Below are 105,820 nucleotides of genomic sequence, written 5' to 3' on the forward strand. Positions count from 1 at the left end.
GCCGCCAAGGCGTGGTACCGGCTGCGGGACCATTTCTGAAGCGAGGCTGGCACATGAACATGCAGGATGAGATCGAGGGGCTGGCGATTCTGGTACGTGACCTGCGCAAGCACCGTGGCCTGACCCTTGACGACCTGGCGGCGAGGATCAACCGCTCGGTGGGCTTCCTCTCCCAAGTCGAGCGCGGGCTGTCGCGCCCCACCGTCGCCGACCTGACCGCAATCAGTGAAGCACTGAAGGTACCTACCACCTACTTCTACCACGTCAGCAAGCCCAGGGCGCTGGACTGGGTCACCCGCCCGGACGAGAGACGTACGCTGTATTACGCCGCCGGCATCACCGACGTACTGGTATCACCCAAGCTCAACGGTGGGTTCTCGATGCTGGACAGCCACCTGGCGCCAGGCGCCAGCAGCGGCGATGGGCATTTGAACGACAGCGCCGAACAAGGCGGCTTCGTGCTCGAAGGGGAGCTCACCTTGTGGCTCGATGGCCACGACCAAGCCGTCACCCTGCGCCCCAACGACAGCTTCCAGCTCCCCCCGCACAGCCAGTTCCGCTACGCCAACCTGTCCGACCGGGCGACCCGCGTGCTCTGGGTATTCCGATAAGTCACCGCCCCAAAATCTCCTATGCCTGGCGAAATCTCTCCTATTCTCAATGGTTCATTCGACTCTGCCTGATACCCCCCTACGGAGGAGAAACAACCATGAGCTACGTAACAACCAAAGACGGCGTTCATATCTTCTATAAGGACTGGGGGCCGCGCGATGCACCCGTCATCCACTTCCACCACGGCTGGCCACTGAGTGCCGACGACTGGGACGCGCAAATGCTGTTCTTCCTCGCCAAAGGCTTCCGAGTGGTCGCCCATGACCGCCGTGGCCACGGACGTTCCAGCCAGGTTTGGGAGGGCCATGACATGGATCACTACGCCGCTGACGTGGCTGCGGTGGTCCAGCACCTGGGTATCCAAGGAGCTGTCCATGTCGGTCACTCGACAGGCGGCGGCGAAGTGGTGCACTACATGGCCAAGTACCCCCAGGACCCGGTGGCCAAGGCCGTCCTGATTGCCGCGGTACCCCCGCTGATGGTGAAGACGCCGGCTAACCCGGGCGGCCTGGACAAGTCGGTATTCGACGGTTTCCAGGAACAGGTGGCCAGCAACCGTGCACAGTTCTATCGCGATGTCCCGGCCGGACCGTTCTATGGCTACAACCGGCCTGGCGTACAGGCCAGCGAGGGCGTCATCGCCAATTGGTGGCGCCAGGGCATGATCGGCAGCGCCAAGGCCCATTACGACGGCATTGTCGCCTTCTCGCAAACCGACTTCACGCAGGACCTCAAAGGCATCAAGCAACCGGTACTGGTCATGCACGGCGATGATGATCAGATCGTGCCCTATGAAAACTCAGGGCCGAAGTCGGCAGAGCTGCTGCCCAACGGCACGCTGAAAACCTACAAAGGCTTCCCCCATGGCATGCCTACCACCCATGCCGACGTGATCAATGCCGACTTGCTGGCGTTCATCCGAAGCTGACGTGGCGGCCCTGAACGGGGTCGGGCTAGGCCCTGGCACCTGAACGCCGGCACCTCTGATGGGGCCGGCTTTCAGCGCTCAGGCTGCCGCTCAGAGGAAGGTAAAGACGGTCGAGGCTGGCAGACGCGACTTGTTCAACCCCGCATTGAAGTCTGCGTCGCTGCGATAGCCCAGGCTCAGCACCACCACGCTGGTGAAACCGCGCTCACGCAGGCCCAGCTCGGCGTCCATGACCTTGCTGTCGAAACCCTCGATCGGCGTGGCGTCCAGGCCATGTGCGGCGGCACCGAGCAGCGCGGTACCCAGGGCCAGGTAGGTCTGCTTTTCCATCCAGTGCTGCAGGTCTTTCTGATCGTATCGGTGCAGATTCACATAGTGGCGGCGGCTCTGGTTCTGCGCGGCGCGGGCCTGCTCGTCACGGAATCGACCATTGGCCGCTTCCTGATCGAGCACGGCATCGAGGTGCGCTTCGGTCATCTCGGTGCGGGTGCAGAAAACGATGACATGGGACGCATCGAGGATCTTTGGTGTGTTGTACGCAAACCCTCCCACCGTGCTCTTGGCCAAACGCGCCTTGCCTTCGGCGCTGTCGGCAACGATGAAATGCCAGGGTTGCGAGTTCACCGACGACGGGCTGTGACGCAACTGCTCAAGCAGCGCGTCGATGGTGGCCTGTGGGATCTTGCGCGAGGCATCGTAGGCTTTGGTGGTGTAACGGCGTTTGGCGAGCGCAACGGTATCCATGAATCGACTCCTGGTGGTGGCACGGGTTTGCCACGCATCTTATCTGTCCGTAGAAAAAGAAAAACAGGCACAATGCAGCAACACTTTCATCTTTGGAGTGAAAATGCTGCGTATCGCTGATCTGGAATTGTTCGTTCGCAGTAGCGCCTTGGGCAGCTTCACCGCTGCCGCCCAGGAGGCCGAAGTGCTGCCCGGGCAGGTGGCCGCCGCCATCAAGCGCCTGGAGCGCGAACTGGACGTACGTCTGTTCGCCCGCACCACCCGCAGCCTGCGACTGACCGCCGAGGGTGAGCTGTACCTGCCCACCGCGCATACCGTCCTGGAAAGCCTGCGCCAAGGGCGGGACAACCTGCACGGCGCCCACAGTAGCCTGCGCGGTGTGCTACAGGTATCGGCGCCGTCGGACCTGGGCCGCAACATGTTGTTGCCATGGCTCACGGAGTTTCGCCGCGAACACCCCGACCTTAACTTGCGCATCCTCCTTTCCGATCAGCTCGCCGACTTCTACCGCGACCCGGTCGACGTGGCCATCCGCTATGGGACCAACGACGATGCCAACTACATCGCCTTGCCTCTGGCGCCTGCCAATCGCCGTGTCGTGGTCGCCTCGCCGGCCTATCTGGCCCACCATGGACGGCCGACCACACCCGAGGCGCTGCATCACCATGCGTGCCTTCTGTACCCACAACAAGGCCGGGTCTATGACAAGTGGCGCCTGGGAGATCGCACAGTACAGGTCAAGGGTTCGCTGTTCAGCGACGACGCCGACCTGGTCAGGCGCTGGGCGCTGATGGGCGAAGGCATTGCCTATAAATCGTGGCTGGATGTGCGTGCCAATGTGGCCGCCGGCGAGCTGGAGGTCCTGTTGCCCGACCACCCTGGTGAACCGACGCCGGTGACCCTGGTATGCCCGCACCGCAAACAGCTGTCGCCTGCGGTTTCTCGCCTGCATGTGTGGTTGCGTGACCGGTTCGCGGCGCTGGACCCGCGATGACCTGACTTTCTGCACAAATGTTCTAAGCCGGGGCAGGACCTGCGAGTTACAGTGGCAAGCCTATTTCCACAGCAGCACCCGGCCATGAGCAATTGGATCGACCTCAAGCAGGACGCCGACACCGGCATCGAGTCGGTGCGTGCGCACTTCACCGGTCACGCCTACGACCCACACTGGCACGACACGTACCTGGTCGGGGTGACCGAGCAGGGTGTGCAACAGTTCAACTGCCGCCGCGAGCAACACAACAGCACGCCTGGGCAGGTGTTCTTGCTCGAACCCGGTGAATTGCACGACGGCCACGCGCCCACCGATGACGGCTTTACCTACTCGACCTTGTACCTGGACCCGAACTGGCTGGAAGCCGAAATGCGCGCGCTGTTCGGACAGGCCCCGGCCGGCAGCCTGCCCAGCTTCAAAGGCACGCTTTGGCGCGACGAGCACCTGTCCCTAGCCACGTTCCGCGCCTTCCAGGCATTGCACGGCGAAGAATTGCGCATGGTCCGCCAGACCGCTACGGATGACCTGCTCAGTTGCCTTACCCGGCACCTGCACTGGCGCAAACGGATCAACCCCGACCCGCGCCTGCCCCTGGTCGCCCAGGTGGCCCGCGACTATCTGCATGCCCATCTTGACCAGGACATCGGCCTGGACGACCTGGCCCATGTCTGTGCTGTCGACCGCTTCCGCCTGACCCGCGCCTTCAAGGCTGCATTCGGCCTGGCGCCGCACGCCTACCTGATCCAGCTGAGGGTGGCCCGTGCCCGGCGCCTGCTTGCCAAAGGCCAGACGCCAGCCGAAGTGGCCTCGACCTTGGGTTTCGCCGACCAGAGCCATCTCGGCCGCTGGTTCCGCCGCGCATATCGACTGACCCCGGCCGACTACCGTCGACGTTGCTCAAAGCTTCCAGACTGAAGCACCGCTGACAGCGAGGATGGTGCTCCGATTCATTGGAGTACTCGTCATGTCGTCGTCCCTGTTGCCTTTCATCCTCTTTGCCCTGGTCGCCAGCATCAGCCCAGGACCGACCAACCTGCTGATCCTTGCCCACAGTGCCCGCCTGGGCCTGCGAGCCAGCGTGGCGCCGATCGTGGCGGGGTGTGGCGCGGCCGCAGGGGTGGTGCTGATGGTCGGCCTGGGTTTGGGTGATTGGCTGACTCGCCACCCCCTCGCCCAGCAGTTGATGAGCTGGGCTGGAGTGATCTGGTTGAGCTGGCTGGCGTGGCAGATGCTGCGCAGCGCTGACGAACCGCTGCACAGTCTCACTGGCAAGCCCTTCAGCGCCTTCAGCGCTGCGTCGTTGCAACTGGTCAACCCAAAGGTGTGGATGATGGCGGTGGCGGTGATCGGCGTGTTCGCCGCGCCGTCACTGCCAGTGTGGCAGTTGGCGCTGGTGTTCCTGCTGGTTGCCCTGCCGTGCATGACCGTCTGGGCGATGCTGGGCGTGGGGAGCGCCCGCTGGTTGCATTCGCCGCAGCGGCTGCGTGGGTTCAACCGGGGACTTGCCGGGTTGTTGCTGGTGTCGGCAGGGTTGGCTGTCCTGGGTTGAGACTTACGCCCTCATTGCCGGCAAGCCGGCTTCAACCGATGCGGTGATGCCTTTACAGGAGTGCTCAGGCCCCCAGCGCTTCCCGGAAGCGCCGGGTGCTGGCCAGCGCCAGCAGCAACCCCGCCACGGCTACGCTACCGCCCACCAGGCCGATGTCCGCCACGCCCATCTGGCTGCTGACGATGCTGCCCAGCAGCGCCCCACCACCAATGCCGATGTTGTAGATGCCAGAGAACAACGCCATGGCCACGTCGGTGGCGTCGGAGGCCAACTTCAGGGTCTTCGATTGCAGCGCCAGACTGAAACTCAGGATCGCCACGCCCCAGAACATGCTCAACGCCGCGAACCCATAGAAGTTGCCCGACAGTGGCAGCAACAACAGCAGGCAAGCAGCCAGCAGGCTGATCGAGCCAATCAGGAAGCCATGGGGGAAGCGGTCGCTGTAACGGCTGAACAGCAGCGAACCGAACACGCCAGCGCCACCGAACAGCAGCAGTACCAAGGTGGTACGTTCGCCGCCGATCTGCGCCACATGCAGGGCGAACGGCTCGATGTAGCTGTAGGCGGTGAACTGCGCGGTAATCACCAAGGTCACCAACAGGTAGGTGATGACCAGCGCTGGACGCTTGAACAGAATCGGTAGGCTGCGCAGCGAGCCGGAGTTCTGGCTGGGCAACAGCGGCAACGACTTCATCAGGCATAGCATGGTCGCCAGCGCCACCCCGGCGATGCTGAGAAAAGTGGTGCGCCAGCCCAGCGCCTCACCCACCACGCGGCCCAGCGGAATGCCCAGCACCATCGCCAGTGTGGTACCGGTGGCCAAAAGCCCCAAGGCCTTGGCCTGCTGCCCCGGTGGCGCCACACGCACCGCCAGCGATGCGGTGATGGCCCAGAACACGGCATGGGCCAAGGCGATACCGATCCGGCTGACCAGCAACATGGCGAAACTCTGCGCCAGCCACGACAACAGGTGGCTGACGATGAACACCGCGAACACCATCAGCAGCAGACGCCTGCGCTCGATGTTGCGGGTCATCAGCATCATCGGCAACGACGCCAGCGCCACCACCCAGGCGTAGATGGTCAACATCAGCCCGACTTGCGCGGTGGTCATCTCGAAGCTGCGACCGATGTCGCTGAGCAATGCCACCGGGACGAATTCGGTGGTGTTGAAGATGAAGGCCGCCAATGCCAGGGCAATGACGCTCAACCAGCTGCCATTACCCGTAGTGGTGGGTAGGTGGGTAGGAATGGGTCCGTTCATGGGTGGATATCGTTACTCCGGAAACGAGGCAACAGTCGGCGCGCCTGGCACACGCGGGCACGGTGCTGACGTACGGTCTGTTATTGGAAGGAATGCCGGGCATGGTACGCGTCAGCCCAGCCCCTCACAACCACAGGCGTCCCAGATTCATCGCGCCGACCTGGGGTTCGATCAACCCTGCAGCGTCGCCATGTCGATGACGAACCGGTACTTCACATCACCGGCGATCATCCGCTCGTAAGCCTGGTTGATGTGACGAATATCCAGCAGCTCGATGTCGCAGCGGATATCGTGCTCGGCGCAGAAGTCCAGCACTTCCTGGGTCTGGGCTATACCGCCGATCAACGAGCCAGCCAGCACCCGACGCTTCAATACCAGGTTGGCCGCATGCAGCGCCGGGTCTACCGGTTCGATCAGACCGACCAGGATGTGCACGCCGTCGAACCTGAGGGTTTCCAGGTACGGGTTCAGGTCGTGCGGCACCGGGATGGTGTCGAGCAGGAAATCGAAGCGCCCGGCGGCAGCACGCATCTGCTCGGCATCGGTGGACACGATCACATGGTCGGCGCCTTGGCGGCGCGCCTCCTCGGCCTTGGCCTGGGAGCGGGTGAACAGCGTCACTTCGGCACCCAGCGCCTTGGCCAGCTTGATGCCCATGTGGCCCAGGCCGCCCATGCCGAGAATGCCGATCTTGTGGCCTGGGCCGACGCCGTGGTGCTTGAGTGGCGAGTAAGTGGTGATACCCGCGCACAGAATCGGCGCGGCACTGGCCAGGTCCATGCCCTCGGGAATACGCACGACGAAATGCTCGTCGACCACGATGCTGTTGGAGTAGCCGCCCATGGTATTGCTGCCGTCCACCCGGTCGGGGGTGGCGTAGGTCATGGTCGGGCCTTCCAGGCAGTACTGCTCCAGATCCTTGGCACAGGCTTCGCAGTGACGGCAGGAATCGACCATGCAGCCGACGCCGACCAGATCGCCCGCCTTGTACCGGGTAACATTCGCCCCCACGGCGGTCACCCGGCCGATGATTTCGTGGCCCGGCATCAGTGGATAGACTGCGATGCCCCATTCGTTGCGGGCCTGGTGGATGTCCGAGTGGCACACGCCACAGTAGAGAATCTCGATAGCGACATCGTCCGGGCGTGGGCTGCGACGTTGGAAGGTCATCGGCGCAAGGGGGCTGGTGGACGTCTGGGCGGCGTAACCGATAGCGGTGTACATACGGTACCTCATGGGAAGTGAAACGATTCAGGCGACGCATTCTGCGCGCCTCGAATCGCTGAGCCCACAACCGATTCTCCGGCATCCATGCCTGATTCTACGGAACTAACAGCCAAACTCTGGCGCTAGACCGTCAATCTGCGATGATGCGACTGTCTGATTCTCTGCCCTGGTTCCTCATGCAACTGACCCGCCACGTCGACGCCAATGCCACCCTCTGCGCCCTGATCCGCAGACTGACCACACGCCCCGGTTTCGTACCCACCGCCCTGCCCCAGGTGAACGTCCTGAGCTGGGACCACTACGTGGCCAGCAGCCCGCAGATCTACGAGCCGAGCCTGATGATCCTGGCCCAGGGCAGCAAGCTTGCTCGCCTTGGGCCACGCACGCTGGAGTATGGCGCCGGCCATTACCTGGTGCAGGCGCTATCGGTGCCCTTTATGTGCGAAACCTTTGCCACTCCCGATGCGCCTCTGCTTGGCGTAGCCGTGGACATCGACCGCGCGGTGCTCGGTGAGCTGGTGCAAAGCATGGACCTGCCCCCCGACGCCACAGTGCAGGCGCAAACTCCGCAGTCGATGACGTCGGCGGCTTTGGATGCGCCGATGCGCGACAGCGTCGAACGCCTGCTGCAGTGCCTGCAAAACCCGCTGGACGCCAAGGTTCTTGGCCCGGCACGGGTACGCGAAGTGCTCTACACCGCCCTGCGCGGCCCCCAGGCCAATGTCCTGAGGGCACTGGTCGAACAGCAAGGTCACTTCGCCCGCATCGGCGCGGCCCTGGCCCACTTGCGCGAGCACTACACCGAGCCACTGAGCGTCGAAGACCTGGCGGCGTGCGCCAACATGAGCGTTTCGACTTTTCATGAGCATTTCAAGCGTTGCACCGACATGGCACCGATGCAGTACCTCAAGCGTCTGCGGCTGCTCAAAGCCCAGCAAATGCTGATCGGCGAAGGCCTTGGAGTGGCGCAGACAGCGCACCGGGTGGGGTACCAGAGCACCTCGCAGTTCAGCCGCGAGTACAAACGCCAGTTTGCCCGCAGTCCAGGGGACGAAAGTGGCCGCCTCCTGTCATACCCCGTTTAGTGCGTCATTTCTGAGGCAGCCATTTCGCGACGCCAGGCCGCGCCCACCGGGCTCTACAACAACGGCCACTCGGCCAGCGGCCAGTAGCGCCCCTTGCGTGACTCGTACAAGGTGAAATGCCGGGCCGCGACAAAGAACTCCGGGGCCACCGTCGCTTCAGGCAGCTGCCCGCGAAAATCCCGGGACAAGGTAAGGTGCGGCCGGTACTCGCGTGCCTGCTCCTGGAACCCCAGGGGCAGCAGTGCCTGCTGCAGGCCATATACCAGCTGACGCATCCCCGCAGGCGTTTCCTGAGGCTCCAACACCAGTGCATTGGCGCGGTTCCAGACCTGCAACCGGTCAAGCAGCAACCGCAGCGGCGCCTCGGGCCGCGCCAGATTGTCTACCACGGCGTAAATGGCAGGCACCTGTGCGGCGTCCACATCGCCAAGAAACAACAAGGTCAGGTGGAAGTTCTCGCTGGGCACCGGCTTGCCACTGCGCAGGTTCAGACCGCGCCGCCATTGGGCAATGTCACTGCGCTGGCTGCCTTTTACCGGTAGTGCGAAGAACAGTCGCTTGAACGGGGCGCCACTTGGGCGAACATCCTGGGGCATGGGATCTCCGTAGGGCTGAATCCACTTGAAACGTTTGCGCAAAGCATGGGCCATTACACCTAAGTCGTCCTGATTTCACGTAACAATAAGTACAAAGTCCCTACATGATTGTTTATGCTGGCGTGCTAATGCCATGTCGCATGGCCATTTCTTCGACAAGTAAACGTCCATGAAAATTGCACTCGTACTCCTTTTCGTCTTCTCGATCGCCTATGTTCACCTGCGCGGTCGGGTACGCCACAAGCTGACCCGTCAGCTGGGCGACCACTCCAGTTTCCTCGCCCCGATCAATAGCTTCCTCTACCTGTTCTCCAAGCATCCAGCCAAGCCCTACCTGCCGGTCGAGGCGTTCCCGGAACTGCAACCGCTCAAGGACCACTGGCAGGAAATCCGTGAAGAGGCCCAGCAACTGCTGCATGCCGGTGCCATCAAGAAATCCGAGAATTACGACGACGTTGGCTTCAACTCGTTCTTCAAGACCGGCTGGAAGCGCTTCTACCTGAAGTGGTACGGCGAAAGCCACCCCTCGGCCATGAGCCTGTGCCCACGCACCACCGAGTTGCTCCAAGGCATCGGCACGGTCAAGGCGGCGATGTTCGCCACCCTACCGCCGGGTGCGAAACTGGTGCGCCACCGCGACCCCTACGCCGGCTCCTACCGCTACCATCTGGGCCTGGATACACCGAACGACGACGGCTGCTACATCGATGTGGATGGCGAAAAGTATTCCTGGCGCGATGGCGAAGCGGTGGTGTTCGACGAAACGTACATCCACTACGCCGCCAATACCACCGATCACAACCGCATCATCCTGTTCTGCGACGTCGAGCGTCCGCTCAAGTACCGCTGGGCGACCGCCTTCAACCGCTGGTTCAGCCGCAATGTCATGGCCGCCGCCGCCGCGCCGAACACCGCCAACGACAAGACCGGCGGCATCAACCGTCTGTTCACCCGCATCTACCGGATCCGTGAGCGCGGCAAGGCGCTGAAGAAGCGTAACCGTACCCGCTACTACCTGGAAAAGTGGGCCGTGGTCGCGGCACTGCTGCTGGTGTTCATCTATATCTGAAGGCTTGGACTACCCTGAAAGCTCCTGCCCAAACCCCAACAAGGTGAAGACGATGAGCATGATGGACTGGGACGCCTACCGTAAGCAGTTGATGGCCGGCATCGGCGATCTCAAGCAACTCTCCCCCGACACCGTGGCCGGCTACATGACGGCCAGCGGTGCGGGTGCCAAGACCAACCACCTGGACGCCAAGACTCGCGAGTTGATCTCCCTGGCCGTGGCGGTCACCACCCGCTGCGACGGCTGCATCGCCGTGCACTCGCAGCAAGCCGTCAAGCACGGCGCCACCCGCGAAGAAATCGCCGAAGCCCTGGGCGTGGCCGTCGCCATGAATGCGGGTGCCGCGCTGGTCTACTCGGCCCGGGCACTGGATGCCGTTGGCAAGGCCGACAGCTGAGGCCTGGCGGCGCCGCCCTTGCGCGACGGCGCCGCGTTACTCAGACTGGGCACCTCAGCCCTTGCAGGAACCCGCATGATCCACATCCGCCCCATGACGCCCGAAGACTTCGAGCGCTTCTGGCCAACCTTCCAGGCCGTCATCCAGGCCCGCGAAACCTACGCCTACGACCCTGCCCTCACTTTCGAACACGCCCGGCAACTGTGGCTGGAACTGCCCCTGCATACCCTGGTTGCCGAAGCGAACGGCGAGGTGCTCGGTTCGTATTACCTCAAGGCCAACGCGGCAGGTCCCGGCGCCCATGTGGGCAACTGCGGCTATATGGTTTGCGAAGCCGCCCGCGGGCGCGGCGTGGCGCGGATGATGTGCGAGCACTCGCAAAAGCTGGCACGCCAGGAGGGCTTCCTGGCCCTGCAGTTCAACTCGGTGGTGGCCAGCAACGAAGTGGCCGTGGCGCTGTGGCGGAAACTGGGTTTCGAAACGGTCGGTCGCCTGCCCAAGGCCTACCGCCATGCCCGTCTTGGGCTGGTGGATTGCCTGGTGATGTACAAATGGCTGGCCGACGAACCGGTGGTGGAGAAACCGCCGCTGCTGATCGGGCGCAAGAACATCGAAGCCCGCGTATCACGCCGCCGGGGTCGATAGCGCCATCGGCAATACCGCGCAATCCATTGACGCAGAGCCGTTCCGATGGTCAGATGCGCGCCAGTTTCAGGTGCCCTGCGCCGCCGCGCGCAGGGTGAAACGGGAAGCCGGTGAGTCGAGCTACACGACAAGTCCGGCGCTGCCCCCGCAACGGTAAGCGAGCGAACCCTTCGAAATACCACTGTGCAAACGCATGGGAAGGTGAAGGCTTCACGACCCTCGCAAGCCCGGAGACCGGCCTGGAGCTTCACTTGGCAACCCGCGGTGGGCGGGCGCAGGCCGGTTTGCGCGTGCGCGCCTGCGTGCGTGGCTCACCTTTGCGTGTTTTCCACCGGGATCCATTCATTCCTACAGCCGTGGAACGACATGTCCCGTATTTACAAGCTTCACACACTGGCGGCCTGCCTGGCCGTGACTTTTCCTGCCCTGGCCGACGAACGAAGTGCCCTGGCCCTGCCCTCCACGGCCATCACCGGCACCCACGATGACGCCGCCGTGGACCTCGCCACCCCGACCCAGGCTGGCTCGCGCCTTAACCTCAGCGCCCTGGAAACCCCGGCCAGCACCAGCAGCATCAGCGCACAACAGATCCAGCAGCGCAACAACCTCACCGTTCAGGATGCAGTCAGCCGCTCGCCCGGCATCTCCTTCATCGGTACCCCAGGCGATGGCGGCACCGGTCTCTCGGCCAGGGGCTTTACCGGGCATGGATCGGTGATGACCCTGTTCGATGGCACACGCCTGTACACGGGCGCGGGCACCCAGACTTTTCCGGTAGACCCGTGGCTGGTCGAGCGTATCGACGTGATCCGTGGCCCGGCCTCGGTGCTGTATGGCGAGGGCGCAACCGGCGCGGTGGTCAACGTGATCCCCAAAAAGCCATTCAGCGGCCAGGTGCAGAACCATCTGCGCCTGGGCTATGGCGCCTGGGACCGTCAGCAACTGGGCCTGGACAGCGGCGGCAGCATCAGCGAGCGCCTCAGCTACCGGGTGACCCTCAACCGCCAGGCAAGCAACGGCTGGGTCGACCGCACCGACTCGCGCAGCCTGGCCCTGGGCGCCGCGTTGCGCTTCGACGCCAACGACGACCTCAGCTTCACCCTGGCCCACGAGCGCGGCGATGCCGAGCCGGCCAACGACTTCGGCACACCCTTGATCGACGGCCACTACCGCTCCAGCCTGCGCAAGAAGAACTACAACATCGACGATGACGTGCAGCGCTACCGTGATGCGTGGACTCGTTTCACCACCGACTGGACCCTCAGCGACCACCTCAGTGCCAGCAACCAGCTCTACTACATCAAGAGCCGCCGCCATTGGCGCAATGCCGAGGCCTACAGCTGGGATGCCGACCGTGACCAACTGCTGCGCCAGAGCTACCTGCAGATCAAGCATAATCAGGAGCAGATCGGCGACCGCCAGACCTTCACGCTCGACCACCGCCTGTTCGGCTTGGCCAGCACCACCCTGGTCGGCGCCGAGTACAACAAGATTCGCTTCAACGTCGACAGCAACTCACCCTACGACGATGTCGGTGGCGACTACGTCGACCCATGGCACCCAACTGCGGCGACGTTCCACAGCAACTCGCCGCTGCGCCCGCAGACGCTGTCCACCACCCACACCTTCGCCCTGTTCGCGGAAAACCGCCTTCGGGTCACCGAGCGCCTCTCGCTGGTGACCGGCGTGCGCCGCGACCAGAACCATATCGACCGCGACAACCTGGTCGACGGCACCCGCAGCGACCACAGCCTGCAAGGCGGCAACTGGCGCGCCGGGCTGGTGTTCGCAGTGAACGATGACCTGTCCCTGTACGGTCAGTACGCCACCAGCGAGGACGGGGTGAACGATTTGATCAGCCTCAGCCCCGGCCAGATGCACTATGACCTGACCGAGTCGAAACAGACCGAACTGGGCCTCAAGCAACGTTTCTGGGAGGGGCGCGGCGAGTGGACCCTGGCGGCTTACCACATCGTCAAGAAAAAGCTGCTGGTGGACGACCCTGTCAGCCACGACAAACAACAAGCCGGCCAGCAGACCTCTGACGGGCTGGAGGCCAGCCTCGAACTGGCCTTGCCCCACCAGTGGCAGGTCTCGGCCAACGCCGCCGTGGTTCGCGCCACGTACGACGACTTCGATGAAGTGGTCGGTGGCGTAACCCAGGACCGCGCCGGCAACCGCCCGGCCAACGTGCCGCGACGCACCGCCAACCTATGGGTGAGCAAAGGCTTCGGGCAGGCCGTGGAAGCTGGGCTGGGCTTGCGCTACGTCGACCAGCGCTACGCCGACAGTGCCAATAGCCTTCAAGTACCTGGCTACACCGTGGTCGACGCCAACCTGGGCTGGCAGGTGGTGCCGGACGTACGCCTGGGCTTGCAACTGAACAACCTGTTCGACCGTGACTACGTGTCCTCGGCCTACAGTGGCGAACAATGGCTGATGGGCACACCCAGGTCGTACTTCGCCACGCTGGACTACCGTTTCTGACCGCAGTCCCTCGACGTGACGCCAATGTCCGCCTCGCGGGTCGCCCACGTCGGCGATGATAACCCTACTGCATCCAGGGTGGCGTCGGTTCCACCGCGTTGAGCGGCCCGTGCTCCGCCTCGGCACGAGCCGCTCGGCGACGGGCATCGTCGAGCCGTGCGGCATCGATCTCGCGCAGCACGCCCTGGACGTCGGCGTCGTACTCATCGTCCTCGAACTGCCCGGTCAACGGGCTGTCGGGGCGCAATTCCCCGGCCTCGTACAGGGCCCACATTTCCTCTGCGTAACGGGTGCGCTTGAGCTCTGGTGCGAAGTGCCCGAAATAGCTGGCCATGTTCGCCACATCACGCTGCAGCATGCTGAAGGCGTGGTTGTTGGCGGCGGCGTCCACCGCTTGCGGCAGGTCGATGATCACCGGGCCTTGCGGCCCGAGCAGCACGTTGAATTCCGACAAGTCGCCATGCACCATGCCGGCACAGAGCATCAGGACGATCTGGCGGATGACGAAGGCATGGTGCTCGCGGGCTTCTTCCGGCTCCAGGTGAACATCGTTCAGACGTGGTGCAGCGTCACCGTCGGCGTCGGTCACCAGCTCCATCAGCAACACACCATCCTGAAAGTCGTAGGGCTTAGGCACCCGCACACCGGCATTGGCCAGACGGAACAACGCGGTCACCTCGGCATTCTGCCACGCGTCCTCGGCTTCCTTGCGGCCATACTTCGAGCCCTTGGCCATGGCCCGGGCCTGGCGACTGTTGCGGACCTTGCGGCCCTCCTGATACTCGGCGGCCTGGCGGAAACTGCGCTTGTTGGCCTCTTTGTAGACCTTGGCGCAGCGGATCTGCCCTGCGCAGCGCACCACATAGACGGCTGCTTCCTTGCCGCTCATCAATGGCCGCAGTACTTCGTCGACCAGTCCGTCTTCGATCAGTGGTTCGATTCGTTTTGGCGTCTTCATCAGGCTGGGTTCTTGGGTCCTGGCTGGCCGATCGGCCGGAATGGACATCCTCTCACAGGCTGATGCGTATTGCTTGGTTGTCTGCTACTGGCCAATCGCTGGCGTGCTGGCGCCTGCCGGGGGGGCCCCTACGTCGTCGGGGACCACCTGCCAACTGTCATCCGGATCGAAGCGCTTCATGGCCTTGGCCTCTGCCTCCCCATTCGGCCCAAGGTCCTTCTCGAACACCTGGCCGTCATGGCTGATCATGAAGCTCATCACGCCGGTATCGTTGTACTTCGCAGGCCAGGCGATCAAGGCAAAACCACGGCTCATCTGGTTGCCGATCAGATAGCTGTAGGCCCCACCCGGTGCCGAGGGTCCCTGGCCGTCGAGGATGCGGAAGTGATAGCCATACCAGTCGTCGCCCATCACGTCATTGCCGAACAGCGGCCCCAGCGGACTGACCTGGCCGTCGTTCTCGTCTTCCCAGAACAGCCCGTCATGCTTGCCTGGGGAACTGAAGATCTTTTGCGCGTATTCCAGCGCGCCGTTGCCGTTGCGGTCCTGGGAGGCGTACTCCATCTGTGCGTCGTGGTACGCCAGCACGGACTGCAGCGCGGCCAGTTCATTGCGACCAATGCGCCGTGCTCGAATTTCGGCGCTGCCGGCCTTCAGGTCGAACGTCCAACCCTGCGCGCCTTTTACCAGCGGGATGGGCAACGTCCAGTGCTGGCTGCCCACCGCCAGAATCGCGTTACGGTCTCCTTGCGCCTGGACACGGTGCTGCTCGCGGTACTGCTGCAAGAACGCGTCGACATCGCTGCGCTGCACACCCCCGCGGGGAATATAGGTACGCCAGTCATCCCCAAGAAGCTGCGCCAGACGCGCCTCATCGGCGTGCGTTTCGCCCAATGCCGCAACGAACGCCTCCACTGCCTTTTCCGGTGTGGGGAATGCCTGCTGCGCCATGGCCAGACCCGACCAGGTCAGGCCCAATGCCAGTACCGCTGCCTTTGCATTCATCGACGGCCTCCTGCGCCACGGCGCACGCCTGCACTGGAGGGCCGGGAAATCTGGTGCCCGGCCGCCCGCGAGGCATTGGGCCGCTGGGCGAAGCTCTGGCTGGTCCGCCCGCGGGTGGCTTGCAGGGTGCTGCGCGACGGCGAGCGAACCCCTTCGAAGGCATTGTTGCGCGCTCGTCCGGCGCTACGCTGCTGCAGGGCCCGCCCTTCACCAGGCCGGGCTTGGCCGGCGTCCCGGGTGTTGCGCAGTTCCTGCCTGCGATCATGGGCACGTGGCGCGTCCTGCCGTGCCTGCACCCGGTTACCCGGGCTGTTGCCCGCCTGCACCTCGCGTACCCGGTCTCGGGCTTCGCGATTGCTGGTGGCCGGGCGCTCGATGCCATGGCGATCCATCGACGCCCGGGCCTTTTCCCGCGCCTGCGCCCGCTGGGCATCGTCACCACGAAAAGCCGTGCGCTGGGCGGCACCGTCGAGCTGGCGGCCAAACTGCTCACGGCTACGGCTGTCTCGGTAAGGCACCCCGTCACGGTGCACGGCGTTGTGCTGCCATTTGTTCTGGTTGTTGGTGATGCGGTTGTTGGCGTTGATGTTGTTGTAGCGATTGACGTCGATGTCGATGTCGTTGTCGCCCCAGTCGCAATCACCCCACAGCGAATCGATGATCGCCACCCCCGCCCCGAACGCCAGCCCGGCGATCAGGGCGGAGCCAGCGTAATACAACGGCGATGGCGGGTAATAGACCGGTGGCGAGGCCGGGTAGGCCCAGGTGCCATAAGTCGTGCTCGGGTTGTAGCTGGGCACGTACACCACCTGCGGGTCGGCTGGCTCGATGATGATCGTGGTCGACGATGAACTGGCCGCTGGGGATGCACTGCCAGTGGCGGGCGCCGCCTGGACCGTCACGTTCTGGTACTGGTTGCTTTGCAGGTTGCCGGCGGCCTGGGCCTGGTGGCGCAAGCGCTGGACGCTGTTCATCACATCGTCGGGCTGGGCGAGGAACGCATCCCCCAGACGCTGCACCCACACCGGGTCCTGGCCAAGCGTGACGAGCACCTGAGGGAAGGCCACCAGTGCCTGAACACTGGGGTCCCAGGATTGCTTGGCCACTTGCCTCACAGCCTCGTCGCCCTGGGCCTTCGGATTGGCCTTGGACCAGGCCACCGCCTCGGCGACTTCGCCGGGGTAAGTGGCGGCCATCAGTACCTGGGCCAGCAGCGCGTCGGGGTAAAGCGCGAGGGGAGCGAGCATCTGGTCCAGTTGCGCCTGGGTGAACACCGCGTCCTTAGTCGCAGCTGCCGGCGTCGCAGGTTCAGGCGCTGGGGGATCTGCAGCCTGCAGGCGGTTGGGCAGGACGTTCAGGCACAGCACCATCGACACAACACAGCACATTGGAATGCGCATGGCATTTCCCCATGTGTTCGGCTTGCGTGAAAGGAGTGAACCGCCACTGGGCAGTTGGAGCGTGAATAAGGTTAGCAAAGCGCTCGTCGTCAGCAACAAGCGCGCGTTCTCTTGGTCCTGGGGTTGGCTCGATAGTCACTATCGACAATGCCAATTTCTATCGCGCGGCGCCGCTCAATAAGCTGGGGCCATCGACAAGACACCTGCCCCGCCGCCCCTGGAGCCGCCCAATGAAAGCCACGACCCGAATATTGATCACTGCCCTGAGCGCCCTCGGCGTGGCACTGCTTGGCGGCTGCGCCAGCCACCCGGAACTGCGCCCTTACACGGCGCAGGAAACCCTGCAACTGCAACTGGAGGCCCTACAGCGTCAAGGCCTTTCCATGGATGAGTACGAACAACGCCGTCGAGTGATTCTGCGCGCCGCCACCCCGCAAGCGGTGACTGAAGTGACCGGCGCGCAGCCTGCGATCAGCGGCTGACCGGCAGCGCCTTGGGCATCAACTCGTAGGGGTGCTTCCACCCTGGCAATGCCTTGATGCGCGCCTTCCAGGCTTGGATGTGGGGATAATTTTCCAGCTCGATGCCGGTGTCCTCAGGCATGTACACGTAACCCGCCAACGACAGGTCGGCAATGGTAACGCGCCCGCCCACCATGAAAGGGGTCTTTTCCAGGTGCGCATCGACCACGCTGTAGGCCGCCTTGGCCCGCTCGCGCAGGAAGTGGGTCACGTCCGTTTCACCGGTATTCTTCAGACAGAACAGAAAACGCAGCGCCGCGTAGTAGCTGGTGAACTTGTGGTTGTCGAATAGCATCCAGCGCCAGATTTCGCGTTTTTCGTCCTCGTTACGGGCAGCGAACTGGCCCGTGCGTTGCGCAAGGTAATCAAGAATCAGCGCCGACTGGGTCAACGTCTGCCCAGCGTGCTCGAGCACTGGTACTTCGCCCTGCTCGTTGACCTCGTCTCGCCAGGCCTGCTCACGGGTCTGGCCATTGAAGAAGTCGACGAATACCGGTTGCCAGTCCTGGCCGGTCAGTTCAAGCATCAGCGCAGCTTTGTAAGCGTTGCCGGATTCAGCGAAGCAGTGCAGCGTGTATTCGGACATGGCGGACCTTCATTTTCCCTTGAATGATCTGTGATCGGGTTCGCACCCGAGCCAGGGAGCAAATCATGCCCTGGTCGCCAGCGTCAATGCATCACTGATGCAATCGAGCCCACAGGTGAACCGTTGCGCCCGTTATGCTTAGATACAGCCCAGCACACTCCGCCAGGATGGCTCCGATGCCCTGCCCTTCATTGCCCCGCGCCGTCACCACTCAACGCACCCGGCTCAGTCGTCCGACCCCGGCCATAGCCTCCCAATTGCACAGGGCACTGCTGCGCAGCTACGCACTGCACCAAACCTTCCTGGCATGGGCCAAGGACGACTGGACGCTGGATGAAGTCCGCGACAGCCTGGAAGTGAGCGCCGAACAGTTTATCGACCCTGATGCTGAGAAACGCTACTTCGTGCTGACCCCGGACAACGCCGAAGTGGTCGGCTGCATCGGCCTGCGCCCCGGTCAGGATGGGTACGAGGTGGGTTACTGGGTCAGCCAGGACCACTGCGGACAAGGTTTGATGCGCGAGGCACTGGCAGGCCTGCTGGATGCCGTGGAGGTGCCGCTCTGGCTGACGACCGATCTGGCCAACAGCGCCAGCCAGCGCCTGGCCGAGCGTGTGGGATTCAGACGCGAGGGTTGCGTGCAAGTCGGACAGGCCCCTGGCACACCGCACGCGCTTTACCGCCGTCCGCCCACGGGTTGCCGCTGAGTCACTTGGCAGGATCGCCAACGGAACTACTGCCGGGCCCGCACCCTCTTAAGGATTGAGCGCCAACCCCTTTTGGCTGCACGCTTTTGGAGAACACGCTATGCGCAAACTACTCCTTGCCCCTGCACTGCTGCTCCTTCTGCCTGCCGGGGCTGCCCTGGCCAGAGTCGATGCCGGAGACGTCGCCACCTCGGCCGGTATCTCCGCGTCGCTGTATTCGACCTTCAAGGATGACAAACGCATCATCCCTGCCCGCGACGAGCTTTCGGCTTTTGTCGCCAGCGGTGGCGCGATTCGCGGCGCCTACGTGGAGTCGGCGCTGGAGCAGGCCCGCAAGGACCATCCAGGCCTGCAGGCCAGTGATGAAGAGCTGGCGCGCGCAATTCTGTCCCAGGATGACCCGATCGCCGAGCATTGATCGGCGCGGTGCGAACCCTGTAAGCGTCGGCTCGCCGGCGCTTGCGGGGCAGCCGGGGTCATCGCGGCCCACATAGCGCTCGAATCTCTAGAGGGCGATTCCACGCCTACCCCCACCCATCCATGCGCATGGTCGCCCGCACCAGGCGTTGTTCCTCTTGCTCGATCTCGCGCAGGCTGTCGCGTATGCCGTTGATGTGCTCGCGCGCCGCTCGCTGCGCCTGCTCGGGCAGTTGCTCCATCACGGCGTGGTATAGCCGCGCGTGTTGGCGGTCGATCTGACGCTTCTGCGCTGGCCGGCAGTACAGGTTGTTGACCGAGGCGAATACCGTGCTCAAGGTCAGGTCGCTGAGCGTCTGCAGGGTGTGCACCAACACCGGGTTGTGCGATGCCTCGCTGATGGCTCGGTGGAAGGCGTGGTCGCGGCGGGCGTGCTCGCGTGGGTCGTGGGCGTCAGCCGCCTCATGGGCCGCCAGCATCTCTTCGTAACGACGACGAATCAGCAGACGGTCGATCTCGGTGGCGCGCAGGGCCGCCAGGCGGGCCGACTCACCTTCCAGCAGCGCACGCACCTCCAGCAGGTCGAACAACGTACGCGGTTGCGAACTGAACAGATGCATCAATGGTGTACTGTTGGCCGAGCCGGTGAGGTCGGCCACGAACGAGCCACGCCCCTGTTCGGTGTCGATGATGCCACGCCCGCTCAAAAGACGCAGGCCCTCGCGCAGCGCCGAACGGGAACAGCCGAGCTTCTCCACCAGGCGTCGCTCCGACGGCAGCGCCTGACCGACCTTCAATACTCCCTCCACGATCAACCGCTCGACCCGCTCGGCCACCTGTTCGGCGACCTTGGCCTTGCCTTCAGTAATCATACGTATCCTCTGACTGGTAGGACCACATGTACTGCATGCCGCAATCTAGCCATGGAGCGCCACGAATCACCAGCTTTCGTGCGAAAAACTGGTAGGACCAGCTGCCCGAAGGCTCGACCGAACGCCTCCGTCGGCGCAGGCTGAAAGGGTGATGGGTTAACCGTGAGCGCGCGCCTGCCACAGGTGCGCGATAACAACAAGAATTGCCTCTGAGTGAGCCTGATGAGCATCCTTTACGACGAACGTGTCGATGGGGAACTGCCCGCCATCGACCTGCCTGCCCTGCTGTCGGCCTTGCGCGAGGCGCTACCCGACCTCGATATCCTGCACCGCGCCGAAGACCTCAAGCCGTACGAGTGCGATGGTCTCTCGGCCTACCGCACGCTCCCGCTGCTGGTGGTGTTGCCTGAACGCCTGGAACAGGTGCAAACCCTGCTCAAGCTCTGCCATGCATGGGGAGTGCCTGTGGTTGCACGGGGCGCCGGCACCGGGTTGTCGGGCGGCGCCCTGCCCCTGAGCAAAGGCATCCTGCTGGTGATGGCACGCTTCAACCGCATTCTCGAAGTGAACCCACAGGGCCGCTTCGCCCGTGTGCAGCCTGGGGTGCGTAACCTGGCGATTTCCCAGGCGGCGGCGCCCCATGGTCTTTACTACGCGCCGGACCCGTCCTCGCAGATCGCCTGCTCGATTGGCGGCAATGTCGCCGAGAATGCCGGTGGCGTGCACTGCCTGAAATACGGCCTGACCGTGCACAACCTGCTCAAGGTCGAAATCCTCACCGTCGAGGGCGAACGCCTGACCCTGGGCGGCGATGCCCTGGACAGCCCGGGCTTCGATCTGCTGGCCCTGTTCACCGGTTCGGAAGGCATGCTGGGTATCGTCACCGAAGTGACCGTCAAACTGCTGCCCAGCCCCCAGGTGGCGCGGGTGCTGCTGGCAAGTTTCAACCGCGTCGAGGATGCCGGTCGGGCGGTCGCCCAGATCATCGCCGCCGGGATCATCCCAGCCGGCCTGGAAATGATGGACAACCTGGCGATCCGCGCCGCCGAGGACTTCATCCACGCTGGCTACCCGGTGGATGCCGCCGCGATACTGCTGTGCGAACTCGACGGGGTCGAGGCAGACGTGCACGACGACTGCGAACGCGTCGCAGCCGTGCTACAACAGGCCTGTGCCCGCGAGGTACGCCTGGCCTGCGACGAGGCCGAGCGTGCGCGTTTCTGGGCCGGGCGCAAGAACGCCTTCCCGGCGGTGGGCAGGCTCTCGCCGGACTACTACTGCATGGACGGCACGATTCCGCGTCGCGAGCTACCACGGGTACTCAGGGGCATCGGCGAGTTGTCGCAGGAATACGGCCTGCGCGTGGCCAACGTGTTCCACGCCGGCGACGGCAACATGCACCCACTGATCCTGTTCGACGCCAACCTGCCAGGCGAACTGGAACGCGCCGAGGCCATGGGTGGACGGATTCTGGAGCTGTGCGTCGCGGTGGGTGGCTCCATCACCGGTGAGCATGGCGTGGGGCGCGAGAAGATCAATCAGATGTGCGCGCAATTCAACAGCGACGAAATCACCCTGTTCCACGCAGTGAAGGCCGCGTTCGATCCGAAGGGTTTGCTCAACCCCGGCAAGAACATCCCGACCCTGCATCGCTGCGCCGAGTTTGGGGCGATGCATGTGCATCATGGCCAACTGCCCTTCCCCGAACTGGAGCGCTTCTGATGAGCATGGATCGCGACCTCAGCCAGGACCTGCTGGAACAGGTCAACCAGGCGCTGAACCTAGGCAGCGCGCTGCGCATCCAGGGCAGCAACAGCAAGGCCATGCTTGGCCGAGCGGTGGCCGGCGAAGTCGTCGACACCCGTGGCCACCGTGGCATCGTACGCTACGACCCGACCGAACTGGTGCTCACCGCCCGCGCCGGTACACCGCTGCGCGAGATCGAGGCAGCGCTGTACGAAGCCGGGCAGATGCTGCCCTGCGAACCGCCGCACCTGGGTACCGAGGCGACCCTTGGTGGCATGGTCGCGGCGGGGTTGTCCGGGCCACGACGGCCCTGGGCCGGTTCAGTGCGCGACTACGTCCTGGGCATACGGATGATCACCGGCCACGGCAAGCTGCTGCGCTTTGGTGGTGAAGTGATGAAGAACGTGGCCGGTTACGATGTCTCGCGGCTGATGGCTGGCAGCTTCGGCTGCCTGGGCTTGCTGACCGAGGTGTCGCTAAAAGTGCTGCCACGTCCACGGCAATGCCTGAGCCTGCGGTTGCCCATGACCCGCCACCAGGCGCTGGCAGAGCTGGCCGAATGGGGCCAGCAACCCTTGCCGATCAGCGCCGCCTGCCACCACGGCGACGCACTGTACCTGCGCCTGGAAGGCGGCGAAGGTTCGGTGCAGTCGGCCCGTCAACGGCTGGGGGGCGAGGAACTCGATAGCCGCTTCTGGAGCGACCTGCGTGAACAGCGCCTGGGCTTCTTCGCTGCCCCAGCGCCGTTGTGGCGCGTGTCGCTGCCGATTGCCACCGGCGAACTGGAGCTGCCGGGCGAACAGCTGATCGACTGGGGCGGTGCGCAGCGCTGGCTCACCTCCACGGCCCCAGCGGCGCTGATTCGTGAGCAGGTCGCCCAGCGCGGCGGCCATGTCACAGGCTATGCAGCGGGCGATGACAGCAGCGCACCACTGCCCGCCGCGCTGATGCGCTACCACCGCACCCTGAAGCAACAGCTCGACCCCCAGGGGGTTTTCAACCCCGGTCGTTTGTACCCGGATCTGTGAGGCCACGCCATGCAAACCAACCTGAGCGAAACATCCAAGCGCCTGGCCCGCGCCGAAGAGGCCGAAAGCATCCTGCGCGCCTGCGTGCACTGTGGTTTCTGCACCGCCACCTGCCCCACCTACCAACTGCTTGGCGACGAACTGGACGGCCCGCGCGGACGTATCTACCTGATCAAGCAGGTGCTCGAAGGCGCGCCAGTCACCGCCAGCACCCAAGAGCACCTGGACCGCTGCCTGACGTGCCGCAACTGCGAAACCACCTGCCCCTCGGGGGTGAAGTACCACGATCTGCTGGACATTGGCCGCGCCGTGGTCGAGCAGCAAGTGCCGCGCCCCCTCGGCCAGCGCCTGCTGCGCCAGGGTTTGCGGGCGGTGGTGCCTCGGCCGGCCCTGTTCAAGGCCCTGAGCTGCACCGGCCAGGTGTTGCGGCCGCTGTTGCCGGCCACACTCAGGCATAAGCTGCCGGTGCATGTCGCCGATCCAGGCAAGCGCCCGGCACCACGCCATGCCCGCCGGGTGTTGCTGCTCGAAGGCTGCGTACAACCCGCGCTGTCGCCCAACACCAACGCGGCCGCGGCAAGACTGCTGGACCGCTTGGGTATCAGCGTCGAGCCGGCGTTCGAAGCCGGCTGTTGCGGCGCCGTGGATTATCACCTCAACGCCCAGGAACGCGGCCTGGAACGCGCACGACGCAACATCGATGCCTGGTGGCCGGCCATCGAAGCAGGCGCCGAAGCCATCGTACAAACCGCCAGCGGCTGCGGCGCGTTCGTGCGCGACTACGGTCACCTGCTGGAAAAAGACCCACGCTACGCCGCCAAGGCCAGACGGGTCAGCGACCTGTCACGCGATCTGGTGGAGATCCTGCGCGACGAGCCGGTCGAGCAACTGGGCCTGTGCACCGAACAGCGTCTGGCCTTCCATTGCCCGTGCACCCTGCAGCATGCCCTCAAGCTCGGCGGCGCGGTGGAGCGCCTGCTGACACGCCTGGGTTTCTCCCTCACTGCAGTGCCGGACGGCCATTTGTGCTGTGGCTCGGCTGGCACCTACTCGCTGACCCAGCCGGCATTGTCGCAACAGCTGCGCGACAACCGCCTGGACGCCCTGGAAAGCGGCAAGCCGCAGATCATCGCCACCGCCAACATCGGTTGCCAGACCCACCTCGACGGCGCCGGGCGCACAACCGTGCGCCATTGGATCGAAATCGTCGAAGCAGCCCTGAACCCGGAGACCAACCATGCATAGCAAGCCCGTGATCGGCCAGGCCGAAGTCCATCGCCTGCTCAGCGCCGCCCGGCAACACGCACAGGCCAACCAGTGGAACGTGACGATCGCCGTGGTCGATGATGGCGGCCACCCATTGGCCCTGGAACGCATGGACGGCTGCGCCCCGGCCAGCGCCTACATCGCCGTTGAAAAGGCCCGCACCTCGGCGCTGGGACGCAAGGAAAGCCGCGATTACGAGCAAATGGTCAACGGTGGGCGCACCGCATTCGTCACCGCGCCCTTGCTCACCAGCCTGGAAGGCGGCATACCGCTGAGGATCGACGGCCAAGTGGTGGGCGCCATCGGTGTGTCCGGGGTCAAGTCCGAGCAAGATGCCGAAGTGGCCAAGGCCGGGGCCGCTGCATTGTGACGGCGTCGTTGCCAGAAGCCAGACGTCAGTCCGGCACCACCACCGGCTCACCGATTGCGTAGAAATGCCCACCCGCCACGTAATGCAGGCTGCGCCACTGCGGGTCGGCATGCTCATAGGCCCAGTGCCCATCACGGAACACCCGATCGTCCGCCCAGGCTGCCACCACTTCACCGATGAACAGGTCATAGGTGTTCTGGTTGTGCGGCTCGTCGATCACCCGGCACATCAACCAGGCCGAGCAGCCCTGCACCAAGGGTGGCGCGTAGCCCTGGACATGGGCCAACTCGACGCCAATGCTGGCCAGCTTGTCGGGGTGGTCGAACAGGCTGCGCGTGCCGACTTCGTGGGTCAGCTCAGCCTGAGCAGCCGTCGGCACCTGGATCGCGAACCAGCCACTGCCTTCTACCAATTGCCGGGTGCGGGCCGTCCTGTCGAGCACCACCGTGACCTTGGGTGGGTCGAAGTCCAACGCACAGGCCCAGGCAGCAGCCATGACGTTTTCCACGCCCGCATGGTGCGCGGACACCAGCACGGTCGGCCCATGATTGAGCAGGCGATAAGCCTTGTTCAGGTCGACGGCTTGAAAATGGCTGTTCATCGGGACGCCTCGGCAATGCGATTTAGCGAGACATTGTGCCGCAGTGCCATAGGGCGGTACCAGCCTGACCGATGGCGCCAATAGCGATAAATTCGGAAATTTCCCACGGACAGAACGGATGTGCCTTACTTGTCGCAGCCACCCGGCGAAAACATGATCGGCACTGGATGACAAAAGGGCCGCAAGGAACTGGCGGCCCGACCCCGCTCGCGATCCGAGGAGGTTCCCCATGCTGAAACACCTGCGCACCACCGCCGAACTGCGCAGCGCCCTGCGCGAACTGCTGGACCACGACATCAGCAACCCTGATGACGACCCGCACCTGTCCGGCGTGCTGTTCTTCTGCTCGACCGATGAACGCACCCGGCAACTGGTCGAACAGATCGAGCTACTGGCCAGTGAAGTGTTCTTCGATGCCAGTGGCCGCGCCATCAGCCACCGCATGAGCGCCGTCGCCGTGGAAGGGGTGCGCATCAAACAGAAGCGCAAGGCACCGGCTGACGAGACGGTGATCCGCATCGCCCTGCCGGACAAAAGGTACATCACCGTGAGCACGGCTCGATTCTAGTGTGGTGTTTCAGAAATACCACACTAGGTAACCCGCACGGTGGCGCTGCCATGCCCTGTAACAGCGATCTCGGGGTGCACGTTGACCAGCGGTATCCGCTATCCTGAGCAATTCTGCGCTGCGGACCCCCACCATGGAATTGCACATCCGCCTGGACGGCCGCAAAGGCTTGGCCGACCAGCTCTATCGACAACTGCGTGCCGGTATCGACAGTGGCCACCTGGCCGCGGGCACCCAGCTCCCCCTCCCGGCTGCTGGCCGAACAACTGGGGGTTTCGCGCAAGACCGTGGCCGAGGCCTATTCCCGTCTGACCTACGACAACTTGCTCAGCGGTGTAGTAGGTCGCGGCACCTTCATCACCCCACGGCAACCGGTGAGCGTGAGCGATACGCAGGCCATTCCCCTGGCCGCCGCCGACTCGCTGCAACGCTGGCAGCAGCGGGCCACGGTGCTAGCCAGGCGCACGCTGCAAGCGCCCTCGCGCTATGACTTCGTTGGCGGCGCCTCGACCAAGGCGCAGTTTCCCTTCGACCAGTGGCGCAGTTGCCTGAACTACGCGTTGCGTCGCAGCCAGCGCCATCCCGAGCGGCAATTCCCGGCCCAGGGGCTGCCAGAGCTGCGCGAAGCCATTGCCCACCACATCGCCTACGCCCGCGGCGTGCACTGCAGCGCGGCGGATGTGCTGGTCTGCAACGGCGCCCAGCAAGCACTGGACCTGATTGCCCGCGTGCTGATCGAACCCGGCTGCCAGGTGGCCATGGAAGACCCCGGCTACCCACCCGCACGGCAACTGTTCCTGGCCCTGGGTGCCCGCCTGCAATCGGTACCGGTGGACGACCAAGGCATGTGCGTCGAGCAGATCGCCCAAGGCACGCGGCTGATCTACGTCACCCCTTCGCATCAGTTTCCGTTGGGCATGCCGATGAGCGAAGGCCGCCGTCAGGCTTTGCTGGCCCGCGCCGCAGAGCTGGGTGCACTGATCATCGAGGACGACTATGACTGCGAATTCCGTTACCACGGACCGGCGTCGGACGCCCTGCAGCGCCTCGACCGACACGGTCTGGTGGCCTATGTCGGGACCTTCTCGAAAACCTTGCTGCCCGAGCTGCGCCTGGGCTACGCGGTGCTACCGGCCGCAGTACTGCAGGCGGCCTGCGTGGCCAAGCACCTGACCGACTGGCACAGCCCCACGCTGCTGCAGTGGGCATTGGCACGCTTTATCAGCGAAGGACACCTGAACAAGCACATACGCCGCTGCCACGACATCTACAGCGCCCGCCGCGAACGGATCCTGTCACGCCTGGAAGGCGACCTGGCCCCATGGTTCCGGGCCGTGCCCGCCAGTGCTGGTTTTCACCTGAGTGCGCTGGCGCAGCCGCAGGTCGATGTGGAGCTTCTGGCCAACCTGGCCCGCAAGGTCGAAGTAGGCCTTTACTCACTGGCCCCCTTCTACCACGAAGTCCCGGTGCGCCCTGGCTTGTTGATGGGCTTCGGTGCGATCGAGCTGCTGGACATCGACCCGGCCCTGGACCGGGTGGTCGATACCCTGCAACGACTCAGTTGACCGCAGGCGCCCGGTCGACCCGCTGCGCTCGGGCGATTGCGACCGAATAGCCGCGCGGGGCAAAACACAGGGTGACCAGCAGCATCGCCAGCACAGTGAGCGCCAGCAACGACCAGGACGCCTGGAAGTCACCGCTCACATCACGCAACCAACCGGTGATGTAGGGCACGATGCCGGTGATGATGAAACCGATCCCCTGCACGAAGGCTGCCAGGCTGCCCGCCTCGGCCGGAGTCTTCAGGTGCTCCAGGGTCAAGGTCAGGCTCAGGCTGAAGCATGCACCCAGGCCGAAGCCGATCATCGCCACCCAGGCCCCCATGGCCTGCGTCGGCGCCAGCAACAACCCCAGAAAACCGACCAATTGGATCGACAAGGCCATCCACAGCCCTGGGCGACGATCGAGCCAACGCCGCAATAGCAATGGCAGTCCCAAGGCACCGGCAACCTGGAAGAGGGTCATCAACCCGACCAGGTCACCACCGCCCTGAGCCGTGCCACCGTGCTCCAGGTGGTAGGCCGGCAGCCAAGCGACCATGCTGGTATAGCCACCATTGATCAGTCCGAAGTACAGCGCCAGCAACCAGGCCCGACGGTTGCTGAACCAGTGCCCGCCGGCGGTACTGGACCGTTTCGGTACAGCCTGGCGGGGGCGCAGCGACCCCCAGGCGAGTGCCGCCAGCACCGCGGGAATCGCCCACAACCCAAGGCCTGCCTGCCAGCGCCCGAAGTACTCACTCAGATGCGGCCCGAACACCGCCGCCAGCCCTCCTCCACTCATCAGCGCCGCCGAGTACAACCCCATGGTTGCCGCCAGGCGGCTGGGGAACCAGCGGTTCACCAGCCCCGGCATCATGCCCTGGACCACGGCCACGCCTAGCCCGGCAAGCACCGCACTGGCGACCAACGCGGCGGCGCTGTCCAGTTGCAGACGCCACAGGCAGGCCAAGGCAATGGCCGACAGCCCGACCAGCATGCCACCGTGCTCACTGAGCCAACGCCGCAGCCAAGGTTGCAGCAATGGCACCAGTCCCATGCACAGCACCGGCAACGCGGTCAGCAACGCAGCCTGTTGGTAGCCCAGGCCCGTGCTTTCGCGCATCGGTTCGAGCAACGGGCCGATACTGGTAAGGATGGGCCGCAGGTTCAACGCCAGCAGCACCACCAGCAACACGTTCAGTGCACCTCTCATTGTGTGCTGGCCTGCTTCCATTGTTGATAGAGGCCGGCCTCACCCGAGGGCTTGAAGGGGCGAAGCGGCAGACATTGCTGCTGCGGGGGCCGGGCCATCTGGGCATAGACAGCCGCCGTGGACAGTCCATAGGGCTCGCCTTCGTCATTGTCATAGGCGAACCAGGCACGCTCGATGCCACACAGGTGCATGGCGGCCAGGCACATTGGGCACGGATGGCCGCTGGCATAGATCTGCGCACCGTCCAGGCGCGCTTGCCCCAAGGCCTTGGCCGCCTGGCGAATGGCCTGCATTTCGGCATGGGCGGTGGGGTCCTGGGTGCAGTGGATCTCGTTGACCGCACGGGCCACGACCTTGCCCTGGTACACCAGCACGGCGCCGAAGGGCCGGCCGCCGGCCTGGATATTGGCACGAGCCAGCTCAAGGGCTTCGCGCATGTAACGTTCTTCGGGCATGGACACGTACTCCTGATGCAAGACCCGGTCATTATCCCGGCAGACGCTTGCCGGCTGAAATGAAGAGATTGGATGCCTGCCAGTGGCTACCCGAATGGGGCCATTGGCCTCCCTTGAAAGCGCGGGATTGGCTATCGGGTGAGCGCACGGGCACGGCTAAGGTAGCTGCATGTCCACACCCCTTCACACTTGAATACGGAGACTGTCATGCAAGCGCGCATCGAATGGGCCAAGCACGCCCCGCAGGCCTACAAAGCCATGGTCGGCCTGGAGCAGGCCCTGGCCAACAGTGGCCTGGAAAACTCACTGCTGGAGCTGGTGCGCCTGCGCGCATCGCAGATCAACGGCTGCGCCTACTGCGTGAACATGCACGCCAATGACGCGCGCATGGCCGGCGAAACCGAAGCACGCCTGCAAACCTTGAGCGTATGGCGCGAAACCCGTTACTTCACGCCACGCGAACGTGCAGCACTGGCCTGGGTAGAAAGCCTGACCCGCCTCGCCGAACACGGCGCACCGCAGGCGGAATACGACGCGCTGTTCGAACACTTCGAAGCCGAGGAAGTGGCCAACCTGACGCTGGCGATCGCCACCATCAATGCCTGGAACCGCTTCGGTGTTGGCTTTGCGATGGTGCCGGCCTGATCACTCGGTTCTGGCTACCGCCAAGCGCGCCCGGTAGGTACCCGGGCTCTGCCCCGTCCACTTCTTGAACGCCCGGTGGAACGCACTGGGCTCTTGAAAACCGGCCTGCTCGGCAATTTCGGCAATGCTCAAGGTGCCGTCGCGTAGGCGCTCGAAAGCCATGGCGCGACGTACCTCGTCCTTGATCTGCTGGTACGAGCGCCCTTCGCGTTCCAGTTGTCGACGGAAGGTGCTGGCACTAATGCCTTGCTGATCGGCCAGCGCTGCCAATGTCGGCCATTGCCCGTATCCCCGCGCGCGCAGGTGACGGTACACCTCGGCCACCAGGCCATTCTGGTTGCGAAAGCGAATCACCAGCCCCTGGGGCGCACTGCGCAGAAAGGTCTTGAGACCGGCCAGGTCCTGTACCACCGGCAGACGCAACCAGGCGCTGTCGAACTCCACTTCGGTACGGCCGCTGCCCAGGCGCAGGTCCGGCCCCCACAGCAACAGGTCATCTTCCTGGGCCGGGCGCGCCACCGAGAGCTCGGTTCGGTCGATGGCAATGCGCTGACCGGCCAGCCAGCACGACAGACCGATCATCAGCACCAGGTAGGTTTCCTCGGCGTACACCCGGGTCAAAGGGTCGACGATGCTCGACTGTACGCTGATCACCGCCCGGCCGCCGCGTACCGTCAGGCTGCCGTGCAGGTCACGCAGGAACAGACTGAAATTGGCCATGCACTGGCGCAAGGCCTTTTCCAGGTTCGGTTCCTGGATCAGCCCACGGCAGATCAGGGCAAAACTGCCCAGCGGCATGCCGTGGCTGTCGAGACGGAAAAACTCATCGTCGAGCAGTTGAATCAGCTCTAGCCACAGCTGCGCGAAAGCCTTGGCCGGCACCCGCGCCTGGGGTTGCCCGAGCAGCGCCGGGTCGATGCCCACGGCACGCAGACGCGCATCGCGTTCATCGGGGCGATCACGCAAGGCATGAAGCATGGCATTGAGAAAGTACACCGCGACCGAATCGCTCTCGCGCATGGCGTTTTTCGCTGTCTATGCTGAGTGGCAAAAAATGCCAGGTTGACTGAACAGTTCCGGCATAGGCTCAAGCCCGGCCTTTGCCTAGACTCGGACCTAACCGACGGATCACCGGCCATTCTCGCAGAGCCTGGCCCGGTCCCGCCATGCCTTCGCAATCGGAGCCCCTATGAGCAGCGCAGAAATCTACGTCGTCAGTGCCGTCCGTTCAGCCATCGGTGGCTTTGGCGGATCCCTCAAGGACCTGCCGCTGGCCGACCTGGCCACCGCCGTGACCCGCGCCGCGATCGAGCGCTCGGGCGTGGCCGCCGACCAGATCGGCCATTTGGTGATGGCCAACGTCATTCCGACCGAGGCACGTGATGCCTACCTCAGCCGAGTGGCTGCGCTGAACGCGGGCCTTCCCAAGGAGACCCCCGCGTTCAACGTCAACCGCCTGTGCGGCTCCGGCCTGCAAGCCATCGTCTCGGCGGCCCAGTGCCTGCTGCTGGGCGATGCCGACGTCGCTGTGGCCGCGGGCGCCGAGTCGATGAGCCGTGGACCGTACCTGCTGCCTCAGGCCCGCTGGGGCGCACGCATGGGCGACCTGCAAGGCATCGACTACACCGTTGGTGTGCTGCGCGATCCCTTCGAGCACTTCCACATGGGCATCACCGCCGAAAACGTCTCGGCCAAGCACGGCATCACCCGCGAAATGCAGGACGAACTGGCCCTGACCAGCCAGCGCCGCGCAGCGCGTGCCATCGCCGAAGGCCGTTTCGCCAGCCAGATCGTCCCGCTGGAGCTGAAAACGCGCAAAGGCAGCGTGCAGTTCAGCGTGGACGAGCATGTGCGCGGCGATGTAACTGCCGAGCAACTGGCCGGTATGAAGCCGGTGTTCAAGAAAGACGGTACCGTCACCGCTGGCAACGCCAGTGGCATCAACGACGGTGCTGCCGGCCTGGTCCTGGCTTCCGGCGAGGCGGTACGGCGCCTGGGCCTCAAGCCGCTGGCGCGCCTGGTGGCGTATGCCCATGCAGGCGTCGAGCCAGAGCTGATGGGCCTGGGCCCAATCCCAGCCACCCGCAAGGTCCTGGAAAAAGCCGGCCTGAACGTCAGCGACCTGGACGTGATCGAGTCCAACGAAGCCTTCGCCGCCCAGGCCTGTGCCGTGGCGCGTGCGCTGGACTTCGACCCGGAAAAGGTCAACCCGAACGGCTCAGGTATCTCGCTTGGCCACCCCGTCGGCGCCACCGGGGCAATCATTGCCACCAAGGCCATCCATGAGTTGCATCGCATCCAGGGCCGCTATGCCCTGACGACCATGTGCATCGGCGGCGGCCAGGGTATCGCCATCGTCTTCGAACGCGTCTGAGGGAGCCAGGAACATGAGCATTGAACGAATCGCCGTGATCGGCGCTGGCACCATGGGCAATGGCATTGCCCAGGTTTGCGCAGTGGCGGGCTACCAGGTGCTACTGGTGGACGTTTCCGACGCAGCGCTGGAACGCGGTGTGGCGACCCTGAGCAAGAACCTCGAACGCCAGGTCAACAAAGGTACCTTGACCGCCGACCAGGCCCAGGGGGCGAAAACGCGTATCCGCACCAGCACCGACTACGCTCAGTTGAGCGGTGTACAACTGGTGATCGAGGCCGCCACCGAGAACTTGCAGCTCAAGCAACGCATCCTGCAGCAGGTGGCTGCCAATGTGGCTGCCGATTGCCTGATCGCCACCAACACCTCATCGCTCTCGGTCACCCAGCTGGCCGCGTGCATCGAGCACCCGGAACGCTTCATCGGCGTGCACTTCTTCAACCCGGTGCCGATGATGGCGCTGGTAGAGATCATTCGTGGCCTGCAGACCAGCGACAGCACCTATGCGCAGGCCCTGGTAGTCACCGAGAAGCTTGGCAAGACGCCGATCACCGCAGGTAACCGCCCAGGTTTCGTGGTCAACCGCATTCTGGTGCCGATGATCAATGAGGCGATTTTCGTGCGCCAGGAAGGCCTGGCCAGTGCCGAGGACATCGACACCGGTATGCGCCTGGGCTGCAACCAGCCGATCGGTCCGCTGGCGCTGGCCGACTTGATTGGCCTGGATACCCTGCTGGCGATCATGGAGGCCTTCCACGAGGGCTTCAACGACAGCAAGTACCGCCCTGCTCCGCTGCTCAAGGAAATGGTCGCGGCCGGTTGGCTGGGGCGCAAGAGCGGTCGTGGCTTCTTCACTTACTGAGGAGCGAATGCCATGCCACCTGTCACTGCCGAAATGCGCTGTAGCAACTTTGAAGAGCGGCGTGACAGGGCCATGGCACTGTTTGCCGAGAAAGGCTTCGGGCAGGTCAGCATGCGCGAACTGGCGGCGCACGTGGGGCTGACCGCAGGCTCGCTGTACCATCACTTTCCCAGCAAGCAGGACCTGCTGTACGACTTGATCGAGGAGTTGTACGAGGAACTGCAGGCGACGCTGGACCTGGGCCGTCGGGCCATGGCCCGGGGAGCATCGGCGCTGTCGTGCCTGATTGCCGCGCACTGGGAGCTGCATGTGCAGCGGCCCATGCAGTTTCGCCTGGCCGAACGCGATTTCTGTTGCCTGAGCGAGGCGCAACAGGCGCGCTTGAACGTGCTGCGCAAGCGCTACGAGTCGGGTTTGCTGCGCTTGATTGCGCCTCGGGCAACGCTGTCGGGGGACGCCCTGGCGGCGACGGCCCACGTGCTGGCGACCTTGCTCAACCAGTTGCCAGCACTTTTGCAGGCATTGCCACAGGAGCAAGGGCTGGGGTTGATGGAGGACCTGCTGGTGGGGGGGATAGAGCGCACATTGCGCTAAGCGCTGTACGAAAAGCCTTGAAACTCGGTGATGCTGCGTTGAAAACAGCCTCGGAATGCTCATTTACAACCCGTAAACTCCGCTTCCTCGGCTGTTTTCACCTTGCCTGACCTTCGTCTCAAGACTCTTCATACAGACCCTAGGCTGCTGTTTTTGAGTTACGTGCGGGTCTCTTCGCGGGTGAACGCGCGCCCACAGAGCTGCCACAGCCCTGGTGAGAGCGGGTTTCTCTGCGCAGAGGCCCGTCGCATCAGCGCAAAAGCGCTTGGATCTGCTCGCGCAGCGTATCCAGGTCGAACGGTTTGGCCAGGATCGGCGCCTTGCGCGCGATCGGGCTTCCTGATTCGAGAATCTCCGCCGGGTAGCCGCTGATGAAGATCACCTTCAAGTCCGGTCGCAACTTCACCGCAGGCTCGGCGATCTCAACGCCGGAGATGCCGCCCGGCAGGCGAAAATCGGTCACCATCAGGTCCAGGTGCGGTTTGCTCGCCAGAATGGCGAACGCTTGCTCACCATCCTCGGCCACCAGCACGTGGTAACCCTCGCCTGCCAGGTAGTCGCGCAGGATCATGCGAATCGCCGGTTCGTCCTCGACGATCAGTACCACATCTTGTGCATCTTCACTCATGACAACGCCTTGAAATTCTTTAAGTTGGCCTTCTGACCCCTGGCTCAGGCAGAGGTTGCCCGCAGCGGGTCGTTTTGTTCGGTCGTACGCGCCAGCGGCAATTGCACACTGAAGGTGGCACCCTGGCCTTCCTCGCTTTCGACCAGGATCCGCCCGCCATGGGCCTGGACGATCTGCTCGGAAATGTACAGTCCCAAGCCCAACCCACCACTGGCCTGATGCGCGGCAACCCGCTCGAACTGGTGGAAAATCCGCTGCTGGTTGTCCGCACTGACGCCGATACCCTGGTCCTGTACCTGCACCCAGGCCATGCCGTCCTGGGCGTAGACGCGCACCTGCACGGGGCGCCGCTCACCATAACGCAATGCGTTGGACAACAGGTTGGCCACCACTTGCTCAATCCGAAATTCGTCCCACTCGCCCTGCAGGGGCTCGCAGCGCAGCAGTTCGATGTGAGTGTCCAGGGCAGCGGCCTGGGCCGCGAAGTTTTCGACCAACCCACGCACCAACTGGCTCAGGTCGAACGGTTTGGGCCGCAGCGACAGTTTGCCGGTGCGAATGCGCGACACATCGAGCATGTCTTCGATCAGCCGGATCAGACTGTTGATCTGCCGCTCGTCGCGCTCGACCATAGCCTGCAGCTTGTCGGCGGTAAACGCTTCGAGCTTGCCTCGCGCCAGGTGCATCTTGCGCAACTGGGTTTCGAGGATCAGGCCATTGAGCGGGGTGCGCACTTCATGGGAAACGATCGACATGAAGTCGTCGCGCATGCGCACCGCCCGCTCCAGCTCTACCCGGGCAGTTTGCAGCTGGGCCAGCAGCACCTCCTGCTCCTGGCGGCTGCGCTCGAGGGCCTGCAACTGGCGGTCGAGGACCTTGCGTTGGCGGAACAGGTCGACGAAGACCGAGACCTTGCTCTTGACCGCCAGGGTATCGAGCGGTTTGTGCAGGAAATCCACGGCACCGCTTTCATAACCCTTGAACGCGTAGTTCAGTTCACGACCCGCGGCGCTGACGAACACGATGGGGATGTTGCGGGTCTTGTCGGTGCCGCGCATCAGCTCGGCCAGTTCGAAGCCATTCATGCCCGGCATCTGCACATCGAGAATCGCCAGGGCGAATTCGTGCTCCAGCAGCAGCGACAGCGCCGCTTCAGCCGAACGGGCCTGGTGCACTTCACGATCGTCGCCCTGGATCAGGGCTTCGAGGGCCAGCAGGTTTTCCGGCAGGTCGTCGACGATCAGCAGTTTGGCGATGATGTTGCTTGACATGCGCTGGGTTCCAGGTTGGCGAGCAACTGCTCGATACCGCTCAAAGGAAGAATCAGGTCCGGGCGATGCAAAGCCAGTGCGGCTTCCGGCATCAACGCCACCTGTGCGTCATCGGGGTCCTGGACCACGGTCCGGCCTCCGGATTGTTTGATGTAGGCAAGCCCTTCGGCGCCATCTTCGTTGGCGCCGGTGAGCAACACGCCGAGCAGCCCGGCACCAAAGGCATCAGCTGCCGACATGAACAAAAAATCTATCGCCGGCCGCGAGAAATGCACCGGGGCTTCCTGGCTCAGCGACAGGCTCAGGTCACGTTCGATCGACAGATGGTAACCGGGCCCGGCGACATAGATCTGGCCGGGGCGGATGGTCTGCTTGTCGCAAGCCTCATGCACCGGCCGCTGCAATCGTCGTTGCAACACTTCAGCCAAGTGACTGTGGCGGTCACCCGGCAGGTGCAGCACGCACAAAATGGGTATGGCGAAGTTTTTCGGCAGTGCGCCAAGCACCTGCAACAGCGCCGTGACACCTCCCGCCGAGGCCCCCATGACCACCGCTTGTACGCCCTTCATGATTTACGGTAGATCCGTTCGGGCTTGACCAGCGGCTCGAACCGGTCGCTGTAAGCCGAAAAGTCCACCGATTCCTTGCTGCCGAGCAACAGGAACCCCCGGTGACACAAGGACTCATGAAACAGGCCCAGGGCCCGGTCCTGCAATTGCTTGTTGAAGTAGATCAGGACGTTGCGACATGACACCAGCTGGGTTTCCGAGAACACGCTGTCGGTGGCCAGGCTGTGGTCGGCGAACGTCACGTTCTCGCGCAGGCTACTGTCCATGATGGCGTTGCCATAGGCTGCGGTGTAGTACTCGGAAAAATCCCGGCGCCCACCGGCCAGGCGGTAGTTCGCTTCGTACTCGCGCATGCTCTTGATCGAGTAGATGCCCTGCTTGGCCTTCTCTAGCGAGTGCGGGTTGATATCGGTGGCATACAGGATGGTGCGGTCGAGCAGGCCCTCCTCGCGCAGCAGGATGGCCATGGAGTAAACCTCCTCGCCTGTGCTGCAACCGGCGATCCACACCTTGATCGAAGGCCAGGTGCGCAGCAGCGGCACTACTTCGTTGCGCAAGGCCAGGAAGTGCTCGGGGTCGCGAAACATCTCGCTGACAGGGATCGTCAGGTACTGCAGCAACTGCATGAACATGCCGGGGTCGTGCAGCACCCGCTCCTGCAGCGCCGATACGGTCATGCACTCGAACTGGCGCAGCGCATGGAGGACCCGGCGCTTGATGGAAGCGCCGGAGTAATTGCGAAAGTCATAGCTGTACTTGAGGTAGATCGCCTCGATCAGCAGCCGGATCTCGATATCGGTGTTGCGTTCGCTAGTCAAATTCGCTCCAGTTGCGGCAGCCAGACACGAATCAGCGAGAACAGTCGGTCCAGGTCGATCGGTTTGGCCAGGTAGTCGTTTGCACCCGCCTGCAGGCAACGCTGCTGGTCATCCTTCATGGCCTTGGCGGTCACGGCGATGATCGGCAGCTTACGCCAACGCGGCTGCTGGCGAATCAGCCGGGTGGCTTCAAAGCCGTCCATTTCCGGCATCATCACGTCCATCAGCACCAGGTCGATGTCGTCGTGCTGCTCCAGGCGCTCGATGGCCTCACGCCCGTTGCGGCCGATCTCGACGATCGCGCCCTTGTGCTCCAGGGCACTGGTCAACGCGAAAATGTTGCGCATATCGTCGTCCACCAGCAACAGCTTGCGCCCCTCGAAGACTCTGTCGCGGCTGCGGGCAGTCTTGAGCATGCGCTGGCGTTCATGTGACAACTGCGACTCGACTTTGTGCAGGAACAGCGTCACTTCGTCCAGCAGACGTTCCGGAGAACGCGCGCCCTTGATAATGATCGAGCGCGAGTACTTGAGCAGGTCGGCTTCTTCCTCGCGCGTGAGGTTGCGTCCGGTATAGACGATCACTGGCGGGAAACTACGGATGTCCTCGGCGGTCATGCGTTTGAGCAACTCGTTACCTTGCATGTCCGGCAGCTTCAGGTCGATGATCATGCAGTCGTAGATGTTCTCGCGCAACAGCTCCAGCGCTTCCTGCGCCATGGCCACGGCGGTGATCTCGACATCGTCGTCGCCGATCAACCGGGCAATGCTCTCGCGCTGCAGGTCATCGTCCTCGACCAGCAGGATGTGCTTGAGCTTCTGGGTCAGCTTGGCTTCCAGGCGGGCGAACACCTCCTTGAGTTCATCACGGCTGGTGGGCTTGACCGCATACCCCACCGCGCCCATGTGCATGGCCGCCTCGACCCGGTCTTCCACCGAGATGATATGCACCGGAATGTGCCGGGTCATGGCCTGTTCCTTGAGACGCTGCAGCACGGTAAGGCCGGAGTGGTCAGGCAGCCGCATGTCCAGCAGGATGGCATCGGGGATGTACTGCACCGCGAGCTCGAAGCCTTCATCGGCCCCCTGGGCCACCAGGCAGCTGTATCCGAGCTCGTGCGCCAGGTCGAAGAGGATGCGGGCGAAGTTCGGCTCATCCTCGATCACCAGGATGCAACGATTGTCGAACGGCGCTTGTCCACGGTCATCGTCGAACGCCGGTTTCGGGCGCTTCGGCGCGCTGGGTTGGCTGACCTGGGGCGCAGGTGGCAGCGCATCCACCGCCGGGCGCAGGCTTTGCGGCTCGATCACCTGATCCTGGGCCTCATAGCGCTCAGGCAGGATCAGACTGAACACACTGCCCTGGCCTGGGCTGCTGTCGACGCTGATCTGCCCACCCAGCAGATGCGCCAGGTCGCGGGAAATCGACAGACCGAGGCCAGTGCCACCGTAGCGCCGGTTGCTGCTGCCATCGACCTGGTGGAAGGCGCCGAAGATCGCCTCTTGCTGATCGGCGGCAATGCCGATGCCGCTGTCGCGCACCGCGAAGACGATGCCGGTGCCCGCCTGGTGGCTGATGTCCAGGCTGACCTGACCGTGATCGGTGAACTTGATGGCGTTGGACAGCAGGTTCTTGAGGATCTGCTCCAGACGCTGGCGGTCGGTGAACACGGTGACCGGAACCGACGGCTCAACCCGCACGGCAAAGGCGAGGCCTTTGTTCTCGGCCAGCGGCAGGAACATACCTTTCAGGCCGTCTACCAGGCGCTCGACCTGGGTAGTTTCGGGACGGACTTCCAACTTGCCGGCCTCGACCTTGGCGATGTCGAGAATGTCGTTGATCAGGTTCAACAGATCGTTGCCGGCCGAATAGATCGATTCGGCGAACTTGACCTGCTCTTCGCTGAGGTTGCCCTCGCCGTTCTCGGCCAGCAGCTTGGCCAGGATCAGCGAGCTGTTGAGGGGCGTACGCAGCTCGTGGGACATGTTGGCGAGGAACTCGGACTTGTACTTGCTCGAGCGCTGCAGATCATCGGCACGGGCTTGAAGCTCCTGCTGGGCCTGGTTCAGTTCATCATTCTTGCGGTTCAGCGCGTCGGTTCGCTCGGACAGCTGTTCGTTGGTCTGTTCCAGTTCCGCCTGCTGGGTCTCCAGATACGCCTGGGACTCCTTGAGCACGCGGGATTGCTCTTCAAGCTCTTCGTTGGCGGTCTTGAGCTCTTCCTGCTGGACTTGCAACTCTTCATTGAGCTGCTGAGTCTCGGCCAGCACCTCCTGCAAACGTTGACGATAGCGGGCGCTTTCGATGGAGATGCCCAGGTTGCCGCAGACGCGATCGAGCAACTCGTCATCCCGCGTTTGCAGCGGACGCAAAAAGCCCAGCTCGATCACGCCGTTGACCCGGCCATCATCGCTGGTCGGCATCAGCAGCGCACTGCGCGGCAGGCCGCTGCCCAAGCCGGAACTGAGACGGTAGTAATCGGCAGGCAAGTTGTCCAGGCGCAACAAGCGCCCTTGACGCACTGCCTGGGCCATCAGCCCTTCACTGTCGCCCAGCACCTGCTCGCGGGCCTGCTCCTCGGCATCCAGGCCGTAGCTGGCCACGCGGATCAGCCGCCCATGCTCGTCTCGCACGTACACCGCACCGACCACACTGCCCAGGTACCTGGCGAAAAAGCGCAGGATATTGTCGCCTAGCATCGGCAGGGTCAACTGCCCCAGCACCTGCTCGGCCAACTGGGTCTGGCCGTTGCGCAGCCAGGCCTGATGTTCGAGGCGTTCAGCCGAGCGCTGCTGTGCCAGCAGGTTATCGTTGTAACTGGTGGACAGCGAAAGCAGGTCACGCCTGCCCAGGTAGGCCAACAAGGCAGTGAGCCCGACGATCAGCAGCACGAACGCGGATATGGCCGTCACCGTGACGGTACTGACCTTTTCGTTGCGTGCCGAGCGCAACTGCTGTTCGGTGAGAATCAGGTCATCGAACTCCCTACGGATCTCGTCAGTGATGCGCTTGCCGCGACCACTGCCTATCAAGGCCTGGTAATTGCCCTGATCGCGACGCAACGCGATCATTCCACTGCCGAATTCGTTCCAGGCCTGCTGCAGGGCGATCAAGCGGTCGATGCGATCGACCTGCTGCGCGTTGTCCCCGACCAGTTCGCGCAAACTTTTCAGGCTACCCAGAATGCGTGGCTTGGCCACCTCGTAGGGATCGAGGAAACGTTCTTCACCGGTCAGCAGAAAACCCCGCATTCCAGTTTCCATGTCGATCGAGAGCTTGAGCGTTTCATTGGCATTGCCAATCACTCGGTCGGTATGCTCCACCCATTGCATGGCCGACAGCAGGTAGTTGATCACCGTGACGAAGGCCACGGCGCCCAGCAGGCCTACGCCCAAGGGCAGGCTGATGTTACGAGCCAACAGTTTGCGGAAACTTTTCTGGTCCATGGAGGCGGCCTGAGTCATGAGATAACGCCCGAGCAAAAATTAAAGTCCATTGAAACGGTGTAGCGGCCAGTTTCCATTATCTCCAGCCACTTTGCTCACCAGTTACAGCGAGTCTAACCAGCTTTGCCCAGTCTGGCAGGGCATTTAGCCAGTATTTGAAGGTGACGAACACGAATCGTTCCCTCCCATCGCGTCGGTCGGTATCCTCGGGGGAACTTCTATCATCGCCCGATGAACAGATATACAGACACTCCCCTCTCAACAGGACCTGAACCATGCCCCTATTGGTAGTCGAAGACGACGACATCGTACGTTTGCTGATCGTCGAAGTGCTCGACGAAATGGGCTACACCATCGTTCAAGCGGCAGATGCCACCGAAGCCCTGCGCGTGCTTGAAGATGACGGTCAGCCGCTGGATCTACTGATGACCGATGTCGGGTTGCCGGACATGCGTGGCGAAGATCTGGCGAAACAAGCCCGCAAGATCCGGCCCTCCCTGCCGGTGTTGTTCGCCAGCGGTTATGCCGAAAGTGTCGACGTGCCCGAGGGCATGCACTTGATTGGCAAGCCCTTCAGCATCGATCAGTTGCGTGACAAGGTGATGGCGATTCTGGGCGCGCCCTGACCTCGAATTCAAGGTGGCCGTCCAAGCGGCACCTGTTCAACATTCCCGACGCAGCAGATAGGTGTCCATGATCCACCCCTTGCGCATGCGCGCTTGTTCTCGCACTCGCACAATCTGCCCTTTGACCTGCTGCAGCGGGCCCGCGATCAGCAGCTGATCCTCGGTGCCCAAGTAGGCCCCCCAATAAATCGTCAGTTCGGGGTCATCGAGCGTGGCGAACGCGCACTGTCCATCGAGCATGACCACCACGTTGTCGATCCTTGCCTGTTCGGCCAGGCGTCTGCCTGGCAGCACTGTCAACGGCTCGCCGATACGATTGAGCGGAATCTGGTGGCTGGCCGCCAAAGCCTGAACACTGCTGATGCCGGGGATGACTTCCAGCGACAATGCCACACCGAGCTGGCGAACCCGGTCAAGGATGCGCAAGGTGCTGTCGTACAGGGTCGGGTCCCCCCACAGCAGGAACGCGCCGATATCACCTGGGCGCAATTGGTCGCGCAGTGTACGGGCATACAACTGCGCACGCTGTTCATGCCAGTCCTGTACAGCCGCGGCATAGTCGGTGGCTTGATCATCGCGCTGCGGGTCATCCATCGACACCAGACGATAACTACCGGCCGCAGCGTGCTGCTCAAGGACACGCCTGCGCAACTGCACCAATTCATCTTTGTCCGCGCCCTTTTCAAGCACGAAGAAAACACTGGCGCGTCTGAGCGCATCGATGGCCTGCAGCGTCACCTGGCGCGGATCACCCGCCCCAATGCCAATCAGCAGGAGTGTATGCATCGTCTTTTCCGCCGAGTTTTCCTCATGGTAGTGGAAAAACAAGGCCTGGAGGCAGTGCAAACTTTTCGGGCTATCTACTATGTCGACCTATTGGTCAGCCCACAAACGCCTTAGGCTCTGTACGAAAAGCCTTGATACTCGGTGATGCTGCGTTGAAAACAGCCCCGGAATGCTCATGTCCGGAAACTCAGCTTCCTCGGCTGTTTTCGCCTTGCCTGACCTTCGTCTTAAGACTTTTCACACAGCGCTAGAGCATCAGGCCCGTCGTACATCACCAGAGCGAGAAGTTGTAGCTCACAATCACCCGTGTCTCATCCATATCGCGCGCCCACTTCTCGTAGTTGCTGCGATAGGTGGAGTTTCGCAGGCGGACGCTGACATCCTTGAAAGTGCCGCGCTGTACCTGGTATTTGAGCTCGGTGTCGCGCTCCCATTCCTTACCCTCGGCATTGCTGCCTGGGACCTTGATGCTGTCACCGTTGATATAGCGGGTGAAGAACGTCAGCCCGGGCACACCCAGGGCTTTGAAGTCATAGTCATAACGCACTTGCCAGGACCGCTCCTGGGCGGCGGCGAAGTCATTGACCTGGGCGTAGTTGACCAGGTAGGGGTTGCTGCCGTCGAGGTACGGCATGGCGCTTTCGCCATACATCCGCTGCCAGCCGGCGCTGACCTTGTGTCCACCCAGGCTGTAGCCGAGCATGCCGCTGAAGGCGCGGTGGTCGATTTCGCCGGCGCGGGCATTGCCGATATCGTCGCTCTTGATCACCCGCAGGTCGGCCGACAGGCTGCCCACCGACAGGGGCTGGTTGGCCACTACGCCGAGGAAGTGCTGGCGATAGATGTTTTCCAGCTTGGACACCTGGTAGGTAGCGGTGACCCGGTCATTGAAACGGTAGTCCAGACCGGCCAGATCGAAGTGGTCGGCCTCGATATCGCAGGCATAACGCTTGTTCTTGCAATGCACGCGGATATCCTGCCGGTCGGTAGAGTCCCGTGCGGTGTAAGTGTTTAGGCGGGCCAGGGTGAACTTCAGGTCGCGCACTTCTTCGGAAGTCAGCATGAAGCCGTGGAACAGGGTCGGAAGCAGACGGCCATCGTTGTACTTGAGCAACGGCATATCGGGCATCATGGAGCCGTACTTGAGCACGGTATTGGATACCTTGACCTTGGCCGCGAGCCCCATCTTTGCATACTGATCGGCAGAGTGGCGTGGGTCGTGGCCAGAGGACGGCATCAATCCGCTGTTGCTGTCCGCCGGACTGGAATCGAGCTTGAAGCCGACCATGCCCAGCGCATCCACGCCAACACCAACCGGCCCTTGGGTGTAACCGGACTGCACATTCAGGATGAAGCCTTGCGCCCACTCTTCACGCTTGGAAGCGCCCTGGCTGGAACTGCTGTGACCATCGCGAAAATCCCGGTTGAAGTAGACATTGCGTGCTTCGACCTTGGCACTGCTGTCTTCAAGAAAACCGGCGGCCTGGGCATCGACGCCGGCACACAGAAGAAACAGGCCGGCAACACGGCGCCCGGGGGCGAGAGGAAAAGGGGCAAACATGCGGGGGAACATCCAGAAATAAGGCGAAAACAATCCGCGAGCAACAAGCGACGCGGCAATGCGCAATGGCCAAACATTGGGCGGCCATCATCTGAAATGGTCACGTAACCGCTCTGGTACGCACCATTGGACCATGGTCTAAAAGGCCCCGCAGAGCACGCCAAAAGCGTTAAAGATCGCGGTTCAAAAAACGTGTAAAGTTCCCACCTTACTTATAAAAAGTTTGCGGTTTACCCACTAGCAACGGGTGCTACACTCGTTATCAGCGAACAGCTGATACCCACCCACGTGGCCGGCGTTTATCTTTCTCCCATGTTCGTCACGCCCCGCCACGAATGACGTACAGGAGTGAAAACAGTGTCCAGACTTGCAGAGTTTCGTGCTGCCGAAAAAGCGCTCCAGGAACAGATGGCTCAACTGGAGGCGCTGAAAAAGGATGCCGGCCTAAAACGCGAAATCGAATTCGAGCAGAAACTAGTCGGCCTGATGAAAAGCTATGACAAAAGTCTGCGCGATATCATCGCCATCCTTGACCCCAAAGCCGTTACCCGGGTTTCGAGCGCAGCGCCGAAACAGCAGCGCCGCCCCCGCGTGGTGAAAGTCTACGAAAACCCGCATACCGGCGAGCTGATCGAAACCAAAGGCGGCAATCACCGAGGCTTGAAGGCTTGGAAGGAGCAATACGGCGCCAGCACGGTGGAAAGTTGGGTGCGCTGATGAAACGTCCACGCGCCCTTCACGCTTTTTTCACATCGACTCCCCCAGTATCGAGACAGCTAATGGACTAGCGACCCCATCACGCGCCCGCACATGCGGGCCTCTAATTCCAGCGCCCTGCCTCGTGCAGGGCGCTTTCATTTGCGCAATCGGTTCACTGCCGTATCATGACACCCTGTCTGTTTTTCGCTGGTGCCTAGCCGCCAGCCCGTCTCAGGAGTACCTATGAGCCTGCACGAACTGCACTCGCTGCCTGGCGTTACCGCCCGGCCAGACGCCGCTACCGCCAACTTCGTCTTCAACCACACCATGCTGCGGGTCAAGGACATCGAGAAGTCCCTAGACTTCTACACCCGCGTCCTGGGCTTTAGCCTGGTGGACAAGCGTGACTTCCCGGAAGCCGAATTCAGCCTGTACTTCCTGGCCCTGGTCGACCCGGCGCACATCCCAGCCGACGATGCCGAACGCCACCAGTGGATGAAGTCGATTCCAGGCGTTCTGGAGCTGACCCACAACCACGGCACCGAGAGCGACCCGGCGTTCGCCTACCACAACGGCAACACCGACCCACGCGGCTTTGGCCACATCTGCATCTCGGTGCCGGACGTGCGCGCAGCCTGCGAACGCTTCGAAGCGCTGGACGTTCCGTTCCAGAAGCGCCTGAGCGACGGGCGCATGAAGCACCTGGCCTTCGTCAAGGACCCCGATGGCTACTGGGTCGAAGTCATCCAGCCGACCGAACTCAAGGACTGATCTTTCGTCGGTTCGCGCTCGTCGGGCCGGGAACTCCCGGCACCTTGCTGTGGTATATGAAGGTAACGGCTTCACATGCCACAGCGAGGTAAGGACGATGCAAACCCTTCACTGTGAATACCGCGACCACACCATCACCGCCAGCGTGATGCCCCACCCGGACTCTCCCCTGCCCTACGCGGCCGGATGCCTGATCACAGATCCCGAAGGCCATACCAGCCGACGCATTTCGATGCCGATGAAGTTCTTTGCCGACCTGGACAACGCCCAGCATGTGTCACTGGCCCATGGCAAGGCATTGGTGGACCAGCGGCTGGATGAAGGCCACAAAGCATTTTGATCGAATGCCGGCTCCTGCAGGCGCGCGGGACGCCTGCGGGAGCTTGCCGGCGACTTAAAGGTCCCGCGCGTAAGCCACTGCTGCCTCGACCTGAGCCTTCGACGGTCTTACGCCCGTGTACAACACGAATTGCTCCAGCGCCTGCAGGGCGATGACCTCCAACCCAGTGATCACCGGCTTGCCCAATGCTTCAGCGCGGCGGATCAGCGGTGTGCGCGCTGGCATCGCCACCACGTCGAACACTCGCTCGGCCGCGGCGATGGCCTCTTCGGAAAATGCCAGTTGCTCAGCCTCGGGACCACCTGCCATGCCGATCGGCGTCACATTCACCAACATCGGAGGGCAGCGATCGCCCAGTTCGGCCAGCCAACGATAACCGCAGGCATCGGCCAACTGCCGACCGGCCTGCTCGTTACGGGCAACGAGGGTGCCCTGACGGAAACCGGCATCACGCAGCGCATGGGCCACCGCCTTGGCCATGCCGCCACTGCCCCGCAGCGCAAACGCCGTGCCGGGGTCGATCTGGTGCTGTTCCAGCAATTGCCGAACGGCGAGGTAATCTGTGTTGTAGGCCTTCAGGTAGCCCTTGGTATTGACCAGCGTATTGACCGACTCGATGACGGCGGCGGAAGGGTCGACTTCATCCACCAATGCCATGCAGGCCTCCTTGTATGGCATGGACACCCCACATCCACGGATGCCCAGCGCACGAATACCCGCCACCGCCGCCGGCAGGTCATCGGTGGTCATGGCCTTGTAGTAAAAGTCCAGGCCCAGTTGCTGGTAGAGGTGGTTGTGAAACCGCACGCCAAAGGTACCCGGTCGCCCGGCCAGGGAAATGCACAACTGGGTGTCTTTGCTGGGAGATGTCGCCATTACCGGCTCCTTACTCGTCACTGAATCGGTTATGCAGCCTAACAGAGACCTGTGGTGGCGTCCCTTACACAACCTTTACCGTCTCCCTGCGCTCAGCTGACAGTCGCCTGGGTCATAGTGGAGGTACACGCCCCCCTGAACCGTCAGGTCGCCGGTGATCGTTGATAAAGCTAATGACCACTATCGAGGAAGTTGATTTCAAACCTCTCTGGCTGCTGCGTAAGGTAGGGCCATGTTTTACAGGAGGTCCACATGGCCACTATCCAGATCATGTCCGTCGTCGGCAGCGCCGTCCCAAGCGCATTGCGTGAGCAAGGCCTGCTGGCCTGCTGGTACCTGGTACGCAATGGCGAAGCCGTCAGCGGCCCACTGATGACTCGCGCCTCGGCCCAGGCCCTGGCCCAGCGACTGCAAGCAGACACGCTGCTCGCCTGACCCTATTTGTTGTGCGTTGCTCCCTACGCCCTTCTGGCCCGCCTATGGCGGGCTTTTTTTGCCTTCATGGCCCGGCGGATGGGGTCACCTGCTTTCTGACACCTACAATGCCGATCGCTCGGGCCATTTCATCATGAATGTGTGATCTGTGCCGATGAGCCTGCGTCTGAAACGCTACCCCTCGCTTGTCGTCTGGGGAAGTGATTACAGGGCTTTCCATGCAAACGCTGTTGAACGAGATTCTCGACGAAGTGCGTCCCTTGATCGGCAAGGGCAAAGTGGCTGACTACATTCCCGCGCTGGCCGATGTGCCTGCGCAGCAGTTGGGCATCGCCGTCTATGGCAACGATGGCAGCTATTACTGCGCAGGTGACGCCCTGGTGCCGTTTTCGGTGCAGAGTATTTCCAAGGTGTTCAGTCTGGTCCAGGCGATTGGCCATTCAGGTGAAGCCATCTGGGAGCGTCTTGGCCATGAGCCCTCAGGTCAACCGTTCAACTCGCTGGTACAGCTGGAGTTCGAACGCGGGCGCCCACGCAACCCCTTCATCAATGCGGGCGCGTTGGTGATCTGCGATATCAATCAGTCGCGCTTCGCCGCGCCCACCTTGTCGATGCGCGACTTCGTACGGCGGCTATCGGGCAACCCCCGTATCGCCATCGATGCCCGCGTCGCGGATTCGGAGTACCAGTTCCGCGCGCGCAACGCCGCCATGGCGTACCTGATGCAGTCATTTGGCAACTTCCATAACGAAGTCGAGACGGTGCTGCGCAGTTACTTCAGTTACTGCGCACTGCAGATGAGCTGCCTCGACCTGGCCCGTGCCTTCTGCTTCCTGGCCAACGATGGGTTCTGCAAGCACAGTGGCGAGCAAATCCTGACCCGACGCCAGACCCAGCAGGTGAACTCGATCATGGCCACCAGCGGGCTGTACGACGAAGCGGGGAATTTCGCCTACCGCGTGGGCTTGCCAGGCAAGAGTGGCGTAGGTGGCGGAATAGTGGCGATCGTGCCGGGTCAATTCACCGTTTGCGTGTGGTCGCCGGAGTTGAATACGGCGGGCAACTCGTATGCCGGGATGGCGGCGCTCGAGTTGCTCAGTTCACGGATCGGATGGTCGGTGTTCTGACCCGCGGGTGGTGTCGCCTGGCCGTCAGGCTGGCCTGCGCCCCAAAGCTGCCTTGGCGTCAGCAGTGAGCGCTGCGGGAGCGCCGCCGACCTCGCAGGCCCCTTCGGGTCGAATAAGGCCGGTCGTGGATGTTGCATCGCAAACCGCACCGCCTACGCGCTTGGGGAAATCAAAAATGGCGTACCGGATTAAATTTCCTTCACGTTGCGCCCTTTAGATATAAGGCATTCGACAGCCGTTCAGCCATACTCCAAAGATGTTTTCCGCGTTTTGAGCAGTTTACGAAAGTGAGGAAAGCCCGTATTTACGGGCCTTCTAGCCCGCCTCATCACTCTGCGATACCCACCAAAACACAGCCATTGGTACAAAAATTGGTACGAGATCCGATGCTCAGTCAACGGATTTCAAGACCGTGGTATAAGCGCCCGGTTCCTGCGGCATCAGGCAAGAAATCGATTCCAAAAAAAAGAGCAAACGACACGGCTAAAAGCCGCATGCTGCCAGGGTCTACGTCTCAGTTTTGGAACCGATTTCAGGCCGCTGAAGCGACGATTGGAGCTCCCTAGAGCGCCTGGCCGATCTAAAGTTTACCGCTGAACGGTGCTCCCAACCTGATCAAAATCTGTACAATTGGCCGCCCCATCCTGCTTAAAAGCGACCTGTATGTATGAACACCGTTGCGAAAGGGCATGGGGATAGCTATACCAGTCCATATGGAACCGCCGTGAACCGGCCATCCTCTGGATTGTCGTATGGAATATACAAATCCTTATCGCCCTGAGAGGGCCTCATACCGTGAAAGGCGTAGATTTCGCAGCCCCAAAACACAGCCCGTCTCACGACGAGGTGACCTTCGATCAGCGCAAGATGGAAAAAGCGCTAGAAGGGCCATTTGTGGCTATGCCCGAAGGACTCACGCGCGAGGAATTCCGCAACTGGATGCGGGAGAACGCGCATAAATGTCGTTCACGCTAGAGTTCAGCCCCCATTTCCTACAAAAGTACGACGACATCTCTGAGGTCGAAAAAGATCTGATCGACGACTTTGTCTACCACTTCCGAGACCAAGGCCTGGATGGCTTCAAGGGAAAGGTGGCTCCCACAGACAATGTCCCGCAGCTGGATCCAGATAGGATCGAAAAAATTTGGTGGGCCAAAAGGCACCATCTTTATCATGCGCACATTGGATACCCTGCCTGGTGCCCGTCTCGAAACCCTTGGGGTACTTATTACACCTCGGATTTCCTTGTGCACTTCCAAAAATTCTCTAAACAGCATATTGCGCTGGTCGATTACGGCTCACACAACCCTTTCCTGATTCCTGAAAGAAAAGCGCTATTTAGGCGTTAGAGTCTTAAACCTAATATTGCAGCAGTAGTGTGGAAAATCGACATCAGGCTGCGCCGTTAGCGGCCTATGCGTCGATTCTGTCTAATACGGTTTGGCGAGTTGCAGCGACTTTCGCCCAGTAAAACCGGGAAGCATTCGAGCGGTTTTAGACAGCAAAACACCCCTCCTCCGGCATTCTGCCGACCCTATTCCCCTTCTCAAATTGACACCCCGCCAGCCCCCTCATGCTCGATCGCCCACAGCCGCGCAGCCTCGGCAAACTCCAGCATCTCGGATAGCTCGACATCGTTCACCTCTCGGCGGCGATGAGCGGCAAAAGCCATCTCACAAAGCACGGCGGCACGTCCGTCCGGATCGGTGACCAGGGAGCCCTGGTCGTTCAGTTCGGCCAACCAGGCCGGCGGGAGGCTAGTTGCCATACGACCCCTCCGCCCGGCACCACCAAGACTGCGCGTAGAGCACGCCGTCGACCTCCTCCACGCCATTGATGTTCATGCCGAGCTGGGCCATGCCGTTGACCTTGGCATCGAGCAGGCGCGGGATGATGTCGCCGCTCGGCGTCGGGTTGAAAACCCATGCCTGGGTAGCCACCCGGCCAAGCACCTCGGAATGATGCTCACCGATATGGATGTCAGCTTTCAGGGGTTTGACCTTGCGAAGCTGGTCCGCTGGGATTGCCACGCCGCGTACTCGGCGACGAACAACGAGGAAGTACATAGCTCACCGACACCAATACTGTATATAGATACAGTATCGTATCCACCAAGTCAGCACCCCGGCAACTGCCGGTCAGCGGATCAGTGCAGCGGGGGTAGTTCCTTGCCGCGCATCTTGGCAATCACGCGAAGTTGGTAATCGGAGACGACTTGGAACAGCGACTCAGCCAGCAAGCGTAGGCGCTCGACCTCTTCAGGCGGCGCGCCACGGTCCTGGGCTTGGTGGTATTCCCGCATGGCGTCGATGGCCTGCTGAATCAGCGGCTCGCCGGCCTCGACCATCCCAATGAAGGTGCGCTTGTCCATTGCTCTTCTCCGTCCCCCTAGACCGCCCATTATAGGCAGTCGCTACGGAGCCTTCATGTGATCAACCACCGCCTCGCACGCCAGTCCAGCTATTCGGCTTCGCTCAAGCGCTGTCGCGAGGTCTCCCGCCATTCGGTCAGACTCCTCAAGCAATCCCCCGAGCACCACGACGGCAGAGGTTCCTGCCTGGCGCTGCTGGGCAGCGATGGTGTCGCAGGTGGCTGCTCGACCGTCCCGCAGCCGCTTGATTTCACCGCGCAGCCCACCAGCAGCAGACTCAGCAGCATCGGCGCGGCCTTGGGCCAGTTCCAGTTTCTTGCGCGCACTCTCACCCTCCTCATCCGCCACAGCTTGGCGGCGCTGTTCTTCGGTTCTGGCCTGGGCAGCGGCGCGCCGGTCGCGCTCGGCTACCTCCAGGCGGTAATCGGCCAAGGCCTTGTCGGACTTGGCAGTTTCTGCCCGGGCATCAGCCGCAGCCCCGTCAGCAATCACGACCCGGTACTGCTGGCCGCCGGCGACCAGCACCAGAGCGATCAACCACCAGCACCAGGCCGGTACGATCTTTACCAGCTGTTCCATGACGCCTCCCAGTCCGGCAGATCGACCGTCTGCCCGGCCAGCGCGTGGGTGCAGTCGGCGAGGTACTGGATACGGCCGTCGGTGACGAACGAGTGGCACACCTTGGCCTCCTCCCATTCATTCCAGCGCACCAGCACCGACGGGATGAAGGTCGGGGACTCGGGGTTCTCGTTGTAACCCCAGCGCGGACTTGGTCCAGAGCCGACCTGCAGGCTGTGCGGCTGGTCACAGCCCTTGCAAAAGAACCACAGCGAGCCGTCATGGGCCTGGCCCAGGCAGCGGCCTATCGTTTTTATGGTCATGCGAGCACCCCGCCAAGCTCAACCCAGCGCCCAAGCAACTTGTCCAGGCGGTGCGGGTTCTGTCCATAGGTGTTGCCCGGGAAACTGGCCCAGATGTTCGAGCACTTGGCTATCGCCTGCTGAATGCGACCGGCCTTGATGTCATCCAGAGCACGGCGTTCACGGATCTGCTGCAGCGCAATGCGGTCCTGATTCTCCGGCGTGAATCCGCCCGCCAAGCGCAGGCTGACCCGGTACGCATCCCAATAACGCTCCAGCAGCTGGTACCGGCCGGCAGCGGTGCTGGTCACCGGCCTCCCGTTGATGGGGAATGTCAGCTTGCACCGCGGGTGATCGGCATAGCCCTGGAACAGGCCGCCGCCGTACAAAACGTTGTATCCGTCGTCGCTCGCCGCGACAGTTGAGGTGCCTTCCGAAAAGGCGATCAGATCCAGAAACCGGAGCACGTTCGCGCCTCCGGCCTGGGTTTCTGTGAGTCTGGCCATGGTTTCTCCAGGCAAAAAAATACCGCCAGGCGGCGGTCGGTGGGATTGGTTCGGCTCATGCAGGGATGCTGCGCTTCACGATGATCGGCACGGGGTCGTCGTCGGGAAGGCATCGATCAAAACTCAGACTGGCTATAGGTTAAGGTGTATGATCCGGCTCTTGGGAATGTAAAGATACGTTAAGGGATCATGATGCACGCCAGGCTTGACTCAATTCAGGTGCTGAGAGCCATTGCTGCTCTGGCAGTTGTGCTTTTCCATTCGCACTATGCAGTTGATATTTTCGGAAAGCAGAACGTTTGGGAAATCCCATTCATTTCGAAGTGGGGTTACTTAGGTGTTGACCTGTTCTTTGCCATCAGTGGGTTCATCATTGCCCACATCACGATAGGCCGTGAGTTCTCGCTGAAAGCATTCGTGACTCGTAGATTCTTCAGGATCTACCCAGTTTACATATTCTTCTGCCTGCTCTCCTACTTTTACTTCCTCAAAAATCACTGGGTGTTCGGCCCTGCAGACTTCACGCTGGAAAACCTCGTCAAGTCGATGGCTATCCTCCCTATCGATGGCTCACCAGCGTACGGGGTCGGATGGAGCCTTGAGCATGAGATCATCTTCTACACGGTGGCCGCGATCTGCCTGTCGTTGGGTAGCCTGCGGTTACTGTGCGCGATGATCTTCGGGATTGCGGTCATCGGATTTGCTAAAGATCTTGCAATAGCGAAGGGCGTGATCAAGCCATTCTGGGACTACCATCTGCTTTCCCCTTTGAACGTGTTCTTCTTGACCGGTATCGTCATTCGGATGCTGCTCGACAAGATCAAGGCTCTCGGCTGGGCAGTGCCAGCGGTTATAGCTATCGCATCCTGCGCCATTTCCATTCACCTGATGACGAATGCCGATATCGGTTTGCGCATGTTCGGCCGATACTTGGTGCTGGCTGTTGCCGTCGGGTCATTGATAGTTGCCTTCCTTAACTTCAAGTCAGACCAAACCTCTAAAGCAGATGGCGTTGTTTATAAGTGCGTCACTGAGATTGGCAACGCCTCATATTCTCTGTATCTGCTTCACTGGATTGTACTGAAGGTCGTGGGCTTGCGCTTCTGCGTCGAGTTTTTTGGCGTTCAGCCATGGGCAGCAGAGATATGGCGCTACTCATGGATACTGGTCTGCATTGCGCTTTCGATCGCGATGTTCCGCTACGTCGAAAAACCAATCATCCGATTTGGTGAGCGACTCCTGAAGCGTCGGAGGAAAGGTGAAATAGAGGTGGCGGCCCAAAAGTCTTGATGGGCCCCACCCCCGTTCAGTATGGAAGACCAAGTTAGGCAGAAATTGCTCCATAGGTCTTCCATACAGCGGCACCAGCCGTCCCCGCTGTTGTGCAAACAGCCCCCTTGCTTCCACCCGCAGACGGGAGGGCGAACTCACATGTATCACCTCGCGCCCAGGTCCCCGTGGTTGGCGCTGCAGCACCGTTGATAATGAAGTGCTTAAGGCCATTGCCCTTGATCAGGTAAATCGGGGCTCCGCCTAGAACTGTCAGGCCCGCGGCTGCTGTATTGTCCTCGCCAATGGTGCCCACATCGTAATCAGTCGATGAACTGTTCACGTAGGCAGTGCCTCCCGCGGCGAGTCCTCTCGTGCGGTTTCCTTTCAACATCCCGCGCGGCGCTGTCGGTTCGATCCTTACGCTGTACTGCTGCAGCTCTCCAGCATCCAGGCCAAACCAGCAGTCCTTAACAGTCCAGTCGCTGCAGTTCTGAATGAAAATGGCGGCAGCGCCACCAACCCCTGAGAAACCGCCAGTATTGTTGCCATAGAGACGGGTACCCTTGATGTATGGGCGAACCACCCCGCCGCCTGCGTTGCCGAACGCTACCCCGCTGGCTCTGTTTCCCCATATCTTCCCGCCCTCGATGCGGAGGCCTTTGGCTTCCTGTCCTGTGATTATTCCGCTTTGCAGATACGACAGATCGGGATTAATGACGGTAACGCCGTCGCAGAACTCCGCCACGATGCCGAAAGCTGTGGCGGTAGCGCCGTCAGAACGGAACACAGGGTTCGTGATTACTGCACTCTGAGGAAGCAGGTTTGCCGATCCACTCCCTTTCCCATACACGCGCACCCCATAGAGCCTTACGTCGCGGCACGTTGGGTTGGTTACGGTAATTCCTGTCCCTACCAGATCTTTGTATCGCGACGGCGCGTAATCATTCGAAAGGTCGCCAGTAAATATCCCGACAACTCCATATGCGCTATCTGCATAAGGGTTTTCAACGACGATATCGAAAGCACTACTGAGCCATACGATGTACGCGTTAGAGCCAAGTGTTGCGCCGAATGTCATGGTCCCGGCGATAATGTTGGATATTTTGCAGCCGTGCGGGTGGCCTGTCCCGGAGGAATCACCTCCCCACTCAAGAGCTACGCCCCTTCCAAGAGTCGAACTGTTCGGCAGCGTGATGTCGCTTACCTCAATTCCAGTGCACTCCCCGAAGAAAACAACCGCATTTCCATTTGACCGGTTGGTGGTGAGGATAAGGTCGAAAATCTTGACCTTGCTCACGCCTACCCCGGTAGCCTGGTTCCCGCCTGAAATCGGGGCATGGTTATCACCTCCTCCAGTCGGAGAAGTGCCGTTCACGTTCACCGTGCCATTGTAAATCTGGTTTCGGCTATTCGTCGAAAATGCGCGGACACCGCCAGTAAGCTGGAATTCGATGATCGAATCGTTCAGATCAAGCGAGATGGTTCGGGGAATTTCAACAGTGAACGGAAGCACGGTCGAGAGCTGGAACGGCATGATCGCCAGCCGCCCGCCCTGGGCCGCAAGGGAATTAAGCAGGGCGGTTAGCATAAGTCGGTCACCCGCCGAAGCGGAGTCGGAAATGCCAGACTCATATGCCCCTCGTGCCGGCGCCCACACCTTCATGAAAACGCCAGAGCCGGTAGACGGGGTCAGCCAATCCGAAACCTGAGCGGTGTTGTTGAAGTCGCTGGGGAATGTGCGACTCGGATCGATAATGGCTACGCCGTCGTGCAGGGCCTTGCTCGCACTTGCACGCCAGATGAACTCGCCACCACCCTTTGTTGACCCAGGTCGATACCCAGCCACGCTGTAGGAGCGGCCATCCTTGCGCACCGCTACCTGAGTCAGGTCGTACACGCTTGGAAGCGTGATAGCCGCGCCCTCAACGAATGCAGCACCATTCCCGGTTGCTGGCGACTGCACGAGAGCCTGGCGCACGGATGCATCACCAACAGCCAGAAGATTGGCCGCATCAGTCGACCAGGTGCCAGTCAGAGTCAGAGGCAGGTCAGCAATGTCTGCAATGCGATACAGCTCGCCATCGCGCTGCACCAGCTGGGTTTGGCGGTCTATTGTTACACCGGCGCCATAGGTGAGAAATACCGACTCATAGCCCTGACGAGCAAGGAATTCGATGAAGTCCTGCTCCATTCCATGGTAGGTCTTGCGATCGGCACCCAGGCGGTCTGGCCATGTCCGCTTGGACCGGTCGTTGGTCCAAACATCGATGTTTCCAGAGTTGTCGTGCAGATCGAACGGAGAGCTGGAGCCATCTGCTCCGACCGGGTTGCCAGTGTTGTAGCGCATAGATTCTCCGGGCATGAAAAAGCCCGCTCAGTGGCGGGCATGCTCGATAAGGGTGTCCGGTCAGGCCGGCGGGAATAGATCGTCGTAGGTGTAAACGCGGGCGTCGTAGGGCATGCCCTTCATGGCAACGTTGCCGTTGGCTGGGTCGGAACTGGTGATCAGGACCGGGTAGGCCCAGCGTGCTGCAGGACCGAACAGGATGTGCGGCGGCTCCAGCGGGCCGTCTACCACGGGCGTGAAGTCGAGCGCGTCGATCCGCACCGTATATGGGTCCACCTGCGTGGCGGTCCATGGACCTGACAACGCGCCATCCTGCTTGCGAACCCCGATCAGGTGCTCGCCGCCGGCGGTAAAGTCCAGTGGCTCGGACGAGGTCAGCAGCGTTCCCGATCCGGTCACCTCGAAGGCCAGCAGGATCGCGCTCTGGCAACCCTTCGGCCTGTCATCGGCAACCGCGGCGAAGCTTAGATATCCGCTATTGCTGCCGTCCATCTCGGTTTCCCAGGTGTAAACGTCGGTCCTGAACTTCTGGTGTCCACGCCGGCGCATGCCGATACGCCAGGCTCTGGTCCTGTCGCTGATGCCAGGCATCTTGATCTTCTCGACCTTGATGCCTTGATCTCCAGGCCAGCGGCACTCGACCGTTTCCCATGCCCAGCTGATGCGCGAGAAGAACTCGACATCCACGCCGTCGAAGTCATTGATCGACGGCATGGCGCCGCTGATCTTGAGCATCTTGGTCATGTTCTGTGGCGAGTAGGTCTGTGTCTTCGGCCCGTAGGTGACATCGAACGCTGCACGAGCACTGTCCCGTACCGGGCGCAGCAGGCCCCTGAACGTCACCAACTCACCGAACCCGCACGCCAGGGCGTTGTTCACCATGTCCTTCACGGTGATTGTCGAGTCCAGCGTCTCGTCGTAGGTGTCGCCCCGGGCCACGCAGATCTCGTGGAAGGCCTGCCACTCAGGCAGGTCCAGGTCGTCGTCCGTGTAGCCACGCTTCTTCAGCTGGTAGATGCACCAAGGCGCGATGTCGCGGGTTGGCCCGGTACCACCCTCCATAAGCGGCAGGATGGTAGTCGACTCGATACTGATCTGGCTTTCCGACTGGGCAGACAGCCGGTCCCCGCCGCGAATCTTGCAGGTCATCACCGTCAACCCGGGATAGCTGGTAGGCGAATTGACCATCAGTCCGCGCAGGTCATACCACGTGACATCGTCGCGCGCTTCTTCGTTGGCTCGGCCACCCAACTGCACGAAGCGCTTCTTGATGCGCGCCTCTGCTCGCATCGGGTAAGGAAGCACTACCCGGCTTGTGAAGCCTTGCGAGTCAAGAGATCCGCCTGAGTGGACCTTCTCGATAACGGTCCACGCGCCAGCCACATCCATGTCGCGGTACTCGAAGGTGTGGTAGGACGGGATGGAGTAGATCTGGCCCTCCCGTCCTATGCCGCACAGCCCATTGCCGAAGAACACCGAATATTCGATCTCGGTGATTTTCTCGCCTTCCGGGCAGCAGGCGAATGGCCCGCGATAGCCGCCTTGCAGGTTGGACGAGTCCAGCGTAATCAGCCCGTTGACGGTCTGCATACTGTTGAATCCAGGCCAGCCGGCGTCCGTAGCGCCGGATGCGGTCAAACGCTCAACCTCCAGCAGGCTGGAACTGAAGGCGGTGATCCGGTAGCGCAATCCACGCGGACCAATGGTGGCCGTGCCCTGCCCCAGAGCCAAACCGAGCACCGGAGAACCGCCGTCGTAGTTCAGTGTCATTTCGGCCGGCTGTTCCGGTACGTCACTGGTGGTGGCGGTACCAGTGACGCCGACGGGCGATGCGCCGAGGATGGTGGCTGCACCGGTTGCGGTGATGGCCTGCCCGGCAAACGGCGTCAGTTCGACGATGCGCAGCACGCTGCCGCTGACCTGGGCCTGGAATGGCATTCCGCTGAACAGCGTATTGAGCGCCGATACCAGGCCGGCCAGGTTGGTGGTTGCGGTGTTCAGAGTGATCGGGTAGCTAGTCGCACCACGGAACAGAGTGAAGCTGAGAGGCGTGACGTTGAAGTCGTAGCGGGTTGGCGCTGCTGAACCGGTGAGCGTCGAGGCTGTGCCGGGATTTGCGGACACGGCTGGGCTGTGGGGCGTATAGCTGTTCACCACGTACAGGCCGGCATTGGCCCCAGCGACCTCGATCAGCATGCCTACCGTAGGGTTCAGCATTTCCAGTGGCCCGCGAATGATGTCGCGACCAGCGCCGCCATCGATCACCGTGTAAGTGTACGGGGCCAGCACACGGACAATGATGCCGTTCGACCAGTCGGAGGGGAATTCCCCAGCCCCCGAGGGCACGCTGATGTTGTCGCCGGTGAACTGGTACGCCGATGCGGAAGCTGTCTTCGTCAGGGTTGTTGCTGTGGTCAGCTCAAGCCCCGCGGACCCGCTAGAGCTTGCCCCAACCTCAGGCACGTTGAACCAATTCAAGTGCGCGGTATCGGCGGACAGGTCTGCGCCAGGTTGATAAATAGCGAATTCCGCATCGGCCCCGAGCGAGATCAGCGGAGTCTGGCCGACGCGAACCTTGCTCGAAGGTATGTCATACACGCCTTCGCCGATGTACAGCAGCATTTCAACCCGCTGATCGCGTGCGCCGGCGAAATAGCGGCGCGGCTGGACCAGGTAGGATGGGTAGGTTCGCTGATGGCCGGCGATCTGCCGCACAGGGTCACCGAGCTTGACCTTGTTACCCTTGGCGCTGGCCTCGGTCAGCGGGTCACCCTGCTGCGTACCGGCGCTTGACGGCATGCCCGGCATCTTCGGCATCAGCGCTTTCAGCACCGCCTTGGCACCCTTGAACAGGGCGAAGGTGATGGAGAACGGGTCGGTACCCTTGGGCTCGCGGTAGATCTGCAGCAGGTCGCTGGGCTTGAACGTCACCTTGTACCACAGGTGCTGCTCAATCACCTCATCATTGAGGACAATGCTGATTGGCGGGCTTTCCCGGCGCTCGTAGGACGGTGCCAACGACTTCAGCCAGGCCTCGATGGTCATCCGGCGGTCGGTCTTCCAGGTGCCGAGCGGCGCCGTGTCACTCAGCTTGTTCGGGTAGAACTCGATCACGGTAATACACCACCCTTGGATGCGCGGCTTCGAACTCGCCGGTTGTCCGGAGGCAGGCGCCACCGGGGTTTGTGTCCAGAACCTTCAGCCGTCCCTCGCTCAGAAGGACCGTGCCGACATGCAGAAGCGCCGTTCCGCGCAGCACCGCGGCAATGGCCCCAGGCTCCGGGGTACACTCCTCCATCGCCTGACGGAGGCTGCGGTAGGCCTTGGTGTTTTCGCGGATCTTGTCCTTGCCAACCGCTCCCAGGGACGGGAGCCAAGGCAGTCCAAACAGGTCGTGGCGGATTGCCCGGCACATCCCCCAGCAATCGAAGGCAATAGGCCCCCGTGCACCCTCGCGATACGGGGCGCGCATGAATTTCTCGATCATGGTCAGATGTACTTCAGGCCGGGTGCCAAGGATGTGGTCAGGATGGTGCGGAGACCGTTGGTGTTGAGCAGGTCGAAGAAGCCGGCGGTGAGCTTGGCGACATCGTCCTCATACTCCCGGCTGAGGAGCGTCATGCGGTACCGCTCTTGCGGGAACGACAGGTCTTCGGCCAGGTAGCGGCGGAAGGTGATGATGAATCGGTCGTCGGCCGCCTTGGCCTCCTCCACGACCTCCTGCACCTCGCCGGTCACGTTGTCCAGGCCGAGCACCAGGTTCTGGAACGCGCTGTTGTCGTTCTTGGGAAGGGCAAGGTCCATGGCCATCGCGATGAAGGTCAGCGTGCGGCCGTCCTCGGTGGTGCACACCCGGTCTTGCCAGCCCGAGCAGTACAGGTGGGAGATGGCGCTCCCCTCCTTCCGCGCCTCGATGGTGTCAACCAGCTCGCCCCTGCCCGAGGCGTAGCACTCCTCGATCAGGCTCATGGTTTTGGCCACTCCTGATTGACGCCATAATCGAACGCACCCATATGGATCTCGTACTTGCTGAGTGGCCACTCTAGGTTTACGGAGAGATCTATGATGTCTTTGTTGAACCAGTACTCAGGGAACTGCTCCCAGCCATCGGGGATTAGTGGACGCTGCTTCAATTCGGCGCTGATGGAATATCGCCAGCGCTTCACCTGGGTCAGCTCAACTTTCCCGTAGATGCCGATGAAGTGGACCTGGTAGGTGGTGAAGCCGACCGGCAGCTGGAGCGGCATTTCGAACCACTCCAGCCCATCATTCAGCGTTCGCGAATACCACGCCTCGAAGAATGCCGCCTCATCCTCTTCAAACACGAAGTTGAACGTCAGCTCAGACGGAACATAGCTACGCACCTTCCGGTACCGGCGGCGCCCTGTGACCATCGGCGTCGAGCGCATCGGGTCAACCGTGGTGTAGCCATAGCCATCCTGCAGCGGAAGTGGCAATTCTGCCGGGTATTGAATCATTGCAGTTCCTCAGCTGAGGTTTGCGTTTAGGTGAGAGGGCTGAGACCCAGCGCTTCCTCGATGCGAGCGAGCCTCCTTTGGAGCAGAAGCTCTTTCTCATCAGCCGGGACAACGGGCTCTGGCACGGTTGCGCCAACCCCGCTGTCGGCCTCGTCAGTTTCGGTGGTCATGGGATCTACCTACGTTGGGTTGCGCGAAAGCCCGTAGGCCGCCTCGATCGCCTGAGCCCGCTCGCCGCCGCCCCAGATGTCAGCCACGAAGGCGTCAATCTGCAGCTGGCCGTCGTCACCGGTGCGCTGATCAACAGTGCCGGCACGGGACCGGTCTTCGATCAGGTTCACGGTGACACTTGGCTGGGCGGCCTGCTGCTGGACCTGGCCGTTGGCCTGAACCTTGTTGAGCGAAATGTTTTCGCCTGCGAAGGAGACCCTTTCGTTCGAGTTGATCGCCTCCAGCAGTTCGCGGTTGCGCGCGGTTGCCTTGGCGTTCACAACGAACTCGCCATTGCTCAGGCGCGCCGGAATGCTGTCGGATGTGCCCGTGCCGGAGCCCGAAACATAGCCGCCAGTGGAAAAGCCCTTGATCAGCGCGAAGGCTGCCAGGAGCGCGGTACCGCCGACCACTGCCGCCGCACCGAACGAGCCGATGGAGGCGACCAGTGCCGCCGGCAGCCAGGCGCTTGCCGTGGTGGCTGCTGCTGCCGTCTGGGCTGCTGTGGTTGTGGCTGTCGCCGCAAGGCTGGATGCGGTAGCAACGCCGTCAGCCGCAACCTTGGCTGTGGCCACAGCCGCTGCACCAGTGGTCTCTGCTGCCGTGACGGCGCCGACCTGGGCGATCTGCTGAGCCGCCAGCGCTGCCGAGGTCTGCCCGAAAGCAGCCTGGATGCCCTGATTGATTAGCCATTGGGCGGCCATCTGACCCAAGCCGTTGATAACCCCACCTACCAGGCTGCGTAGCACCTGCGTAGCAGACTCGCCGAAGGTCTGGCCATCGAGCGTCATGCTCTCGAACGCGCTTCCAACACCGGTAGAGATAGTGCCGAAGGCGTTCGTGAACAGTGTCTGCGTCTGCCCGGCGACGTTGGTCGCGGTCACCTGGAAGTTCTGCAGCGCCGCTGTCCAGCCGTTGATTGGGCTGAGCATCGCCTGATCCATCTGCGCCCAGCCGGCCTGCTGGGCAGCAAGCTGCTTCGGCAGGAACTCGTTGGTCAGGTCAATCTGCGCCTGCAAATCCTGGCGCTGCTTCTCCGTCGTGGCGTTGGCCAGTTCGGTGCGCAGCTGCAGGATACGGTCGTTGGTCTGCTGCTCGAGCTGCACGCGCTGCTGCATGCGTGCCGTCTGCTGGTCGCCCATGCCGACGCCGGCTGCTGCAATGCTGTACTCGCTCTGCTGGCCGGCTAGTTGCCGCTCAAGCTGCGCCCGGTATTGCTCAGCCTGGGTGAGGCCTTGGGCGCCCTTGATGGCGGCGGCGTAGTTGATCGAGGCCTGAGCGAGAGCCTTGCCGTACTCGTCCTGGCTGATCTTGCCCTTGTCTAGGGCCAGCTGGAGCTGGGTTTGTTCCTTGGTCAGGGTTCGCGCAGCCTGGGCGGCCGGGTCGTACTGGTTGTACAGGCGAGAGAAGGTGTTTTCCGCCTCGGATACGCCTTTGTTGGCGCCCTTCGGCGCGTTCTTCTTCGCCTCGCGAGCTTTGATGTCCGCGATTTCCTGCTCGATGTTCTTGCGGGACTTCGCGTACTTCTCTTCCTCTGCAGCGCTGAAGCCGCCTGCGGCAATGGCATCCTTGCGCGCCTTGTCCAGGTCCGTCAGTTCCTTCTGGAGCTTCTGGGTCTGAGTCAGAGACGACTTGTAGGTCGAGTTGATCAGGTCGATGCCTTTCTTGCCGGCATCCTGTGTGGCCTTGTTGCTGGCATCCTGAGCAGCCTTCGCGGCATTGTTTGCCAGGGCCGTTTGCAGCTGTTTGAGCCTGGTTTCGAGCCCTCGCAGGGTCTGGTCGTCATCGCCCGCGAAGAACCCGATGATTCCCCCTTTGCGCTGGGCAATCAATTTCTCGGTGTTGGCGATTTGATCCTCGATCGTCTGATCGCGACCAACGTCTAGCATGGCATCCCAGGCCTTCTTGGCCGCCCCGGTGATGGACTGCCACGCGGACTCCAGCGTGCCCAGGTTGCGCTCAATCTCCCCTGCCCGGCTGTTGATGGCCTCGGCGTACAGGCCGGCCGCCATAGCCGCAGCGTCCATCGTCTTGCCCTGCTCCTGCAGGGATTGGATGTTGGCGTATTGCGATGCGGTGAGGATGTTCAGCTCGCCATCGAGCTTCTTGATGGCCTCGACTGGGTTCTTGCCGATCTCGTTGAAGGTCTGGACGACATCGTTGATATCGCGGCCGGTTTGCTTGGACCACGCCAGGGAGGCCTGGGTGATCTCCACGTACATGCTGCGCAGCGGGTTACCGGCGGCAGCCAACTGGGTCAGCACACCAGCGGCCGCACCGACTGTGCCGCTGCTCGCCGCCACCTGATTGGCCATATCGGCAAGTTGGTTGGCGCTCAGGCCTGCAGCATTTCCATTCTCGATCAGCGCATTGGCGAAGCGCTCGGTCTCTTCAGAGCCCTGGTAGTAGGCAACAGCCAGCACGCCAGCAGCTGCGGCTGCGGCTGTGAACGGGTTAACCAGGCCGAGTATGTAGCCGCCCATGGCGCGAGCAGCCGGGCCGATACCGCCGAACATGTCTTTCAGCTGACCGCCCTGCTGCAGAAGGACAGTCAATGGAGCCTGTCCGCCCTGAAGGCTGACGGCAATATCTGTGAACTGAGCTGGCAGCCCGCGCAGCGCGGCGTTGTAGGCCTTGGCTGACATACCGGCGGTGTTCATGGCCGTGGACGTTTTGCCAAGCTCGTCCCGGGCTTCCTTCAGACGCCCGCTGTACTCCTCAAAAGTTTCGGTATCAACAAGCCCGGCCTTTTTGAACTTGCTGAGCTTATCCTGCATGGCGTCCAGGCGATCAAGCGCGGCAACCGCCGGGTTGATCTGGCCAATCAGGCGAGTCAACTCCTCTCGCTGCTGCTCGAGCGAGGCGTCAGCCGCCTTGGTGCTACCGGACACGGAGTCCATGGCCGCATCAGCCTGGCGGGCGCCACTGGCGACCTGCTCAAGAGCCGCGGCGACACGAATAAGCTGGGCGTTAACCTGGCTCTGAGTACTGGAAAATACACTGAACCCATTCGACAGCTGGCCGATGCCCGTGGACATCTGAGAAAGCAGCGCATTCGACTGAGTCAGGCTGGAGTCGAGCTTTGTGACGCCAGCCCCAACCGACAGCATGGCTGCCTCGAGGGCGTCAGACTTTGAGACCAGGGCCGTCATCTGCCGGTCGGTCGATGCCGTCGACTTCTCGACGCGATCCAGGGCGGTGACTGCGGCGGACGCCATTTTGCCCATGTTCGAGCCAAGGGTGACTGTGACCCTGCTCAAGTTCTCGGCAGAAACAGCAGCACCTTCCCCGCTCTGCTCTACCTTATTGAGCGAATCACTCAGGTCATCCGCATTTTTCTTCGCTGGGCGCGAGTCAATCGTGATGGCAAGGCGGGATTCTTGCGTCATTTCGCCCTCCGGCGTCAGCGCCTCTTGGGCTTGGGCTTGGATTCAGCGTCCGCTCTGGCCTTCTCGTTCTGTTCGTCCCAGTGCTTGCGGAACTGGTCGTCGAGGGCAAAAACAGCTGCGTCAAACTCTTCGCGGCATAGCGCCGAGGGGTAGCGGTCGAGGTATTCGGTGATGGCTGATGGCGCGATAGGCGCCGGAGCGCCCACCATGCCGACGTACTGCCGGGACCGGCTGATGTAGGCGTAGGCCTCAAGGATCTCTGCGGTTACACCGTCAATCTCGGGCGCCTCGGGCACGCCAGAGCCAAGACGCTCATGCTTCCAGCGCTTCTTTTCGTTGGCATCGCCAGCCCAATCGCGTCCCCACAGGTATGCCGCTACTGCTTTTCCGCAGTGGCTGCAGCCTTCTCCTCAACGCGGCGTGCGATATCGGTCGCGGTACGCAGGGCCAGGAAGTAGACGCTTGGCATCTGGTTGATCAGAGCGATGCACAGCTCAGCGCTGTAAGGAGCTGGTTCGCCGGGCTTCTCTTCTACGTCGACGCCCTTCCAGTCCTTTATCAGGTGCTTGGCCGCCAGTTCGACGAACAGATCATCGTCGGTCTCCAGCTCAACATCAGGGATTTCCGAAAGGCTGAACTCAGCGGTGCCGACCCTTACCTGTTGGTTGATCGCGGCAAGGTGTCGATTGATCAGCGCCTGATGGGACTTGTAGAGCGGGTTGGCAATCGACCCAACGAGGATTTGGGCGCCAGGGGCGAACTCGACCCAGCGCTCGCCGCTGATATCCAGTTCTGGCTTCTTTGCGATGGTGAAGGCCATGGTATTCCTCTGCGGTAAAAGGCCCGGCGCACACCGCAGGGCGCGCCGGGCAAAGGATTAAACAGTGACGGTGACAGCGCAGGTGTCGGTCTTGGTGCCGTCTGCGGCGCTGGTCGCGGTGATGGTGGCGGTGCCGGCCGCGATGGCGGTGACCAGGCCGGTGGCGCTCACGCTGGCGATGGCCGGGGCCGAAGAGGTCCAGGTGACCAGTTGGCTTGCGCCTACCGGGGTCACGACAGCCTCGAGGTCGCCGGTTTCATCGACTGCTAGGCTCAGGGTGGCCGGGGTCACGGTGACCGCTGCGATCGCAATCGGCGCTGGCAGACGGGTAATGGTCGGCGGCACGCGGCGGGCGGTGTATTCCAGTTCGACCTGGATGATGTCGGTGGCGCCACCGTCCGGCCAATCACCGCTCACTTCCATCTCAGGGATGAAGAAGGTGTAGCCGCCGTCGGCGTTGTTCAGGGTGAACTCGAAGCTGAGCGAGTCGCCGGTCTGCTGGGCCTTCCAGTACTGATAGGCGGTCTTGGACCAGCTCATGGTGATCGAGCCCGACGGGGTGAAGGTGGTCGGGATAATGTTGCCCGGGAACGGGTTGCCGTTACCGATGCAGCGCTGGGTTTGAGCGTTGTTGGCGAACTGCAGGTTGAAGCTGTCAACGCAGGCGTTGTCTTCGCCCAGCTGCACGCCGTTGATCTTCAGGCCGGTGACGTCCTTGAAGCCGTAGCGCCGCTGATTCGCCTCGGGCGCAGGGCTGACGATGAACGACGTATTGTCGGCCTTGTCATCCCACGACGTGGCCATGAACGTGGTGGTGACGCTGATTTCGTTGTCGTTCGGGACCTCGATGTTGATCGTGTCCACCTGGGCGCCGCGGGCGATGCCAGCGATACCCACGTCGGCATCGTAGGCGCCGATGGAGAACGAAATGCGGTCGTTGCCCATGGTCAGGACGTTGCCGACCCAGTCCTTGCCGAAGCAGGAGGCTAGGAACTCGTCCAACGCACCGTAGCGGAACTTGGTTTCGATATCGCCACCGACATCGACGGTCGTCTGGGCAGTACCCTGCGACATGCGGCTTTCGCCGATCTCGTTGTTCTCTTCGGTGTTGTAGGTGGGCACCAGGCCGAAGCTGACGCGGGTCAGCACGTTCCAAGGGCCAGGCGGGGTAATGCCCGGGGTGACCTCGCGAATCCACGCGGTCGAGCGCTTTGCACCGCTACTCATGGGGTGTTTCTCCTATCAATAGGCGTAAAAAAACCGCCATTTGGCGGTGCAGGTGTTTGGTTGGCGTTATGCCGGAATCGTGCGGACCACGATGATTGGCGCCGGATCGTCGTCAGGCCTGAATACAACCTCGCCCTGCTCAAGCTTTGGCTCGGGGTATTCGTGGATCGATCCGTCTTCCTGAATCGCCCGCGTGATCTGGGCTATCTCTCGGTCGACCAGCTCCCCGTCGATGCGCACCTTCATGGTTTCGCTCATCAGTAGGCCCTGTATGGCACGGAGATGTTGACCTGGTACCAGCCGTTACCGTCGTCACCGATGACGTTGGCCGAGGCGGCAAAGAAGTCCAGCGGCCCCTCGGGCGCACTGTAGTACTCGAAGTGCTGGGACAGGGTATCGGCGGCTTTGGTGATCGCCAGCGTGCCCTTGTAGGTCGGCACGAACAGCTGAATTACGAGAAGACCGGTGCGGCGCACGCTCGGGCCGTTGCCGACCTCTGGCGTGCTGCTAAGGCCTGGAATGTCCGCCAGCCTCGCCCAGATGGTCTTACCTGCCGGGTCAAACGGCGCTGCATTGTTCGGATAGTCCACGTTCGCAGCCGGAATGCCGGCCCACTGCTGCATGCGCCCGATGACGACGGCGCGAATCTGTTCAAAGGTCATGAGCTGTAGGCCTGTGAAACGCCGTGGAACGAAACGGCGTAGACGCCACCCGGAGCCTGGGTCGAATGACCATCTTCCAGCGGCTCCGCGTACGGCAGGTTGTTCTGGATGTAGACCACGGCGTATGCCTCGACCGACTGGAGCACGGCCCCGCCATTGCTGATGGTTGTAGCGCCTGATGGATCTACGGCGTCTAGTTGCGCATAGCTCGGCGCACCGACAGTGACGATGTTGTTGGCTCTGAACCTGCCGCCTACATAGCCCTGCCCGGCAGCCACCTGGTTGACGAAGTAGTTCTGCTCTCGCTCACGCTTGGTCAGCTTCTTGTTGCCAAGCTGGGATGCCTTGGCGTCGTAGGCATCAGCCATGGCGACATTCCTAGCCTTGAGTTCCTGATTCACCTTCCAAAGGCTGGGGTTGCCCACAGGAGAGCGCAGCACGACCTCCTGCAGCATGGCCATGGCGATGACTCGGGTTCGGGTAGCGACTGCTTCGTCGATCTCCTCGCGGAACATCGTCGGTGGCGTGCTCCACCCCCTGCCCTTGCCTTTGGCCATGATCACTTCCTCAGCTGGATCTCGTAATGCGCCTTGGCCGGATCGATGCCGGGACTGACAATGCGGTACGTGGCCGGCTCGCCGGTGATAAGGTCGGGCGCCGTGATCTGGTGGCCAACAGCCGGCCTATCCGTGACCTCATTGGCCAGGCAGATCAGAAGTACGTCACCCACCAGGATGTTCAGGCCGTCGATGCGGCGGCTGTCGTAGCTGTCGAGCACCCCGCGCCCGGTGTAGGTCACTGGCTGCGCCGTGGTGGTTTCGCTGACCGGATCCCAGACGCCGGGCCCCATGTAGGTGCCGGTGAACTCGGACACGGCATCAGCCAGCTCATCGTCGAAGGCCTCGGCCAGATCGGCCTGAATGTCGTCGCGTAGGCCCATGCCCTACCCCCTCGACACGCGGAAGGCGAATGGATTGCTGCGCCATGGCGTGAGCAGGGCCAGAGCCAGCTGCACACACGCCGGCTGTGCGGCCGTACTCGTCTTGTCGATCGAGCCGAAGGTCTTGCTGGTGGATACCGAGCCAGCCTTGACCGTTTTGGCCTCAAGCGATCCCTCGGTCTGCTGTTCGTACAGCTTGCCCTGGGATGCGCACTTGGCCAGCCTGGCGCCAGCCTCCTTCACGTCGTCGGGGATGTCATCCATGTCGATCCCAACCAGGTTGAGCGCGGTCAGGTAGGCGTTCGCCTCGAATACCGCTTCTTCCTTGTCGGCGTCGGGAGCCCAGGCAGCCCCGAGGATGCTATCCACGTCGGCCACGGTGATGTAGGTAGCCATCCGGCCTCCGCTTGAATGATTGGGGCCGCAGCCCCGGGATTACTGCTTGTCGAGGTCAGCGACCTGCTTCTGCAGAGCTTCTTTCGAGGCATTGGAGCGGTAGGAGACGTTCGCGGCGTCGAGCTTGGCCTTGAGCGCTTCGACCTCTGGGTCAGCGTTTGCTGGCTTGAGGGATTCGATTTGTTTGAGCAGTTCGGCATTCTGCTTCAGCAGGTCTGCTTTCTCTTGCTCCAGGCGTACGACCTTCTCCACTTCGCCGTCGCGCTCACGCTTGAGGCTGGAAACGCCGGCATTCACCGCCTCCAGCACCTCGAACAGGCGCGACGCTGTTTCGCCCAGGTCACCCGAAGGGCGCTCCAAGCTCTGGACCGCGAACGATTCGACGATCACGCCGATGGAGCCGAGCTCAGCGGTCAAGCGATCGACAACTTCCTGGCTCAGCCCCCCAGCCTCGACGACCACCGCCAGGGCCTGCAGCTCAGGGCGGATGGATACCTCAGGAACTTCCTTGGCAGCGCCTTTGCGACCCTCCGCAACGTTGGCGTCGACAATGACCAGTCCATGTTCCCGGGCTAGCTCCTTGACGTTCTCCTGATACTGGTGGAACGGCCCAGCCAGATACCAGATGTTGTTTCTGCTCATGCGCATATCCTCAGCAGGCCAGGCCTTAGGCCCAGCCCGCCATCAGGGTTTACTTGGAAGCATCACCGATCAGAGCAACACCAGCGGTGTGCTTGATGCTGGTGGCGGTCTTGTCCCAGTTGGTGCCGGTGGCGATCTCGGCATCGGTCGGGGATTTGCCGCCGTTGGTTTGATCCCAGGTGTAGCCCTTGAGGCCCAGGCCGAAGTCGTAGTCCACCTGCAAGGTGGTTTCGATGCGCTCCCTGCCGTTGGTGGTCGACACGTTGCTGACCATGTTGCGGCCGTCGTGCACCAGTGCGGCGCCCTGCACCAGGGACAGGATGATTTCCTTGTTCGGGGTGCCGGCCTGCATCAGCGCCGGGGCATCGGTGACCACCGAGACCTTGCCCAGGATATCGACTACGCGGACGTTGCCGGCCTGGAACAGCTGCTCGGAGTTGGTCAGGGCCTGGCCGATCAGCTTGTGGTAGGTGGTGCCCTGCATCACCTGGGTTACCAGGTTCTGGCTGGCGTCACCGAACTTGGCGTGGGCGTTGTTCAGACCGACCTGAGTGATGCCGGCGGTTGCCGAGACATCATTGACGGCTGCGGCCTGGGCAGTGATCGCTGCAACCAACGCGGCGATTGCGGTGTTCAGCTGGTCCTTCAGCAGGATCTCAGCGAACGCCCGGGATGCCACCTCAACGCCCTGTGCAGTCGGGCGCTCCAGCCAGGTCATCTGCGACGGCTCGTAGCGAACAGGGCCGAAGCCGCCAGCCACCTTCACCGAGGTGTTTTTCAGCTCGGTCAGGTCGGTGATCGGAGCGGCGCCGTTGGCTGCGTAGCGATCAACCCGGCGCTGGGCGGCGGCCAGGGTCTGGAAGAACGACTCTTGGAGGAAGTCGCCGGTGAAGCCGTCCGGGGACAGCACGATGGCGCCGCGACTGGCGGCGTTGAACGCAACGAGCATCTGATCCAGCGTCTCGATGGTCGCCGGCATGATGTACTCGTTGAAAACCTGCATTTGCGACAGGGACATAGGTGTTTTTCCTTACGATTGAGGGAGGTCTGGGAACCGGCTGGCGATTGCCGCCGTGCGTTCCGCTTTGTTACCGCCGAAATTGCCTTTTGCGGCCCCGCCGCCCTTTCCAGCACCCCCGGCCCCGCCGCCAGATGCCTTGCTACCAGCGATCAGAGGGCCGAAGGCCGGATCGTTGGTGAATTCTGCCTTCAGCTCATCCAGCGTTGCCGCCGAGAGCTTGCCGGCTGCGTCCAGCACGACAACGGTTGGTTTACCGTCGCGCTGCTCGACGCTCAGCCGGCGTTCGATGTGGGGAAGCAATGCCTTGGCGCTGCCTGGCACGGCCAGAGCAGTCGCGATCTCGGTGGCGGTGCGGCCTACGGTCAGATCCCGGATCTGGCCTTGCAGGGTGGCGCGCTCGCTTTCGAGGGTGCCGGTCAGCTCAGCTTCGCGGCGGTTGTACTTCTCGGACGCAGGACTTTTCGAGTTCCTCGACGTTGCCCGACTTGCGGGCGGCCTCCTCGGCCTCAGCGCGCGCCTTTTCTTCGGCCTCGCGGCGGGCTTTCTCGGCGGCCTTCTTCTCGCCCAGGAGCTCCTCCACCTTGGCCTTCAGGCCGGTGACGTCCTCCTGCTGCGGCAGCCCATCGATGCCAAGGACGAACTTGCCGTCCTTCTCGACGTACAGGGCTGCTACCGATTCTTCGACGCCTTCGAGGCTGTCCAGTTGAAATTTCAAGGTCATTGCTGTCTCCCAGAGACGTTAAGCAGGCCCTGCCTGCGGGCATAAAAAAACCCGCCGAAGCGGGTTTAGTAATTGGTTTTCTTCAGCCTGCCGTGAACCGGTAGGTGTACGGAGCAAGTCGCTCCATTTTAATAATCGACCCAGCCACCAAAGCGTGATCGTTCAAAAATTTGGTCACCACAAAGGTGCTACGTTTCCGGAATATCTTCTTGTCCCCCGCAACCTCATCCTGAATTGGATCTTGGCTACCATAGAAGACCGTTGCCAGCTGTTTGGCAGGAAACTTCCGGTTCTTGCCACCGATGATCTCAGGTTCTAACCAGTCGAACACATCGGTCAGCAGAATGTAGCTTCGTTGAGCGTTGGTTTGTAATGGAAAAGTCCTGAACGTCATCGTGCCGCCCTCTTGAATGAGGGCTCTATGGTTTCAAGCTGAAGTAGGCAATTCAATAAAAATCAACTCTTTGCAAGCCAGGCTCTCACTTTTCTGATTTCGTAAATGCCATGGGCTCACGCTCGCGCAGCTGTTTGAGGGTCAAGGTCTTACCGTTGTCATCGACAAAACGGTCGATCGTGAGCTCACCCTTACTGAACAGCTCATAACGCGCAGGGCCGAGCACGTCCCTCTGGAATGCCACCGGCTGCCGGGCGAGCCATTCGCCGTAGGTGGTCTTGCTGCTGACCTGCTCAGCTCCATCCGGGCCTACCGCTGGGCGAGTCGAGCCGGGGATCTCTCGGGCAAACTCGTCCTTGAGCACTGGTATCTCGGTGGTCCGGCAGTTCCAGTGGAATGGCGGCGATGGCGCCGTCATGGGCACCACAGTGCCATCCAGCGCTCGACAGAGCGGCGTGGTCCTGCCGTCCAGCGTGGCAACCCGGCGCTTACCCTTCAGGATGTCATCGTTGTCGGCCATGACTTGAGACCTCGCCGAAGTGGCGATGTGGTTGGTCATAGTCCGCACCAGTGTGCCGGCCTGGTCACGCTGCTGCACACCGAGCGATGTGAGCCGGCGGGTGATCTGGCCAGTTGTCTCGCCCAGTGCCGAGCCCACGCGAATCTCGCTGATGATCTCGGCGCTTTTCTTGGTGCTGTACTGGTCAAGCGCGCCGGCGATGCTGATGCGCTGCCGGCCCTTACCGACCTCCAGGTCGAGCGGATCGGCCAGTGCGGCGGCGGCCACCTGCTCGATGCTGGGCTTGTTCAACTGCACGACCGCCTTCACGACCTTGCCCAGCAGGGTCATGTTGAACTTGGCCTCGTACCCGGCGAACTCAGTCAGATCGAGCACAGCCTGCTGCTTCATCTCCCCGTATACGCCCGCCAGCTCGCCCTGTAGCTCCTGAATCTGCTTCTCGTACCGTTGGGTGCCGTAACGGCTCAATCCCTCTGATACGCGCGATTTGGCGGTACTTATGGCCTTGGTGATGAACTTGGCCAGGCGCTTGAGGCTTCCCCCCGCGTAGCGCTGCACGTGCACCTGGTGGCGAGTCGCTGCATCGGAAAGGTAGCCGTCACTGCTCATCCTCACCGCCTCCGGTGTCGTTGCCGGTCACCGGCGGCTGCTCGGCCAGTTCATCGTCGATCAACTCGTCGGTGCGGTCGGCCTCAAGCACGCCGCCCTGGCGCAGGTTGGTGCGCAGGTCGGACTTCGCGATGATGCCCTGCTGCCAGAGCTGGACCTGGGCCAGGATGTCCTGCGCAGTCATCGTCTCGTCGAAGAACGACTGGTTGAGCCAGAAGACCGTGGCGTCCTCATCTGGCTCGCCCATCATGAAGCGCTCTGCGTCGAGGACGGCCCGTTTCAGGGCCTCGGACACGTTGCCGGCGATGGTGCCCAGCACGCTGTTGTCTGAGCTGTAGCGGATGCGAACGGCTTCTGCTGTCTCGGCTCCGCCCGCTTTCTGGACGATGCGGGCGCCGATCATCAGCATCTGCTCTTCCTTGTCCTTGAGCAGCGTACGGGCCAGCTGACTCTCGGTCGCCTGGACAAGCTTTGCGTCACCGGACTTGCCGAGGTTGAACCCGCGGGTAGAGCCGATGTGGATACCGTTGGGATTCAGCTTGGCGAAGTCGTCCGCGTTGATGTCGGTGGTGATGAACAGCGTCGGCTGGCTGCTGATGAAGCCGCTCTCCTCCACCGTGGCGCTGTTGCCATAGTGCAGGATGTTCACATCGGCCAGGTCTTCAAGCGGAGACTTGTCGATGCTGGCGTCGTTGTCCTCGGCCCCGTAGAAGCTGAACAGGATGTGATCGAACGGCTGGCCATTCTTGTCGAGCGGCTGGGTCTCGGTGTAGGTCTTGCCGTCCTTGCTGTAGAGGCGCTGGACGTACTTTCCATCTACCAGCAGCAGCACCCGGTACTGCTCTTCCTTGATGCGATCGAGGTTCTCCTGGCTGAACTCGGACACGCACTCCAGCAGACAGACGTAGACCAGGCGCAGCACGCCATCAATGACCTGCTCTTCCCAGTCGATGATCGAGGTCGCGCCGTAGTGGTGGATCAGTGCACGCCGGCCCTGCATGTCGGCCATGGAGGACACGCCATCTACCGCCGGGAAGTCCACCAGGAAGCCGCCACGGCCCGTGTCCAAGCACTCGCCCACGGATCGCTTGGAAAGCTGCTCCAGGCTTGTGCCGTCGCCGCTGGCGTTCTCCTTCAGGTACTCCACGCCGGCGGGTAGTTTCAGCTCGGCGGTCTTGCGGAACACCGCGCCAAGCAGGCCGGTACGCGTGCGCCCGGTAATGTTCAGGAACATCGCCCGCTTCTTGTACTGCTTGTACCGCGCCAGGTTCTCCGGAGACTTGTTCTCCGGGTCCGGCATCGGTAGGTATTCGTCGTGCTTTCGCACCTCGCGGGCGCCGGCCACGCAGCGCTTGACCAGCTGCCAGCCGGGCAAGGCCTCCGAGTACTCTGCCCGGGGAATGAAATTCGGCATGGGTGGCCTCAGAAAGTGAACGTGATGGGTACGTGCTTGACCACGGAGCGCTTGGTCTTCGCCACAGCGAAGTAGCGGAAGGCGTCAGCCGGGTGGGATGACCAGTCATGCAGCGGTTTGTCTTTCCAGCAGCCGCGCTTGTCGTCCCACTCCTTGCGGTAGCTCTCCAGCGCGGTGATGCCCTCCTCGCATTTGGCTTCGTCGAAGGCGCAGTTCGGGAGGATTTCCCGGGCCTGCTCGATGCCTTCGTCCACTCCGAGCTTTGGTACCACCTGGAACGTCAGCGAATAGCGCTGTCCGTCGACCTCGTAGCCCTCTCGTGCGAGTTCGCGCCGAGTCTTGCCGTCGCTACCAAATTCCCGGTTGTCGATGTCGTGCGGCCCCCAGTGCTCGCCATACTCATATCCGCGATCCTTCAGCACCTTCATGTAGTGCCGCAGGCCTTCCCCGCTGTTCTGGTAGAAGTCGACAACGTGGTACTCCTCGCCGACGATCCGGACGAACCAGATGGCCGTGGAGTCGCCCACGCCGATGTCCCAGAAGGTGTGCACCGGCAGGTGGCTGTTATCTGGCAGCTTGCCGATGCGCTGGGCGGCGTAGAGCTTGGTGAACTGCTTGGCGTAGTAGGCGCCCTCGATCGTCTGCTGGAATGCCTCGGCAGGGATCGACGGGTACTCCCGCTTCATGTCGTCGCCGAGGGTCTTTTCCTTGGCGGCGTACCAGGCGCGCTGGCCTGGGTTGGTGACGATCCCGTGCTTGGCGGCCAAGTCATCGAAATACTTGGCCAGCCGGTCCGGGATGACTACATCGGTCGGGTCCAGCCAGTACAGCGGGTTGCGCCACCAGCTGAAGAAGAAGAATTTCCAGTCCAGCAGGCCCAGGGGAACGCCGGCCAGCTGCTGCTTCTCGGCAGACTGGCTGTAGTCGAAGAAGTACCCGGCCCGTCCTTCCGCCGTCGATTCGATGGTGACGAAGCACTCGGCTGCCACGGCCTCGAACGCACCGGTCACGATCTCCCGCGCCTTGTGCGGGAACTTAGCGCAGATCTTCCCGAACTCGGAAACGTGCAGGTAGCGCAGCGTGCCGCCCCGGAAGGAGGTGGACACATACAGCGACCCCCCTTTGCTGAACACCAGCTCGCCCGCCGCATCGTTGCGCGCCGGGTTGGCCGCCTTGATCTCCTTGGGCAGGTGATCGTAGGCGTACTTCACCTTCTCCCGGAACAAACGCTTGGCGTCGTTCAGGGTATGGGCGATCAGGGCGCACTTGGCGGCCTCAAACAGTGCGGCATCCAGCTGGACGATGCAGACCAGCGTCGTGAAGCCCAGCTGCCGGGCCTTGAGGATGATGTTGCGGGTGTGCATCCCCTGGAAGTAGTCGATCTGCTCCTGCGTCATGCGGAAGCGGAACTTCTTGCCCTGCTTGTCCGTGATGAAGTACAGGTTGTTCAGCCGCCAAAAACGGTCCCGGAGCAGTTTCATGTGCTCGGGCTTCATGGTCAGGCATCCTTCGAGAGTTCATCCATCAGCTGCGACAGTTCATCGGCGTCTTTCGACTGCTCCTTGTCATCCAGGCCGAATGCAGTGCGCTCAAGCACCTGCAGGTTCTTCATGGCCGAGGACAGCTGGAAAAGGGTCTTGGCGTTGCTGGGCAAGGCCACAGCGGAGAGCATGGAAGCCCGGCGGAAACCGCTCTCGTCACCAGCTGTCTCACGCTCAATCTCGTCTTCGATCTCTTCGCGCTTCTGGATGGTGGTCAGCAGATCATCCATCAGCAGGTTCGCAAGGTTCGTGGCTTTGCGAATGTCGCGGCGGTGGCTGCGAACAACCGTCGCGCCCTCTTCTGCCGCCTCATCGATGATCTCGGCGTCACGCTCAGGGTTCGCACATTGGTCTTCGCGAACCTCACCGCGAACCAGCTTATTGCGAACCTCTTTTCGGACCTGCTCAGAAAGGTCCCGCTCCCACCCTAAGGCCTTGGCTTTCTTCCGGATTGCGGTGTCACTCACCCCATGGCGATCTGCAATGGTGCGGATGGAAAGCGCGCCGGCCCGGAAGGCTCGTTCGATCGCCTCCCAGTCAGGCTGCTTCGGTGTCATCAGTAAGTACCAGAATCAATGTGATGGCCATTGGCCTTCATTTGTGCGAGCCTACTCAGTTCACCACTAAGGTGGCCGAAGTAGAAATGGCACGCGTACCCCTTTTAAACAATTTCATAGAGGATCAAGAATGACTGCAATAGAACCCATTGACGAAAATAAAGAACTCAGCTCGGCGTCCCCTGCGGCAAGCTCTGACGCCCTTTCTTCTAGTGCGGTTAGTGAGGTGCAGGCGGATAAGAAAAAGCCACTGATCCAAAGGTTTTTTGGCACTCCAGCTGACACAAAGACTAGCTTTGACAGCTTGAGAAACATGGGCATCTGCATAGCCATGCTTTTAGGCCTACCGACCTTCTACAACGCGACTGGATTCTTGTCCCCGGTTGGCCAAGGGATTAGTGGGTGCTTTGTTGTCGCTTCCGCGATAACGCTAGCCATTGCTAACCTTGCGTGGACCTTTCAAACGCTTGAAGACAAGTCATCCTGGATTGCGAAAGCATTTTTAACGCTTATCGGCTCAGGGGTAATAGGGGCTTTTGCAATTGACGCCCTTAAAGCGCTGCCTGGGATCTAACCTGAAGCCAATGCCACCCGATCAAGCCACTCTGTAGACAGCTTCTGTTTTCTGAGATGACGCGCCACGAAACGGCGTATCTCGAATTTGTGGCGCACTACTCCGGCTGAAACGCATGGCCGCGCCTGGCGACTGCATACGAGACGATCCCCAGCTTGAGGATCACGCCGTACAGGGTGGGCACGTGGCCGTTCATGGCTAGGACGAAGGCACCGAATGCGCCGATGGCCACCAGGTAGAACGCGACGGCCAGCAGTGGCGCATCCATCGGCTTGATCCGCCGCAGGTAGTCGCACGCAGCGATCACCACCAGCACGCTCAGGAAGGCATTGGCGCCGATCAGGACTGAAATCAGGGTCGAGCTCATCAGGTAGCTCCTTTGGCTCCGAACGACCCCACGAGCGACTTCAGCACCGGGATGATGTTCATTGCCAGAAGGCCTATCAGAAAGGCCACGCCGTATTGGGTTTCTCCGCTTGTGCCAAGGCTGAAGTAGCTTATGGCGAGCGGGGTGCAGAAGACTGCCGATGCGAAGCCGGTGAAGAAGGCGGCGACCGCCTGGCCGCGGGTGAGACCGCGCAGGAAGGTCAGCGAGAGGATCGCTCCTGCGAAGCCGCCAATGATCACGCCGTACTTCACCAGCAGGACGCCGGCAGTCGTGCTTGCTGGTTCGGCCATGAGTGGTTCCTAGTAAAAAAGGCCCGGCGGGAAGGCCCTATTGAGGGACCGGGCAAAGGTGCGGAGCAGCACATAACGAATCGAATTGGGGCGGGCACAGGGAATCGAACCCTGATTGTCAGCATGTGACTGAGCGTCCTGCGCTACCCGCGTTGTGTGGGTCTCTCCCCACCTGTCCGCCGAAGACCATTCCAGCGCTGGCACCCCAATGCACCAGTCTCGCCGATCCGGTCACGCGCCACCCTGAAAGCATGTGAGGTCAGGGTGCGCGGGCTGCCGGTGTTTTTCCGTACACCACACTACCGGCTAGCAGTGTCCAGGCTGTCCCGTTAGGGCCTGCCCTGGCTGCAGTTGCGTTTCTTGCGGGAACAAAAATCCCGGCGCTTGGCCGGGACTCTTGAGGCCCTATCGAGGGCAATAAAAAACCCCAGCCGACTGATCGACTGGGGTTGTTTGGTGCGCGAACCTGAGCGCGAAACCGTTGGGCTCTACAACGCCCGAATGCTGAGTGCTGGAAGATTGTTGACGTAAAGGGCCGTTGAAGCATTTACCACAAATGAAGCAATGGAAACACCAAACTGTTTACCCATACGACTACCCCCTTTCGGTTCAAATTGTTGTGCGTTTTCAGAGATTTTTACAAAAGCCAACCACATCATCAGTACTACAAACCCAAAAAATGCGGCCCCTGCAAACGTCAACAATTTCCCATCACCGCTCACTCCTAAGAGCTTTCGGTCATCACTCCTACACGTGCGCAGGAATGACAGGATGGAGCAAATTTACGACATGGCGACATAATATTGCAAGCCCTAATCAGGTCTAATCCGAGTAAATCTTCGTATATCCTCCGTATTTCTCCGTATTCACGCAGCCTCCTCGAATAGCACTCCAATCGCTTCAAGCATGTGCTGAGCCTCGGTCAGCGCCTCATTCACCAGAGACTCCAGGGCGACCTTGATGGCCCGATTCCAGCGCTGATAAGTGCGCTCTGTCAGGCCTTGGGAATCCCAGTTGGTCATGTCGTAGTTCGACTCGGCCAGGACGATCATCTCCCCCGGCTTCACCTCGGCCACGGCACGGGCGTGCTTGTTGGCGCGCTCAGCAGCGGCAGCAGCAGCCTTGTTGCGCCAGTCCCACTGCCCCTCCCGTTCGTTCTCGCGCGGGTCAGGCGCCTTGAACTGGGGCACCTTGCGCTGCATGCCCTTCGTTTGCTGCGGAACCGCCCAGACCAGAACTGCCTGCTGAGTGAAGCGCTTCGGCGCCGGGGTTGGCACGATGGCAACCAGGCGGCCAATGGAATAAATCTTGCGCCCCTTGTGCGTGCTGTACTTCGCCACGAGGGCATTCCAGTGTCGCGGGCTGAGCTGGGCGTGCAGCAGTTTGTGCACGATCGAGTCAGCCAGCAGCGCGGCATCCTTCCCCGATATCTCGCCCTTGAGCTTGCTGGTCTGCACCCGAGGCTCGACATTGCAGCCGCCGGCGCTGTTGATCGTCTCGGCCGCCAGGGCGCGGACCACTGCCGATACCACGTTCTGATAGTTCATTGCCCACCCCCTGCCCGCTTGGCCTTTCTCAAAATGAATTCTTCGTAGTACTGCTTGCGGCGAACTGCGCCCGCCCAGGACAGCGCCACACCGCCCACCACCATGAGGGCGGCCAAAATCAGGAATCCCCATGCTGATGTCATGCTGCTGCCCTCCTCAGGTCTTTGAGCTTCTGCCTGTACAGTGCCTTGATGGCCTGCAGGTCTTCGATGGTCAGGCGCTGGGGCTTATGAGGCCCTTCGAGGAATTCCACGGCCTCGGCGCCGATGCGCTTCACCAGCCGGATGCGGTACTCGACCGTGTTACCCGACAGGTTCCGGTTGCACTTCACGCACTGGCGGTGGACGTTCAGCGGCTCGAAGCGCAGCTCCGGGCAGGCGCCCACAGACCGGTAGTGGCCGGCGTCCCAGCGGCTGCCGGTGATGAGGTCGTGGTCGCTAGGCAGCGAGTCGCAGCTGATGCACGGCAGGCCGGCGTCACGCTCGCGGATGTAGGCGTTGAACGCGGTCTGCGCTTCGGCCATGTGCTCTCGACGGGTCTTCAGCTTCTCCCGGCGCTCCTGCAGGTCCTGGCGGGCCTGCTTGGTGATGACCTTGGCCGCGATCTTCTGCAGCTTCGGGTCTTTGGCCATAGCCTTGGCGCAGGCGATGCTGCACACCTTCTGCGTGGTCATGGTCGGCTTGAAGGGCTTGCCGCAACCTGGTGCTTTGCACTTCTTCGGCTTGATCTCGGCTACGCGCATGGCTCGGCCTCCTTGGCTTTCTGCTGCTCGGGAGCGAAATCGCCGCGCAGGGGAATCAGGAAGCGCTCTTGAATCAAGAAAATGCCGCCGACATCGACGCGCCCACTATCCCCTACCGCTGTAGCTCCTTCAGCATGTACGGCCCACGCCACGTACCCGCTGGCATTCGTGGCCTTCCTGCCATTTGACGTATCGAACACCTGGCCAGGGGCAAGCTTGATAATCAGCTCTACGGCCCTGCCGATATTCGGTGACGCCCCAGTGCGAGATCCGGCAACCAGCGCCAGGTCTCCCGGCTTGAACTGATGGCTCATGCCGCCTCCTCGCTGAGCAAATCGCTGAACACCACACCCTGCGGCGCGAACTCGGCCACGATGCGGTCGGTGTACTGGCAGCCCTGAGCCCGGTCAAACAGCCGGGTCACCGGGAAGCCATCCGGCCCGAACATGGCGCACGGCCCCATCAGGCGCAGCTTCACCTCATACGGCAGGTGGATAAACGACTCGGCCCAGCCGGTGCGGAACTCATCACAACCGGCGCGCATGATCGGAACGCCGAAGTGCAGCTTGCAGTAACGGCGCACATCCTCGATGTCACCCATCTCGGTGCTCTTGGCGATGCGGTCGTACATGGCGAACCACAAGGCGTTCTGGTCCAGGGTGCGGTCCTTGCCCGGGCGCATGGTGACCACGACGAACTTCTTGTCGCGGAACATACGGGTCAGCCTGGTCACGGCCTCGGACAGCTTGGCCTGGCTGTTTACGCTGATTTTTTCAGCCATGGGCGCGGCCCTCAAGACGATCCATCGACTTGATGAGCGCGCGGTCATGCTCAATCAGCCCACGGGCCTTCGAGTAGAGCGCGTGAGCGCGCAGGCCGATGTGCGGGCTGCTGGAGTAGAAATCCCAGCTCAGGTACCAGCCTCCAAGGACCAAAAGAGCGTTATCCACCTGCCTGCGAATCAGGAGATCTTTTTGGAATAGGCTCACACCCCCTCCCCGGCCGGCTGCCCGGCGCGCTTGATGCTCAACTGAGCGACTGCGGCGCGTGTCTGCCGCTTGCGCAGGTAGGTTTCGATGCGCCGACGCTGGTCATCCTTGGCGCGCTCGCGGTCTTTCTTGGCCTTGGCTGCCTTGAGGATGCAGCGCACCTCGGCGAGCTTTTCCCGAGTCTTGGCGCTGGCCTGCGGGCGCACCTCACCGGTGAGCAGGCCGGCAATGGCCTGGCCATCCTGGGTGACTGGTGCAATACGCAGGTCGGCCAGGTACTTGGCCCCGCTCTCTTGAGTTATGAGCTGGGCGCGGACAGCTGACTCGATGGCCACCACCCGGCGCCCGGCGTCATAACCCAGGGAGACCTCCCACTTGGCAGGCTGGTCCTCGGCCCGGGCAAAGCTGACCAGGCGCTCGTAGGCGCTCATGAAGGCCATCCGGGCCCCGATCTTGTCGCCGGCCTCAAGGATTGGCTCGGAGGCGATCATGGCCTGGCGGATTTCAGTGGTGAGCACCACGGTTTCGTACTCGTCACTGGCCGCCAGGGCAATCGACCACGCCTCATCCTTTCCGGGGCGGCTATCAGCCGCGTGGATGTGCTTGAGGACCATGCCGAGCGAAAGGCGCCCAGTAGGCTCTCTACGGCACGAACGCAGCGCGCCAATGATGGCGGCAGGGTCATAGGACGAAAGGTCCTCAGCGATGAGCTGAGCGCCTCCAGCGCTGATGGTCTGACCCATCGCCTCGGCAGTAGCGCAGATGCCCACGGCCAATTCGGCTTGTTCGTCAGAGGAAAGCATTACGCTTACCCCGCTGGCCGCTGCGGATTGCCTCAGCCGCTTCCTGGGCCGCGTTGATGTTCGCCTGGGTCTGCTCCTGCTGGCGGGCAGTCGTGGCGTTCATCTGGCGGTTGGTTACCCACTGGGTGTGGTAGGCCTCAGCCTTGGCCAGCAGGTCGCCCAAGTTGTGGCAGCCGTTGATCAAGCGGGCGTCGTTAATCGTCAGGAAGTACGCGGCCACATGGTGAGCGACATCGATGCCAAGACGGCTGATCAGCTGCCCAACCTGCCCCCCTGCCTTGGCATTCCATACCGGCCACGCGTGGTAGCGTTTGCGGTAGGCCATGGCGTAGTTCGCCCAGGCCTTGAACGTTTTGCAGGACTGGTCCTTCGGCCCTGGCATGTCGGCCGGGATCTCACAGCGCGGCTGCTGAGCCATAAACGGAACCACGATACCCTCCGCGACCACGGCTTCAGCCTGGGTCGCAACTGGTTCAGTGACTGGTTCCTTTACTGATTCAAAAGAGTGACTGGTTCTGGGTGCAGCTCCTGCACTACCCCCTAGTGAATCTGCTGCACTAGGGGGTGAACCTGCTGCACTACCCTGGTGAATCTCCTGCACTACCCCTAGTGAATCTGCTGCACCACTCAAGGTCAGGTAGTAGACGTTCGAGGAGTTACCCTTAGGGCCACCCTTGCGGATCTCTTTGCGCAACAGGCCGGCACCGCACAGGGTGTTGATGTGGTTCATGACCGAGCGCTTGCTGATCTCGCATTGATCGGCGATGTGCTGATACGACGGCCAGCACTCTCCCTGGTCGCTCGCGTTGTCGGCCAGCTTGATGAGCACCAGCTTGCGCAGCGGATTACCGACCTTGGTCTTCATGGCCTTTACCATCAATTCCATGCTCATGACGGCTCATTCCCTTCACGCATGGCGCGCAGCTTGTCGCGCTGGATGATTTCGGTGCACTTGGCGTTTCCGTAGAAGCAGGCGTCTGGCATGCCTTTCGGATCGGAAAGGCAGCAGTCGGAGCAGATCCAGCCACATTCGCCACGGGCGGCTTGGTCGGTCCAGTCACGCATCTGCTTGTTCATTCCATCCAGGTAGGCGGGGAACTCGCTGGCTGGCATCTCGGTTACTTTCACGAAGTCGCTCATGCTGCACCCCGCACGGCCTTGTCGTGGGTGTGCAGACCGTCCCAGTTCTTCTTCATGGGCAGCTCGCCGGCTAGGTACAGCTCGTACAGGCGCACGGCGCCCTTGCGCAGCAGGATCGGCGTGTAGCTGATGAACGCCTCTTTCCCGTGCGGGGTAATCTCCTGCTGGTGCTCGGTCATGTACTTGTCACGGGCATAGGCAGCCACGCGGTACCGGGTGCCGTACTTGCTCTCGTTGTAGAGCCAGTTGCGGCGCTCGAGGAAGTGGCCGACCTGCATCACGTTGACCCCATTCAGGCCCTTGCAGAACTGAACGTGGCTCATGCCTTCCTTGAACAGGTTCTCCAGGTGGTCGATCTTCTTGGCCTGGGCCTCGACCTGGACGGTGAGTAGGACGCGGGCTTTCTCCGACTCTAGGGCCATCTGGAGGATTTCCAGCTTGCTGAGGTCGGCAGGCGCTGCAGGAGCAGTCTGGGCCTCGAGTTCTCGCCAGCGCTTTATGACAGCCATGCGCATAGCGGCGCTGTAACCTGTGAGCAGGCAGTCGGTGTGCTCGCGGTCCAGGCAGTACTCGCGCCGAGCCCGGTTTTGCGAGTCGAAATAGATCTGTCCAAACTTGGACGCATCTTCTTTCAGGTCGCCGAGCATCTTCTCAATGTCGCGCTTGACGTGCTGATGCTGCTTGCCGGTCAGCTCAGCGATCTCGCGTGACGACATCGTGCGCGCCACAAAATCGCGCTTGTCGTTTTGTGGCGCGACCCTTTGCAGGGCCTGTACACTTTGGGTCTGCATATGCATAATTCCCCTACAGAGTTTTATATTGCAGAGAGCCGGGCCGCAATCCCGGCTTTTTTGTCTCTGCGATTTGGCGTCCCTTATGAGGGACTGGCGCCCGGGTCCCTAATTAGGGATCAGACGGTTACCTCGGCGCCGCGAACGGCACCACGTTGCTGCTCTTGGGCTCCCCCCGCTGCGCGAGGAAGTGCGTGGCCTTCTTCAGGATCTGCGCGGCCAGCTCATCGGTGCTAACACCGACCTCCTCCGCCCAGGCCTCCAGGTCCGCGAAGTCATTCCGGCGGAACCGGGCGACCTCTACGTCGTGCTGGTGTACCGCTTCGTTTGCAGGCGACATTCGTCCTCCCATGACCTATTCAGGCCCTGGCCTTCTTCTCGTTGATCAGCGGCAGGTGGCCGTGCTCTTTCTTGAACGCCAGCGCAGCCAGGATGATTTCCCGGGCCAGCACGCTGTGCTGAGCCTTGAGCTCCAGGGCGTACCCCTTCAGCTCGTTGAAGTCCTCGTCATCCAAGCGGACCTTGACCTGGTGGTCGTGGCGGTGAGCTTTGTCGTCGTAGGCCATCAAGTGATCCCCTGCTCGCTGCTGCTTCAGTAGGTCGGTCGGGCTTATCAGTTACGCTTCAGGGCCTGTTCAGGCCTTTCGGTGAAACGGCATTACTGCCCCCCGCGGACTGCGGGGCTTTGTTCGGTTGGCCAGTTCACGACGGATCAGATCGGCTGCGAGCGCTTCAGGGCTGATGCCCCTTCTCGTCGCCTCTCGCTCAAGCTGCTCCATCAGTCCCTGGTTCAATCCGATGTCTTCAATCGGCATGGGGCCTCCTACGGGCCTTCAGGCCACGTTCTGATCGCCGGTATTCTCCGAAGCCAGGGCGGCCAATTGAGCTTCGAGCAGCTCACGACAGAGCACGGCGCGCTGGGTGCGGTGAAACTTGGCCAGCGCCTGAATCAGTTCGAACGTGTCCTCATCGACCCGGACCTTGATCTCGCGGTCATGCAGGTGCTTGGGATTGGCGTACATGCGGGGATTGCTCCTTGCTATGGAAATTGAGTTACGCGGCGCCCTTCAGCGCTTTGCGTGCAAAGGGGATAAGGTCGGGGCGCAGGCCAGCGATCGTGATTTCGCCGTCCGATGCGTCTTGCAGGCGCTCGGCAAGATCAACAGAGGCCTTCCGATGACCACCTGCGAGCTGCCAGAGATGGCCGACAGTGGTCTTTGCAGCGGCTGCTACATCCCGCCGACGCTCATTGGTGGCGGATGCCAACCATTCACGGAGGTGATCATTCATGTGGGTTCTCCTTGCACATATGGCGAAATTTAGCTCATGGCTAATGTTAGAGCAAGGATATTTTAGCTATGCGCACATTTAGCACAGAGCTAAACGCTGGCATTCTTCGCGTCATGGATATTTACGAGATTCGAAAGCACAACCTGGTAAAGCTGATCGGCAACCAGAGAAAGGGGTCCTGCGCGGAACGGTGGGGGATGGCCCCCGCGCACCTGAGCCAGATCCTTTCGGACAAGACTGCGAAGAACCTGGGCGACGATGTAGCCAGACGAATCGAGGGAATTGAGGGGCTGCCTCGAGGTTGGTTTGACTCCATACCGGCGGGCGAAGATGCTGCCATCCCGTCTTTGGAAACCATTGACGGTAAGCCAACTGCTGCTGACCTGGTGAAGCAGATGCTTGCAAAAAGTGGAAAGGGCATTCCTGAAGACACCCGACAGCGCCTACTTGCTGCTGCCGAAGCCCCAGTTCAAGCCAGCGTCATCAGCGTCGACTTCTCGCGGCCCGGCCAGGTGGGCGATGAGGTATGGATCGCGCATTACGACGTGCGAGCCGCCATGGGCGGCGGAGAGATCCCGCACGACTACCCGGAGATGCTGCAAGACGTGAGGATAAGCCCGAAGCATTTGCGGGAGCTGGGCGTCGAGTTTACCGAGCACTATCACCTGAAGCTGGTCACCGGCTGGGGGCAGTCGATGGCGCCCACGATCAAGCACCGGGACCCGCTGCTGGTCGACGTTAGCATCCGTGAGTTCGTAGGCGATGGGATCTACCTGTTCTCCTACGACGACATGCTCTACATCAAGCGCCTGCAGAAGAAAGGGCGAGACCATTTCAAGATGATTTCGGACAACACCAACCACCCCGCCGAGGACATCCGTGTCGATGACACGCACATCCAGGCTCGCGTGCTACTCGTGTGGAATGCGCACTTGGTGTGATATCTGCGGCTAGCATTTACAAAGAACGATGTCAGATTCGCGTGATGGAGATTCAATGCCGGACGATACCAACATAGTCGACGACACCTTATCCTTTACAGAGCAGGATGTGATGGAGTTCGTCGAAGCCTACAAACTCCCCCTGTCCTGCGATTGTTCCGACGGTGTCTACGAACTTGCAGTGAACGGTGACCGTGTGCCGTCGCTTCTTGCTATCCCGGATCCGAGAGATGAAGATGTAGAGAACTGGTTTTTCTGGCTCGCTTGCCTATGTTGCGGCCAGTCGAAAATGATCGCTGCTGCAAGGGTTTGGGAATGGAGCAAGGAAAAAGATCTGGATGATGAATAAGTCAAATATCAGCCAATTCCCGAAAAAGCATAGTGACGACGGCGGGCACAGCGGAAATGGCGGAGGAGGATCTGACTTGGAAAAGCGAGTTGAAGCCCTGGAAAAAGCTCTCCCGGATATCAGGGAGAGGCTTGTTCGGCTAGAGACCCGACTTGAGCATATGGATAAAACCATGGCAACCAAGTCGGAGATCGCTGCCATCGGCACCATCATTGCCGAACTCAAGACATCGGTCGCTGAAGGTATGGTGAGTCAAACTCGGTGGCTTATCGGTGCCTGCTTAGCGCTTGCAGGACTCGCTTTCACAGCTGCGCGTTTTATTCACTGATCAGAATAAGCCCGCCTCGGCGGGCTTTTTCATGCCCGTCAGAAAGGCGCCTCCTCCTCCTCCACTTCAACCTCGCTGTCCTCCTCGATGATGAAGTCGTCTCGCTCCTGAAGCGCGCTTCGCTCCCACCGGACCGTCACCGTGCCGTCGTCATTAAACGTCAAGTCCAGCTCAGGCACCTCGGCGATCAGTCCGATCACCTCCTCCCATTCCTCCTCTCCGTCCGTGTCCAGGCGATGGATAGTCACCCATCGCTGCGTCTGCGCGATCGGGTGATTGATCATCGACGATACGCGTAGGCTCAGCCGCTCTATCCCGGTCATCTCCTGGCGCTGCTTGGGCGCCGCTTTGTTTTGCTTGGACATAGCTCCCTCCTCAATAACTGTATATTCGTACAGTAATTTAGGAAGCATAGCGCAGTGCTAAATCACAGGTAAAGGTCCTACCCGAGAAATCACTCCTGGGGTGAAATTTGTCGCCCAGCGAAAATAATTTAGCTCTTAGCTATTGACGCAATATTAGCGCTTGGCTAAATTTTACCTCAAGCAGTCACTCACCAGGGACTGCAGAGGCCCTCACCGGCCGACCGCTCTTTAACAACCAAGACCGCCGAGCCTGCAGGCATAGCAGGCCACCATCCCCGCAGGGCTCTGGTGCGATCAGGTGTGCCGCAATAGAACGGCATCCAAGCGGCGCGCATGCCTCGACAGATGCAGGAAGCGCGATACCGGGTGAGCGACCGGGGCCTGAGAGAGAACAGATTTCACTGGCTGGCCTTGGTGACAGGGCCAGACGGGAAATCAAAGAATCAACCGAGGCGAGATCATCAGGCTGCGCAATCCTCGGTAACGCGCAGCTGCACGGCCCGCCGGGCTCTGGTGCATGACAGCCGGAAAGACGGCCCGATGCCCTGCTCCCCATCGCAGGCTGTATCGGTGGCCACTCTGAACGCGAGTTGATCGCCGCGAATTGTGAGCGTGGGTAGCGTCTCGCCCATTGGTGAGGCGTCCCGACACCCGGTTTGCCCCGGAGAGTGGCCACCGATGCACCCCGCATCCCCTTCCCTTCAAATCGACCGCATTGGCAGGCGCCAGGCCACCTCTCAAGGTGGGTTTGGTCACCCGCGCCTGGCTCCTGGCCAATGCGGCCGCACAACCAACTAGGAGGACGCCATGGGCGCACTTCGAGCAGCACAATGGCGGTATGACCATGTTGAGCCGGAAGACGACTCGGCGTATCAGGAGGCGGCGCAGAACTGGATCGAGAGCAAGGCCGAGGAGCTGGTCGGCGGCTGTGATGTTCTGATTCCGCAGCGCTTTGGTGGCCCAGTTGGCGTTAGCCAAGAGCAGTTCGTCGCCAAGCTGGCCGAGCATCTTCGCGCCCTTCAAGAGGCTGAGAAGGACGACCTCAACGCCCTGGCCCTCCTCCTGCTCCAGGCTCAGGCCGGAGGCCCGGTGAAGAGCATGGTCCCTGACATCCTTGGCCCAAGCGACCACGTCGGCGGAAAGCTCTTCGAGATCGCCGAGTCGATGCTTGAAGGTTACGCCGAGCAAGGCGTGAAGCACGAGGCAGATGAGGCTCAGCTATGAGCCCTCACGTCCTGATCGACAATGAAATGGAGGCTCTAGCCGATCCATCTACGCCGGTGAGCTGGTCCGCGATGATCCAGAAGCAGCTCACCGAAATGATGGCCGACCAGCGCATCACCATCGAAGAGTTCAACCATTACTGCGGGCGCCTCAACAAGATCGTTGATGGGCGCAAGGAGGTTGCATGACCACTCCTATCTTCCCGTCGCTCATCGACGATCAGGTGGTCGAGGTTGCCCAGGCCGTGCCAGATGACCGCATCCTGCTGGTGTTCAAGGGCCTGACCATGGAGGACGCCATGAACCAGGCACGCCTCGCTCACATCGAGAACCCTGCGGCCTGGTCGGGCCGGGCCTACCTCTGCGGCATGTGCACGCTGGCCTATGAGGTCCGATCGTGACCCGCCAGCAAGCCCGCCGCTGGGCATTCTGGCGCGGCAGCTTCACCACCCTACTCATCTGCACCGCCTGGATGCTTGCGAGCGCCTGGGCCGGCTGCATCACTTCCTGAATCACACGCACCCGAGCACGGCGGGCCTTCGGGATAACCGTACCCCTTCGGGAGCGTAAGCGGCGAGAGCGCGCAATCATCCACCGCAGCCAGGGCCTGGTGGCACCTCCAATCCGGGTGACCTGGCATTTCCCCTTTCAACTGACGGCGCCGGCCAGGCGCGAGGTTTTCTAATGTCCGCAGAACAGAAACTGATCGCGATCGAAGAGATCAGCGAGGAGAACGCCCCGGCCATCTACGTGGCCGGCGGCCTGAAGCAATTTATCGACCTGGTGAAGGCTGAGGTCGAAGGCGAAGTGCCCGACCTAACCACCCGCAAGGGCCGCGAGCGCATCGCCAGCCTGGCCGCCAAGGTCAGCAAGTCGAAGACCGCCGTCGAGAAGCCGGGCCGCGACTACCTGCGTCGGCTGAAGGAAATGCCGAAGGTGGTCGAAGCCGAGCTGCGCGAGTTCGTGACCAAGATGGACACGCTGCGGGACGAGACGCGCCGGCCACTCACCGAATGGGAGGCCGCCGAGGACGCCCGCATTGATCGCCACAACGACCGCCTGGACTGGCTGCGCAATCGTGACGATGGCCTGGATGCTCTGGAGGCGACGGACATCAAGGATCGCATCGCTTCTGTCGAAGAAGTGGTGATCGGGCCTGAGTGGGAAGAGTTTGAAGCTGAAGCCGCTCGCGAGAAGGATAAAGTCCTGAATGCCTTGCGTGCCGGCCTGGCCAAGCGCGAGAAGTACGACGCCGAGCAAGCCGAATTGGCCCGCCTGCGCCGCGAAGCAGAAGAGCGCGCCGAGCAGGATCGCATTCGGGCAGCCCAGGAGGCCGCCGTCGAGGCCGAGCGCCAACGCGTGGCCCAGCAGCAGCAAGCAGAACGCGAAGCGGCAGCCCGTCGTGAACAGGAACTGCTTGACCAGGCCGCTGCGCAAGAGCGCGAAGCCGAGAATCAGCGTCTGCAGCTCAAGTTGCAGGCTGAGCAAGCCGAGCGTGCACGGATTCAGGCCGAGGCCGACCGCGTTGCCGCCGAGCAGCGGATGGAGCAAGAGCGCCAGGCGGCAGCCCGCCGGCAAGAGGAGGCAGCCGAGCAGGCCCGCCAGGAAGAACGCCGCCGGGCAGATGCAGCTGCCGCCGAGATCGTGCGCCAGCAGGAAGCCCGCGAGCGCGATGTCGCACACCGCCGCAGCATCAACCGGGCCGCCCTGGACGCCTTCGTCGCCGGCGGCATGACCGAAGAGTGCGCCAAGCAGGCGATCACCCTGATCGCAGAGCGCAAGATCCCGAACATCGCCATTTCCTACTGAGGTCTTCCCATGAGCAGCACGATCATTGTGCCGGAGCAGCGCCGCCAGGTGGCCGCGCCCCCGCAGGCCGACAGCAGCATCCTGGCCGTAATCAGCCGGGCAGCCACCGACCCAAACTGCGACATCGACAAGCTTGAGCGCCTGATGGCGATGCACGAGCGTATGCAGGCCCGCGACGCTGAGGCCGAGTTCAACGCGGCAATGGCGGCCATGCAGAGCGATATCCCGAGCATCGCCGAGCGCGGCGCCATCGTCGTGAATGGCCAAAAGCGCAGCGACTACGCCACCTTTGAAGACATCAACGATGTGATCAAGCCGATCATGCAGACGCACGGTTTCGCGATCACCTTCAAGGTCGAGAACGTGCCGGCTGGCCTAAGCGTCACCGGCATCCTGATGCACCGGGCCGGACACCGCGAGAGCACAACCATGCTGCTCCCGCTCGACACCAGCGGCAGCAAGAACGCTGTCCAGGCGGTCGGCTCGTCCACCAGTTACGGCAAGCGCTACGTCATGAGCGCCCTGCTCAACCTCACCACCCGCGGCGAGGATGATGACGGCCACGCAGCCGTGCCAACGGCGAACGTCACTAGCGTGCAGGCGGCCGGCATCAGCGCCCTGCTCGATCGCTGCACCCAGAAGACCCGCGACTGGTTCACCGGCGAATACGGTTCGGCCGAATGCGTGCCGAAGGGTCGCCACGACATCCTGGTCGCGCAACTGAACAAGGCCATCAGGGCCGCGGAGGCCGCAAATGCAGATCATCAGTGATGTCGAGCAAGGCACTCAGGCCTGGCTGGACCTGCGCCTGGGCATCATCACCTGCAGCGAGCTGGATTGCCTGCTGGTGAATGGCAAGGGCGAGGCAGGTTTCGGCGCCGGCGCCTTCACCTACATGAACACCCTGATCGGTGAGCGCATCACCGGTGAGGCAGCTGATCCCTTCACCGGCAATCGCCATACCGAGCGCGGCCACGAACTGGAAGGCACCGCCCGGGGCCTGTACTGCGACCGCGAGGACGTCCAGCCCCATCAGGTGGGGATCATCCTGAACCATGGCATTGGCTACTCACCAGACGCCCTGGTCGGCGACAACGGCCTGACCGAGATCAAGACCAAGCTGCCGAAGCTGCAGGTCGACGTGATCCTGGGTGGCGAGATCCCAAAAGAGCATGTCGCTCAGTGCCAGGGTGGCCTGTGGGTGTCCGAGCGCGAGTGGATCGACTTCATCTGCTACTGGCCGGGCATGCCGCTGTTCGTGAAGCGCGCCTACCGGGATGAGGCGATGATCCGCAAGCTGTCAGAGCGCGTGAAAACCTTCTACGAAATCCTCGACGAGCGCATGAATCGCGTGCTCGGAATCGCAGCATGAGGTGAGCATGAACCAATCAATCGACCTGGAGGCAGCGAAGGCTGCCTTCTTCGCATCTGGCGGCCAGCTGGTCGTGCTGGAGGGCTTCGAATACGTGCCATTTCGGCAGCGCAAGCATCCCGAACCAAAGCCAAAGCGGGCCAAGCCAATCAATCAGGAGCGCGGCGGCGAGCGCAAAAGCCGCGCCAAGGCCCGCACAGCCAAGATCGAAGAGCTCGCCAAGACCATGACTTGTGGTGAGGTCGCAGAGCTCCTGGGCGAAACCAAGACCGCTCTCTGGGGCGTGGCGGCGCGGGGAGGATTAAGGTTCTTCAGCCCGCCGAAACCGTCCAGACCGGCGAAGGTAAATGCCGAACCGAGCCAGGAGGATCGCGACTTGGCCGACAAGATCATTGCCATGCGTGATGCTGGCAAGTCCAGATGCCGGACCACGTCTGAGCTGGGTATCGGCAACTGTCGTCTTGTGCGGATCCTCGATGAGTTCGGCATTGATTTTCCAGTTCAGCGGCGCCAGGGGTAGGCCATGAGCGAGCACGGCGAGCACCCCAGCGTCTACTACCTTGGCCGGGAATGCCGCCGAAACGGTGGCGGCAAGATGGCCAACCCATTCGCCTATCACACGTTCCACGGTGCCTGGTTCTTAGCGGGCTGGAACGACATGGACCTTGAAATTGAGCAGAAAAATCCGAAGCGCGCTGCAAAGAACAAGGCGGCGTGAGCATTTCCACCTTCCACCAAGTGGCCTGCAGGAGGTCGAGCATGGCATCCCTTTTCGACGCATCGATTCGCAAGCCGGTCCGAAAGCTGTACATCACCCGCAGCGGCGGCCAGTACCGGCCTGATGATGTGGCCCTGGCATTCGCGCTGAGCCTGCGCATGCACGACAGCGCGGATCACCTGCGCAGGCTGGCCCGGCGCCTGGTCGACAAGGTCTGCCTGGAGCACCAGCCGAACATGAAGCGCCTGGCCCGCGAGCCGGACGATGCCAAGGTGTTCGACGCCGCGCTCAAGATCATCAACCGGGTGTGCGACCTACTCGACATCGGGCCTGGCACCCGCTTTGTGCGCAATGGAGGCGATGATGGCTCTGACGCAGAAGCAGCGTGACGAAAAGCGCAGGACCAAGGCCGAGCGCTTGCAGGAAGAAGACCTGCGCATGAAAGCCCGCCCGGGCACCCGCCAAGCCCTGGCCGAAATCATGGAATGGGCCCAGGTCGAGGAAAACGGCGAGGCCATGACCCTGCTGATCCACCGCATCCATGAATTAGGGCCTGAAGCGGCCCGCCACTTCCTGAGTGCTCCGCGCCACGAAATCGTTGTCTCTGATTTTGTGGCGCGAAGGCTTGATCAATTCCGAGTCAGTCGGGAACTACATGCGCCTGGGCTGTTGCTTGGGGACGACCCAGATGATACGGGCTTGCTGTTACTCGCAAACCGTAATTAGCAAAGGTCAATGCCTGAATGCGATCGGCGCACTTTCCGAAGCACTGACTGCAAGGCCTGCTCGATCTGCTGACGCTTTTCATAGTCAAGGCTTGTAGAAAACAACGCGCTTGAGATTTTGCTCTCCAGTCCTCTCATTGGGCCTGAGTTCTTATCTACCTCCTGAGCAAGCAGGCAAACCAGATACTCAAGAGCCTCAACACGATCTTCTAAATCCACATCAATCTCCTTTGCGGCCCCATGCCGGTCACCCGTAATACCCCATCCCAAACCAAATTGCCACCATGCCGCATCCGGCCACGGAGGGCGGCGCATGCATGGAGAAAGCCATGAGCAACTACAACTGCGACTACGTTCGCCGCCATTACGACGTGCCGGCCGAGATCGGGCGCCGCGTGATCGCCAACGGTGAGCCAGGCATCATCATGGCAGACCGTGGCCACTATATCGGCGTGATCCTCGACAGCGACCCGAAGAAGCGCATCCGCAACTACCACCCCATCTGGGAAATGCAGTACGGCGAGATGGCCGAAAAGCTGCCGCTGAAGCGCTACCAGGTGCTAGTCGCCGGCTGGGACTGGTGGGACATCACCAATCGAACAATCGTCGATGTGTTCGCAAGCACGCCATCGCAGGCCAAGTACAAGGCCTACGAGCGCTGCGAATACCACGACATCGAGTGCATGTTCGGCTTCAAAGTTCGCCGGGCCTGACCCTCCGGCGCTGCCCGCCAGCGCCTTCCCCTATTCAACGTTTTCGACCTGGCTTCGTGCAGCTAGTAGAGATCTCTCACGCATTTTATTAATCAGTTCCGAGTGAAACGGGATCAAGCAATCATCAACTTCTTTCTTCCAAAACCCATACCTATCAAGAACGTCATAATATTTATCCTCTCCGCTAAATATAAAGACGTAGAACAGAATAGAGCGCTCTTCAAGAATTAGCTGAGTTCTAAGAGCGTGAAACGCAAACTTCTTATCTTTTTCGGAAGCGCTTTTCTCAATATACTCAATGGTCAACGCAACTGTCTCGTAATAGTTTGCAAACCCAACCCAAAAATCCTTCCTCCACCTTTTAAATTCTCGCTTCGAATGTTCATATATGGTGGATTGTTCCCGATCCAAACCAACGAATCGGTGGTGTAGCGCCCACCATGCGTACGCTATAGCTCGGTGTCCTTCATAGATTTTCCCATCGGCAGTAATTGGTGGCGTTCCGAAAAATTTAAGCGAAGCAATTGATGCATGCAACAGAGAAAGAAGATGAAAGAGCCTACTATCAAACTCTTCGTTTACATGCCTTCTATCTGCCTTCTCAGAATCAATTCTCTGCATTCTCAAGGTAAGCAACAATCCGGTAAACGCAAAGAAAGAAAGCGTTGGATTAAGCAACCCCCCTACATAGTCTCCGAATTGCCCCCAGACATCCTGCTTTGTCGATACATCCGTGGAAAAGTTGTGAAAGTAGGCATAAAGAACTCCGAACACCATCACCACCGCCACACTTAAAGCAATTAGATAATGGCCATCCCCTTTTTGCAATTTCACAAAAGTTTCCTCCAATTTCTGAGTCAGGCGACTATACCGGCCAGGAGCCACCATGCATATAACCTACGGAAGCGTCTGCAGCGGCATTGAAGCTGCGACCGAGGCCTGGCATCCGCTGGGCTGGCTTGCCGACTGGTACGCCGAGATCGAGCCTTTCCCATGCGCCGTGCTGGCCTACCACTACCCCGAGACGCCGAACCACGGCGACATGACCCGCCTGGCAGCCATGGTGCTGTCCGGCAAGATTCCGGCGCCCGAGGTGCTGGTCGGCGGCACGCCCTGCCAAGCGTTCAGCGTGGCTGGCATGCGGGAAGGCCTGAACGATCCCCGCGGCGCACTCACCATCAAATACGTGGAGCTGCTCGATGCAATTGACCATGTTCGAACCATGCGCGGTGAACCCGAGGCCGTCTGCACCTGGGAAAATGTCCCCGGCGTCCTCTCCGACAAAGGCAACGCGTTTGGCTGCTTCCTCGGCGCCCTGGTGGGCGAATCCGAAGAACTCCAACCGCCAGGGGGCAAATGGAAGGACGCTGGTTGTGTGTATGGACCCACGCGAACAGCCGCATGGCGGATTCTGGATGCCCAATATTTCGGCCTGGCCCAACGACGCCGTCGTGTGTTCGTTGTCGCAAGTGCTCGAGCAGGGTTCGATCCCCTCGAAGTACTTTTTGAGCGCGAAGGCATGCGCCGGGATACTCCGCCGCGCCGAGGCGAGGGGCAAGGCGCTGCCGGAACAATTACGGCAAGCACTGGAGGCGTCGACGATAACGACGCCCGAGATGGCCGCCTGACTGCATTCGGCGGGAACAATACCGCCGGGCCGATTGATGTTGCGCCCGCTCGCAACGCATGCGCCAGCGCCAGCGCCAGCGGGCGGATGGACTTCGAATCCGAAGCTTTTATTGTGAGCGGCACACTCCAGGCCAACGGCAAGGCGGCCGGCAGCGCCACCCAACAGGATGCAGAAAGCGGAATGCTGGTCGTGCACGGCACGCAAGACCCATGCGTCATTGATGATCAAGCCTTCGCCCTGGGCCGAAACAGCGGCCAGGAGAATGCGTTACTCGCCTTCAGTTGCAAGGATCAGGGCGCTGATACAGGTGAGATCACCCACACATTGAAGGCCGGGGGCTTCGACGCGAGCGAAGACGGCACAGGTCGCGGCCAGCCAATCGTCGCCCACGCGATTCAGGCCGGCGCGTTGCGCGAGAACCCATCCAGCGGACCGGATGGCGTGGGAGTTCAGGCCGACCATGCCTACACCCTCGAAGCTCGGGCGGAGGTTCAAGCGGTGCAGGCAAATGCCCAAGTACGCCGACTCACGCCGCGTGAGTGCGAATTGCTCCAAGGCTTCACCGGCGACCACACCCGCATCCCCTATCGCGGCAAGTCAGCCGATGAATGCCCTGACGGCCCGCGCTACAAGGCCATCGGCAACAGCAAGGCCGTCTTCGTCGTCCGCTGGATCGGCCAGCGTATCCAACAACAACTTGAACGTCTCGCTTGAGGTTACCCATGCCCACAGAAAACAAAGTTGATTGCCCCGCGCTACACAAGCGCAGCAGCAGCTATCCGTTTGGCGATCGAGTGCCGCGCACGGTCCGGATGCTGAAGACTGTCACCGCCGACCCTATGCCGGGCATCGGGCTCGCCTACATCAAGGGCGATGCGCCGGTGGCTAAAGCAGGTCAAACCTATCCCGTTTGGACGAATAGCCACGGTGCCGTCACAGCAATCATGGAAGACGGTACCCGGCTCGGACTGCGCCCGGCAGAGTTCGAGGTCGATACCTGGCACCACCTTGCAACTGAGCCCGGCCCACAACACGCCGAGCCTATAGCCTGGATGGTTGGTACTGCCTTCTGGTGGACCAAAGATGAGGCAGAGCGGGATGCGGAGGCGACTGGGCTGCCGATTGTCCCTGTTGGGCCTTTGGTATCCATCCCTGACGGATATTGCCTGATGCCCAAGCGGCTCACGGCCGAGAACGGCGCCAAGGCCCTGCTGCTCGGTGAGTTCAAGCTGGAGGTCACCCAGGAATGCCCGGAATGCCGCGAACTGGATGAGCCGGTAGAAGGCTGCGAGATATGCGATGGCGAGGGTGAGTACGGCCAGCGTCACACGATCCCATGGGAACTCATCAAATACATCTACAGCGAGGCCGTAAAGGGTCTCGCTCTCCAGCCACGCCGGTCGGTAGCAAATCCCTGATCGGAGCCCATTTGTACTCCGGACGGCGCCTCAATCCGTTTTCGCCACACCATTGGGGGAGCAGGCAGCAAGACTGCTCACCGATACGTTGAGCTCACGAATCGAAGCTTCCACTTGTGATGTATCCACCCACCATTCAGGCGCTTCCTTCGTAAGAATGCCAATCGCAGTGAGTCTCAGCAGTTCTGGATGGATTCCCAGCTGCTCGGCTGCAGCCATCAGAGACAGAAGAGCCTGACGAAGCTGGATGTCGGATTCTTTCGGCAGATCCATGGTTTGGGCCTCTATCACTCCTATCACCCGCTGGCGGTAATGAAGTTTGCTGCATGTGCTCTAGTGGCCAATTTCCGTGCATAACCGACCCCCCAGGCAAGGGCTCTAGTCATCGTTTCGTTCGGTCTTGAATCAAAGGACTCCTCGTAAATCGCCACGCCGGCGGGAGCGTAGACGCCGATAAACATCTGGGTACTGCCTGTTCGCGACAGTCGCACCTGGACATCGATGTAAGTCCCATCACTGAGCGTCTCCTCGTGAGACCGGTGATGAAGCGTTGGGTCGGCCCAATCCCAAAAAACGTCACCGCGAATCCTCATGCCAAACTCCTACGACTTTCGTCTTATTAATCTCCATCCCCCACCATAGCCCCCTCTACCACTAGCACGAACAAATACTTCAGAAATGCGCGGTGAATCGGACCATCGGGCCCGATAGCTATACCCAATCATCTTTCTGTACAACTTATGCCGCGATATGGCGGCCAAGGAATCGTCATGCCCGAGAAAAGTGGAATCACCCTCAACCGTGCGGCACAGGAGGTTGTGCTTGAGCGCCAGCGGCAGGTCAGCGGGGAAGGCTACTCGCTGTACCGCGATGATGGCTATGTCAACGGCGAGCTCGCCAGGGCCGCAAGCGTCTATGCCCGACTCTCCGGCCAGCCTGGAACCATGAGCACCGACTGGCCATGGGCGCCGGAAGCTTTCAAGCCAAGCGCAGATCGTCGACGCGACCTGGTGAAAGCTGGTGCGCTGATCCTTGCGGAGATCGAACGCCTCGACCGCCAGAGCCTGATCATGCCGGCATTGGTTCGCCGTGACGAATACGGGATGTTCCAGCACCCTGACCTGCCCGATTTCGACGAGGGCGACGTCGAGAAAATCAAGGCTTGGGTCGCTCAGCAGGGACTTGAGGTGGTCCGAGTCGAACTCGAAACCGACGCACCGGAGGACATCGCGGAACGCTACTTCGAGTCTGGCGACCCCGATTGCAGCTGCTGGGATCCCAGTAAGCCAGATGGTGATGGCTGGTTCTGCCTGGCCATCTACGACACAGACGACGGGCCATCATGCTGGTGGGGTCGTCGAGTGGTGACGCCATGACCCGCCTCGCCCTCTGCCTCCTGCTGCTGGCCAACGGCGCCAGCGCAGCACCACAGCCCCAAGAGAACGTCATCGACGTACAGCACGACAGCCAGCGCGGAGTCACCTGCTATCTGCTGAATGGGGTCGGCATCAGCTGCATCCCCGACAGCCAACTGCAGGCCGGCAACGAGCGCCAGCTCTCCCCGCACGAAACCCAACCCGAACCTACACCCGCTCTGGCGCCTGGGCGCTGGATTGATGAGAGGTATGAGCTGTGACAAAAGCCACCCGCAAAGATGTGCTCGACGAAATGACCAAGGAAGATTTGGTGGACTGGATCAGGTCGCAGCACTTTTTCATCAAGCCCAAGAAGAGCGATGTTCTGTACCTGCGCTGGCATCGACAATCGGCCGCCGTTATCGATGAAATGGAGAAGGAAAACCGTTCACTTGATCACCTCGACTTCGGCGAGCGTGATCGCCTGGCCAAGCAATTCAACGCGTCAAAAGACCCGAATGAGCGCCTTCGGCTGATCGAGAAGATCGAGCCATATGACAAGGCCATGAGGGACCATCTGAGCCGATCCGAGGCGATTAACCGCAAGCAGAAGCGAGTGGATGCTCTTTACGAGCAGATCGATGTGGAGCGTCGGAAGGAGCAGCGCGCATGACCGACCTGATCGAAGTGAAGACGGCCAGGTTGATCGGCGCGCCTCTGGACTGGGCCGTGGCCAAAGCCAGCGGCGCAGGCGACATTGCCACCACAGGGCGCGGGGTGAGCTGCATCTACGACACGCCCGAAGGGGGCTGCTGGACGAATCTCTATCAGCCGTCGAAGGACTGGAGCCAGGGCGGCCTGCTGATCGACAAACACTCTGGAACATCGCAGCACGTCCACGGGCTACCGGACGATGTCTGCTACGCAGGCGGCCCTGCCGGCGCCGGAGTCTGGTGCTACGGCCCAACGGCACTGATCGCATTCTGCCGCGGCCTCGTTAACCACAAGCTCGGCGATACCGTCCAGGTGCCGAAGGAGCTGATGCCATGATCCTGCCCCTGATGTACATGGCCTACCTGATCGACTTTGAAATCCGCCAACCGTCAGTAGGCTCTACCACCATCAATGAGGTGTCCTTATTTAAAAGTAAGATTTTACCGTTGGCTGAATCGACGACGAAGTGAACTTCCGCAAAGCCCTCTTTATAAGCCTTCATCATTTTCGCCCTATTGTTATCCGCTAGCTCCTCCGCATACTCCTGAGCGTGAACAATTGGAAACCCGACCAATACTGAGTAGGACAGCACAGAAAATAGAGCCACATTAAAAACTTTGAATATCACATGACCACTAGATACTGGATGCATGCAGTTCGCAGCCGCAACCACTAGGCTCAGCAACGTCCAAGACATTACCCAGTAGCTTTTATAAACTGAACCCCACGCGCCATTAGAATACTCGTCGTAGAAAATAATTACAGCAAACAGCGCAAAGAATGGGTAGCAAACAATGCGAGCCATCCACAGCAAATGCTGCTCGGTTACTACTGGACTCTGGGTGACGACAACTAAAACCACCAGTCCGATAGCGCCATATACTGCATTCCAAATCCCCCTAACCACAAACTCAATAAATGTGAAGCAGCTCAAAAACCAACGAGCATCGAAAAACTCTAAATAGGCTGAGCTATAAAAATAGCCAGCGCAGAAGGCCACCCCCAAAAATAGAACAGAGCAACCCGCAAGCTTACCGAGAAAATCAATCAGATTAGAAAGCTCACCACTATTACCCATAACCTTCCCTGAATTTTTTCATTGAGTGACGCTTATGATTATTGATGACGTCATGACTGACAAGATCACACTACACGGCCTGGGCTTCGTTCAGGTCCAGCTGCAGGGCGAGCAGCGCCTGCACGTTTGGCACCCCGAGCTGCCCCGCCGCAGTTGCTTCGAGCACTCGGCGATCCACGACCACAGGTTCAATTTCGTATCTCGGATCTTGGTCGGCCAACAGATAAATCACTGCTACGACATGCGCCGGCTGGATGACGGTGAATTCGTTCTGTATTTGCATGAAGGTCAGCGCCAGGCCGGCGGCGGGCGCCCTTGGACACCAGATGGCCGCGCCAACATGGTGCGCCACTCGACTTGCACGATTGCAGCCGGCGACGTGTACACCACCAGGGCCTACGAGTACCACCGGACCGAGCCAGGCGGTGACGGCCGAGTTGCCACCATCATGCAGAAGCGCGGCGAGTACCCCGCCGGCGCCCACTCAACCTGCCGTTACGGCGTCCAGCCGGACACAGACTTCGATCGCTACCAATGGCCCGCCGCCCGACTCTGGGAAGTCGTGCGCGACGTGCTGCTGGCCTGACCACCAACCTGCCGCCACCGGCGGCGTGGAGACCATCATGCAAAACGAAGAACGCCAGCCGGTGGCCTATGTATCCGACAAGGTCCCGGAGGACAAAATGGCCGAGCTGGTAGGCACGACCAAGCGGGCCTTGGAAGGCAAGCGAAGCCGCGGAGTGATCCCCGAGGGGGTCTGGAAGAAGATCGACGGCCGGATTTTTTACAGCATCAGGAGATACGAAGCGTGGCTGGAAGGAAGCTGGGGCTACCCACTGGAGTCGAATTCATCGGTAAATCAATCCGGATCCGTTTTACTTGGAACGGTGAGCGTCGGTCCGAAACTCTCGCGTATCCCCAAACCGCCAAGGGGATCAAAGCGGCAGCCGATCTACGCGCTCAAGTAGTCAGCCTGGCCAAGCACGGTGTTCTGGACGAAAAGCGGTATGCCGAGTTGTTTCCTGGTTCGAGCTATACAGCGCCGGCCAACGAACTGATGTTTGGCGAGTATGCCCAAAGCTGGCTGAACAGTCTGGAGGTGGTGCACGACACCCGAGTTAACTACAAAGGTTTGATGAACAACTACTGGATGCCCCATCTGGCGACACTGCCTATCAGGGCGGTCACGCCGATGGTGCTAAGGGAGGTGGTTGCGAAAACCGAGTGGAAAAGCTCGACAGTCAAGCGCGCAGCAATCGCCCGGGTCAAGGCGATGTTTCGAGCAGCTGTGTATGACGAGGTGGTAGACAGGAACCCGGCAGCATCGATCCAGCTGCCGCTGAAGAACAAGAAACAGGTGGACCCTTTCACGGTTGAAGAAGCGGAATCGCTGATTGAATGGATGTACGAGAATTTCTCCCGGTGCAATCAGGTATTCGCGGCGTTCTATGAGTTCGCCTTTTACACCGGGATGCGAACGGGGGAAATCATGGCACTGCGCTGGGATGAGATCGACTTTGAGAAGAAGACGGCTCACGTCTGCCGGATCGTGGTCGAGAAGAAGGTGGTCGAGCGGACCAAAACCAAATACACCCGCACTGTGATGTTGAATAGCCGGGCCTTGGGCGCGCTAGTAAAGGCCAGGGATATCGCGCACTACCGTTCCAAGCAAAAACGCCGGGTGTCGACCGAGTCCCCGTTCATCTTCCAGCCAGCTGGCTCGTCGCCACACATCACCGTACCCGAGACCGCCGGTAAGCACTTCAACCAGGCGGTTGAAGCGAAGGGCTTCAAGCATCGCCCCCAGTACAACTGCCGGCACACTTATGCCACGATGTGCCTCATGTCAGGGATGAATCCGGCATTCATTGCAGGGCAGCTTGGACACTCGGTGCAGGTCCTTCTCTCGACCTATGCCAAATGGCTGAATTCCGCCAACGACTGGGCCGAACTGGCGAAGCTGGAAGCGAACGTAATTGGTACAGAATTGGTACAGGATTAAATTTCGTTCACTTTGCGCCCTTTAGATATAAGGCATTCGACAGCCGTTCAGCCATACTCCAAAATGCAGCGGTTTTTTGGGGGAAAACCCTTGCACAGCCAACGACATACCAACATTTAGTGAGCCTCAACGTGAAAACATCCCTGTCCATCCTCAGCCTGATGCTGTTGCTCACAGGAACCGCGACCCTCCCGTCGACCGCTGCTGCACAACCCCCGGCCCAGGTTCAACGCGACCCTTCCAAGCTGCACCTGGCCTCTGGCAGCGCCCTGCTGATCGACCTGAACACCAACCAGGAACTGTATTCGAGCCACGCCGACCGCGTGGTACCCATTGCCTCGGTGACCAAACTGATGACGGCGATGGTGGTGCTGGATGCCAAGCTGCCCATGGATGAAATGCTCACCATGACCATCGCCAACAACCCGGAAATGAAAGGCGTCTATTCGCGTGTGCGCCTGGGCAGCCAGCTCAACCGCCGCGAAACCTTGCTGATTACCCTGATGTCGTCGGAGAACCGTGCCGCGACCACGTTGGCCAACTACTACCCAGGAGGCTACCCGGCCTTCATCAAGGCCATGAACGCCAAGGCCCGTAGCCTGGGCATGGCGCACACCCGCTACGTCGAGCCAACGGGCCTGTCGACCCAGAACGTCTCGACCGCCCGTGACCTGGCCAAGCTGCTGATGGCTTCACGCAAGTACCCGATGCTGAGCGAGCTGTCGACCACCCGGGAAAAGACCGTGGCGTTCCGCAAGCCCAACTACACGTTGGGCTTTCGCAACACCGACCATCTGGTGAACAAAAGCAACTGGGACATCAAGCTGACCAAGACGGGCTTCACCAACGAGGCCGGCCATTGCCTGGTGCTGTTGACCCGGATGGACAATCGCCCAGTGGCCATGGTGATTCTCGACGCCTTCGGCAAGTACACTCACTTCGCCGATGCCAGCCGCATGCGCCAATGGCTGGAAACTGGCGCGGCCAAGCCGGCACCGGCGGTGGCCATGCAGTACAAGTCCGAGCGCCAGAACAAAGGGCGCGTGGCGGCAGACTGAGTATCGATTGGGCTGACAGCAGCAAGTCAGCCCTTTTCACTGCCAGCAACGCCCCTCAAGCCTGGGTGCTGACGATACCGCCCGCGCTGCTGCCACCGGTTTCCTGAAGCGCTTCGAGCAACTGTGCGGTGGCCCGCAGGATCTCACCATTGATCGTGGTGATGCTGGCCTGCTTGGCACTGGCCTGCGCAAGCTTGGCGCTCTCGTCCATATCCTTGGCCATGATCGCGGCCAGTTGCTTCTGCTGCTCGGCCAATTGCTTCTGCAAGTCCTTGATCATTTGACGCAGTTGCTTGATGGCAGCCGACTCGCCGCTGCCCTCGCCGCCCTGGGCCCCTTGCGCACCCTGCGCCTGGCCATTGCCGGTGATTTTCGACGTGTCGACCTGAGTGGTCGAGCGGTCCTCGGTTGCGGCTGTTTCGCTGCTTTGATTGGCAGCCTGGGCCTGAGCCGAAACGTTGTTGACGGTGACGGCGCTGATTCCGACCATGAGATTTCCCTGCCTTTGAAGTGGGTCCTTGGGTTGGCCTACCTATCGGCCCAGCGGCTCAGAACTTTAGGCCGGCGCGCAAACACCCTACGCCGCCTTAAGTAAATTCCTCCACACGTGGCTCGTTCCAACCCATGTACTCGCGCAGGAGCCGGAGCCCCGGCGGGCGTCCACATTCGACCATTATGGAATCGCAGCCATGAGCCAGTCTTCAAACCCGGAAACAATCAAAGACCTGATAGGCGTGGGCTTCGGCCCGTCCAACCTGGCCCTGGCCATCGCCCTGGAGGAGCTCGCCCAGACCCAGGGTCACGCCCTGGATGCCCTGTTCATCGACAAGCAGAAAGACTATCGCTGGCACGGTGAGACCCTGGCTACCCAGAGCGAGTTGCAGATCTCTTTCCTCAAGGACCTGGTGTCCCTGCGCAACCCCACCAGCCCTTACAGCTTCGTCAACTACCTGCACCAGAAGCAGCGACTGGCCGACTTCATCAACCTCGGCACCTTCTACCCCTGCCGACTGGAGTACAACGACTACTTGCGCTGGGCTGCCGAGCATTTCGCCACTCAGGCGGCCTATGGCGAGGAAGTGCTGCGCATCGAGCCTGAAGTGAATGCCGGTCGAGTCGAACACCTGCGTCTGGTGTCTCGCGATGCACAGGGCCGCGAATACAGTCGCCGCACGCGCGCGGTGGTGGTCGGCAGTGGCGGCACGCCAAAAATCCCGGAGAAATTCGGCGCGTTCAAGGACGATCCCCGGGTCTTCCACCACTCCCAGTACCTGAGCAGTCTGAACCAGCTGCCTTGCACCGAAGGCAAGCCGATGCGCATTGCGGTGATCGGCTCGGGCCAGAGCGCCGCCGAAGCCTTCATCGACCTCAACGACAGCTATCCGTCGGTCAAGGTCGACATGGTGCTGCGCGGTTCGGCACTCAAACCGGCCGATGACAGCCCGTTCGTCAACGAGATCTTCTCGCCGGACTACACCGACCTGGTCTACAACGAACCGGCCGACCAGCGCAGCAAACTCTTGGGCGAATACCACAACACCAACTATTCGGTGGTCGACCTCGATCTGATCGAGCGCATCTACGGCATTCTCTATCGCCAGAAGGTGTCCCACCAGTTCCGCCACAATGTGCTGTGCCGCCGCAATGTGGAAGCCGTGGTGGCCACCCGCGAGGGCATCGAACTGACCCTGCGTGACCTGGCCACCGGCCAGCAGCAGACCCACCGCTACGATGCGGTGATCCTCGCCACTGGCTACGAGCGCCGCTCGCACCGCGACCTGCTGGCACCCTTGGCTGGCTACCTGAACGACTTCAGCGTCGACCGCAACTACCGCGTACTGGCCAGCCCAGACCTGCAAGCCTCCGTCTACCTGCAAGGCTTCTGCGAAAACAGCCACGGCCTGAGCGACACGTTGCTGTCGGTGCTGCCGGCCCGCGCGGCGGAAATCGGCCAGTCGCTTTACCAGGACCTGGCCCGCCAGTACGGCAGGACACACGCGGCTGCCGCCAGCGCCTGAACCTCGCCATAGGCCTTAGCAGCCGGCATGTCGCCTCCGCGCGCATGCCGGCTCGTGTTTTCTGAAACATTTGCTTGCATTTAAATCTTCAGGATTTCGATTCTCATTCGTCCTTATTAATGCAGCCCTTTGGTTGGGCCTGTGCTCGACCCTCCTTTTCAGAAGACCGACCGATGGCCAAATCTCCCAAAAAATCCAAGTCCAGGCTGTGGTTCCTGGTACATAGCTGGCTCGCCCTGCCGATCTGGTTCTTCGTGCTGATCGTCTGCTTTACCGGCATGCTCGCCGTGGTCAGCCAGGAAATCGTCTGGCTGGCCAACCCGGACGTGCGCGCCAGCAAGCCCGATGACGTGACTGAACGCTTGAGCTACCAGCAAGTACTCGACGCCTTGCACAAAGCCGAGCCGGACATGGTGGTGCGCACGTTGCGCCAGCCGGACGGTGCGCACTTCGCACTCAATGCCTCGGTGGTCTTCCCGGACGGCACTAGCCCGACGCTTTACGTGAACCCCTATACCGGCGTGATCCAGGGCAAGAGCCCTGACTTCAATTTCGAGGCGTTCACCCGCGCCTTGCATGGCTGGTGGCTGGTGCCCTTCACCAATGGTTACAGCTGGGGCTGGTACCTGGTGTCGCTGCTGGGCCTGCCGATGCTGGCCTCGTTGGTGACTGGCCTTGTGGTCTACAAGAAGTTCTGGAAAGGCTTCTTCAAACCCATCCGCACCGGTCACGGCTCACGTATTTTCTGGGGTGATCTGCACCGCCTGGCCGGCGTGTGGTCGATCTGGTTCATCGCAGTCATCTCCATCACCGGCACCTGGTTCCTGATCCAGGCCATACTTGCCGACAACCACGTCACCGTATCCACCGAACCGGTGGTGCCGGTCATTTCGCGCGAGGATGTGCCACCCACTCGCGATGGCAGCCCGGCACCGCGCATCGACCTGGACGAAGCGGCGCGCATCGCCGGCCAGGCGATCCCGGGGCTGGATATCGATTTCATTTCACTGCCTGCCACCCACTACAGCCATATCAACCTGGGCGGGCGTGGCTGGTATCCATTGATGTACCAGACCGCGGCCATCAACCCGTACACCCGAAACGTCGACAGCCAGTTCCTGCTGGCCGATCGTTCGGCCCTGGAGTTCGTCACCGAATCCATGCGCCCCTTGCACACCGGCGACTTCGGCGGCCTGCCGATCAAGCTGATCTGGTTCTTCTTCGGCCTGGTTCTCACCCTGATGGTATTCAGCGGCCTGCTGATCTGGACCAAACGCACCGCCCAGGCCACCGCAGCCGCCCTCAAACGCAGCGAGCGCACGCCCCGCCTACACGCTGGCCACAACGACACCACTGCCGAGGTCCATCCATGAGCCAGGTCCATAGGGTGCCCGTCAGCCCGCTGAAGCAGTGGTGGCTGAAGTGGCGCTTTCACCTGAACATCCTTTTGATCCTCGTACCGCTGGGCTTCATGCCCAAGTACTTCGCCGACGCCAAGCTGTTGCGTGGCGATGCCGGCCTCGGCGTCAACCCGATCAGCGCCATCCAGGTCGGCCCCTACACCGTCGACCTGGCCGAGTTGCGCAACGAGGCGCCGCGCGCCGACGGCCCCGCAGGCCACTTCAAGGCGTTCAATGCGGCCTTGTGCAAGGCGTGCATTGGGGACGTCAAGGCCATCTACCTGCGCATTGGCAAACCACGCAACCTGCGCGCCGCCGGCAGCATCTTCTTCGGCGCACCCTACCGCATGAGTACCAATCTGCCAGTCCCTGCCCGCACCCGCCCCGACGCACGGATCTGGATCACCCTCGAAGGCTGGGACGGCAGCATGCACCAAGGCTCCGTCGCGCTGGCCGACGCATCCCCCGCCACCGTGGCCTGGCTGAAGAAACAAGGAGGCAAACCATGAAACATACGATCCGCAGGCTCGTCCTGCCACTGATGGCCCTTGCCGCCGGGCCAGCCTTGGCGCACAACCCGATGTGCGAATGCGAAGAGGTCGCCGGCGGCCAGATCAAATGCACTGGAGGGTTCTCCGACGGCAGCGGCGCGCCTGGCGTGACGCTGGACGTGATCGGCTACGACGAACAGGTGCTGGTCGGCGGCAAGCTCGCGCAGGACTCGACCTTGACCTTCCAACGCCCCGATGTCGAGTTCTACGTGTTGTTCGACGCCGGTCCCGGCCACGTGGTGGAAATCGACCACGCCGACATCGCCCAGCCATGAGCAAGCCCTGCATGAGTCACGCCCAGGTAGTACGCCCGGCCGGTGCCGGGTACGAAACGCTCTACGTTCTGCTCGCCAGCCTGCTGATCGTGCTGCTGGCCTCCACGGTGGTGCTGATGCGCGGTGAGCGCGAGGACGAACAGGCCATCGCCCGCCATCAGATAGATGCCCGGCGTGACCTCACTGCCGCCGAACAGGGCATCTACACCGACCTGCGGGTGGCCTTCGACGAGATCCAACTGCTGCGCGAAGAAAACGCCGTTGCCCCGAGCGTCGACGACCTGGTCGAAGAGGGCCTACCGCCCTTCGTCGTCGATGCCGGCAGCCAAAGCCGTGGCCGCCATCACTGGCAATGGCTGCAAAGCGGCGCCTACCTGGGGCGCAGCCAAGCCCCGGAAATCGCCGGCAGCTTCCTGTTGATCCTGCCTGGCGACGCCGCCGGGCCGTCCGATGTCTGGCTACGCCGCGACAGCACTGCCCTGCTCCCGGACGACCTGGGCCAGGCGGCCTTGATCGCTGCCGGCTGGCAGCAGGTGGTTAGCCACTACGACGCCGGGGTCACCCGCGAACACCGTCACTGAACCCAAGGAATCTCCCCCATGCTCCGCTCCGTCCTTGCGCTGCTCCTGGCCTGCGCCCTGCCAGCCCTGGCCCTGGCCGACAACGCCAAGCCGCTGCGCATTGGCATCACCCTGCACCCCTACTACAGCTACGTCAGCAACATCGTGGGCGACAAAGCCGAGGTGGTACCGCTGATTCCGGCGGGCTTCAACCCGCACGCCTACGAGCCACGAGCCGAGGACATCAAGCGCATCGGCACGCTGGACGTGGTGGTGCTCAACGGCGTGGGCCACGACGACTTCGCCGACCGCATGATCGCCGCCAGTGAAAAACCGGGCATCGCCACCATCGAAGCCAACCAGAACGTTCCGCTGCTGGCTGCCACCGGCATCGCTGCTCGCGGCGCGGGCAAGGTGGTCAATCCGCACACATTCCTGTCCATCAGCACCACCATCGCCCAGGTCAACAACATTGCCCGCGAACTGGG

General features: G+C 61.5%; 134 protein-coding genes, 2 pseudogenes and 1 riboswitch (2 of these 137 running past the window's edge). Of the genes and pseudogenes, 64 read left to right on the forward strand and 72 right to left on the reverse strand.

The annotated features are described in order from the left end of the window. From VXM67_RS16470 to VXM67_RS16480, 3 genes are all read left to right on the forward strand, one after another. Positions 1–39 carry the final stretch of an NAD(P)/FAD-dependent oxidoreductase gene (locus VXM67_RS16470; RefSeq protein ID WP_367237170.1) on the forward strand. The gene continues 1,251 nt to the left of window position 1, outside the view, so only the last 39 of its 1,290 coding nucleotides appear in the window; its start codon lies beyond the left edge, outside the window; its stop codon occupies positions 37–39. Between the two features lie 14 nt (positions 40–53). Next, entirely contained in the window at positions 54–611 is a 558-nt protein-coding gene (locus tag VXM67_RS16475; RefSeq protein WP_023381106.1) for a helix-turn-helix domain-containing protein, read from the forward strand. Between the two features lie 98 nt (positions 612–709). Continuing rightward, complete coding sequence (locus VXM67_RS16480; protein WP_027907081.1) at positions 710–1,540, forward strand: alpha/beta hydrolase; 831 nt, start codon at positions 710–712, stop codon at positions 1,538–1,540. Between the two features lie 90 nt (positions 1,541–1,630). On the opposite strand, the gene VXM67_RS16485 is transcribed toward VXM67_RS16480, so the two are convergent. Then, entirely contained in the window at positions 1,631–2,284 is a 654-nt protein-coding gene (locus VXM67_RS16485) for an oxygen-insensitive NAD(P)H-dependent nitroreductase NfsB (RefSeq protein WP_023381108.1), read from the reverse strand. Positions 2,285–2,387: 103 nt separating this feature from the next. On the opposite strand from VXM67_RS16485, the gene VXM67_RS16490 reads away from it, so the two are divergent. The 3 genes from VXM67_RS16490 (at position 2,388) to VXM67_RS16500 (ending at position 4,827) form a co-directional block, all read left to right on the forward strand. After that, entirely contained in the window at positions 2,388–3,278 is an 891-nt protein-coding gene (locus tag VXM67_RS16490) for a LysR family transcriptional regulator (RefSeq protein WP_023381109.1), read from the forward strand. Positions 3,279–3,362: 84 nt separating this feature from the next. Continuing rightward, complete coding sequence (locus VXM67_RS16495; RefSeq protein ID WP_023381110.1) at positions 3,363–4,193, forward strand: AraC family transcriptional regulator; 831 nt, start codon at positions 3,363–3,365, stop codon at positions 4,191–4,193. A gap of 49 nt (positions 4,194–4,242) precedes the next feature. Then, positions 4,243–4,827 (forward strand): LysE family translocator, encoded by a 585-nt coding sequence (locus tag VXM67_RS16500; protein WP_027907082.1) that lies wholly within the window; start codon positions 4,243–4,245, stop codon positions 4,825–4,827. Between the two features lie 64 nt (positions 4,828–4,891). Here the strand turns inward: VXM67_RS16500 and VXM67_RS16505 are convergent, their stop codons facing one another. Both VXM67_RS16505 and calA read right to left on the reverse strand, forming a co-directional pair. Further along, entirely contained in the window at positions 4,892–6,091 is a 1,200-nt protein-coding gene (locus VXM67_RS16505; protein WP_027907083.1) for a sugar transporter, read from the reverse strand. Between the two features lie 171 nt (positions 6,092–6,262). After that, entirely contained in the window at positions 6,263–7,315 is a 1,053-nt protein-coding gene (gene calA / locus VXM67_RS16510; protein ID WP_023381113.1) for a vanillin reductase, read from the reverse strand. A gap of 179 nt (positions 7,316–7,494) precedes the next feature. Here calA and VXM67_RS16515 point away from each other — a divergent pair, with 179 nt between their 5' ends. Then, a complete protein-coding gene (locus tag VXM67_RS16515; RefSeq protein ID WP_104881588.1) occupies positions 7,495–8,403 on the forward strand; it encodes an AraC family transcriptional regulator in 909 nt (302 codons plus the stop codon). 53 nt (positions 8,404–8,456) lie between these two features. On the opposite strand, the gene thpR is transcribed toward VXM67_RS16515, so the two are convergent. Continuing rightward, complete coding sequence (gene thpR / locus VXM67_RS16520) at positions 8,457–8,999, reverse strand: RNA 2',3'-cyclic phosphodiesterase (RefSeq protein ID WP_367237171.1); 543 nt, start codon at positions 8,997–8,999, stop codon at positions 8,457–8,459. A gap of 169 nt (positions 9,000–9,168) precedes the next feature. Between thpR and lpxO the strand changes: the two genes are divergently transcribed. The 4 genes from lpxO (at position 9,169) to VXM67_RS16540 (ending at position 13,597) form a co-directional block, all read left to right on the forward strand. Continuing rightward, positions 9,169–10,068: a lipid A hydroxylase LpxO gene (gene lpxO / locus VXM67_RS16525; RefSeq protein WP_023381116.1), complete on the forward strand. Its 900-nt coding sequence runs from the start codon at positions 9,169–9,171 to the stop codon at positions 10,066–10,068. A 52-nt stretch (positions 10,069–10,120) separates the two neighbouring features. After that, positions 10,121–10,465 (forward strand): carboxymuconolactone decarboxylase family protein, encoded by a 345-nt coding sequence (locus VXM67_RS16530; RefSeq protein ID WP_027907085.1) that lies wholly within the window; start codon positions 10,121–10,123, stop codon positions 10,463–10,465. A gap of 75 nt (positions 10,466–10,540) precedes the next feature. Then, the gene (locus tag VXM67_RS16535) at positions 10,541–11,110 is read left to right on the forward strand and encodes a GNAT family N-acetyltransferase (RefSeq protein WP_023381118.1); all 570 of its coding nucleotides are present in this window, start codon (positions 10,541–10,543) and stop codon (positions 11,108–11,110) included. Positions 11,111–11,161: 51 nt separating this feature from the next. After that, positions 11,162–11,368, forward strand: a riboswitch (cobalamin riboswitch). 108 nt (positions 11,369–11,476) lie between these two features. Continuing rightward, positions 11,477–13,597, forward strand: a complete 2,121-nt coding sequence (locus tag VXM67_RS16540) for a TonB-dependent receptor (protein ID WP_023381119.1) — start codon at positions 11,477–11,479, stop codon at positions 13,595–13,597. Between the two features lie 64 nt (positions 13,598–13,661). On the opposite strand, the gene VXM67_RS16545 is transcribed toward VXM67_RS16540, so the two are convergent. The 3 genes from VXM67_RS16545 to VXM67_RS16555 form a co-directional block, all read right to left on the reverse strand. Then, the gene (locus VXM67_RS16545; protein WP_023381120.1) at positions 13,662–14,555 is read right to left on the reverse strand and encodes a PA4780 family RIO1-like protein kinase; all 894 of its coding nucleotides are present in this window, start codon (positions 14,553–14,555) and stop codon (positions 13,662–13,664) included. Positions 14,556–14,639: 84 nt separating this feature from the next. After that, on the reverse strand, positions 14,640–15,560 hold the full coding sequence (locus VXM67_RS16550) for a DUF2950 domain-containing protein (RefSeq protein WP_023381121.1): 921 nt from the start codon (positions 15,558–15,560) through the stop codon (positions 14,640–14,642). Continuing rightward, positions 15,557–16,960: a DUF3300 domain-containing protein gene (locus tag VXM67_RS16555; protein WP_041925513.1), complete on the reverse strand. Its 1,404-nt coding sequence runs from the start codon at positions 16,958–16,960 to the stop codon at positions 15,557–15,559. The genes VXM67_RS16550 and VXM67_RS16555 overlap by 4 nt, the downstream gene beginning before the upstream one ends. Positions 16,961–17,190: 230 nt before the next feature. Here VXM67_RS16555 and VXM67_RS16560 point away from each other — a divergent pair, with 230 nt between their 5' ends. Next, entirely contained in the window at positions 17,191–17,442 is a 252-nt protein-coding gene (locus VXM67_RS16560; protein ID WP_023381123.1) for a lipoprotein, read from the forward strand. Here VXM67_RS16560 and VXM67_RS16565 read toward each other — a convergent pair. After that, positions 17,432–18,067: a glutathione S-transferase family protein gene (locus VXM67_RS16565; protein ID WP_023381124.1), complete on the reverse strand. Its 636-nt coding sequence runs from the start codon at positions 18,065–18,067 to the stop codon at positions 17,432–17,434. The two genes, VXM67_RS16560 and VXM67_RS16565, sit on opposite strands and share 11 nt — an antisense overlap. Before the next feature lie 176 nt (positions 18,068–18,243). Here VXM67_RS16565 and VXM67_RS16570 point away from each other — a divergent pair, with 176 nt between their 5' ends. Further along, a complete protein-coding gene (locus VXM67_RS16570; RefSeq protein WP_023381125.1) occupies positions 18,244–18,774 on the forward strand; it encodes a GNAT family protein in 531 nt (176 codons plus the stop codon). A 100-nt stretch (positions 18,775–18,874) separates the two neighbouring features. Beyond that, complete coding sequence (locus tag VXM67_RS16575; RefSeq protein ID WP_023381126.1) at positions 18,875–19,192, forward strand: DUF2388 domain-containing protein; 318 nt, start codon at positions 18,875–18,877, stop codon at positions 19,190–19,192. A 106-nt stretch (positions 19,193–19,298) separates the two neighbouring features. On the opposite strand, the gene glcC is transcribed toward VXM67_RS16575, so the two are convergent. Next, on the reverse strand, positions 19,299–20,063 hold the full coding sequence (gene glcC, locus VXM67_RS16580; protein ID WP_023381127.1) for a transcriptional regulator GlcC: 765 nt from the start codon (positions 20,061–20,063) through the stop codon (positions 19,299–19,301). Positions 20,064–20,285: 222 nt separating this feature from the next. Between glcC and glcD the strand changes: the two genes are divergently transcribed. From glcD to VXM67_RS16600, 4 genes are read left to right on the forward strand one after another with little or no spacing between them, the layout of a single operon-like run. Next, entirely contained in the window at positions 20,286–21,785 is a 1,500-nt protein-coding gene (gene glcD / locus VXM67_RS16585) for a glycolate oxidase subunit GlcD (protein WP_027907088.1), read from the forward strand. Further along, the gene (gene glcE, locus VXM67_RS16590) at positions 21,785–22,837 is read left to right on the forward strand and encodes a glycolate oxidase subunit GlcE (RefSeq protein ID WP_027907089.1); all 1,053 of its coding nucleotides are present in this window, start codon (positions 21,785–21,787) and stop codon (positions 22,835–22,837) included. Before glcD ends, glcE begins: the two co-directional genes overlap by 1 nt. 9 nt (positions 22,838–22,846) lie before the next feature. Continuing rightward, positions 22,847–24,082, forward strand: coding sequence for a glycolate oxidase subunit GlcF (gene glcF / locus VXM67_RS16595; RefSeq protein WP_023381130.1), 1,236 nt, complete (start codon positions 22,847–22,849; stop codon positions 24,080–24,082). Further along, positions 24,075–24,473: a heme-binding protein gene (locus VXM67_RS16600; protein WP_023381131.1), complete on the forward strand. Its 399-nt coding sequence runs from the start codon at positions 24,075–24,077 to the stop codon at positions 24,471–24,473. Before glcF ends, VXM67_RS16600 begins: the two co-directional genes overlap by 8 nt. Before the next feature lie 25 nt (positions 24,474–24,498). Here VXM67_RS16600 and VXM67_RS16605 read toward each other — a convergent pair whose 3' ends face one another. Further along, positions 24,499–25,074, reverse strand: a complete 576-nt coding sequence (locus VXM67_RS16605) for a flavin reductase family protein (RefSeq protein WP_367237172.1) — start codon at positions 25,072–25,074, stop codon at positions 24,499–24,501. A 229-nt stretch (positions 25,075–25,303) separates the two neighbouring features. Here VXM67_RS16605 and VXM67_RS16610 point away from each other — a divergent pair, with 229 nt between their 5' ends. Together VXM67_RS16610 and VXM67_RS16615 are read left to right on the forward strand one after the other, a co-directional pair. Then, positions 25,304–25,642 (forward strand): hypothetical protein, encoded by a 339-nt coding sequence (locus tag VXM67_RS16610; protein WP_023381133.1) that lies wholly within the window; start codon positions 25,304–25,306, stop codon positions 25,640–25,642. Between the two features lie 133 nt (positions 25,643–25,775). Continuing rightward, positions 25,776–27,207 (forward strand): annotated as a pseudogene (locus VXM67_RS16615) (PLP-dependent aminotransferase family protein). On the opposite strand, the gene VXM67_RS16620 reads toward VXM67_RS16615, so the two are convergent. Then, positions 27,200–28,396: a CynX/NimT family MFS transporter gene (locus tag VXM67_RS16620; RefSeq protein WP_023381135.1), complete on the reverse strand. Its 1,197-nt coding sequence runs from the start codon at positions 28,394–28,396 to the stop codon at positions 27,200–27,202. The pseudogene VXM67_RS16615 and the gene VXM67_RS16620 sit on opposite strands and share 8 nt — an antisense overlap. Beyond that, positions 28,393–28,851, reverse strand: coding sequence for a nucleoside deaminase (locus tag VXM67_RS16625; protein ID WP_023381136.1), 459 nt, complete (start codon positions 28,849–28,851; stop codon positions 28,393–28,395). The genes VXM67_RS16620 and VXM67_RS16625 overlap by 4 nt, the downstream gene beginning before the upstream one ends. A 207-nt stretch (positions 28,852–29,058) precedes the next feature. Between VXM67_RS16625 and VXM67_RS16630 the strand changes: the two genes are divergently transcribed. Further along, positions 29,059–29,496 (forward strand): carboxymuconolactone decarboxylase family protein, encoded by a 438-nt coding sequence (locus VXM67_RS16630; RefSeq protein ID WP_023381137.1) that lies wholly within the window; start codon positions 29,059–29,061, stop codon positions 29,494–29,496. Here VXM67_RS16630 and VXM67_RS16635 read toward each other — a convergent pair whose 3' ends face one another. Next, positions 29,497–30,516, reverse strand: coding sequence for an AraC family transcriptional regulator (locus tag VXM67_RS16635; protein WP_023381138.1), 1,020 nt, complete (start codon positions 30,514–30,516; stop codon positions 29,497–29,499). 169 nt (positions 30,517–30,685) lie between these two features. Between VXM67_RS16635 and VXM67_RS16640 the strand changes: the two genes are divergently transcribed. From VXM67_RS16640 to VXM67_RS16650, 3 genes are read left to right on the forward strand one after another with little or no spacing between them, the layout of a single operon-like run. Then, positions 30,686–31,870, forward strand: coding sequence for an acetyl-CoA C-acyltransferase family protein (locus VXM67_RS16640; protein WP_367237173.1), 1,185 nt, complete (start codon positions 30,686–30,688; stop codon positions 31,868–31,870). Positions 31,871–31,883: 13 nt separating this feature from the next. Next, the gene (locus VXM67_RS16645) at positions 31,884–32,732 is read left to right on the forward strand and encodes a 3-hydroxybutyryl-CoA dehydrogenase (RefSeq protein WP_023381140.1); all 849 of its coding nucleotides are present in this window, start codon (positions 31,884–31,886) and stop codon (positions 32,730–32,732) included. A 12-nt stretch (positions 32,733–32,744) separates the two neighbouring features. Continuing rightward, positions 32,745–33,326, forward strand: coding sequence for a TetR/AcrR family transcriptional regulator (locus VXM67_RS16650; RefSeq protein WP_023381141.1), 582 nt, complete (start codon positions 32,745–32,747; stop codon positions 33,324–33,326). Between the two features lie 250 nt (positions 33,327–33,576). Here the strand turns inward: VXM67_RS16650 and VXM67_RS16655 are convergent, their stop codons facing one another. Genes VXM67_RS16655 through VXM67_RS16675 form a run of 5 tightly spaced genes read right to left on the reverse strand, consistent with a single transcriptional unit; the run spans position 33,577 to position 40,076 of the window. Beyond that, a complete protein-coding gene (locus VXM67_RS16655; protein WP_023381142.1) occupies positions 33,577–33,954 on the reverse strand; it encodes a response regulator in 378 nt (125 codons plus the stop codon). 44 nt (positions 33,955–33,998) lie between these two features. After that, positions 33,999–35,225 carry a hybrid sensor histidine kinase/response regulator gene (locus VXM67_RS16660; protein ID WP_023381143.1) on the reverse strand — a complete coding sequence of 409 codons (1,227 nt, stop codon included), beginning with the start codon at positions 35,223–35,225 and terminating at the stop codon, positions 33,999–34,001. Next, on the reverse strand, positions 35,195–35,794 hold the full coding sequence (locus VXM67_RS16665) for a chemotaxis protein CheB (RefSeq protein WP_104883557.1): 600 nt from the start codon (positions 35,792–35,794) through the stop codon (positions 35,195–35,197). Before VXM67_RS16665 ends, VXM67_RS16660 begins: the two co-directional genes overlap by 31 nt. After that, the gene (locus VXM67_RS16670) at positions 35,791–36,612 is read right to left on the reverse strand and encodes a protein-glutamate O-methyltransferase CheR (RefSeq protein WP_023381145.1); all 822 of its coding nucleotides are present in this window, start codon (positions 36,610–36,612) and stop codon (positions 35,791–35,793) included. The genes VXM67_RS16665 and VXM67_RS16670 overlap by 4 nt, the downstream gene beginning before the upstream one ends. Continuing rightward, positions 36,609–40,076 (reverse strand): response regulator, encoded by a 3,468-nt coding sequence (locus tag VXM67_RS16675; protein ID WP_367237174.1) that lies wholly within the window; start codon positions 40,074–40,076, stop codon positions 36,609–36,611. Before VXM67_RS16675 ends, VXM67_RS16670 begins: the two co-directional genes overlap by 4 nt. 257 nt (positions 40,077–40,333) lie before the next feature. Between VXM67_RS16675 and VXM67_RS16680 the strand changes: the two genes are divergently transcribed. Beyond that, entirely contained in the window at positions 40,334–40,684 is a 351-nt protein-coding gene (locus tag VXM67_RS16680; RefSeq protein ID WP_023381147.1) for a response regulator, read from the forward strand. Positions 40,685–40,720: 36 nt separating this feature from the next. Here VXM67_RS16680 and cobF read toward each other — a convergent pair whose 3' ends face one another. Together cobF and VXM67_RS16690 are read right to left on the reverse strand one after the other, a co-directional pair. Then, entirely contained in the window at positions 40,721–41,470 is a 750-nt protein-coding gene (gene cobF / locus VXM67_RS16685; RefSeq protein WP_104881579.1) for a precorrin-6A synthase (deacetylating), read from the reverse strand. 271 nt (positions 41,471–41,741) lie between these two features. Beyond that, positions 41,742–43,031 carry an OprD family porin gene (locus VXM67_RS16690; protein ID WP_023381149.1) on the reverse strand — a complete coding sequence of 430 codons (1,290 nt, stop codon included), beginning with the start codon at positions 43,029–43,031 and terminating at the stop codon, positions 41,742–41,744. A 357-nt stretch (positions 43,032–43,388) separates the two neighbouring features. Between VXM67_RS16690 and VXM67_RS16695 the strand changes: the two genes are divergently transcribed. The 3 genes from VXM67_RS16695 to VXM67_RS16705 all read left to right on the forward strand — a co-directional run bounded on the left by VXM67_RS16695 (position 43,389) and on the right by VXM67_RS16705 (position 44,841). Beyond that, a complete protein-coding gene (locus VXM67_RS16695) occupies positions 43,389–43,748 on the forward strand; it encodes a histone-like nucleoid-structuring protein, MvaT/MvaU family (RefSeq protein ID WP_023381150.1) in 360 nt (119 codons plus the stop codon). 225 nt (positions 43,749–43,973) lie between these two features. Then, positions 43,974–44,501, forward strand: a complete 528-nt coding sequence (gene gloA / locus VXM67_RS16700) for a lactoylglutathione lyase (RefSeq protein WP_027907095.1) — start codon at positions 43,974–43,976, stop codon at positions 44,499–44,501. 97 nt (positions 44,502–44,598) lie between these two features. After that, positions 44,599–44,841, forward strand: a complete 243-nt coding sequence (locus VXM67_RS16705; protein ID WP_104881577.1) for a hypothetical protein — start codon at positions 44,599–44,601, stop codon at positions 44,839–44,841. Positions 44,842–44,895: 54 nt separating this feature from the next. On the opposite strand, the gene VXM67_RS16710 is transcribed toward VXM67_RS16705, so the two are convergent. Further along, on the reverse strand, positions 44,896–45,717 hold the full coding sequence (locus VXM67_RS16710; protein ID WP_367237175.1) for a shikimate 5-dehydrogenase: 822 nt from the start codon (positions 45,715–45,717) through the stop codon (positions 44,896–44,898). Positions 45,718–45,969: 252 nt separating this feature from the next. On the opposite strand from VXM67_RS16710, the gene VXM67_RS16715 reads away from it, so the two are divergent. The 3 genes from VXM67_RS16715 to VXM67_RS16725 all read left to right on the forward strand — a co-directional run bounded on the left by VXM67_RS16715 (position 45,970) and on the right by VXM67_RS16725 (position 48,628). Then, a complete protein-coding gene (locus VXM67_RS16715; RefSeq protein WP_023381154.1) occupies positions 45,970–46,152 on the forward strand; it encodes a hypothetical protein in 183 nt (60 codons plus the stop codon). Between the two features lie 218 nt (positions 46,153–46,370). Then, a complete protein-coding gene (gene glsB, locus VXM67_RS16720; RefSeq protein WP_023381155.1) occupies positions 46,371–47,279 on the forward strand; it encodes a glutaminase B in 909 nt (302 codons plus the stop codon). A gap of 959 nt (positions 47,280–48,238) precedes the next feature. Beyond that, positions 48,239–48,628, forward strand: coding sequence for a hypothetical protein (locus tag VXM67_RS16725; protein WP_367237176.1), 390 nt, complete (start codon positions 48,239–48,241; stop codon positions 48,626–48,628). A gap of 197 nt (positions 48,629–48,825) precedes the next feature. Here the strand turns inward: VXM67_RS16725 and VXM67_RS16730 are convergent, their stop codons facing one another. The 6 genes from VXM67_RS16730 to VXM67_RS16755 all read right to left on the reverse strand — a co-directional run bounded on the left by VXM67_RS16730 (position 48,826) and on the right by VXM67_RS16755 (position 51,016). After that, complete coding sequence (locus tag VXM67_RS16730) at positions 48,826–49,047, reverse strand: hypothetical protein (RefSeq protein WP_367237177.1); 222 nt, start codon at positions 49,045–49,047, stop codon at positions 48,826–48,828. Continuing rightward, positions 49,037–49,345 carry a hypothetical protein gene (locus tag VXM67_RS16735; RefSeq protein ID WP_023379863.1) on the reverse strand — a complete coding sequence of 103 codons (309 nt, stop codon included), beginning with the start codon at positions 49,343–49,345 and terminating at the stop codon, positions 49,037–49,039. The genes VXM67_RS16730 and VXM67_RS16735 overlap by 11 nt, the downstream gene beginning before the upstream one ends. Positions 49,346–49,425: 80 nt before the next feature. Next, positions 49,426–49,650: a hypothetical protein gene (locus VXM67_RS16740; RefSeq protein ID WP_104883554.1), complete on the reverse strand. Its 225-nt coding sequence runs from the start codon at positions 49,648–49,650 to the stop codon at positions 49,426–49,428. 42 nt (positions 49,651–49,692) lie between these two features. Next, a complete protein-coding gene (locus tag VXM67_RS16745; RefSeq protein WP_315694199.1) occupies positions 49,693–50,229 on the reverse strand; it encodes a DUF2514 family protein in 537 nt (178 codons plus the stop codon). Beyond that, entirely contained in the window at positions 50,214–50,531 is a 318-nt protein-coding gene (locus VXM67_RS16750) for a DUF6527 family protein (RefSeq protein ID WP_367237178.1), read from the reverse strand. The genes VXM67_RS16745 and VXM67_RS16750 overlap by 16 nt, the downstream gene beginning before the upstream one ends. Next, positions 50,528–51,016 carry a glycoside hydrolase family protein gene (locus VXM67_RS16755; RefSeq protein ID WP_367237179.1) on the reverse strand — a complete coding sequence of 163 codons (489 nt, stop codon included), beginning with the start codon at positions 51,014–51,016 and terminating at the stop codon, positions 50,528–50,530. The genes VXM67_RS16750 and VXM67_RS16755 overlap by 4 nt, the downstream gene beginning before the upstream one ends. Positions 51,017–51,205: 189 nt before the next feature. Between VXM67_RS16755 and VXM67_RS16760 the strand changes: the two genes are divergently transcribed. After that, positions 51,206–52,306, forward strand: a complete 1,101-nt coding sequence (locus tag VXM67_RS16760; RefSeq protein WP_367237180.1) for an acyltransferase family protein — start codon at positions 51,206–51,208, stop codon at positions 52,304–52,306. Between the two features lie 34 nt (positions 52,307–52,340). On the opposite strand, the gene VXM67_RS16765 is transcribed toward VXM67_RS16760, so the two are convergent. The 12 genes from VXM67_RS16765 to VXM67_RS16820 form a co-directional block, all read right to left on the reverse strand. Beyond that, positions 52,341–54,635, reverse strand: coding sequence for a right-handed parallel beta-helix repeat-containing protein (locus VXM67_RS16765; RefSeq protein WP_367237181.1), 2,295 nt, complete (start codon positions 54,633–54,635; stop codon positions 52,341–52,343). A gap of 60 nt (positions 54,636–54,695) precedes the next feature. Next, the gene (locus VXM67_RS16770) at positions 54,696–57,749 is read right to left on the reverse strand and encodes a host specificity factor TipJ family phage tail protein (protein WP_367237182.1); all 3,054 of its coding nucleotides are present in this window, start codon (positions 57,747–57,749) and stop codon (positions 54,696–54,698) included. Further along, positions 57,718–58,122, reverse strand: a complete 405-nt coding sequence (locus tag VXM67_RS16775; RefSeq protein ID WP_311165703.1) for a hypothetical protein — start codon at positions 58,120–58,122, stop codon at positions 57,718–57,720. Before VXM67_RS16775 ends, VXM67_RS16770 begins: the two co-directional genes overlap by 32 nt. A gap of 2 nt (positions 58,123–58,124) precedes the next feature. Further along, entirely contained in the window at positions 58,125–58,604 is a 480-nt protein-coding gene (locus tag VXM67_RS16780; protein ID WP_367237183.1) for a DUF1833 family protein, read from the reverse strand. Next, positions 58,601–59,113, reverse strand: coding sequence for a transposase (locus VXM67_RS16785; RefSeq protein ID WP_367237184.1), 513 nt, complete (start codon positions 59,111–59,113; stop codon positions 58,601–58,603). Before VXM67_RS16785 ends, VXM67_RS16780 begins: the two co-directional genes overlap by 4 nt. Before the next feature lie 179 nt (positions 59,114–59,292). After that, on the reverse strand, positions 59,293–62,712 hold the full coding sequence (locus VXM67_RS16790; protein WP_367237185.1) for a phage tail length tape measure family protein: 3,420 nt from the start codon (positions 62,710–62,712) through the stop codon (positions 59,293–59,295). A gap of 14 nt (positions 62,713–62,726) precedes the next feature. Next, a complete protein-coding gene (locus tag VXM67_RS16795) occupies positions 62,727–63,008 on the reverse strand; it encodes a hypothetical protein (RefSeq protein ID WP_367237186.1) in 282 nt (93 codons plus the stop codon). An 80-nt stretch (positions 63,009–63,088) separates the two neighbouring features. Next, positions 63,089–63,532, reverse strand: a complete 444-nt coding sequence (locus tag VXM67_RS16800; RefSeq protein ID WP_367237187.1) for a hypothetical protein — start codon at positions 63,530–63,532, stop codon at positions 63,089–63,091. Positions 63,533–63,589: 57 nt separating this feature from the next. Next, complete coding sequence (locus VXM67_RS16805) at positions 63,590–64,759, reverse strand: phage tail tube protein (protein WP_367237188.1); 1,170 nt, start codon at positions 64,757–64,759, stop codon at positions 63,590–63,592. A gap of 66 nt (positions 64,760–64,825) precedes the next feature. Further along, entirely contained in the window at positions 64,826–65,017 is a 192-nt protein-coding gene (locus VXM67_RS16810; protein ID WP_099593453.1) for a hypothetical protein, read from the reverse strand. After that, positions 65,017–65,421, reverse strand: coding sequence for a phage tail terminator-like protein (locus tag VXM67_RS16815; RefSeq protein WP_367237189.1), 405 nt, complete (start codon positions 65,419–65,421; stop codon positions 65,017–65,019). Before VXM67_RS16815 ends, VXM67_RS16810 begins: the two co-directional genes overlap by 1 nt. Further along, positions 65,418–65,978 carry an HK97 gp10 family phage protein gene (locus tag VXM67_RS16820; protein ID WP_367237190.1) on the reverse strand — a complete coding sequence of 187 codons (561 nt, stop codon included), beginning with the start codon at positions 65,976–65,978 and terminating at the stop codon, positions 65,418–65,420. Before VXM67_RS16820 ends, VXM67_RS16815 begins: the two co-directional genes overlap by 4 nt. 26 nt (positions 65,979–66,004) lie before the next feature. On the opposite strand from VXM67_RS16820, the gene VXM67_RS16825 reads away from it, so the two are divergent. After that, a complete protein-coding gene (locus VXM67_RS16825; RefSeq protein ID WP_367237191.1) occupies positions 66,005–66,355 on the forward strand; it encodes a hypothetical protein in 351 nt (116 codons plus the stop codon). 9 nt (positions 66,356–66,364) lie between these two features. On the opposite strand, the gene VXM67_RS16830 is transcribed toward VXM67_RS16825, so the two are convergent. The 9 genes and pseudogenes from VXM67_RS16830 to VXM67_RS16870 form a co-directional block, all read right to left on the reverse strand. After that, a complete protein-coding gene (locus VXM67_RS16830) occupies positions 66,365–66,757 on the reverse strand; it encodes a protein singed (protein WP_367237192.1) in 393 nt (130 codons plus the stop codon). Between the two features lie 39 nt (positions 66,758–66,796). After that, positions 66,797–67,399: a hypothetical protein gene (locus tag VXM67_RS16835; protein ID WP_367237193.1), complete on the reverse strand. Its 603-nt coding sequence runs from the start codon at positions 67,397–67,399 to the stop codon at positions 66,797–66,799. Positions 67,400–67,448: 49 nt separating this feature from the next. Continuing rightward, the gene (locus tag VXM67_RS16840; RefSeq protein WP_367237194.1) at positions 67,449–68,417 is read right to left on the reverse strand and encodes a major capsid protein; all 969 of its coding nucleotides are present in this window, start codon (positions 68,415–68,417) and stop codon (positions 67,449–67,451) included. Between the two features lie 12 nt (positions 68,418–68,429). Continuing rightward, positions 68,430–69,141 (reverse strand): annotated as a pseudogene (locus VXM67_RS16845) (hypothetical protein). A gap of 82 nt (positions 69,142–69,223) precedes the next feature. Beyond that, positions 69,224–69,535: a hypothetical protein gene (locus VXM67_RS16850; RefSeq protein ID WP_367237195.1), complete on the reverse strand. Its 312-nt coding sequence runs from the start codon at positions 69,533–69,535 to the stop codon at positions 69,224–69,226. Between the two features lie 85 nt (positions 69,536–69,620). Beyond that, positions 69,621–70,664, reverse strand: a complete 1,044-nt coding sequence (locus tag VXM67_RS16855; RefSeq protein ID WP_367237196.1) for a minor capsid protein — start codon at positions 70,662–70,664, stop codon at positions 69,621–69,623. Beyond that, on the reverse strand, positions 70,654–72,078 hold the full coding sequence (locus VXM67_RS16860; RefSeq protein ID WP_367237197.1) for a DUF4055 domain-containing protein: 1,425 nt from the start codon (positions 72,076–72,078) through the stop codon (positions 70,654–70,656). The genes VXM67_RS16855 and VXM67_RS16860 overlap by 11 nt, the downstream gene beginning before the upstream one ends. An 8-nt stretch (positions 72,079–72,086) precedes the next feature. Then, positions 72,087–73,574: a terminase gene (locus VXM67_RS16865; protein WP_367237198.1), complete on the reverse strand. Its 1,488-nt coding sequence runs from the start codon at positions 73,572–73,574 to the stop codon at positions 72,087–72,089. 2 nt (positions 73,575–73,576) lie between these two features. Beyond that, on the reverse strand, positions 73,577–74,176 hold the full coding sequence (locus VXM67_RS16870; protein WP_367237199.1) for a hypothetical protein: 600 nt from the start codon (positions 74,174–74,176) through the stop codon (positions 73,577–73,579). A gap of 130 nt (positions 74,177–74,306) precedes the next feature. Here VXM67_RS16870 and VXM67_RS16875 point away from each other — a divergent pair, with 130 nt between their 5' ends. Further along, positions 74,307–74,750 carry a hypothetical protein gene (locus VXM67_RS16875; RefSeq protein WP_367237200.1) on the forward strand — a complete coding sequence of 148 codons (444 nt, stop codon included), beginning with the start codon at positions 74,307–74,309 and terminating at the stop codon, positions 74,748–74,750. 97 nt (positions 74,751–74,847) lie between these two features. Here VXM67_RS16875 and VXM67_RS16880 read toward each other — a convergent pair whose 3' ends face one another. From VXM67_RS16880 to VXM67_RS16960, 17 genes are all read right to left on the reverse strand, one after another. Then, positions 74,848–75,117, reverse strand: coding sequence for a hypothetical protein (locus tag VXM67_RS16880; RefSeq protein WP_367237201.1), 270 nt, complete (start codon positions 75,115–75,117; stop codon positions 74,848–74,850). Next, on the reverse strand, positions 75,117–75,428 hold the full coding sequence (locus tag VXM67_RS16885) for a hypothetical protein (RefSeq protein WP_054572369.1): 312 nt from the start codon (positions 75,426–75,428) through the stop codon (positions 75,117–75,119). Before VXM67_RS16885 ends, VXM67_RS16880 begins: the two co-directional genes overlap by 1 nt. A gap of 866 nt (positions 75,429–76,294) precedes the next feature. Beyond that, complete coding sequence (locus VXM67_RS16890) at positions 76,295–76,975, reverse strand: hypothetical protein (RefSeq protein WP_367237202.1); 681 nt, start codon at positions 76,973–76,975, stop codon at positions 76,295–76,297. Then, positions 76,972–77,118, reverse strand: coding sequence for a hypothetical protein (locus VXM67_RS16895; RefSeq protein ID WP_367237203.1), 147 nt, complete (start codon positions 77,116–77,118; stop codon positions 76,972–76,974). The genes VXM67_RS16890 and VXM67_RS16895 overlap by 4 nt, the downstream gene beginning before the upstream one ends. Further along, positions 77,115–77,717 carry a recombination protein NinG gene (locus VXM67_RS16900; protein WP_367237204.1) on the reverse strand — a complete coding sequence of 201 codons (603 nt, stop codon included), beginning with the start codon at positions 77,715–77,717 and terminating at the stop codon, positions 77,115–77,117. The genes VXM67_RS16895 and VXM67_RS16900 overlap by 4 nt, the downstream gene beginning before the upstream one ends. Continuing rightward, positions 77,708–78,031, reverse strand: coding sequence for a hypothetical protein (locus tag VXM67_RS16905; RefSeq protein WP_367237205.1), 324 nt, complete (start codon positions 78,029–78,031; stop codon positions 77,708–77,710). The genes VXM67_RS16900 and VXM67_RS16905 overlap by 10 nt, the downstream gene beginning before the upstream one ends. Beyond that, entirely contained in the window at positions 78,028–78,498 is a 471-nt protein-coding gene (locus tag VXM67_RS16910) for a hypothetical protein (RefSeq protein ID WP_367237206.1), read from the reverse strand. Before VXM67_RS16910 ends, VXM67_RS16905 begins: the two co-directional genes overlap by 4 nt. Then, entirely contained in the window at positions 78,491–78,706 is a 216-nt protein-coding gene (locus VXM67_RS16915) for a hypothetical protein (protein ID WP_367237207.1), read from the reverse strand. Before VXM67_RS16915 ends, VXM67_RS16910 begins: the two co-directional genes overlap by 8 nt. After that, positions 78,703–79,509, reverse strand: coding sequence for a hypothetical protein (locus VXM67_RS16920; RefSeq protein WP_367237208.1), 807 nt, complete (start codon positions 79,507–79,509; stop codon positions 78,703–78,705). The genes VXM67_RS16915 and VXM67_RS16920 overlap by 4 nt, the downstream gene beginning before the upstream one ends. Then, on the reverse strand, positions 79,496–80,401 hold the full coding sequence (locus tag VXM67_RS16925) for a helix-turn-helix domain-containing protein (protein ID WP_315694251.1): 906 nt from the start codon (positions 80,399–80,401) through the stop codon (positions 79,496–79,498). Before VXM67_RS16925 ends, VXM67_RS16920 begins: the two co-directional genes overlap by 14 nt. Continuing rightward, positions 80,398–80,649, reverse strand: a complete 252-nt coding sequence (locus VXM67_RS16930; RefSeq protein ID WP_315694253.1) for a hypothetical protein — start codon at positions 80,647–80,649, stop codon at positions 80,398–80,400. The genes VXM67_RS16925 and VXM67_RS16930 overlap by 4 nt, the downstream gene beginning before the upstream one ends. Next, entirely contained in the window at positions 80,646–81,446 is an 801-nt protein-coding gene (locus VXM67_RS16935; RefSeq protein WP_367237209.1) for a Rha family transcriptional regulator, read from the reverse strand. The genes VXM67_RS16930 and VXM67_RS16935 overlap by 4 nt, the downstream gene beginning before the upstream one ends. A gap of 121 nt (positions 81,447–81,567) precedes the next feature. Next, positions 81,568–81,780 (reverse strand): hypothetical protein, encoded by a 213-nt coding sequence (locus VXM67_RS16940; RefSeq protein ID WP_367237211.1) that lies wholly within the window; start codon positions 81,778–81,780, stop codon positions 81,568–81,570. Positions 81,781–81,799: 19 nt separating this feature from the next. Continuing rightward, positions 81,800–82,006 (reverse strand): hypothetical protein, encoded by a 207-nt coding sequence (locus VXM67_RS16945; RefSeq protein WP_027907143.1) that lies wholly within the window; start codon positions 82,004–82,006, stop codon positions 81,800–81,802. A 69-nt stretch (positions 82,007–82,075) separates the two neighbouring features. Further along, positions 82,076–82,255: a hypothetical protein gene (locus tag VXM67_RS16950; RefSeq protein WP_367237212.1), complete on the reverse strand. Its 180-nt coding sequence runs from the start codon at positions 82,253–82,255 to the stop codon at positions 82,076–82,078. Positions 82,256–82,273: 18 nt separating this feature from the next. Next, positions 82,274–82,462 (reverse strand): hypothetical protein, encoded by a 189-nt coding sequence (locus VXM67_RS16955; protein ID WP_013972395.1) that lies wholly within the window; start codon positions 82,460–82,462, stop codon positions 82,274–82,276. A gap of 31 nt (positions 82,463–82,493) precedes the next feature. Continuing rightward, positions 82,494–82,730, reverse strand: a complete 237-nt coding sequence (locus tag VXM67_RS16960) for a hypothetical protein (RefSeq protein ID WP_347149569.1) — start codon at positions 82,728–82,730, stop codon at positions 82,494–82,496. A 113-nt stretch (positions 82,731–82,843) separates the two neighbouring features. On the opposite strand from VXM67_RS16960, the gene VXM67_RS16965 reads away from it, so the two are divergent. The 3 genes from VXM67_RS16965 to VXM67_RS16975 are packed head-to-tail and all read left to right on the forward strand — an operon-like array spanning position 82,844 to position 84,348. Beyond that, positions 82,844–83,671 carry a helix-turn-helix transcriptional regulator gene (locus VXM67_RS16965; protein WP_367237711.1) on the forward strand — a complete coding sequence of 276 codons (828 nt, stop codon included), beginning with the start codon at positions 82,844–82,846 and terminating at the stop codon, positions 83,669–83,671. A 55-nt stretch (positions 83,672–83,726) separates the two neighbouring features. Further along, on the forward strand, positions 83,727–84,020 hold the full coding sequence (locus VXM67_RS16970) for a hypothetical protein (protein WP_367237213.1): 294 nt from the start codon (positions 83,727–83,729) through the stop codon (positions 84,018–84,020). Further along, the gene (locus VXM67_RS16975) at positions 84,013–84,348 is read left to right on the forward strand and encodes a hypothetical protein (protein WP_367237214.1); all 336 of its coding nucleotides are present in this window, start codon (positions 84,013–84,015) and stop codon (positions 84,346–84,348) included. Before VXM67_RS16970 ends, VXM67_RS16975 begins: the two co-directional genes overlap by 8 nt. A gap of 38 nt (positions 84,349–84,386) precedes the next feature. Here VXM67_RS16975 and VXM67_RS16980 read toward each other — a convergent pair whose 3' ends face one another. Then, positions 84,387–84,713 carry a DUF1654 domain-containing protein gene (locus VXM67_RS16980; RefSeq protein WP_367237215.1) on the reverse strand — a complete coding sequence of 109 codons (327 nt, stop codon included), beginning with the start codon at positions 84,711–84,713 and terminating at the stop codon, positions 84,387–84,389. An 807-nt stretch (positions 84,714–85,520) separates the two neighbouring features. Between VXM67_RS16980 and VXM67_RS16985 the strand changes: the two genes are divergently transcribed. The 10 genes from VXM67_RS16985 (at position 85,521) to VXM67_RS17030 (ending at position 90,561) form a co-directional block, all read left to right on the forward strand. Then, on the forward strand, positions 85,521–85,937 hold the full coding sequence (locus tag VXM67_RS16985) for a hypothetical protein (RefSeq protein ID WP_367237216.1): 417 nt from the start codon (positions 85,521–85,523) through the stop codon (positions 85,935–85,937). Further along, positions 85,934–86,125 (forward strand): hypothetical protein, encoded by a 192-nt coding sequence (locus VXM67_RS16990; protein WP_367237217.1) that lies wholly within the window; start codon positions 85,934–85,936, stop codon positions 86,123–86,125. The genes VXM67_RS16985 and VXM67_RS16990 overlap by 4 nt, the downstream gene beginning before the upstream one ends. Then, a complete protein-coding gene (locus tag VXM67_RS16995) occupies positions 86,122–86,337 on the forward strand; it encodes a hypothetical protein (RefSeq protein WP_367237218.1) in 216 nt (71 codons plus the stop codon). The genes VXM67_RS16990 and VXM67_RS16995 overlap by 4 nt, the downstream gene beginning before the upstream one ends. 283 nt (positions 86,338–86,620) lie before the next feature. Further along, positions 86,621–87,745: a hypothetical protein gene (locus VXM67_RS17000; RefSeq protein WP_367237219.1), complete on the forward strand. Its 1,125-nt coding sequence runs from the start codon at positions 86,621–86,623 to the stop codon at positions 87,743–87,745. A 9-nt stretch (positions 87,746–87,754) separates the two neighbouring features. Then, positions 87,755–88,516, forward strand: coding sequence for an ERF family protein (locus tag VXM67_RS17005; RefSeq protein ID WP_367237220.1), 762 nt, complete (start codon positions 87,755–87,757; stop codon positions 88,514–88,516). Beyond that, a complete protein-coding gene (locus VXM67_RS17010; RefSeq protein ID WP_367237221.1) occupies positions 88,500–89,117 on the forward strand; it encodes a lambda exonuclease family protein in 618 nt (205 codons plus the stop codon). The genes VXM67_RS17005 and VXM67_RS17010 overlap by 17 nt, the downstream gene beginning before the upstream one ends. 7 nt (positions 89,118–89,124) lie before the next feature. Beyond that, positions 89,125–89,637, forward strand: coding sequence for a hypothetical protein (locus VXM67_RS17015; protein WP_367237222.1), 513 nt, complete (start codon positions 89,125–89,127; stop codon positions 89,635–89,637). A 3-nt stretch (positions 89,638–89,640) separates the two neighbouring features. After that, positions 89,641–89,835, forward strand: coding sequence for a hypothetical protein (locus tag VXM67_RS17020; RefSeq protein ID WP_367237223.1), 195 nt, complete (start codon positions 89,641–89,643; stop codon positions 89,833–89,835). Positions 89,836–89,876: 41 nt separating this feature from the next. After that, positions 89,877–90,224: a hypothetical protein gene (locus VXM67_RS17025; RefSeq protein WP_367237224.1), complete on the forward strand. Its 348-nt coding sequence runs from the start codon at positions 89,877–89,879 to the stop codon at positions 90,222–90,224. Continuing rightward, positions 90,199–90,561 carry a hypothetical protein gene (locus VXM67_RS17030; protein WP_367237226.1) on the forward strand — a complete coding sequence of 121 codons (363 nt, stop codon included), beginning with the start codon at positions 90,199–90,201 and terminating at the stop codon, positions 90,559–90,561. Before VXM67_RS17025 ends, VXM67_RS17030 begins: the two co-directional genes overlap by 26 nt. On the opposite strand, the gene VXM67_RS17035 is transcribed toward VXM67_RS17030, so the two are convergent. Next, positions 90,558–90,779, reverse strand: a complete 222-nt coding sequence (locus tag VXM67_RS17035) for a hypothetical protein (RefSeq protein ID WP_367237227.1) — start codon at positions 90,777–90,779, stop codon at positions 90,558–90,560. The genes VXM67_RS17030 and VXM67_RS17035 overlap by 4 nt on opposite strands. Positions 90,780–90,889: 110 nt before the next feature. Between VXM67_RS17035 and VXM67_RS17040 the strand changes: the two genes are divergently transcribed. Further along, positions 90,890–91,273, forward strand: coding sequence for a hypothetical protein (locus tag VXM67_RS17040; protein WP_367237228.1), 384 nt, complete (start codon positions 90,890–90,892; stop codon positions 91,271–91,273). Between the two features lie 30 nt (positions 91,274–91,303). Here the strand turns inward: VXM67_RS17040 and VXM67_RS17045 are convergent, their stop codons facing one another. Then, positions 91,304–92,107 (reverse strand): hypothetical protein, encoded by an 804-nt coding sequence (locus tag VXM67_RS17045; RefSeq protein ID WP_367237229.1) that lies wholly within the window; start codon positions 92,105–92,107, stop codon positions 91,304–91,306. Positions 92,108–92,159: 52 nt separating this feature from the next. On the opposite strand from VXM67_RS17045, the gene dcm reads away from it, so the two are divergent. Both dcm and VXM67_RS17055 read left to right on the forward strand, forming a co-directional pair. Then, the gene (gene dcm, locus VXM67_RS17050; protein ID WP_367237230.1) at positions 92,160–93,617 is read left to right on the forward strand and encodes a DNA (cytosine-5-)-methyltransferase; all 1,458 of its coding nucleotides are present in this window, start codon (positions 92,160–92,162) and stop codon (positions 93,615–93,617) included. A gap of 8 nt (positions 93,618–93,625) precedes the next feature. Further along, the gene (locus tag VXM67_RS17055; protein ID WP_367237231.1) at positions 93,626–94,321 is read left to right on the forward strand and encodes a hypothetical protein; all 696 of its coding nucleotides are present in this window, start codon (positions 93,626–93,628) and stop codon (positions 94,319–94,321) included. 30 nt (positions 94,322–94,351) lie between these two features. Here the strand turns inward: VXM67_RS17055 and VXM67_RS17060 are convergent, their stop codons facing one another. After that, positions 94,352–94,594, reverse strand: coding sequence for a hypothetical protein (locus VXM67_RS17060; RefSeq protein ID WP_104881522.1), 243 nt, complete (start codon positions 94,592–94,594; stop codon positions 94,352–94,354). 23 nt (positions 94,595–94,617) lie between these two features. Continuing rightward, complete coding sequence (locus tag VXM67_RS17065; RefSeq protein ID WP_367237232.1) at positions 94,618–94,914, reverse strand: hypothetical protein; 297 nt, start codon at positions 94,912–94,914, stop codon at positions 94,618–94,620. A 477-nt stretch (positions 94,915–95,391) separates the two neighbouring features. Here VXM67_RS17065 and VXM67_RS17070 point away from each other — a divergent pair, with 477 nt between their 5' ends. Genes VXM67_RS17070 through VXM67_RS17085 form a run of 4 tightly spaced genes read left to right on the forward strand, consistent with a single transcriptional unit; the run spans position 95,392 to position 96,726 of the window. Next, positions 95,392–95,697 carry a hypothetical protein gene (locus VXM67_RS17070; protein ID WP_367237712.1) on the forward strand — a complete coding sequence of 102 codons (306 nt, stop codon included), beginning with the start codon at positions 95,392–95,394 and terminating at the stop codon, positions 95,695–95,697. Continuing rightward, the gene (locus VXM67_RS17075) at positions 95,694–95,957 is read left to right on the forward strand and encodes a hypothetical protein (protein WP_367237233.1); all 264 of its coding nucleotides are present in this window, start codon (positions 95,694–95,696) and stop codon (positions 95,955–95,957) included. Before VXM67_RS17070 ends, VXM67_RS17075 begins: the two co-directional genes overlap by 4 nt. Further along, entirely contained in the window at positions 95,954–96,349 is a 396-nt protein-coding gene (locus VXM67_RS17080) for a hypothetical protein (protein WP_027908132.1), read from the forward strand. The genes VXM67_RS17075 and VXM67_RS17080 overlap by 4 nt, the downstream gene beginning before the upstream one ends. Further along, positions 96,346–96,726 carry a phage protein NinX family protein gene (locus tag VXM67_RS17085; protein ID WP_367237234.1) on the forward strand — a complete coding sequence of 127 codons (381 nt, stop codon included), beginning with the start codon at positions 96,346–96,348 and terminating at the stop codon, positions 96,724–96,726. The genes VXM67_RS17080 and VXM67_RS17085 overlap by 4 nt, the downstream gene beginning before the upstream one ends. 22 nt (positions 96,727–96,748) lie before the next feature. Here VXM67_RS17085 and VXM67_RS17090 read toward each other — a convergent pair whose 3' ends face one another. Then, positions 96,749–97,468, reverse strand: a complete 720-nt coding sequence (locus VXM67_RS17090) for a hypothetical protein (RefSeq protein ID WP_367237235.1) — start codon at positions 97,466–97,468, stop codon at positions 96,749–96,751. 34 nt (positions 97,469–97,502) lie between these two features. Here VXM67_RS17090 and VXM67_RS17095 point away from each other — a divergent pair, with 34 nt between their 5' ends. The 4 genes from VXM67_RS17095 (at position 97,503) to pbpG (ending at position 100,528) form a co-directional block, all read left to right on the forward strand. Further along, a complete protein-coding gene (locus VXM67_RS17095; protein WP_367237236.1) occupies positions 97,503–98,054 on the forward strand; it encodes a hypothetical protein in 552 nt (183 codons plus the stop codon). A gap of 37 nt (positions 98,055–98,091) precedes the next feature. Then, entirely contained in the window at positions 98,092–98,436 is a 345-nt protein-coding gene (locus tag VXM67_RS17100) for a hypothetical protein (RefSeq protein WP_367237237.1), read from the forward strand. Continuing rightward, a complete protein-coding gene (locus VXM67_RS17105) occupies positions 98,337–99,470 on the forward strand; it encodes a tyrosine-type recombinase/integrase (protein ID WP_367237713.1) in 1,134 nt (377 codons plus the stop codon). Before VXM67_RS17100 ends, VXM67_RS17105 begins: the two co-directional genes overlap by 100 nt. 131 nt (positions 99,471–99,601) lie before the next feature. Next, complete coding sequence (gene pbpG / locus VXM67_RS17110) at positions 99,602–100,528, forward strand: D-alanyl-D-alanine endopeptidase (protein ID WP_023381156.1); 927 nt, start codon at positions 99,602–99,604, stop codon at positions 100,526–100,528. Positions 100,529–100,583: 55 nt separating this feature from the next. On the opposite strand, the gene VXM67_RS17115 is transcribed toward pbpG, so the two are convergent. Next, positions 100,584–101,018 (reverse strand): hypothetical protein, encoded by a 435-nt coding sequence (locus VXM67_RS17115; protein WP_023381157.1) that lies wholly within the window; start codon positions 101,016–101,018, stop codon positions 100,584–100,586. Between the two features lie 199 nt (positions 101,019–101,217). On the opposite strand from VXM67_RS17115, the gene VXM67_RS17120 reads away from it, so the two are divergent. From VXM67_RS17120 to VXM67_RS17145, 6 genes are all read left to right on the forward strand, one after another. Then, positions 101,218–102,546: a SidA/IucD/PvdA family monooxygenase gene (locus tag VXM67_RS17120; RefSeq protein ID WP_023381158.1), complete on the forward strand. Its 1,329-nt coding sequence runs from the start codon at positions 101,218–101,220 to the stop codon at positions 102,544–102,546. Positions 102,547–102,719: 173 nt separating this feature from the next. After that, positions 102,720–103,919 (forward strand): PepSY domain-containing protein, encoded by a 1,200-nt coding sequence (locus VXM67_RS17125; protein ID WP_023381159.1) that lies wholly within the window; start codon positions 102,720–102,722, stop codon positions 103,917–103,919. Beyond that, a complete protein-coding gene (locus VXM67_RS17130) occupies positions 103,916–104,455 on the forward strand; it encodes a hypothetical protein (RefSeq protein WP_027908137.1) in 540 nt (179 codons plus the stop codon). The genes VXM67_RS17125 and VXM67_RS17130 overlap by 4 nt, the downstream gene beginning before the upstream one ends. After that, positions 104,452–104,772, forward strand: a complete 321-nt coding sequence (locus VXM67_RS17135; protein ID WP_104881514.1) for a hypothetical protein — start codon at positions 104,452–104,454, stop codon at positions 104,770–104,772. Before VXM67_RS17130 ends, VXM67_RS17135 begins: the two co-directional genes overlap by 4 nt. Before the next feature lie 11 nt (positions 104,773–104,783). Continuing rightward, a complete protein-coding gene (locus VXM67_RS17140) occupies positions 104,784–105,353 on the forward strand; it encodes a DUF6162 family protein (protein ID WP_023381162.1) in 570 nt (189 codons plus the stop codon). Positions 105,354–105,371: 18 nt separating this feature from the next. After that, on the forward strand, positions 105,372–105,820 hold the 5' end (the start) of the coding sequence (locus VXM67_RS17145) for a metal ABC transporter substrate-binding protein (RefSeq protein ID WP_027908139.1). Its footprint extends 454 nt past the window's final position; 449 of the gene's 903 nt are visible here — the first part of the coding sequence; the start codon lies at positions 105,372–105,374; its stop codon lies beyond the right edge, outside the window.

Source organism: Pseudomonas sp. Rh2 (assembly GCF_040762985.1).
Taxonomy (GTDB): Bacteria; Pseudomonadota; Gammaproteobacteria; order Pseudomonadales; family Pseudomonadaceae; genus Aquipseudomonas; species Aquipseudomonas taiwanensis.

Coding starts and splice junctions, on each gene's coding strand:
- VXM67_RS16475 (WP_023381106.1), top strand. CDS start 54: ATGAACATGCAGGATGAGATCGAGGGGCTGGCGATTCTGGTACGTGAC.
- VXM67_RS16480 (WP_027907081.1), top strand. CDS start 710: ATGAGCTACGTAACAACCAAAGACGGCGTTCATATCTTCTATAAGGAC.
- VXM67_RS16485 (WP_023381108.1), bottom strand. CDS start 2,284: ATGGATACCGTTGCGCTCGCCAAACGCCGTTACACCACCAAAGCCTAC.
- VXM67_RS16490 (WP_023381109.1), top strand. CDS start 2,388: ATGCTGCGTATCGCTGATCTGGAATTGTTCGTTCGCAGTAGCGCCTTG.
- VXM67_RS16495 (WP_023381110.1), top strand. CDS start 3,363: ATGAGCAATTGGATCGACCTCAAGCAGGACGCCGACACCGGCATCGAG.
- VXM67_RS16500 (WP_027907082.1), top strand. CDS start 4,243: ATGTCGTCGTCCCTGTTGCCTTTCATCCTCTTTGCCCTGGTCGCCAGC.
- VXM67_RS16505 (WP_027907083.1), bottom strand. CDS start 6,091: ATGAACGGACCCATTCCTACCCACCTACCCACCACTACGGGTAATGGC.
- calA (WP_023381113.1), bottom strand. CDS start 7,315: ATGTACACCGCTATCGGTTACGCCGCCCAGACGTCCACCAGCCCCCTT.
- VXM67_RS16515 (WP_104881588.1), top strand. CDS start 7,495: ATGCAACTGACCCGCCACGTCGACGCCAATGCCACCCTCTGCGCCCTG.
- thpR (WP_367237171.1), bottom strand. CDS start 8,999: ATGCCCCAGGATGTTCGCCCAAGTGGCGCCCCGTTCAAGCGACTGTTC.
- lpxO (WP_023381116.1), top strand. CDS start 9,169: ATGAAAATTGCACTCGTACTCCTTTTCGTCTTCTCGATCGCCTATGTT.
- VXM67_RS16530 (WP_027907085.1), top strand. CDS start 10,121: ATGAGCATGATGGACTGGGACGCCTACCGTAAGCAGTTGATGGCCGGC.
- VXM67_RS16535 (WP_023381118.1), top strand. CDS start 10,541: ATGATCCACATCCGCCCCATGACGCCCGAAGACTTCGAGCGCTTCTGG.
- VXM67_RS16540 (WP_023381119.1), top strand. CDS start 11,477: ATGTCCCGTATTTACAAGCTTCACACACTGGCGGCCTGCCTGGCCGTG.
- VXM67_RS16545 (WP_023381120.1), bottom strand. CDS start 14,555: ATGAAGACGCCAAAACGAATCGAACCACTGATCGAAGACGGACTGGTC.
- VXM67_RS16550 (WP_023381121.1), bottom strand. CDS start 15,560: ATGAATGCAAAGGCAGCGGTACTGGCATTGGGCCTGACCTGGTCGGGT.
- VXM67_RS16555 (WP_041925513.1), bottom strand. CDS start 16,960: ATGCGCATTCCAATGTGCTGTGTTGTGTCGATGGTGCTGTGCCTGAAC.
- VXM67_RS16560 (WP_023381123.1), top strand. CDS start 17,191: ATGAAAGCCACGACCCGAATATTGATCACTGCCCTGAGCGCCCTCGGC.
- VXM67_RS16565 (WP_023381124.1), bottom strand. CDS start 18,067: ATGTCCGAATACACGCTGCACTGCTTCGCTGAATCCGGCAACGCTTAC.
- VXM67_RS16570 (WP_023381125.1), top strand. CDS start 18,244: ATGCCCTGCCCTTCATTGCCCCGCGCCGTCACCACTCAACGCACCCGG.
- VXM67_RS16575 (WP_023381126.1), top strand. CDS start 18,875: ATGCGCAAACTACTCCTTGCCCCTGCACTGCTGCTCCTTCTGCCTGCC.
- glcC (WP_023381127.1), bottom strand. CDS start 20,063: ATGATTACTGAAGGCAAGGCCAAGGTCGCCGAACAGGTGGCCGAGCGG.
- glcD (WP_027907088.1), top strand. CDS start 20,286: ATGAGCATCCTTTACGACGAACGTGTCGATGGGGAACTGCCCGCCATC.
- glcE (WP_027907089.1), top strand. CDS start 21,785: ATGAGCATGGATCGCGACCTCAGCCAGGACCTGCTGGAACAGGTCAAC.
- glcF (WP_023381130.1), top strand. CDS start 22,847: ATGCAAACCAACCTGAGCGAAACATCCAAGCGCCTGGCCCGCGCCGAA.
- VXM67_RS16600 (WP_023381131.1), top strand. CDS start 24,075: ATGCATAGCAAGCCCGTGATCGGCCAGGCCGAAGTCCATCGCCTGCTC.
- VXM67_RS16605 (WP_367237172.1), bottom strand. CDS start 25,074: ATGAACAGCCATTTTCAAGCCGTCGACCTGAACAAGGCTTATCGCCTG.
- VXM67_RS16610 (WP_023381133.1), top strand. CDS start 25,304: ATGCTGAAACACCTGCGCACCACCGCCGAACTGCGCAGCGCCCTGCGC.
- VXM67_RS16620 (WP_023381135.1), bottom strand. CDS start 28,396: ATGAGAGGTGCACTGAACGTGTTGCTGGTGGTGCTGCTGGCGTTGAAC.
- VXM67_RS16625 (WP_023381136.1), bottom strand. CDS start 28,851: ATGCCCGAAGAACGTTACATGCGCGAAGCCCTTGAGCTGGCTCGTGCC.
- VXM67_RS16630 (WP_023381137.1), top strand. CDS start 29,059: ATGCAAGCGCGCATCGAATGGGCCAAGCACGCCCCGCAGGCCTACAAA.
- VXM67_RS16635 (WP_023381138.1), bottom strand. CDS start 30,516: ATGCGCGAGAGCGATTCGGTCGCGGTGTACTTTCTCAATGCCATGCTT.
- VXM67_RS16640 (WP_367237173.1), top strand. CDS start 30,686: ATGAGCAGCGCAGAAATCTACGTCGTCAGTGCCGTCCGTTCAGCCATC.
- VXM67_RS16645 (WP_023381140.1), top strand. CDS start 31,884: ATGAGCATTGAACGAATCGCCGTGATCGGCGCTGGCACCATGGGCAAT.
- VXM67_RS16650 (WP_023381141.1), top strand. CDS start 32,745: ATGCCACCTGTCACTGCCGAAATGCGCTGTAGCAACTTTGAAGAGCGG.
- VXM67_RS16655 (WP_023381142.1), bottom strand. CDS start 33,954: ATGAGTGAAGATGCACAAGATGTGGTACTGATCGTCGAGGACGAACCG.
- VXM67_RS16660 (WP_023381143.1), bottom strand. CDS start 35,225: ATGTCAAGCAACATCATCGCCAAACTGCTGATCGTCGACGACCTGCCG.
- VXM67_RS16665 (WP_104883557.1), bottom strand. CDS start 35,794: ATGAAGGGCGTACAAGCGGTGGTCATGGGGGCCTCGGCGGGAGGTGTC.
- VXM67_RS16675 (WP_367237174.1), bottom strand. CDS start 40,076: ATGACTCAGGCCGCCTCCATGGACCAGAAAAGTTTCCGCAAACTGTTG.
- VXM67_RS16680 (WP_023381147.1), top strand. CDS start 40,334: ATGCCCCTATTGGTAGTCGAAGACGACGACATCGTACGTTTGCTGATC.
- cobF (WP_104881579.1), bottom strand. CDS start 41,470: ATGCATACACTCCTGCTGATTGGCATTGGGGCGGGTGATCCGCGCCAG.
- VXM67_RS16690 (WP_023381149.1), bottom strand. CDS start 43,031: ATGTTTGCCCCTTTTCCTCTCGCCCCCGGGCGCCGTGTTGCCGGCCTG.
- gloA (WP_027907095.1), top strand. CDS start 43,974: ATGAGCCTGCACGAACTGCACTCGCTGCCTGGCGTTACCGCCCGGCCA.
- VXM67_RS16705 (WP_104881577.1), top strand. CDS start 44,599: ATGCAAACCCTTCACTGTGAATACCGCGACCACACCATCACCGCCAGC.
- VXM67_RS16710 (WP_367237175.1), bottom strand. CDS start 45,717: ATGGCGACATCTCCCAGCAAAGACACCCAGTTGTGCATTTCCCTGGCC.
- VXM67_RS16715 (WP_023381154.1), top strand. CDS start 45,970: ATGGCCACTATCCAGATCATGTCCGTCGTCGGCAGCGCCGTCCCAAGC.
- glsB (WP_023381155.1), top strand. CDS start 46,371: ATGCAAACGCTGTTGAACGAGATTCTCGACGAAGTGCGTCCCTTGATC.
- VXM67_RS16725 (WP_367237176.1), top strand. CDS start 48,239: ATGTCGTTCACGCTAGAGTTCAGCCCCCATTTCCTACAAAAGTACGAC.
- VXM67_RS16730 (WP_367237177.1), bottom strand. CDS start 49,047: ATGGCAACTAGCCTCCCGCCGGCCTGGTTGGCCGAACTGAACGACCAG.
- VXM67_RS16735 (WP_023379863.1), bottom strand. CDS start 49,345: ATGTACTTCCTCGTTGTTCGTCGCCGAGTACGCGGCGTGGCAATCCCA.
- VXM67_RS16740 (WP_104883554.1), bottom strand. CDS start 49,650: ATGGACAAGCGCACCTTCATTGGGATGGTCGAGGCCGGCGAGCCGCTG.
- VXM67_RS16745 (WP_315694199.1), bottom strand. CDS start 50,229: ATGGAACAGCTGGTAAAGATCGTACCGGCCTGGTGCTGGTGGTTGATC.
- VXM67_RS16750 (WP_367237178.1), bottom strand. CDS start 50,531: ATGACCATAAAAACGATAGGCCGCTGCCTGGGCCAGGCCCATGACGGC.
- VXM67_RS16755 (WP_367237179.1), bottom strand. CDS start 51,016: ATGGCCAGACTCACAGAAACCCAGGCCGGAGGCGCGAACGTGCTCCGG.
- VXM67_RS16760 (WP_367237180.1), top strand. CDS start 51,206: ATGATGCACGCCAGGCTTGACTCAATTCAGGTGCTGAGAGCCATTGCT.
- VXM67_RS16765 (WP_367237181.1), bottom strand. CDS start 54,635: ATGCGCTACAACACTGGCAACCCGGTCGGAGCAGATGGCTCCAGCTCT.
- VXM67_RS16775 (WP_311165703.1), bottom strand. CDS start 58,122: ATGATCGAGAAATTCATGCGCGCCCCGTATCGCGAGGGTGCACGGGGG.
- VXM67_RS16780 (WP_367237183.1), bottom strand. CDS start 58,604: ATGAGCCTGATCGAGGAGTGCTACGCCTCGGGCAGGGGCGAGCTGGTT.
- VXM67_RS16785 (WP_367237184.1), bottom strand. CDS start 59,113: ATGATTCAATACCCGGCAGAATTGCCACTTCCGCTGCAGGATGGCTAT.
- VXM67_RS16790 (WP_367237185.1), bottom strand. CDS start 62,712: ATGACGCAAGAATCCCGCCTTGCCATCACGATTGACTCGCGCCCAGCG.
- VXM67_RS16800 (WP_367237187.1), bottom strand. CDS start 63,532: ATGGCCTTCACCATCGCAAAGAAGCCAGAACTGGATATCAGCGGCGAG.
- VXM67_RS16805 (WP_367237188.1), bottom strand. CDS start 64,759: ATGAGTAGCGGTGCAAAGCGCTCGACCGCGTGGATTCGCGAGGTCACC.
- VXM67_RS16810 (WP_099593453.1), bottom strand. CDS start 65,017: ATGAGCGAAACCATGAAGGTGCGCATCGACGGGGAGCTGGTCGACCGA.
- VXM67_RS16815 (WP_367237189.1), bottom strand. CDS start 65,421: ATGACCTTTGAACAGATTCGCGCCGTCGTCATCGGGCGCATGCAGCAG.
- VXM67_RS16820 (WP_367237190.1), bottom strand. CDS start 65,978: ATGGCCAAAGGCAAGGGCAGGGGGTGGAGCACGCCACCGACGATGTTC.
- VXM67_RS16825 (WP_367237191.1), top strand. CDS start 66,005: ATGCGCCTTGGCCGGATCGATGCCGGGACTGACAATGCGGTACGTGGC.
- VXM67_RS16830 (WP_367237192.1), bottom strand. CDS start 66,757: ATGGCTACCTACATCACCGTGGCCGACGTGGATAGCATCCTCGGGGCT.
- VXM67_RS16835 (WP_367237193.1), bottom strand. CDS start 67,399: ATGAGCAGAAACAACATCTGGTATCTGGCTGGGCCGTTCCACCAGTAT.
- VXM67_RS16840 (WP_367237194.1), bottom strand. CDS start 68,417: ATGTCCCTGTCGCAAATGCAGGTTTTCAACGAGTACATCATGCCGGCG.
- VXM67_RS16850 (WP_367237195.1), bottom strand. CDS start 69,535: ATGACGTTCAGGACTTTTCCATTACAAACCAACGCTCAACGAAGCTAC.
- VXM67_RS16855 (WP_367237196.1), bottom strand. CDS start 70,664: ATGAGCAGTGACGGCTACCTTTCCGATGCAGCGACTCGCCACCAGGTG.
- VXM67_RS16860 (WP_367237197.1), bottom strand. CDS start 72,078: ATGCCGAATTTCATTCCCCGGGCAGAGTACTCGGAGGCCTTGCCCGGC.
- VXM67_RS16865 (WP_367237198.1), bottom strand. CDS start 73,574: ATGAAGCCCGAGCACATGAAACTGCTCCGGGACCGTTTTTGGCGGCTG.
- VXM67_RS16870 (WP_367237199.1), bottom strand. CDS start 74,176: ATGACACCGAAGCAGCCTGACTGGGAGGCGATCGAACGAGCCTTCCGG.
- VXM67_RS16875 (WP_367237200.1), top strand. CDS start 74,307: ATGACTGCAATAGAACCCATTGACGAAAATAAAGAACTCAGCTCGGCG.
- VXM67_RS16880 (WP_367237201.1), bottom strand. CDS start 75,117: ATGAGCTCGACCCTGATTTCAGTCCTGATCGGCGCCAATGCCTTCCTG.
- VXM67_RS16885 (WP_054572369.1), bottom strand. CDS start 75,428: ATGGCCGAACCAGCAAGCACGACTGCCGGCGTCCTGCTGGTGAAGTAC.
- VXM67_RS16890 (WP_367237202.1), bottom strand. CDS start 76,975: ATGAACTATCAGAACGTGGTATCGGCAGTGGTCCGCGCCCTGGCGGCC.
- VXM67_RS16895 (WP_367237203.1), bottom strand. CDS start 77,118: ATGACATCAGCATGGGGATTCCTGATTTTGGCCGCCCTCATGGTGGTG.
- VXM67_RS16900 (WP_367237204.1), bottom strand. CDS start 77,717: ATGCGCGTAGCCGAGATCAAGCCGAAGAAGTGCAAAGCACCAGGTTGC.
- VXM67_RS16905 (WP_367237205.1), bottom strand. CDS start 78,031: ATGAGCCATCAGTTCAAGCCGGGAGACCTGGCGCTGGTTGCCGGATCT.
- VXM67_RS16910 (WP_367237206.1), bottom strand. CDS start 78,498: ATGGCTGAAAAAATCAGCGTAAACAGCCAGGCCAAGCTGTCCGAGGCC.
- VXM67_RS16920 (WP_367237208.1), bottom strand. CDS start 79,509: ATGCTTTCCTCTGACGAACAAGCCGAATTGGCCGTGGGCATCTGCGCT.
- VXM67_RS16925 (WP_315694251.1), bottom strand. CDS start 80,401: ATGAGCATGGAATTGATGGTAAAGGCCATGAAGACCAAGGTCGGTAAT.
- VXM67_RS16930 (WP_315694253.1), bottom strand. CDS start 80,649: ATGAGCGACTTCGTGAAAGTAACCGAGATGCCAGCCAGCGAGTTCCCC.
- VXM67_RS16935 (WP_367237209.1), bottom strand. CDS start 81,446: ATGCATATGCAGACCCAAAGTGTACAGGCCCTGCAAAGGGTCGCGCCA.
- VXM67_RS16940 (WP_367237211.1), bottom strand. CDS start 81,780: ATGTCGCCTGCAAACGAAGCGGTACACCAGCACGACGTAGAGGTCGCC.
- VXM67_RS16945 (WP_027907143.1), bottom strand. CDS start 82,006: ATGGCCTACGACGACAAAGCTCACCGCCACGACCACCAGGTCAAGGTC.
- VXM67_RS16950 (WP_367237212.1), bottom strand. CDS start 82,255: ATGCCGATTGAAGACATCGGATTGAACCAGGGACTGATGGAGCAGCTT.
- VXM67_RS16955 (WP_013972395.1), bottom strand. CDS start 82,462: ATGTACGCCAATCCCAAGCACCTGCATGACCGCGAGATCAAGGTCCGG.
- VXM67_RS16960 (WP_347149569.1), bottom strand. CDS start 82,730: ATGAATGATCACCTCCGTGAATGGTTGGCATCCGCCACCAATGAGCGT.
- VXM67_RS16965 (WP_367237711.1), top strand. CDS start 82,844: ATGGATATTTACGAGATTCGAAAGCACAACCTGGTAAAGCTGATCGGC.
- VXM67_RS16970 (WP_367237213.1), top strand. CDS start 83,727: ATGCCGGACGATACCAACATAGTCGACGACACCTTATCCTTTACAGAG.
- VXM67_RS16975 (WP_367237214.1), top strand. CDS start 84,013: ATGAATAAGTCAAATATCAGCCAATTCCCGAAAAAGCATAGTGACGAC.
- VXM67_RS16980 (WP_367237215.1), bottom strand. CDS start 84,713: ATGTCCAAGCAAAACAAAGCGGCGCCCAAGCAGCGCCAGGAGATGACC.
- VXM67_RS16985 (WP_367237216.1), top strand. CDS start 85,521: ATGGGCGCACTTCGAGCAGCACAATGGCGGTATGACCATGTTGAGCCG.
- VXM67_RS16990 (WP_367237217.1), top strand. CDS start 85,934: ATGAGCCCTCACGTCCTGATCGACAATGAAATGGAGGCTCTAGCCGAT.
- VXM67_RS16995 (WP_367237218.1), top strand. CDS start 86,122: ATGACCACTCCTATCTTCCCGTCGCTCATCGACGATCAGGTGGTCGAG.
- VXM67_RS17000 (WP_367237219.1), top strand. CDS start 86,621: ATGTCCGCAGAACAGAAACTGATCGCGATCGAAGAGATCAGCGAGGAG.
- VXM67_RS17005 (WP_367237220.1), top strand. CDS start 87,755: ATGAGCAGCACGATCATTGTGCCGGAGCAGCGCCGCCAGGTGGCCGCG.
- VXM67_RS17010 (WP_367237221.1), top strand. CDS start 88,500: ATGCAGATCATCAGTGATGTCGAGCAAGGCACTCAGGCCTGGCTGGAC.
- VXM67_RS17015 (WP_367237222.1), top strand. CDS start 89,125: ATGAACCAATCAATCGACCTGGAGGCAGCGAAGGCTGCCTTCTTCGCA.
- VXM67_RS17020 (WP_367237223.1), top strand. CDS start 89,641: ATGAGCGAGCACGGCGAGCACCCCAGCGTCTACTACCTTGGCCGGGAA.
- VXM67_RS17025 (WP_367237224.1), top strand. CDS start 89,877: ATGGCATCCCTTTTCGACGCATCGATTCGCAAGCCGGTCCGAAAGCTG.
- VXM67_RS17030 (WP_367237226.1), top strand. CDS start 90,199: ATGGCTCTGACGCAGAAGCAGCGTGACGAAAAGCGCAGGACCAAGGCC.
- VXM67_RS17040 (WP_367237228.1), top strand. CDS start 90,890: ATGAGCAACTACAACTGCGACTACGTTCGCCGCCATTACGACGTGCCG.
- dcm (WP_367237230.1), top strand. CDS start 92,160: ATGCATATAACCTACGGAAGCGTCTGCAGCGGCATTGAAGCTGCGACC.
- VXM67_RS17055 (WP_367237231.1), top strand. CDS start 93,626: ATGCCCACAGAAAACAAAGTTGATTGCCCCGCGCTACACAAGCGCAGC.
- VXM67_RS17060 (WP_104881522.1), bottom strand. CDS start 94,594: ATGGATCTGCCGAAAGAATCCGACATCCAGCTTCGTCAGGCTCTTCTG.
- VXM67_RS17065 (WP_367237232.1), bottom strand. CDS start 94,914: ATGAGGATTCGCGGTGACGTTTTTTGGGATTGGGCCGACCCAACGCTT.
- VXM67_RS17070 (WP_367237712.1), top strand. CDS start 95,392: ATGCCGGCATTGGTTCGCCGTGACGAATACGGGATGTTCCAGCACCCT.
- VXM67_RS17075 (WP_367237233.1), top strand. CDS start 95,694: ATGACCCGCCTCGCCCTCTGCCTCCTGCTGCTGGCCAACGGCGCCAGC.
- VXM67_RS17085 (WP_367237234.1), top strand. CDS start 96,346: ATGACCGACCTGATCGAAGTGAAGACGGCCAGGTTGATCGGCGCGCCT.
- VXM67_RS17090 (WP_367237235.1), bottom strand. CDS start 97,468: ATGGGTAATAGTGGTGAGCTTTCTAATCTGATTGATTTTCTCGGTAAG.
- VXM67_RS17095 (WP_367237236.1), top strand. CDS start 97,503: ATGATTATTGATGACGTCATGACTGACAAGATCACACTACACGGCCTG.
- VXM67_RS17100 (WP_367237237.1), top strand. CDS start 98,092: ATGCAAAACGAAGAACGCCAGCCGGTGGCCTATGTATCCGACAAGGTC.
- VXM67_RS17115 (WP_023381157.1), bottom strand. CDS start 101,018: ATGGTCGGAATCAGCGCCGTCACCGTCAACAACGTTTCGGCTCAGGCC.
- VXM67_RS17120 (WP_023381158.1), top strand. CDS start 101,218: ATGAGCCAGTCTTCAAACCCGGAAACAATCAAAGACCTGATAGGCGTG.
- VXM67_RS17125 (WP_023381159.1), top strand. CDS start 102,720: ATGGCCAAATCTCCCAAAAAATCCAAGTCCAGGCTGTGGTTCCTGGTA.
- VXM67_RS17130 (WP_027908137.1), top strand. CDS start 103,916: ATGAGCCAGGTCCATAGGGTGCCCGTCAGCCCGCTGAAGCAGTGGTGG.
- VXM67_RS17135 (WP_104881514.1), top strand. CDS start 104,452: ATGAAACATACGATCCGCAGGCTCGTCCTGCCACTGATGGCCCTTGCC.
- VXM67_RS17140 (WP_023381162.1), top strand. CDS start 104,784: ATGAGTCACGCCCAGGTAGTACGCCCGGCCGGTGCCGGGTACGAAACG.